Origin of the sequence: Pseudomonas panipatensis (assembly GCF_900099785.1) — a bacterium.
GTDB lineage: Bacteria > Pseudomonadota > Gammaproteobacteria > Pseudomonadales > Pseudomonadaceae > Pseudomonas > Pseudomonas panipatensis.
Window position 1 is genome coordinate 563,412 of record NZ_FNDS01000002.1, and the last position, 109,110, is coordinate 672,521.

Below are 109,110 nucleotides of genomic sequence, written 5' to 3' on the forward strand. Positions count from 1 at the left end.
CAAACCTTCCTGCAAGCCACGCCGGAAGAGGTGGACGCCGCCGCCCGCGCCGCCGCGGCCGCCTTCCCCGGCTACAGCGCCCTGCCGCCCGCGCGCCGCGCCGAATTCCTCGACGCCATCGCCAACCAACTGGACGCCCTCGGCGCTGACTTCATCGCCACCGTCTGCCGCGAGACCGCCCTGCCCGCCGCGCGCATCCAGGGCGAGCGCGCCCGCACCAGCGCGCAGATGCGCCTGTTCGCCCAGGTGCTGCGCCGCGGCGACTTCCTCGGCGCGCGCATCGACCGCGCGCTGCCGCAACGCCAGCCGCTGCCACGCCCCGACCTGCGCCAGTACAAGGTCGGCGTCGGCCCGGTGGCGGTGTTCGGCGCCAGCAACTTCCCGCTGGCCTTCTCCACCGCCGGAGGCGACAGCGCCGCCGCCCTGGCCGCCGGCTGCCCGCTGGTGGTCAAGGCGCACAGCGGCCACATGGCCACCGCCGAGCAGGTGGGCGAGGCCATCGTCCGTGCCGCCGCGGCCACCGGCATGCCCGCCGGCGTGTTCAACATGATCTATGGCGCCGGGGTCGGCGAGCCGCTGGTGCGCCACCCGGCGATCCAGGCGGTCGGCTTCACCGGCTCGCTGAAAGGCGGCCGCGCGCTGTGCGACCTGGCCGCCGCCCGCCCGCAGCCGATTCCGGTATTCGCCGAGATGAGCAGCATCAACCCGGTGCTGGTGCTGCCCGCCGCGCTGCACCAGCGTGGCCAGGCCATCGCCGCTGAACTGGCCGACTCGGTGGTGCTCGGCTGCGGCCAGTTCTGCACCAATCCCGGCCTGGTGATCGGCATCGCCTCGCCGGATTTCAGCCTGTTCCGCGCCCAGCTGATCGCCGAAATCGGCCAACGCCCGGCGCAAACCATGCTCAACGCCGGCACCCTGCGCAGCTACGAAGCGGGCCTCGCGCGCCTGCACGCGCACCCCGCCGTGCGCCATCTCGCGGGCCAGGCGCAGCAGGGCCGGCAGGCGCACCCGCAATTGTTCCAGGCCGAGGCGAGGCTGCTGCTGGACGGCGACGCGCTGCTGCAAGAAGAAGGCTTCGGCCCGACCACGGTGCTGGTCGAAGTGGCCGACGAGGACGAACTGCAGGCGGCCCTGGAGGGCCTGCACGGTCAGCTCAGCGCCACCCTGATCGCCGCGCCGGCGGACCTGGAGCGCTTCGCCGCGCTGGTCCCGCTGCTGCAACGCAAGGCCGGCCGCCTGCTGCTCAACGGCTACCCGACCGGCGTGGAAGTCTGCGACGCCATGGTCCACGGCGGTCCCTACCCGGCCACCTCGGACGCCCGTGGCACCTCGGTCGGCAGCCTGGCCATCGAGCGCTTCCTGCGCCCGGTGTGCTACCAGAACTACCCCGACGCGCTGCTGCCGGAGGCGCTGAAAAACGCCAACCCGCTGGCGATCGCGCGGCTGGTGGATGGCCAAATGACGCGGGCGCCGCTGGCTGATTGAAGCCCTGGGCGTCCAGCCCCGGCCGCGCGCCGGGGCTTGTTCATTGCCGCGCGGGGTGCCGACGGAATGCGACCGACCGCCGCCGGGGCCCAGGCGCGGCCGGCGCCGATCCTGTACCCAGGCGTAAAGCAGCCTTTCCCGCCAGGGCCGGATTCACTCAAGCAATGTGCGCAAATCAGCATACAGGGACTCGCTGATCGCCACGCCCTCCGCCAGGCTGCGCTGGCGCGCGGCGAAGCGCCGTTGCGACGGCAGGCGCGCGCCCATGTCGACGATGGCCGCGAAGAGCGTCTCGGCGCGCGCCATGTGCTGCGCCGCGTCGGCGCCGAGGAAGCGCGCCGGATCGAGGGCGATCAGCAGTTCGCCGTGGTAGGGCAAGGCGCGCGCCCCGGCGTCCAAGGCCAGCGACTCGGCGCTGGTCAGGTCGCCGATCAGCGGCCCGGCGAGCAGCTCGACCATCGCCGCCAGGGCCGAGCCCTTGTGGCCGCCGAAGGTCAGCATGGCGCCCTTGAGCACCGCGCCGGGGTCGCAGCTGGGCTGGCCCTCGGCATCGATGCCCCAGCCCGGCGGGATAGCCTTGCCTTCGCGCTCGTGCAACTGGATTTCGCCGCGCGCCACGGCGCTGGTGGCGAAGTCGAAGACGAACGGCGCCTGCGCGCCGCGTGGCCAGCCGAAGGCGATCGGGTTGGTGCCGAACAGCGGCCGCGAGCCGCCGGCCGGCGCCACCCAGGCATGGCTGGGCGTCGCCGCCAGGGCCACCAGCCCCTGGGCGGTGATCTGCTCGATTTCCACCCAGAGCGCGGAAAAGTGCACGCAACGGTTGATCGCCAGGGCGGCGATGCCCTGCTGGCGGGCCTTGTCCACCAGCAGCGGCAGGCCGACGGCGAAGGCGCACTGGGAAAAACCGCCGTGGGCGTCCACCCGCACCAGGCCGGGAGCCTGATCGACGACCTGCGGCTCGGCGTCGCGGCAGACCTTGCCGGCCTGCGCCGTGGCGATACAGCCGAGCAGCCGCCAGACGCCGTGCGAGGCGCAGCCATCGCGCTCGCCGGCGACCACGGTGGCGGCCACCGCCTGTACGTGCGGCTCGCTGAATCCATGCCGGCGCAGGATCGCCACCGCCAGCTCGTGCAGTTCATCCAGGGTCAATCGGATCACGCTGTGCTCCTCCAGAGGTCCAGGCGCCAACAGTGACGGTTCCGGGGCGCGCCGCGCTTGCTCGCTTTGCGCGACGATGGCGACGATTTCGGCACAAGGCGCCCGCGCCCCACGACCATCCGCTCATCCTGCGAACCGCCGCGCCTTGCTTGGGCCAACCCGGCGCATCAGGTAAACTGCCGCATCTTTGCCATCTCATAACGATCAGCCTGATGCCCACGACGTTCCACGAGATCCCCCGCGAGCGCCCCGCCACCCCTCTGCTCGACCGCGCCAGCACGCCGATCGAGCTGCGCCGTCTCGGCGAGGCGGAGCTCGTCACCCTCGCTGACGAACTGCGCCAGTACCTGCTTTACAGCGTCGGCCAGACCGGCGGCCATTTCGGCGCCGGGCTCGGGGTGATCGAGCTGACCATCGCCCTGCACTACGTCTTCGATACCCCGGACGACCGCCTGGTGTGGGACGTCGGCCACCAGGCCTACCCGCACAAGATCCTCACCGGTCGCCGCGAGCGCATGTCCACGCTGCGCCAGAAGGACGGCCTGGCCGCCTTCCCGCGGCGCGCCGAAAGCGAGTACGACACCTTCGGCGTCGGCCACTCCAGCACCTCGATCAGCGCCGCCCTGGGCATGGCCATCGCCGCGCGCATGCAGGGCTCCGGGCGCAAGTCGGTGGCGGTGATCGGCGACGGCGCGCTGACCGCCGGCATGGCCTTCGAGGCGCTGAACCACGCCTCCGACGTGCAGGCCGACATGCTGGTGATCCTCAACGACAACGACATGTCGATCTCGCACAACGTCGGCGGCCTCTCCAACTACCTGGCCAAGATTCTCTCCAGCCGCACCTACAGCAGCATGCGCGAAGGCAGCAAGAAGGTGCTCTCGCGCCTGCCCGGCGCCTGGGAGATCGCCCGCCGCACCGAGGAATACGCCAAGGGCATGCTGGTTCCCGGCACGCTCTTCGAGGAACTCGGCTGGAACTACATCGGCCCGATCGACGGCCACGACCTGCCGACCCTGATCGCCACCCTGCGCAACATGCGCGATCTCAAGGGCCCGCAGTTCCTCCATGTGGTGACCAAGAAGGGCAAGGGCTTCGCCCCGGCCGAGGCCGACCCCATCGGCTACCACGCGATCACCAAGCTGGAACCGGTCGGCGCCGCGCCGAAGAAGGCCGGCGGGCCGAAATACTCGAACGTCTTCGGCCAGTGGCTGTGCGACATGGCGGCGCAGGACCCGCGCCTGGCCGGGATCACCCCGGCGATGAAGGAAGGCTCCGACCTGGTGGCCTTCGCCGCGCGCTTCCCGGACCGTTACTTCGACGTCGCCATCGCCGAACAGCACGCCGTGACCCTGGCCGCCGGCCTGGCCTGCGACGGCATCAAGCCGGTGGTGGCGATCTACTCGACCTTCCTCCAGCGCGGCTACGACCAGTTGATCCACGACGTCGCCGTGCAGAACCTCGATGTGCTCTTCGCCATCGACCGCGCCGGTCTGGTCGGCGAAGACGGCCCGACCCACGCCGGCAGCTTCGACCTCTCCTACCTGCGCTGCATCCCCGGCATGCTGGTGATGGCCCCCAGCGACGAGGACGAACTGCGCAAGCTGCTCACCACCGGCTACCTCTTCGAAGGCCCGGCGGCGGTGCGCTACCCGCGCGGCAGCGGACCGAACACGCCGATCGAAGCGGCGCTGGCGCCGGTGCCGATCGGCAAGGGCGTGCTGCGCCGCCAGGGCAAGGCCGGCAAGGTCGCCATCCTCGCTTTCGGCGTGCAACTGAGCGAAGCCCTGCAGGTGGCCGAGCGCTTCGACGCCACGGTGGCCGACATGCGCTTCGTCAAGCCGCTCGACGAAGCCCTGGTGCGTGAACTGGCCGCCAGCCACGACCTGCTGGTGACCGTCGAGGAAAACACCGTGATGGGCGGCGCCGGCGCCGCGGTCAGCGAGTTCCTCGCCCGCGAGAACCGCCAGCAGCCGATCCTCCACCTGGGGCTGCCGGACTACTACGTGGAGCACGCCAAGCCGGCGCAGATGCTCGCCGAATGCGGCCTGGACGCCGCCGGCATCGAACGCGCCATCGCCGAGCGCCTGGCCCTGCTCGACGCCTGAGCGGGTATCCGTCAGGCAGACTTGCCAGCCACGGGCGCACCCCGATAAGGTGCGCCCGTTTTCGTTCGAGGTAACGGGAAGCAGGTGAAAGACCTGCGCTGCCCCCGCAACGGTAACCGACGCGCCCCTTCGCGGGCGCAGCAGCGCCACGGCCACTGTCCATGACGGGAAGGCGGCGCTGTGCAGTCGGCAGCCCGGAGACCGCCCTCGACGCGATCCGACAGGTGTTGCGGAGGGCATCACCGTCAAGCGCGGCCCCGCTCCGCCCTTGCCCAGCCCTCCTCGAAAGTCACCCCCGGCACTTTTGAGGACTCACTCCCATGAAGCTTTCCCGTCTCGCCCTGGCCGCCGCGCTGCTGCCCGGCGCCGCCATCGCCGACGACTCGGCCAGCCCCGCCGAGCGGGCGCTGAAACTGCCAGACCAGATCGTCACCTCGGCGCGCCAGGCCGAGCCACGCGCCCAGGCCACCTCGGCCAACACGGTGTTCACCCGCGACGACATCGAGCGCCTGCAAGCGCGCAGCGTGCCCGAACTGCTGCAACGCGTGCCCGGCGTACAGGTCAGCACCGCCGGCGGCGTGCCCAGCTACTCGCTGCGCGGCACCAACACCGCGCAGACCCTGGTGCTGGTCGACGGCCAGCGCATCGCCTCGGCGAGCAGCGGCATCGCCCGCATCGACTACCTGAACATCGACAACATCGAGCGCGTCGAAGTGACCCGCGGCCCGCGCTCGGCGCTGTACGGCGCGGATGCCATCGGCGGGGTGATCCAGATCTTCACCCGCCGCGGCGAAAGCGGCCTGCACCCGGAACTGCGCCTGGCCGCCGGCAGCCACGGCACCTTCCAGCGCAGCGCTGCGCTGGCCGGCGGCGACGCGCGCACGCGCTTCAACCTCGGCGCCAGCCTCGACGAAACCCAGGGCTGGGACCTGACACGTGACGGGCGTGGCGCCGACAGCGACCACGACGGCCAGCGCAACAAGGCCATGCACCTGAACCTCGACCACCAGTTGAACGACGCCTGGAAAGCCGGCTTCAGCCTCAACGACCAGCACGGCGACAGCGAATACGACGACGCCTACAGTTACGCCCCCGGCCAGCCCCACGACGAATTCCGCGTCAGCAGCTACAGCGGCTACCTCGAAGGCCAGCTCGGCGAGCGCTGGAACAGTCGCCTGGAACTGGGCCACAGCTACGACCGCAACAAGGCCGTGGGCGCCGCCGAGGACTGGAACAACGGCACCCTGGAAACCACCCGCCACTCGGCGAGCTGGATCAACCGCCTGCAACTGGACCCGCGCAACCAACTGGCCCTGGGCGCCGACTGGTACCAGGACCGCGTCGACGGCAGCACCGAATTCGCCGAGGACAGCCGCGAGAACCACGCCTTCTTCGCCCAGCACAGCTTCAAGGGCGAGGCCTTCGCCACCGAGCTGGGCCTGCGCCACGACGACAACCAGCGCTACGGCACGCAGAACAGCTGGAACGCCGCCTTGACCCTGCCGGTGGACGAGCGCCAGAGCTGGATTCTCAGCTACGGCGAAGGCTTCCGGGCGCCGACCTTCAGCGACCTCTACTACCCGGGCGCCGGCAACCCCGACCTCAAGGCAGAGACCGCCAAGACCTACGAGCTGCAATGGCGCGGCGACTTCGCCGGCAACCACCTGGAAGCCGCGGCCTACCGCACCGAGGTGAATGACCTGATCGCCTGGGACAGCGCCAGCAACCAACCGGAGAACATCGCCAAGGCGCGCATCGACGGCATCGAAGCGAGCATCGGCCGCGAGCTGTACGGCTGGCAGGGCAACCTCGGCCTGAGCCTGATCGACCCACGCGACCGCGACACCGGCCACACCCTGCCACGCCGCGCCCGGCGCACCCTGAGCCTGGACCTCGACCGCCAGTTCGGCGCCTTCGGCCTCGGCGGCAGCTGGCGCGCGCTGAGCAACAGCTACGCCGATGCGGCCAACGACAATCGCCTGGGCGGCTATGGCGTACTCGACCTGCGCGGCAGCTGGGCCTTCAGCGACAGCCTGCGCTGGGACCTGAAACTGCAGAACCTGTTCGACCGCGACTACGCCCAGGCCACCTACGAGCGGCCGACCGATCCCTCCGGCTACCCGACGACGACCTACGCCTACCGCGAAGCCGGCCGCACCGCCCTCCTGGCCCTGACCTGGACCCCCGAGCTGTAAGTCGGATGGCGTTGAGCACGGCGAAACCCATCGCCGCCTCAGACCGCATGGGTTTCGTTCCTCAACCCATCCTACGAATACCGCCGGTATCGCTCTGCGTAGGATGGCGTTGAGCGCAGCGATACCCATCGCCAGCCCGAACCGCATGGGTTTCGTTCCTCAACCCATCCGACGGATGCCCGCCGGTATCGCTCTGCGTAGGATGGCGTTGAGCGCAGCGATACCCATCGCCAGCCCGAACCGCATGGGTTTCGTTCCTCAACCCATCCGACGGATGCCCGCCGGTATCGCTCTGCGTAGGATGGCGTTGAGCGCAGCGATACCCATCGTCAGCCCAGACCCGCAGGGGTTTGCTGGACTCACCCCATCCGCCGCTTGCCGGCGCGGTTATTACGCCAGCACCCCAGCCATCCGCCCGAGCACCGCGCAATCCTCGGCGTGCCAGTCGGTCAGTTCCGGCCAGGGGTTGTCCGGCAGGTTGACCAGCGCGGTGCGGGTGCCGGCGGCGCGGCCGCATTCGAGGTCGAAGCGGTAGTCGCCGACCATCAGCATTCGCGCCGGCACCGTCTGCCAGCGCGCGGCCAGGCGTTGCAGGCCGTCGGGACTGGGCTTGGGCCGGGCTTCGCCGCGGCCGAGGATGTCCTCGCTGAGGAAGCAGTCGCCCAGGCCGATGGCGCCGAGGGTGATCAGCGCCAGCTCGTGGGCATTGCGCGTGAGGATGCCCAGCCGCCGGCCGCTTCCGTGCAGCGCGCGGACCAGTTCCACCGCGCCCGGCGCGGCCTGCGCGCCCAGGGCCAGTTCGCGCTCGTGTTCGAGCAGCCAGGCATGCTTGGCCGCCGCTTCGTCCGCCGGCAGTGCCGCCAGGTGCAGGAGGATGTCGTCCTCCTGGGGAATCTCCAGCGCCCGCTTGATCGCCGGGAAGTCGTGTACCGGCAGGGTCAGGGTGCCGTCCATGTCGAACACCCAGTGGCGGATCTCGGCGAGGCTCACGCCCAGTCCTCGCGGTGGCGGATCAGGCCTTCCTGGCTGGCCGAGGCCACCAGTTCGCCGGCGCGGTTGAAGAAGCTGCCGCGCACGAAGCCGCGACCGTTGCCGGCCCAGGGGCTGTCGATGGCGTAGAGCAGCCACTCGTCCGCGCGCAGGTTGCGGTGGAACCAGACCGAATGGTCGATGGTGGCCACCTGCATGTCCTTCTGCCACACCGAGCGCCCGTGGGGCAGCATTGCGGTGGTGAGGAAGCCGAAGTCGGAGGCGTAGGCCAACAGGTATTTGTGCAGCGCCGGCACGTCCGGCAGCTTGCCGTCGGCGCGCAGCCAGAGGTACTTGATCGGCTCGCCGGGCAGCGGATCGTAGGGATCGTTCTGGGTCACCGGGCGGATTTCGATGGGCTTCGGATAGAGCAGCTTGTCGCGCAGGCGCTCGGGGAACTGTTCGGCGCTGCGTTGCTTGAGTTCCTGCTCGGTGGGCAGGTTTTCCGGGCCGACCACCTCGGGCATCTGGATCTGGTGCTGGAAGCCTTCCTCGTCGTACTGGAAGGAGGTGCTCAGGGCGAAGATCGGATGGCCCTTCTGGATCGCCGTCACCCGCCGGGTGCTGAAGCTGCCGCCGTCGCGCACGCGATCGACCTGATAGACCACCGGCATGCTGGCGTCGCCCGGACGCAGGAAGTAGCCGTGCATGGAATGCACATGGCGTGCGTCCTCCACCGTCTGGCTGGCCGCCGAAAGCGCCTGGCCGAGCACCTGGCCGCCGTACAACTGGCGGAACCCGAGGTCCTGGCTCATGCCGCGAAACAGGTTCTCCTCGATGGGTTCCAGGCTCAGCAAAGCCACCAGGTTGTCCAGGATCTGGGTCATGAATATTCCTCGAATGCAAGGCTCAAACCGGCTGCTGGCGGCGCAGCACGGGGTATGCGGGGAGATCGGTCAGACGAGTGTCCCACACCGCGCGACCAATGGTGAAATGGTAGAGGCTGAGCAAATAGTCGGAGTCGGCGCCGAGCAGTTCGCCCAGGGCTTCGTCGAAGTAGCAGCCGATACCGGTGCCGGAGAGCCCGGCGGCCTCCGCCTCCAGATAGAGCAACTGGCCGATCTGCCCGCACTCCCAGTACAGCCGTGGATACGTCCAGGGCCCCTCGGCCAGCGCGGCGTCGAGGTCGGCGAGCATGGCCAGAGCCAGGCAGCCGTCGCTGGCGATGTCCTGGCCGCAGGAAAGGAAGGCCGCCAATTGCCGCGCGTCCCCCTCCAGCAGGCGGTACAGCGGTAACTCGTCCAGCACCGGCTGCCAGAGGAAGTCCTCCCGCAGACCACCCGGCGCGCGGCCGCTGCGGCCAAGCCAGTAAAGCCCCGGCACCAAGCCCTGGACACGGTGGATGAACAGCAGCAGGTCGATCCGCGGCGGCTCGCCGCTGCAGGCGAAGGGCACCGGCGCGGCCGCCGGCATGAGGCGCCGCAGCCAGGCCAGCAGCAGGTCGAAATGGATGCCGCTGCGGCCGTCCAGGCGCTGCGCGCTGCGCCGCCGATGCAGGATCGGCCGCAACGGCAGGCCGGGGTTTTCCACCGCGACCTCGGCGCCCGCGGCACTCCAGGGCCGCGGCGCCAGCGCCGGCGCCCGGCACAGCTCATGGACGCGCTGCAGTTCTGGCCACTGCTGGTAGTCCCGCGACAAGCGATTGGGCTGGCCGTGCAAGTCCAGCGCCGCCAGGCCCTGCAGCAGCGGCTCGGGCAATGACGGTTCGAGCGCTTGCGGCGGGCCGATCCAGCACAAGGCGTCCACCGCCTCGCGTTCGTGGAAGCCCGCGCGGTCGAGGCCGAACAGCGCATCCAGGCGGCGCTCGGCGACACCCCGCAGCAGGCGCACCTCCCAGCCCTGGATGGCCGCGGCGATGGCCAGGCAGGCCAGGGCGTGGCCAACGTCGTGCTGGCAATAACGGTAGGCGCGCTCGCCGTACTTCCAGGCCTCGCGCCAGGCAATGCTGGCCAGGGCCAGGAGCATGCCTCCGGGCGGCAGCGCGTCGTGCAGTTGCCGCGCCAAGGGCGCCGGCAGCTCGGCGCGTAGCTCAAGGGCGTGTTCGTCGGCCGTGTAGTGCGCCAGCAGTGCGGACGGGTCCACAGTCCCGGCGGGCAGCAACAGATACGCCTCGGTGGGATGCAGGTTGCCGCTCGACGGGTTGACCCGAAGCGCCCAGCGGCTGCCAGCGGAGGCTTTCCAGGCGGAGATCGCCAGGCTGTCGTAGAGCAGTTGGGAAACGCTGGCCAGGTTCAGCGGCGCCGCTGCGCCGATGGGCCCGGCAAAGGCCGCATCGTACCCCGGCGATTCCTCCAGCGGCCGCTGCAGCAGCTCGATCAGGCGCGTTCCGGCATAGCGCCGGAAGGGCGCCGGTTGGGTCGCCCAGTCCAGTTCGCCAGGACCGGGGGCGAAGCGCTGCGGCGCGTGACGGCTCAGCGCGTGGTAGGCGCGCACCTCATCGGCGGCGCTCATGCCCGCGCCTCCAGCCATTGCTCGCGCCTGATGCGGAACAGCAGGTGCGGGCGCAACGGGTGTCCCTCCGGCAAGTGCGGATGCTCGAAGCCAGCGGCGGCGTCATGGCACATGCCGAGGCGCCGCATCAGGCCCTGGGACGGCAGGTTGGCCGGCACGGTGAAGGCCACCAGCTCCGTCAGGCACAGGTGCGCAAAGGCGTATTCCAGCACCGCTCGCGCGGCCTCCAGCGCATAACCCTGGCGCCAGAACGCCTGGTTGAGCCGCCAGGCGATCTCCACCGCCGGGGTGAACGCAGCCTCGAAGCCCACCTGTTGCAGACCCAGCACGCCGAGGAAGGCGCCATCGCTGCGGCGCTCGACAATCCACGGGCCGAAGCCGTGCTCGGCAAAATGCGCGTGAATGCGTGCGGCAAGGGCATCGCTGTCGTCGCGGCTCATGCAGGCGGGGAAATGGCGCATCACGTCGGGGTCGGCGTTGAGCGCAGCGAAGGCCTGCAGATCACCCTGCTGCCAGGGACGCAGGCACAGGCGTTCGGTGCTCAGAGTGGGGATATCCATGGTTCGCCTCAGCGCTATTCGGCAGGCTGACATTGTGCCCCATGCGCCGCGCCGGGACACGGCCCTGGCGAAGCGGGAGGCCCCCGGCGTACCCTTGCCGACGGATTCACCGAGCCTTCCGCCATGCCGCTGCCCCTGGTCTACCACGACGATTACAGCCCGCCCTTCCCCGCCGGGCATCGCTTCCCGATGGAGAAGTTCCGCCTGCTCCGCGACCATCTGCTGGACAGCGGCCTGACCCGCGACGAGGCCCTGATCCGCCCGCAGCTCTGCCCGCCGGAGATCCTCGCCCTGGCCCATGAGCGCGACTACATCGAGCGCTACTGCAGCGGCCAGATGGGCCACGAGGAGCTACGCCGCCTCGGCCTGCCCTGGAGCGAGGCGCTGGCCCGGCGCACCGTGCGCGCGGTCGGCGGCTCGCTGCTCGGCGCCGAACTGGCGCTGCGCCACGGCCTGGCCTGCCACCTGGCCGGCGGCACCCACCACGCGCACCGCGACCACGCCTCGGGCTTCTGCATTTTCAACGACCTGGCGGTGATCGCCCTCTACCTGCTGGAAAGCGGCCAGGCCGGCCGCGTGCTGATCTTCGACTGCGACGTGCACCAGGGCGACGGCACCGCGCGCATCCTCGAACAGGTGCCGGACGCGATCACCGTCTCGCTGCACTGCGAGAAGAACTTCCCGGCACGCAAGGCGCACAGCGACTGGGACATCCCGCTGCCGCTGCACCTGGGCGACGCCGACTACCTCAAGGTGGTCGACGACGCCCTGAGCTACCTGCTGCCGCTGTACCAGCCGGATATCGTGCTCTACGACGCCGGCGTGGATGTGCACAAGGACGATGCGCTGGGCTACCTGAACCTCACCGACGCCGGCCTGGCCGCGCGCGACGAACGGGTTATCCACAGCTGCCTGGCGCGCGATATCCCGCTGCTCGGCGTGATCGGCGGCGGCTATGACAAGGATCGCCACGCCCTGGCGCGCCGCCACGGCATTCTCCACCACAGCGCGCAGCGGGTCTGGGAGCGGCTGGGCCTTCGCTGAGTTGTCCACGCTGGCTGTGGAGCAGCCTGTGGAAAAGCTGCCGAGACTCGCGCCCAGCCCGCACCAGGCCTGGGCCGCCGGCAGATGAACGAAATCTGACCAGGTGCCGCCGGGAACGGCGGCGAGCGTGCGCGCGCGAGCGCCAGCGACTTTTCCACTCAGGCTGTGGAAGCGCCTGTGGATAAGCTGGGCGCAAACGGCCAGCACGCCCATGCCCCGTGCTCCACGGCGCGGCGCCGGGAAATTGATCAGCCGCCGCTGGCAGCGGCTAGGCTAGAATGCCCGCCCATTTCCAGCAGCCACCCGCGCCATGACCGACTCCACCGCCTCCCTGCCCCGCTCCGCCGTCGTCATCGGTGGCGGTCCCGCCGGCCTGATGGCCGCCGAGGTCCTCGGCCGGGCCGGCGTGCGCGTGGACCTCTACGACGCCATGCCCTCGGTCGGACGCAAGTTCCTCCTGGCCGGGGTCGGCGGCATGAACATCACCCATGCCGAGGCCAAGGACGCCTTCCTCTCCCGCTATGGCGCGCGCAGCGGCGAGATCGGCGCGCTGCTCGCCGGGTTCGACGCCGACGCCTTGCGCCAATGGATTCACGGCCTGGGGATAAGTACCTTCGTCGGCACCTCCGGGCGGGTCTTCCCCAGCGACATGAAGGCCGCGCCGTTGCTGCGCGCCTGGCTCAAGCGCCTGCGCGAACAGGGTGTGGTTATCCACACCCGCCGCCGCTGGCTGGGCTGGGACGCGCAGGGCCGGTTGCTGATCGACGGTGCCAACGGCTGCCAAGCGCTGAGTGCGGACGCCGTGGTGCTGGCCCTCGGCGGCGGCAGTTGGCAACGCCTCGGCTCGGACGGCGCCTGGCTGCCGCTGCTGGCGCAGCGCGGCGTGGCGGTGGCGGCATTGCGGCCCGCCAACTGCGGTTTCGAGGTGGCCGGCTGGAGCGCCTACTTCCGCGACAAGTTCGCCGGCGCGCCGGTCAAGCCGGTGGCCCTGAGCCTGGGCAGCGCAGTGCCGCGCCAGGGGGAGTTCGTCATCACCGCCGACGGCATCGAAGGCAGCCTGGTGTATGCGCTGTCGGCGGCCATCCGCGAACACATCGAGGCCGCAGGCGAAGCCACCCTGTTACTCGACCTGCTGCCCAACCGCAGCCTGGAGCAAGTGGCCAAGGCCCTGGCGCAGCCGCGTGGCTCCAAGTCGATGGCCAACCACCTGCGCGGCCGCCTCGGCCTCGATGGTGTGCGCGCCGGCCTGCTGCGCGAGTTGTCCACAGCCGCCGACTACGCCGATCCACAGCGCCTGGCCGGGCTGATCAAGGCCCTGCCGCTGCGCGTGCTGCGCGCGCGACCGCTGGACGAGGCGATCAGCAGCGCCGGCGGCGTCACCTTCGAGGCGCTGGACCGACAGCTGATGCTCAAGGCCCTGCCTGGGGTGTTCTGCGCCGGCGAAATGCTCGACTGGGAAGCGCCCACCGGCGGCTACCTGCTCACCGCCTGCTTCGCCAGCGGCCGCGCCGCCGGCCTCGGCGCATTGGAGTGGCTGGCCCGGCGCTGATCGCCGCCCATGCACCTGTCCTCTCCCCCGCAGGATGGCTTACAGCGCGATCCCCATGCCGACGCATGCGCACCATGGGTATCGCTGCGCTCAACGCCATCCTACGCAGAGCAAAACCGGCGACATCCGTAGGATGGGTTGAGGAACGAAACCCATGCGGTTTGAGGCAGCGATGGCTATCGCTCCGTTCAACGCCATCCTACCGGCGGTCCAGGTGCCGCGTAGGATGGGTTGAGCGCGCAGCGCGATACCCATGCGGTTGGCGTCGCGCGCGGGGTAGCGCTGCGCTCATTTGAGGTACCAGCCCCAGGGCTGCGCGGAGACGTACTCGGTCACCTGCTTCACTTCCAGGTAATTCTCCAGACCCCACACGCCCAGTTCGCGGCCGATGCCGCTCTGTTTCATGCCGCCCCAGGGCGCCTGGCTGAAGGTCGGTTGCGAGCAGTTGACCCAGACGATGCCGGCGCGCAGGCTGTTGGCCACTCGCGCGGCGCGCTGGAGGTCGGCGGACATCACCGCGCCGGCCAGACCGAAGCGGCTGTCGTTGGCCAGGCGCAGGGCCTCGGCCTCGGTCTTGAAGCGCTTCACACAGAGCACCGGGCCGAAGATTTCCTCGCGCCAGATGATGGCGTTCTCCGCCGGCTCGTCGAAGATCGTCGGCTCGACGAACCAGCCCTCATCGAGCCCCGCCGGACGCCGCCCGCCACTGAGCAGACGGGCGCCGCAGGCGCGGCCCTGGTCGATGAAGCCGAGCACCTTGTCGTACTGGCCCTGGCTGACCAGCGGGCCGAGCAGCACACCGGGGGTCAGGCCATTGCCGATGCGGATGGCGCGGGTCGCCTCGACCAGCCGCTCGATCAGCCGTGGGGCAATGCCTTCCTGCACCAGCAGGCGCGAGGTGGCGCTGCACACCTGGCCCTGGTTCCAGAAGATGCCGAACAGAATCCACTCCACCGCCGCCTCGACATCGGCGTCGTCGAAGACGATGAACGCCGATTTGCCGCCCAGCTCCAGGCTGATGTTCTTGATGTCCTGGGCCGCCGCCGACATGATTTTCGAGCCGGTCGGCACGCTGCCGGTGAAGGCCAGCTTGTCCACCCCCGGATGCCCGGCCAGCGGGCCGCCCGCCTCGGCGCCGAGGCCCGGAAGGACGTTGAGCACGCCGGCCGGCAGGCCCACGGCATCGGCCGCGGCAGCCAGTTCCAGGGCGCTCAGCGGGGTCAGTTCGGACGGCTTGAGCACGCAGGTGGCGCCTGCCGCCAGGGCCGGCGCGACCTTCCAGGCGGCCATCAGCAGCGGGTAGTTCCAGGGGATGATCTGCCCGGCCACGCCCACCGGCTCGTGACGGATACGGCAGCGGAAGCGTTCGTCGGGTAGCGCCAGCGGTTGGTCCTGGCGCCCGTCCAGTTCGCGCGCCAGTTCGGCGTAGTAGCGGAAGCAGCCGATGGCATCGGCGACATCCCATTGCGCCTCGGGCAGGGGCTTGCCGTTGTCGCGCACTTCCAGCTCGGCCAGCGCCGCCTGCTGCTTCTGCAGTTCATCGGCGAGGGCCTCCAGCCACTCGCCGCGCTCGGCGCCACGGCTCTGCCCCCAGCCACGCTTGAAGGCCTGGCGCGCGGCGCGCACGGCGTGGTCGACGTCTTCCTCGGTGGCCGCCGGCACCTCGCGCAGCGGCTGGCCGCTGGCCGGGTCGTAGCTGGTGAAGCGGCCGCCCAGGTCCGGGCTGACCCATTGCCCATTGATGTACAGCTGATCGCGCATGCGCTTCTCCTTGAATGCGGCCTTTAATGCAGCCTCAGGCGACCTGAACGCCGCCGCGGCGGTTCTGCAGGTAGCGGGAAGTGAACAGCAGCGCCAGCGAGGCGCAGATGATCACCGTGGAAATGGCGTTGATCTCCGGGGTGATGCCCCGACGGATCGACGAGAAGATGTAGATCGGCAGGGTCGTCTCGGAGCCGGCGACGAAGAAGGCGATGATGAAATCGTCGAAGCTGAAGGTGAACGCCAGCAGGAAGCCGGCCATGATCGCCGGCGCGATCTGCGGCAGGGTCACGCGCCGGAAGGTTTCCAGCGGCGGCGCGTAGAGGTCGGCGGAGGCCTCCAGCAGCGCCTTGTCCATGGCCTCGACGCGGGTGCGGACGATGACCATGACCAGCGCCATGGTGAACAGCGAGTGCGCCGCGATCACCGTGGGGAAGCCCATGTTCAGTTTCGGCAGGCCGATATTCAGCGCCGCCAGCAGCGGGTTGAGCAGATCGAACAGGGTGATGAAGGCGATCAGCGTGGCGATGCCGATGACGATCCCCGGGACGATGATCGCGCAGTAGGTCAGCGCATCGAAGAACAGCCGCAGGCGCTTGCCGACCCGCTGCAGGCCGAACACCGCGAGGGTGCCGAACAGCGTGGCGATCAGCGCCGAGCACAGGGCGATCAGCGCGCTGTTGCCCAGCGCCTCCATGATGAAGGGGTTGCCGAAGGCGCGGCCGAACCATTGCACCGAACAGCACTGGAAGCTCAGCCCGCTGCGCCCGGCGTTGAAGGCGAAGAGCATGATCAGCGCGATGGGCGCGTAGAGGAACAGGTACAGCGAAGTCGAATAGCTGCGCAGCCACATCTCAGAGCACCCCGTCGTTGCGCGGGCCGCCGAAGCGCGCCGCGAGTTTCAGGTAGACGCCGATGATCGCCAGCATCATCGCCACCAGGGTCATGGCCACCGCGCTGCCGAACGGCCAGTTGCGCGATTGCAGGAACAGGTCGACCAGGGCGTTGCCAACGAAGAACACCTTGCCGCCGCCGAGGATCGCCGGGATCAGGAACTCGCCCATGAGCAGGATGAACACCAGCATCACCCCGGTGATCACCCCCGGCGCGGAGAGCGGCAGGGTCACCCGGCGGAAGGTTTCCACGGCGCCGGCGCCGAGGTCGGCGGAGGCTTCCAGCAGGCGCTTGTCGAGCTTTTCCAGGGTCACGTAGATGGGGAACACCATCAGCGGCAGGTAGCCGTAGACGATGCCGATCAGCACCGCCCAGGGCGTGTTGATCAGGCGCACGTCGGCAATGCCGAAGGTTTCCAGCAGCGCCGGGATGCCGCGCCCGCTGAGGAGGAAGATCCAGGCGTAGGTGCGGATCAGGAAGCTGGTCCAGAACGGCACTATCACCAGGGTCAGCAGCAGCGACTTGTTGCGCCGCACCTTCACCGCCAGGAAGTAGGCCAGCGGGTAGGCCGCCAGCAGGCAGGCCAGGGTGCCCAGCGGCGCCAGCGTCAGGGTGTTGTAGAAGGCCTGGGCGCGGCTGCCGAGGTTGAGGTAGTTGTCCAGCGTCAGGCCAGCGCCATAGCCACCCACCGCGCTGCGCTCGCCGAAGCTGAAGACCAGGATGATCACCAGCGGCATCAGCAACAGCAGCAGGAACCACAGGGTCGAGGGCAGCAGCAGGAGCAGGGTGACACGGCGGCCGAGGCTCTTCCGCGGCGCGGCCGGGACGCTCGCCTGCGTCTGCGGCAACGGGGCGCTGACAGCGATGTTCATGTTCGATTCCCTAGGCATGGAGGCAGGCCGTGGCGGTCGGGCGAATAACGCGCCTGCGTTACCCGCCACATCCCGCGATCAGGTGGAAAGGTCGCTCACGCCGCCTTGAAGCGCGCCATCAGCTCGGCGCGCGCCGGGCTGGTGAGGGTCGCCGCGGCGCCGAATTCGAGTACCGACAGGCGCTCGGCGGCCGGGTACATGATCGGGTCGTCAAGCATCTCCTTGGGCAGCAGCGCATCGACCCGCTTGTCGCCGCTCGGGTAGCCGTGGGCGAGGACTTCCATCTTGTTGTGCGCCGGGTCGAGCAGGTAGTTGATCAGCGCATAGGCGGCATCGCTGTGCTCGCTGCCCTTGGGAATGGCGAAGAAGTCGCTCCACAGCTCGCCGCCCTCCTTGCCCAGGCTGAATTGCATGTCCGGGTTGTCGCGGTGCAGTTGCGAGGCGTCGCCGGTCCAGGCCATGGCCATCCAGGCGTCGCCATTGCGCAGCGAGGGCTGGATGTCCGAGTTGATGGCGAACAGGTGCGGCTTGGCCTGGATCAGCAGCTTCTCGGCGTCGGCCAGCTCCTTCGGCTCCAGCGAGTTGAAGCTGTAGCCGTAGTATTTGAGGGCGTTGCCGATGGCGGTGAGCTGGTAGTCGTGGACGATGGTGCGGCCCGAGGCGCTGCTCAGCGTCAGGTCCCAGAACTGCTTCCAGGAGTCCGGCTTGTCCTTGACCTTGCGGGCGTCGTAGACCATGCCGGTGGTGCCCCAGTTCTTCGGCACCGCGTAGACCTTGCCGTCCACCGTGCCCTGGGCCATGAAGCGCTCCTGGAAGGCCTTGGCATCGAAGTTGGGGATGCGCGACAGGTCCAGCGGCTCGATCAGCCCCAGCTTCACGTAGGTGCTGATGGTGTAGTTGGTCGGCACGAAGACGTCCCAGCCGCTGCCGCCGGCCTGCAGCTTGGCGAGCATTTCCTCGTTGGAGCCGAACACGTTCATCTGCACCCGCGCGCCAGTGGCCTTGGCGAACGCCTCGAAGTTTTCCTGGCTGTGGTAGTTCGGCCAGGTGGCCAGGGTCACGCGGTCACCGATGGCCGCGCCTTCGCCGGCGAAGGCCTTGCCGGTCAACAGGCCGGGGCTGTTCGCCGCCACCACCGCCATGGCCAGGCCGAGGCCGGTCTTGCCGAGGAACTCGCGCCGGGTGATCGAACCGTTCTCCCAGCTGCGCATGGTCTTGATGAAAGTCTTCTTGTCCATCGTCACTCCCCGCCTGTCTGCTGTCGTTAAGGTTGCATCGTCGTACGGCCGCGCGGCGGCGGCCGGGAAACTTACAGGGCCATGGCCAGGCCGCTGGACTGGTCCCAGCCGACCTGCACCGGCGCGCCATGCGCGAAGGCGCCCAGGCCTTCGTCGCCGTGGCGTGGCACGCGCACGCAGACGATGCCGAAGGCGTCGGTGCGCACCCGGTATTCGGTGAGGTTGCCCAGGTAGATGCGGTCCTCGACGCGGCCGCGCAGGCGCACCTCGCGCGGCAGCTCGGCGTCGGCGGCAGCGATGCCGACCAGCTCCGGGCGCACCGCGATGCAGCCCTCGGCCTGCGGCGCCAGCGCCGGGCCGGTGGGCGTCTGCGGGCTGCTCAGTTCCAGGCCGCCGGCAGTGCCGAGCACCACCCGGCCGCCATCGAGGCGCCGCACGGTGCCGCCGAACAGGTTGGACTCGCCGATGAAGTCGGCCACGTAGCGGCTCGCCGGGGTTTCGTAGAGCGCTTCGGGGGTGGCGGTCTGGATGATCAGGCCGTCCTTCATGATGCTGATGCTGTCGCTCATCGACAGCGCCTCTTCCTGGTCATGGGTGACCAGCACGAAGGTGATGCCGACCTCGCGCTGCAGACGCAGCAGCTCCGACTGCATCTCCTTGCGCAGCTTGCGGTCGAGCGCCGCCAGGGGTTCGTCGAGGAGCAGCACGGTGGGCTTGTTGACCAGCGCGCGGGCCAGGGCCACGCGCTGCTGCTGGCCGCCGGACAACTCATGCGGCTTGCGCTGGCCGAAGCCGGACAGGCGCACCATCTCCAGCGCCTCGTCGGCCATGCGCCGCTGCGCCGCGCGGTCCGGGCGCGGTGTGCGGTAGCGCAGGCCGTAGGCGATGTTCTCGGCCACCGTCAGGTGCGGGAACAGCGCGTAGTGCTGGAACACCATGTTCACCGGGCGCTGGTGCGCCGGCACCCCGGCCACCGGCTTGCCGGCCAGCAGTACCTCGCCCTCGCTGGGCTGCTCGAAGCCGGCGATCATGCGCAGGGTGGTGGTCTTGCCGCAGCCGGAGCTGCCGAGGAAGGAGTGGAAGGCGCCACGGCGCACCTTGAAGCTCAGGCCGTTGACCGCCTGGACGCTGCCGTAGCGCTTCACCACGTTACGGAATTCGATGTCGAACGCTTGGCTGGATTCCATCACCGCGGCCCTCGGAAGGCTGTTCTGCTTGTTGCGGAACACGCTATCAACCGGGCTTTCGGGGTGTATATATCCCTCGGGGGATAGGGAGCACCTGATTCGTAGGATGGGTGGAGCGCAGCGATACCCATCGATGAATATCGCTGCGCTCAACACCATCCTACAGACACGCCTGGAGCAGCACCGGGCTCAGCCCGTGGCGTGCATCTCGCCGCCGTCGTCCTGCCCGGCCAACTCGCGGATGAACAGGCCGAGCAGTTCCGACTGGCTGCCGATGCCGAGCTTGGCGTAGATGTTCTTGCGGTGGATCTTCACCGTGCCGGGGCTGATATCCAGTTGCTCGGCCACCGAGGCGCTGGAATGGCCGCGCAGCAGCAACTGGACGATCTCCTGCTCGCGCGGGGTCAGCAGTTGCGCGCCGAACTGGTCGAAGGCCTCGCGGATCTTGTAGTCGAGGTCGCGCGCCGGACGCGGTTGCGCACGGCGCAGTTCCCAGGCTTCGCGCACCACCTGCTCGACCACCGGCCGGGCGCAGTCGAGCCACTGCAGCTCGTCGCGGCTGTAGGCCGGGCTGCGCGTGCCGCGCATCAGCGAGAGCACCGCCTTGGCGCCGTCGTCGAGGTCGACGAAGAAGGCGATCTCCTCGGTCAGGCCGGTCTGCTGGTAGTAGGTCTGGTAGTACTCGCCGAGGTAGAAGTGGTCGGGGGCGAACTGACGCAGACGCCACAGCCCCGCCGCCTGGTTGCGCGTGCAGGCCAGGTAGAACGGATCGAGCAGGTAGGGGCCGACCTGGTAGTCCTCGACGTACACATGCCGCACATCGGCCGGGAAGGTATCGAACAGGTCCAGCGGACGGTGGTTGCCTTCGTAGACGAAGAGCACGAAGTGATCCACCGGGCAGACCTGCTGCAGCCATTGGCTGAGGCCAAGCAGACGCGATCGTCCGGCGCTCAGCGCGAGCAACTGGGCGACACCGCCGGTCCAGGTTTTCAGTTCCTTGGGGCGCATGGGGTTGTCTTTGTTGTTGTGGGTGCGCGCGGCCGGGTGGCCGGTTCACACACTATAGGCGTTCAGGATTCCGCACGGAAATGCAGGTTTTGCGCCAGTATCCTGAAAGCCCGGCCCAGCGCGCCCGCCGCCGTTTGTCACGGCGCAGGCTGCACCGCGATGGGGCCTGGCGTAGCAGATCGGGTAACGATGCGAGCGCGCGCCCGCACGACGCCGCCGCTCCGCTGGGCGTGCGCCCGGATTAGCGGCTGGACGGCCGCTTCTTGCTGGCCGGCGGCTTGGCGTTGCCGGGTGCCTTGGCGAAGCCGGGGGCCTTGCGCACGGCCTTGACCTGCGGCTTGTCGGCCAGCAGTTCGCCGAGGTGGATCTTGCCTGGCTTGCCCTCGGCCACCTTGGGCTGCTTGGGTTTCTTCGGCTTTTTCAGGACCTGCCCGCCGGGCGCGGTCTGCGGCACCCGGTGTTCCGGCTCGAAACCGTCTTCCTCGCGGCGCTGGATGGTCTGGCCGATCAGCGTCTCGATGGCCGCCAGCAATTGCACTTCATCGGCGCAGACCAGCGACAGCGCCTGGCCGGTGGCGCCGGCGCGGCCGGTACGGCCGATGCGGTGCACATAGTCCTCGGCGACGATCGGCAGGTCGAAGTTGACCACCAGCGGCATCTCCTCGATGTCCAGGCCGCGGGCGGCGACATCGGTGGCGACCAGGAAGTCCACCTCGCCGGCCTTGAACCGCTGCAGCGCGCGCAGACGCGCCGGCTGCGGCTTGTCGCCGTGGATCGAATCGGCGGCGATGCCGTCGCGCTGCAGCAGGCCGAGCAGTTCCTCGACGCCCTTGCGGGTCTTGGCGAAGACCAGCGCCTGGCGCCAGTGGTTGGCCTGCAGCAGGTGCAGGAACAGTTCGGCCTTGCGCTTCTTGTCCACCGTCACCAGCCATTGCTTGACGGTCTTGGCCGCGGTGTTGCGCGGCGCCACTTCGATCGACAGCGGGTCGCGCAGCAGCCCCTTGGCCATCTGCCGGATGGCCTCCGAGAAGGTCGCGGAGAACAACAGGGTCTGCCGGCGCTTGGGCAGCGCGGCGAACACCTCGTCCAGTTCGCGGGCAAAACCGAGGTCGAGCATGCGGTCGGCCTCGTCCAGCACCAGCGCCTGCAACTGGCTGAATTTCAGGGCGTTCTGCCGGTACAGGTCGAGCAGCCGGCCAGGGGTGGCCACCAGCACATCGACGCCCTTGCGCAGCTTCATCATCTGCGGATTGATGCTGACCCCGCCGTAGGCCACCGCGGTGCGCAGTGGCAGATGCTGGCCGTAGGCGCGGAAGCTGGCATGCACCTGCTCGGCCAGCTCGCGGGTCGGCACCAGCACCAGCGCGCGGATCGAGTTGGCCGCCACCTGCGGGCCTTCCTGCAGCAACTTCTGCAACAGCGGCAGGGCGAAGCCGGCGGTCTTGCCGGTGCCGGTCTGCGCCGCGGCGAGCAGGTCGCGGCCTTTGAGCACGGCGGGGATGGCCTGGGCCTGGACCGGCGTCGGGGTCTTGTAGTCGAGCCCGTCGAGGGCGCGCAGCAGGGGTTCGATCAGGCCGAGGGAGGCGAAGGTCATGGAGCGCTCGCAGATGCAATCAGAGGAATGGGCGGCATTGTAGCCAAGGACGGGCGACGGCTCAGTTCTTCAACAGCAGGGCGCCTTCGATCGGCACATAGCGGCTCGCCGCGCGGATCAGCGCCTGCGCGGTGAGGCCGGGCACGCCATAGGCGGTGGCCTCCTTGCCCTGGGCGCGGACGCGTTGCAGCAGCAGGTCGAAGTCGCCGTCGCCGGAAGCCAGGACGATCTCATCCACGCGCGGCGCGCATTCCAGCACGTCGATGGTGATGCCGACGTCCCAGTCGCCCTTGGCCGAGCCGTCGCTGCGCTGGATATAGGGCTTGAGCTTCACCTGGAAGCCGAGGTTGCGGAGGATCTGCTGGAACTGCTGCTGGCGCGCATCGCCACGGTCGATGGCGTAGGCGTAGGCCTCGACGATACGCCCCTCGCGGCTCAACTCGGCCCACAGGGCGGCGTAGTTGAAGTGGCAGCCGTAGGCCTGACGCACCGTGTAGTAGAGGTTCTGTACATCGGCGAACAGGGCGATGGTCTTCAACGGCGGCTCCGAGGGAATGGCGGCGGGGGCGCATTATCGCAGCCCGCCGCCATACCGCCAGCCCCGCGCCGTCGGCGCGGGGTGCGTGCGGTCAACTGAAGAGGTCGTCGTCGTCGCTGCCGCCGAAGAAACCGCCGTCATCGTTGTAGTCGGCGTTGCTGACGCCGCTGTCGGCGTAGTTGTCGCCGCCGAGGAAGGACTGCCCGGAGTCACTGGGCAGGACATTGTCGTCGAAACCCTGGGAACCGAAGCGATCGGCCGGCACTTGCTCCTGGATCACTTCGACGATTTCCTGCGGCTGCGAGTGATGGAACATGTTGGTCAGCAGATCGGCGACCACTACGCCGCCCGCCACGCCGGCCGCGGTCTGCAGGGCGCCACGCAGGAAACCGCCACCCTGGGCGGGCGCGGCGGCCGGCTGCGGCGCAGGCGCCGGACGGAAGTCATTGGGGTTGCTGTAGCCGCCAGCGGGTTGCGAGAAGCGCGTCTCGCCCCAGCCGGCCGGACGCTGCTGTTGCGGCTGTTGCTGCGGCTGCGGCGCCGCCTCGCGCTGGCCACCACCGAACAGGCCGGCGAGGAAGCCACCGCTGCTCGGGCGGTTCTCTTGCGCCTGGGCTACCTGAGCCTCCAGCTCCTTGATGCGCTGGTCCAGGCGCTTGATCGCCGCTTCCTGGATCAGGATCGCCTGCGCCATGTAGTAGGGCGCTGCCGGCTGGCGGACGAGGAACTGATTGATCTGCGCTTCGGCCTGGGCGTCGCGCGGCGCGGATTGCCGCTCGGCTTCCTGCAGGCGAGTGAACAGGCCATCGATCAGGGTTTGCTCTTCGGATTTCATGTGGGGCCTCGAGTGAGCACCGGGGGTGGGTTACGCACCCTAGATTGGATCGCCCGGCGAAAAAACAAGTTCTCCGCGTGGAAATCTTCGCCTCCGTCCGTCGCCCAGGCGGCTATGGCCTGCGCCACCGGCCATGGGTTAGAGTCGAGGCCCGCTCGCTCTGCTTGCCGCCCAGATGAACCCCATCGCCATCCTGCGTGACACCTGGTACTTCTTCAGCCGCCACCTCGGCACCCTGTTGCCGCTGTGCCTGCCGTGGATCTTCCTGGAAACCCTGACCCAGCAGCAATTGAGCATCGCCGCCAACACGCAGCAGTTCGCCCCCTGGGGCATGGCCGCCGGCCTGATCTTCTACCCCATCTACACCGCCAGCCTGCTGCTCTACCTCGACGACTTCAGCGACGGCCGCGAGCCGCGCCGCATCGGCGAACTCTGGCGCGCCTCGCTGCGCCTGTGGCCGGCCTTCGCCCTGCTCTCGGCGCTAACCTCGCTGCTGATCTTCATCGGCTTCTCGCTGATGTTCCTCCCCGGCCTCTACGTGATGATCAAGCTGGCCTTCGCCGAAGTGCTGCTGGTCCGGCGCGGAATGGGCCCGATCGACGCCATGCGCGAGAGCTTCCGCCTCACCGGCGGGCACTTCTTCCTGCTGCTGACCACCTTGCTGGCGATCCTCGCGCCGACCTGGCTGCTGGAAACCTGGATCGAGCAACTGCGCGTGGACTCCCCCGGCTACAGCATGGCCCTGAGCCTGCTCAGCGGCGTCCTGCAACTCCTGCTCACCGTGGCCGCCTACCGCATCTTCATGCTCGGCCCGCTGCGCGAGGAAGCCTGAGGCACATACCCGGAGCGCTCAACGCCGCTCCGGCTTGAGCCCGGACAGCCGCGGCACCAGCAGGCGCTCGAACAGCCGCGGGAACCAGCGCGCGAGGATGCGCGCACGCCAGTTGACGTTGGACAGCACCAGCAGCCGCTTGCGCCGCAACGCGCCCTGGTAGATCGCCTCGGCGACATCGCCTGGGGAGGCCACCGCGCTGCCCAGCACCCGCGCCGGCTGGCGGATCAGCGAGCCATCGCCGAGCAGGGCGTTCTTGCGCAGGTCGGTGGCGGTGAAGCCGGGGCAGGCCAGGGTCACTGAAACGCCGGTTCCGTCGAGTTCCAGGCGCAGGGTGTCGAACAGCCCGTGCAGGGCATGCTTGCTGGCGTTGTAGGCGCTGCGGTAGAGCAGCGGCGCGAAGCCGGTCAGCGAGCTGAGCACGACGATCTGTCCGCGCCGCGCCAGCAGGCTCGGCAAGGCCGCCTGGGTGCAGTGCAGCGCGCCATAGAAATTCACCGCCATGACCCGCTGGAACACCCGCAGATCGGTATCGACGAACAGACTGCGGTGGGTGATGCCGGCGTTATTGATCAGCACGTCGATGCCGCCGAAACGCTCGATGGCCAGGGCCGCCGCCGCATTCACCGCGGCGGCGTCGGCAACGTCGCAGCGCAGGCCCAGCGCCTCGACATTGAGGTGTTGTTCGAGGTGCTGCACCAGGCTGTCCAGCGCCGCCTGGTCGAGGTCGAGGATCACCAGGCGCGCGCCGGCCTGGGCGAAACGCAGCGCCAGGGCGCGGCCGATGCCCGAGCAGCCGCCGCTGACCAGCACCGTCTTGTGCCGGTAGACCTTGCTGGAAAACACCTTGCGCTGCATGGCCCGGACCCTCGCCGACGCGCACCCGGAACGCGGGCTGGATAGCGCGGTCACAGGCTCTGTGCTTTAGTCACTCCAGCATAGCCGCTGCCATCGATGAACTTGCCCAGAACCCTGCGCATCGCCCTGTCGCTTTCTGTGTCGCTGCTTGCCGCCCTCGCCGCCCTGGCCTGGCTGCTCGCCTGGCATCCGCCCGCCCGCGAGGCCGTGGCGGCGCAATGCCGCGCGACCGCCGCCGAGCTGCCGGCGGGACAGCCGCTGAAGGTGATGACCTGGAACCTGCAATACCTGGCCGGCAAACGCTACGTGTTCTGGAACGACCTGCCCGACGCCAGCGGCCCGGACGAGCGCCCGACCGCCGCCGACCTGGCCAACGGCCTGGACGAGGTGGTGCGGGTGATCCGCGACGAAAACCCCGATGTCCTGCTGCTGCAAGAGGTCGACGACGGCGCCGCCGCCACCGACTGGCAGGACCAGCAGGCCCTGCTCGCCGCGCGCCTGGCCGACCTTTACCCATGCAGCGCCGCGGCCTTCGACTGGAAGGTGCGCTTCGATCCCAATCCCCATGTGCTCGGCAGCCAGGGGCGCAAGCTGGTGACCTTCAGCCGCTACCGCATCGCCAGCGCCGAGCGCCTGGCCCTGCCCCGCCCCAGCCAGGTGCCGCTGTTGCAAGCCTTCGCCCCGCAACCGGCCCTGCTCAGCGTGCGCCTGGCGGGCCACGGCGGCCAGGCGCTGAACGTGCTGAACACCTGGCTGAGCCGCTCCGACGGGCACAGCGACACCGCACAACGGCAGGTCAGCGCGCTACTCGCCCACCTGCAAGACTTGCAGGCCGGGCAGGCGCCCTGGCTGCTCGGCGGCGACTTCGGCCTGCTGCCGCTGGGCCAGTACCCCTACCTGCCCGAGCCGATGCGCGCGGCCTACCGGCCCAACAGCGAACTCAACCTGCTGGCCGCGCGCTACCCGGTGATCCCCGCGTTGCAGGAAGCCAGCGGCACCGGGCAGGAACACTGGTACAGCTTTTTCCCCAACGATCCACGGGTCAGCAAACCCGACCGCACCCTGGATTTCTTCTTCCACACCCCGCGCCTGACCCGCCTCGACGCCTTCGTGCGGCGGGCCGACACCCTGCGCATCTCCACGCATTTGCCACTTGTCGCACGTTTTCGCCTGGCGCCCTGAGCCTGCGTCGTCCGTGCGCTGGACAAGCCCAGCCCCCCACCGCATGCTCGCGCCGACCCTGTCGGAACACGTCTTGACGTCGCGGTGCTGTCCATGCGCAGAAGACCCTTGCTCAGCCTCTTTGCCAGCCTGCTCCCGGTCACGCTCGCCCATGCCCTGAGCGGTCCGGCGCAGCCCGCTGCCGCGCCAGGGGCGGAACCGGCACTGCAAGTCGGCTACTACGAATTCCCGCCCTACATCTATACCGACGAAGGCGGCGCCGCGCGCGGCTCGGGCGCCGAGCTGGTGCGCCGACTGGCGCGCCAGGCCGGCTACCGCGCCGAATTCCGCGCACTGCCCAGCGCGCGCCTGTACCAGGCCCTGCAGGACGGCAGCGTGCAGCTCTGGGCCGGCGCGCCGGGCAAGCCCGAGCTGGCCGACAGCACCCTGGAATGCGAACACGTGCTCGGCTACGTCAGCCTCAACCTCTACCGCCTGGCGTCACGGCCGGCGCCACGCCTGCCGCAGGACCTGAGCGGCAGCCGGCTGATCCTGATCAACGGCTACAGCTACTGGAAGGCCGCCACGCAACTGCTCGACGACCCGACGCTGAAGCTCGAACTGCATCGCACCAGCACCCATGCCGCGGCCCTGCAAATGCTCCTGCGCGGGCGCGGCGACTACCTGCTCGATTACCAGGCGCCGGTGGAACAGGCACAGCGCGAAGCGGGCATGCCGGAGCTGGCCTACGAGCCGATCTCCCACCTGCCGGTCAAACTGATCCTCTCGCGCCGCGCCGGCGACGCCGAACGGTTGCGGCGCCGCTTCGACCTGGCCTACGAACAACTGCGCGCGGCGGGCGTCCGGCTCGAACTGAACTGAGCGGTGCCGCGCCCGGCCTCAGGCCTTGCGCGGCTTGGCCCGCGCGGTGGGCTCGGCGATCAGCGGATCGTCCGGCCAGTAGTGCTTCGGGTAACGGCCCTTGAGGTCCTTCTTCACCTCGGCGTAGGTGCTGCGCCAGAAGTTCGCCAGGTCCTGGGTGACCTGCACCGGGCGCTGCGCCGGCGACAGCAGGTGCAGCTTCACCGCCAGGCGCCCGCCGGCGATGCGCGGCGTATCGGCCAGGCCGAACAGTTCCTGCAGGCGCACCGCCAGCACCGGCGGCGACTCCTGGTAATCCAGGCGGATCGACGAGCCGGACGGCACCTGCAAGGTGCGCGGCGCCAGTTCATCGAGGCGCTGCGGCAGCGGCCAGGGCAACAGGCCATGGAGGATGCCGGCCAGCTCCAGGTTGGCGAAGTGCGCCAGGCGCGAAACCTTGCCCAGGTATGGCAGCAACCAGTCCTCCAGGCTGTCGAGCAGCGCCGCGTCGCTGACATCCGGCCACTCGCTCTCGCCCTTGCTGTCCAGATCGAGACGGCGCAGCAGCTTGACCCGCGCCTGCCACTGGCGCAGTTCCGGCGTCCACGCCAGCAGCTCCAGGCCCTTGCGCCGCACCAGGCCGAGCAGCGCCCGGCTGCGCGCCGCTTCGTCGAGATTGGGCAGCGCTTCGCGGCTGAGCACCAGCTCGCCGACGCGGCGCTGGCGCTCGGCGCGCAGCACGCCTTCGCGCTCGTCCCAGTCCAGCTCGTCGCGCTGGCTGACCTGCTCGGCCAGCACGCCGTCGAACAGCGCCGGGTCCAGGGCCGCCGCCAGGTAGATGCGCTCCTCGCGCTGGCCCTGGCGGCTGCCGAGGTCGGCGATCACCAGCCAGGGTTCCTTCATCAGCGCGTCCGGCTCGCTGAACTGGGCGGCGCGGCCGTTGGCCAGGCGGTACTCGCCGCCGCCGTCGCGGCGCTGGCGGGCCACCCGGTCGGGGTAGGCGAAGGCCAGCAGCGCGCCGAGCCAGCGCGGATGATCCGGGTCGGCCACCGGCTCGCTCGCCTGTCCGCGCAGGTAGCCACGGAACTGCCGCGCCAGTTGCCGGATGCGCTGCAGCGCGCCACGGCTGCCGCGCGCGGCCGAGGCCGCGCCGGCGAGCAGGGCGATGCGCTCATGCACATCCGCCCCACCGCCGCGCAGGATGTCGCGCTCGCCAAGCAGCGCGGCGACATCGCACGCCAGCGCGGCGAGGCCAAGCGCCTGGCCGCGCAACAGCAGGTGGGCGATACGCGGATGCGCCGGCAGCTCGGCCATGGCCTGGCCGTGGCCATTGAGCGCGCCCGTGTCCGTCAGCGCGCCGAGCCGCGCCAGCAACTCGCGGGCCTGGGCATAGGCGGCCGCGGGCGGCGCATCGAGCCAGACCAGCTCATCCGGCGCCACGCCCCAGCGCGCCAGTTGCAGGGCCAGCCCGGCGAGGTCGGCCTGAAGGATTTCCGCCGTGCCATAGGCCGGCAGTTGTTCATGCTGCGCCTCCGACCACAGGCGGTAGCAGACGCCCGGTTCCAGGCGCCCGGCACGGCCGGCGCGCTGGGTGGCGGACGCGCGCGAGATGCGCTGGGTTTCCAGGCGCGTCATGGCGCTGCCCGGATCGAAGCGCGGCACCCGCGCCAGGCCGGCATCCACCACCACGCGCACGCCGTCGATGGTCAGGCTGGTCTCGGCGATGTTGGTCGCCAACACCACCTTGCGCTGGCCCGGCGGCGCCGGCTCGATGGCGGCGCGCTGGGCGGAGAGTTCCAGTTCGCCGTGCAACGGGCAGAGCAGCACCTCGTCGCGGCCGGCCAGGGCCTCGCCGAGCTGCTCGGCGACGCGGCGGATCTCGGCTTGGCCGGGGAGGAACACCAGCAGGCTGCCGCCCTCGTCGGCCAGCGCCTGGAGCACCGTCTGCACGACGCGCGGTTCGATGAACTCGCCGGCCTGGAACGGCCGCCCCCAGCGGACATCCACCGGGAACATGCGCCCCTCGCTGCGCACCACCGGCGCCTCGCCAAGCAGCGCGGACAGCCGCTCGCCCTCCAGGGTGGCGGACATCACCAGCACCTTCAGCGGCTCGTCGCGCAGCAGCTCGCGGCCGTTGAGGGTCAGCGCCAGGGCCAGGTCGGCGTCCAGGCTACGCTCATGGAATTCGTCGAAGATCACCAGGCCGACACCGTCCAGCCCCGGATCGTCCTGCAGGCGACGGGTGAGGATGCCTTCGGTGACCACTTCGATGCGCGTCTTCGGGCCGACCTTGCTGTCCAGGCGGATTCGGTAGCCGACGGTCTCGCCGACCTTCTCGCCGAGTTCCGCCGCCAGGCGCTCGGCCGCCGCCCGCGCGGCCAGCCGGCGCGGCTCCAGCATGAGGATGCGCTGCCCGGCCAGCCACGGCTCGTCGAGCAGGGCCAGGGGCACGCGGGTGGTCTTGCCGGCCCCCGGCGGCGCTTCCAGCACGGCCTCGTGGCGCGCGGCCAGGGCCTGGCGCAAAGCGGGAAGCACACTGTCGATGGGAAGGGAATTCATGCCGGCTCCTCATGGCGACCGAACATTCGTCGCTCGATCGCCGTCAATTTCATCCATCCTTAAGCGGACGGAAACAACAAACCTGCGAGTATAACGGCGAACCCGTTCACCTCTGTCGCAGTCCCAGCATGCGCTAGCAGGGGCTAGCGATAGAGGCACCGGCGCCTCGTTGTTATAGTTGCCGGCACCACCCACCAGGAGGTCCTCCATGCGTCTTGCCACTCGAGTTTCCTGCGCCGTACTCAGCGCAACCCTGCTCAGCCAGCTCGCCGCCTGCGGCACCCTGTTCTACCCCGAGCGGCGCGGCCAGATCGACGGCCGCATCGACCCGGCGATCGCCGTGTTCGACGCCATCGGTCTGTTGTTCTACATCATCCCGGGGCTGATTGCCTTCGGCGTAGACTTCGCCACCGGAGCCATCTACCTGCCCGACGCCAAATACTCGGTCGCCCCGGAAAAACTGCACCAGGCGGTCGGCGCCGATGGCCAGGTAGACAAGGCTAAACTCAAAGCGATCATCGAACGCGAGACCGGCCGCGCCCTGCCGCTGGACGACCCACGCCTGATCCAGCGCGTCGGCAACCCGCAGCAACTGGCCAGTCTCGGACTGCCTCTGGAGGGTTGATATGCACGCGGTACTGGGACGCCACCTCGAACGACTGCTCGACTACCACCAATGGGCCCACGAGCGGATTCTCGAAGCCGTCGCGCCCCTGGACGAAGCCGCCTACCGGGCGCCGCGCGGGCTGTTCTTCGGCAGCCTGCACGGCACCCTCAACCACATCGCCGTGGTCGACCGCATCTGGCTCGCCCGCGTCGAAGGCCAGCCCTGGCAGTTCGAACGCCTGGACAGCGAAGCGGCGCCCGACCGCGAAGCCCTGGCTAGCTTCCTCGCCGATGGCGTGGCCGGCTGGCGCCTGTGGCTGAGCCGCCAGGACGAAGCCGACCTCGGCAAGCTGCTCGAGTACCGCAACATGGCCGGCCAGGAGCAGCGGCAAAGCCTGGTCGACGTCGTCCAGCACCTGGTCAACCACGGCACCCACCACCGCGGGCAGATGAGCGCGGCGCTCACCGCCCTCGGCCAGCCGGCGCCGATCCTCGACTACATCTACTTCCTGCCGGGTCGCCTGGACATTCGATGAGCGTAGACGCCCAACGCGCGCGCCTGCTGAGCCTGGCCACCAGCGCCTCGCTCAGCGTGGCGGTCACCCTGGTGGTCACCAAGGCCATCGCCTGGTGGCTCAGCGGTTCGGTGAGCCTGCTCGCCGGTCTCACCGATTCGCTGCTCGACGGCGCCGCCTCGTTGCTCAACCTGCTCGCCGTGCGTTACTCGCTACGCCCGGCGGACGACGACCACCGTTACGGCCACGGCAAGGCGGAATCGCTCTCGGGACTCGGCCAGGCGCTGTTCATCGCGGTCAGCGCGGTGCTCATCGGCACCCAGGCGCTGGACCGCCTGCAGCACCCGGAACCGCTCGGCGCCACCGGCTGGGGCATCCTGGTGATGCTGCTGTCGCTGGCGCTGACCGCCGCCCTGCTAGTGCTGCAAGGCCATGTGATCAAGCGTACCGGCTCACTGGCGGTCTACGCCGACTCGCTGCACTACCGCTCCGACCTGCTGCTCAACACCAGCATCCTGGTGGCGCTGCTCCTGGCGCGCTACGGCTTCCCACGCATGGACGCGGTGTTCGGCCTGGGCATCGCCGGCTACATCCTCTGGAGCGCCGGGCAGATCGCCCGCGAATCGCTGACGGTGCTGATGGACGAGGAACTGCCGCCGGAAGTGGGCGCGCGGATGCTCGAACTGGTCTGCCAGGTGCCCGGAGTGACCGGCGCCCATGACCTGCGCACGCGGGTCTCCGGCGACCGCTGGTTCGTCCAGTTGCACCTGGAACTGCCCGGCGAAATGCGCCTGTCCCAGGCCCACGAACTCTGTGACGAAGCGGTGCTGGCGATCCGCAAGGAGTACCCCCGGGCCGACGTGCTGGTGCATGCCGACCCGCTGGAAGTCGTCGGCAACGAAAGCGTCAGTTGAGGCTGTAGCCGCGCCCGCGCAGGCACGCCGCCAGCGCCCCCCGGTAACTGTCCACCGCCTGTTGCGGCGGCGCGTAGGTGACCATCGCCGGATCAAAACCGCTCTGGCCGACCGCCCAGGCATGGCACTCGTAATGGTCGCGGGCCTGCTGCTCCGGGCTCTGCCCGTAGGCCGGGTAGGCGATCACATCATAGGGATTGGCCAGCGGCGCTTGCTGCACCTGCGGCGGCGGCACCACCTCGAAGGTCTGCGCACTGGCGTCGAACAGGTAATAGGTACCGGCGGCGAGGAAATACAGCATGCTGCCGATCCACACTTGCTCGGCGAAGTCCGGCAGATAGCTCACGCGCACGCCGTAGGGCGGAGCGACCATGACATAGCGCGAACCGTAGGGCCGGTACCAGTAGCCTTCGCTGAAGAAATAGTCGCTGCCACGCCACGGCACCCGGTAATGCCCCGGCGGAACCCGGTCGACCACATGCCCCGGACGCCAATCGGAAGGATGCGGGCCCCAGTTACCGCCATGCTCCGACGGGTGCCACTGGCCCTGATCGCCATGCCAGCGCCCCTGCCATTCACTGGCGAAATTGCCCTGCGGACGGCTCTGCCACTGCGCGCCCTGGTTGAACTGCGCGCGTTCATTCTCCTGCGGGCGGCCTTGCCACTGTCCGCCCTGATTCCCCTGTGGACGGCCTTGCCACTGCCAGCCCTGATTGCCCTGCGGACGGCCCTGCCATTGCCCGCCCTGATGCTCCTGCGGGCGACCTTGCCACTGCCCGCCCTGGTTCTCCTGCGGACGCCCCTGCCATTGCCCGCTCTGATTCCCCTGCGGACGACCCTGCCACTGCCCGCCCTGATGCTCCTGCGGGCGGCCTTGCCACTGCCCGCCCTGGTTCTCCTGCGGACGCCCCTGCCACTGCCCGCCCTGATGCTCCTGCGGGCGGCCTTGCCACTGCCCGCCCTGGTTCTCCTGCGGACGACCCTGCCACTGCCCGGCCTGGTTCCCCTGCGGGCGGCCCTGCATCTGTCCGCCCTGATGCTCCTGCGGGTGACCTTGCCACTGTCCGCCCTGGTTCTCCTGCGGACGGCCTTGCATCTGTCCGCCTTGATGCTCCTGCGGGTGGCCTTGCCACTGCCCGCCCTGGTTCTCCTGCGGACGGCCCTGCATCTGCCCGCCGCCATTGCCTTGCGGACGGCCCTGCCACTGCTGGCCCTGGCCGCCGTGATGATCCGCCCCCTGCCCTTCGGCAAGGGCCTGGCCGGCGATGGCGAGGGAAAGCAGCCCAACGGATGCCAAACGCCAGATACCCGACTTCATGAATGCCTCACAGCGGCCAGCCGGCCGACGGGTTGTGGAACGCATAGCCTGTAGACAGCAGGTGCCGTGGGGCATTGCCGGGCGCTGGGTAAAGTCTGGGTAAAGGTCGCCCAGGCAAATTCCAGGCAAGAAAAAAGGGAGGTCTGAGACCTCCCCTCGGGAAACTCGTCCAGGCTCGTCGCGGTTAGCGCCGGCTCACCTCGCTCCACCTTCTGGGCGGTGCGTAGCCCGGGGGCCGGCGCGACCCTGTGGGGTCGGCGGGCCGCGATGCGCCTGATTGGGCGGATCGCCGTGGACGCGAGTGTCCGGGCCGTGAATCTGGGAGAGATCATACGGGGGAGTTCCCGGCAGCGGATTGCGAAGATTGCTCAGCGAAGCATCGATTGCGCAATAAACCACTAAAAATATATAAACCACAGCAATCGAACAGGAAAACGAGGCACCGATGAACAAGCTGGACCGCTACGACCTGCGAATTCTCGCCGAATTGCAGCGCGACGCGCGCATTTCCAACCAGGAACTGGCCGAGCGCATCGGCCTCTCGCCCTCGCCCTGTTCGCGGCGGGTCAAGCAACTGGAGGACGACGGCTACATCCTGCGCCAGGTGGCCCTGCTGGACAGCAAGAAGCTCGGCCTGAGCCTCACCGCCTTCGTCCTGATCGGCATGGACAGGCACACCCCGGAGCGTTTCGAGCACTTCCAGTCGATCATCGGCCAATGCCCGGAAGTGCTGGAGTGCAGCCTGGTCACCGGGATGGACGCCGACTACCAGCTCAAGGTGATGGTGCCGGACATGGAGCACTACCAGCACTTCCTGCTCGGCACCTTGACGCGCATCGAAGGGGTGACCAGCGTGCGATCCAGCTTCGTCCTGCGCAACATCCTCGACAGCACCGAACTGCCGCTGGAACACCTGCGCAGCTGAGCGCTGTCCTGCGGCAAAACGGCGCACCCACGCAAACGATGCGCTGCCGGAGCGTCGGGAGAAGGCGCGGAAAACCCGATTTTTCCGCGCCGACGCGGCGCTGGCGCGAGTTCCTGAAGCGGGCGGCAGCCCCCGCGACAAATCTTGCGCATTTTCTGAGCGGTACTGATCAGCGACTGTCCGGCCCTTTATAATGCCGCCCTTTGTCGCACCCGCCGGCTGGCCCGGCGGCCCACTGGCATCGCCCGCGCCGGGCAGGAGCTGCAATGAACGAGAGTTTCGAAGACTGGATGATGTATGGGCTGGTCAGCGCCCTGATCCTGTTCATGGCCTTCATCGTCTGGGACCTGGCGAAGAAGTCCAAGGCCGGCCGCATGGGCACCATGGTGCTGTTCTTCGCCCTCGGCCTCGGCGTCTTCGGCTTCCTGGTCAAGTCCATCGTGGTGGCAGGCCTGGAAGGCGGCTTCTAGCCTCCACTGCCGGCCACGGCCAGGCGCCCTCGCCCAGCGCGCCCCGGCACCTACAAGGTCTGGGGCTCGACGTCCCGCCACTGCCCCGGCTGCAAGCCATCCAGGCTCCACGGACCGATGCGCACCCGCACCAGGCGCAGGGTCGGCAGGCCCACCGCGGCGGTCATGCGCCGCACCTGACGATTGCGTCCCTCGCGGATCACCAGCTCCAGCCAGGCCGTCGGCACCGATTTGCGGAACCGCACCGGCGGCACCCGCTCCCAGAGCGACGGCGTGTCGATACGCCGGGCCTCCGCCGGCAGGGTCGGCCCGTCGTTCAAAGTCACGCCGTCGCGCAGGCGCTTCAATTGCGCTTCGTCCGGCTCGCCTTCCACCTGCACCCAATAGGTCTTCGCCAGCTTGTGCTTGGGATCGGCGATGCGCGCCTGCAGGCGGCCGTCGTTGGTCAGCAGCAGCAACCCCTCGCTGTCGCGGTCCAGCCGCCCGGCGGGGTAGACGCCGGGGACCGGCACGTAATCCTTGAGCGTCGCCCGGCCCTCGCTGTCGTTGAACTGGGTGAGCACGTCGAACGGCTTGTTCAGCAGGATCAGCCGTGGCTGTGCCGGCGGTGCCTTGGCGACCCGGCGCGGGGTGGCTGGCGAGGAAGGACGACGAGGAGCGGGGCGCGGCGGACGAGGCATGGGAGACGGCTTGTGCAAGGTAAGCGAGACGTAAGCGTGGCCCGGCATGCTAGGTTGTGCCACAGCCCCACCGCAAGAGCATCCCGACCATGCCCCGCGCCCGTCGCTTCCCCTGGCTGATCACCCTGCGCAACCTCAGCGGCCGCCTCGGCGCGCGCTACCGCGGCCCGCAGTCGGCGAACTTCGACGGCCAGCGCTTCCGCAACCTCGACGCCAAGCCCCACCATGGCTTGCGCGCCTTCCTCAAATGGCAGTTCGCGCGCGGCAAGCAGCAGCCCTGGCGCGACCAGCCCGGCCCGGCGCAAGCACCCGAGGTGCCGGCGCGGGTCGCCGGCGCGGAACTGCGCGTCACCTTCATCAACCACGCCACCCTGCTGATCCAGCATCGCGGCCTGAATATCCTCACCGACCCGCTGTGGGGCGAACGCACCAGCCCGCTGCGTTTCCTCGGGCCGCGCCGCCACCACCCGCCGGGGCTGAGCCTCGACGAGCTGCCGCCAATCGACCTGATCCTGGTCAGCCACAACCATTACGACCACCTGGATATCGGCAGCCTCGACCAACTGGCGCGGCGCTTCCCCCAGGCGCGGGTAGTGACCGGGCTGGGCAACGCCGAACTGATCCGCGCCTGCGGCTTCGTCGATGTGCACGAAATCGACTGGTGGCAAAGCGTGCCGCTGCCGCAAGGCATGCTGCTCACCGGCGTGCCGGCGCAGCACTGGTCGGCACGCTCGCGGCGCGACACCAACCGCACCCTGTGGCTGGGCTTCGTCCTCGAATCAGCGGACGGGCCGCTGCTGTTCCCCGGCGATACCGGACTCGGCCCCGAGTTCGCGCTGATCCGCCAGCGCTTCGGGCCGATGCGCTTCGCCGCGCTGCCGATCGGCGCCTACGCGCCGCGCTGGTTCATGCGCCACCACCACATGGACCCGGACGATGCGGTGAAGGCGCACCGCATCCTCGACTCGCACAGCAGCATGGCGATCCACTTCGGCACCTTCAGGTTGAGCGACGAGGGCCAGTTCGCCCCCATCGAGGACCTGGCCCGCGCGCTGCTCGAACAAGGCGTCGACAGCCAGCGCTTCCGCGCGCCCAAGCCGGGCGAGCACTGGCGGGTCGCGCCGCTGCCGGCCGCCCGCGCGCTCGACTAGCCTTCGCGCACCCGCTTGCTGCAGCAGGTGCGATAACGCCGGCCGCTGCCGCAAGGGCAGCGCGCATCGCCACGGCCGCCGAGTTCCAGCCAGCTTTCCAGGCGCTGGCGCATGCCGGCGCGCATCTCGCGGACCTCGTCATCCAGCGTCGGCCGCAGCAGCTCGCGGCACAGCCAGAGGTAATCCTCCAACAGTTGGTCACGGCTGAGCGCCTGGAACTGTTCCGGCAGCGGCACCCCCTCGTAGCGGCGCGCCGGGTCGGCGAGAAAGGCGATCGCCGCGCCCTTGGGCACGACATTCCACAGGCGCCCCTGGGGATCGCGCCAGCAGGCGCTGAAACGGGCGCGCAGGGCCAGGCCGGGCCACTCCTCCAGGCACCAGCCATCGACGCGCTCGCCGCCCAGGCTGTCCACCGCGCGGCCCACCGAGTACCAGGGTTCGCCGGCCAGGCTTTCCGGCAACGGCAGGGGCGCGGCCACCTCGGGTTCGCCCTGCGCCACCAGGCGGCGAGCGAAACGGCGAAGGGGGTTGCTCAGGTGCGTGGGGGCTTGGAATGGCATGGGATCACCCTGGATGGAGGCCGGCGGCGTTCCGACCGGCTCGCGCCGCGGGGGTTCCCGGCGGCCAAGGGCGAGCATTCTAGGCTCGCCCTTGGCGCCGTCAACGCGCGATCAGGAGACCGGCGACTCGGCGTTGGCCAGGTAGCGCAGCAGGTCGTCGAGCAAGCCGGAATCGGTGAAGCGCAGGTGCTCGGGGCTGACCCATTGCGCGCGCAACAGCGACTCCGCGAGCGCCAGATAGACCTGCGCATCGGCCAGGCCAGGCAGCCCGCCGCAGGCTTTGAAGCCCACCTTGCCGCCGGCCTCGACGATGCATTCGAGTATCACCCGCGCCGCTTCCGGCGTGGCCTGCACGCTCGTCTTGCCGGTGCTGGTCTTGAGGAAATCGGCGCCGCCGGCGAGGGCCTCGCGGCTGGCCGTGCGGATCAGCTCGGGATCGCCCAGCTCGCCGCTTTCGAGAATCACCGTGAGCCGGTGGTACGGCCCGCACAGCGCCTTGCAGGCGCGGATCAGCTCCAGCGCGCCGCTCGGCTGGCCGGCCCGCAGGGCGTGCCAGGGGTAGACCAGTTCGATCTCGTCGGCGCCCTCGGAAAGAGTACGCCGCACCTCGTCCAGCACGTCCTGGCGCGCGCCATCGCCGGCCGGGAAGTTGCACACGCTGGCCACCCGCACCGCGCGGCCGCCCAGGCCGTTCAGGGTGCGCCGGGCGACATGCACGAAGCGCGGCGCCACGCACACCGCGGCCACGTTGCCATAGGGCGTCAGCGCCTGGCGGCAGAGCTGGACGATATGCGGCATGTCATCGCCGCTGTTCAGCGAGGTCAGGTCGAGCAGCGCGAGCACGCGGCCCGCCAGTTTGGCTTGGGGATTGATCATGGCGTCCTCCCGGATCGGCGTTGGGGGCATCCTGCCACAGGCGGTTCCCGCCGATGGCGGGAAGGCCCGTTGCATTGCCGCAGGTCAGCGGAACGGCGGCTCGTCGAAACTGCGCAGCTTGCGCGAGTGCAGCGAGTTGAGCTGGGTGCGCAGCAGATCGACGGCGGCGATGCCGATGGCCAGGTGCTGGCTGACCGCGCGCTGGTAGAACGACGTCGCCGAGCCGGGCAGCTTGATCTCGCTGTGCAGCGGCTTGTCCGACACGCACAGCAAGGTGCCGTAGGGCACCCGCAGGCGATAGCCCTGGGCGGCGATGGTGCCGCTTTCCATGTCCACCGCGATGGCCCGCGCCAGGTTGATCAGCGGTCGTTCCTGGGCCCAGTGCAGTTCCCAGTTGCGGTCGTCGTAGGTAAGCACGGTGCCGGTGCGCAGGCGCCGCTTGAGCTGCTCGCCGCGCTCGCCGGTGACCGCCGCGGCGGCCTCCTGCAAGGCCACCTGGACCTCGGCCAGCGCCGGGATCGGAATGTGCGGCGGCAGCACGCGGTCGAGGATGCCGTCGCGGCGCATGTAAGCGTGGGCCAGCACATAGTCGCCGATGGTCTGCGACTGCCGCAGGCCGCCGCAGTGGCCGATCATCAGCCAGCAGTGCGGGCGCAGCACGGCCAGGTGGTCGGTGATGTTCTTCGCGTTGGACGGGCCGACGCCGATGTTGATCAGGGTGACACCGTCGCCGTCGTTGGCGATCAGGTGATAGGCCGGCATCTGGAAGCGATGCCACTCGACGCCGGCGACGATGGCATTGGCCTCGCCCTCGTCCATGCCGCGCTCGATCACCACGTTGCCCGGCAGCACCATGCGCACGAAGCGCGGGTCGTTGCGCAGGCGCTCCAGGCCCATGTGAATGAACTGATCGACGTAACGGTGGTAGTTGGTCAGCAGAATCCAAGGCTGCACATGGCGCCAGTCGCTGCCGGTGTAATGCACCAGGCGGCGCAGCGAGAAATCCACCCGCGCGGCGTCGAACAGCGCCAGCGGCATGGGGTCGGCGCCCTCCCACTTGTACAGGCCATCGGCGATGCTGTCGGAAGTGGCTGACAGGTCGGTGCTGGGGAACACCCGCGCCAGCTCGGCGGCGGTCACCCCGGAACCGGCCAGCTCGTCGCCGTGCTCCACCACATAGGGATAGGGAATGTTCTGCTGGCTGGGGCCGACGTCGACGCGCACGGTGAAGTCCGCCATCAGCGGCCCCAACTGGTCCAGCAGGTATTTGCGGAAGGCTTCGGGGTGGGTGATGGTGACGCTGTAGTTGCCCGGCGTCTGCACCTTGGCGAAGGCGCGGGTGGTCGAGGGCACTTCGCCCTGGCAGAGATAACTCAGGCGCAGTTGCGGGTAGCGGAACAGCTCGCGCTGGGCAGCATCGGGTTCTTCGCGGTTCTTCAGGTAACGCGAGAGCGCCTGGCTCAGGGCGTCGGTGGCACGCTTGTGCAGGACGGCAAGGCGGTCGACCGCTTCTTCGGCGGTGTGGGCGACGATGAACTCGTCGCCAGGAACGGCATTCATGCTGAGCTTCCTGTCTGAACAGTCGCCTCCATCTTGCCTGCTTCCGGGGCACTTGGGGATGACAGATTTTGCGCACGGTCGCCGGATCGATCCGTCGCCCGACGCTCAGGCGAGAATCCGCGCCGCGGAGGCGGATGACAGACGCTTCGCACGCAACAGGGTGCTGCTTTCATAAATTCGCCGACGGCTTGTCGCTCCCTGTAGGCATCGCCTTGTTTCCCCCCTGCCCGCCGGTAGATTGGCCGGTGCTGCGGTCAATCCCGCAGCCGGGTTTGACGGCCCGACTCCCAGGCGCGACTGCGTCTTCTGACGCATGCAAAGGTAGCGAATACCTTCGCAAGCCTTGGCGCACCTGCGGTTCAGACCGCTACGCTCAATGGCAGGCCGCGCAGGGAGATCGCTTTGTGGTCTGCCGGTTTCACTGGGGCCGGTCCGTCAACCCTGCGTGGTCTGCCACCCTTCGAATGACGGCGACTGGGCGGCAGCTCCTACTCACTCAAGGAGTCCCCCCAATGAACAATGAAGTTCATGCACCCAGTGTGTTCATCCGCTATCAACGCTTCCTGCGCGCCCTGATGCTGGACGACCAACCCTGGTTCGCCGCCCGTGATCTGGGCGCCCTGATGGGCTGCAAGGCGGAGCACTACACAATCCACCGTCTGGACGCCGACCTGCGCCGCCTGGTGCGGCTGCAGACCCACAGCGGCGAAGAAGACGCCTGGCTGGTCAGCGAAGCCGGCTTCTTCATGCTGCTCAGCCGCTACCGCCACCCGGAAAACCGCAGCCTGCGCCAATGGGTCACCCGCGATGTGATCCCCACCCTGCGCAGCACCACCCACCCCGCCCACCACCCGCGCCGCGCCCTGCTGCGCTGGAATAGCAGCGACATCGCCCTGCTGGAATGGCACGACCAGCTCTGGGTCCGCTACGCCGACCTGCCGCAACTGCTCGAACCACACCCCGACCAGCCACCCAAACCCGGCTGGTGGCGGAGCTTGCAAGAGCGCTGGCGAGCCGGCGCCTGATCGACTAAGGGGCGGATAACCGCTCGCGGTTATCCGCCGTTGCGCGTGGTCAGCGGGCCAGGTGCGGCGTCGAGCGGGCCACCAGGGCCTCGACATCGGTGCCGCGCGGCAGGGTGCCGTAGACCCGGCCGCCGCCACCCAGGCGGCTGCCGATGAAGGCGTCGGCGACGGTGGCGTTGCCGGCTTCCAGCAGCAGCTTGGCTTGCAAGGCCACGGCCACGTCTTCGGTGAGCTGGCGGGCGCGGAACTGGATGTCGGCGGTGTCGGCGAAGGCGGCCTTGAGGTTGCCGATGAAGGCTGCCAGGCGGGCGTCGCCGTGGCCGTCGCCGAGTTCGGCGAAGAGCGCGTCGAGCACGCCCGGTTCCTTCGACAGCGCGCGCAAGACGTCCAGGCACTGCACGTTGCCCGAGCCTTCCCAGGTGGAGTTGACCGGCGCCTCGCGGTACAGGCGCGGGAGGATGGTGTCTTCGACGTAGCCGGCGCCGCCCAGGCATTCGGCGGCTTCGTTGATCATCGCCGGGGCGCGTTTGCAGATCCAGTATTTGCCCACGGCGGTGACCAGGCGGGCGAACTTGTCTTCCTGCTCGTTGTGCGCCTGGTCGAGGGCGCGGCCCATGCGCAGGGTCAGCGCCAGGGCGGCTTCGCTTTCCAGCGCCAGGTCGGCGAGGACGTTCTGCATCAGCGGCTGTTCGGCCAGCACGCGGCCGCCGACCTGGCGGTAGGCGCAGTGGTGCGCGGCCTGGGTCAGCGCCTGCCGCATCAGCGCGCTGGAGCCGATCATGCAGTCGAAGCGGGTCAGCGCCACCATCTCGATGATGGTCGGCACGCCGCGGCCTTCCTCGCCGATCATCCAGGCCAGGGCGCCGCGGTATTCCACCTCGCTGGAGGCGTTGGACCAGTTGCCCAGTTTGTTCTTCAGGCGTTGCACGTAGAACTGGTTGCGCGTGCCGTCCGGGCGGTGGCGCGGCAGCAGGAAGCAGCTCAGGCCCTTGTCGGTGTAGGCCAGGGTGAGGAAGGCGTCGCACATGGGCGCCGAGCAGAACCATTTGTGCCCGACCAGTTCGTAGGCCTGGCCCGGACCGGGGATGCCCACCGGGTAGGCGCGCGTGGTGTTGGCGCGCACGTCGGTGCCGCCCTGCTTCTCGGTCATGGCCATGCCGATGGTGACGCCGGCCTTTTGCTCCATCGGCAGGTTGCGCGGGTCGTAGGTGGTGGCGAGGATCTTCGGCAGCCATTTCGCCGCGACGTCCGCTTGCAGCTTCAACGCCGGCACGCTGGCGAAGGTCATGGTCAGCGGGCAGCCGGTGCCGGCTTCGGCCTGGCTGTGCAGGTAGCTCAGGCCGGCGCGGGCGACCTGGGCGCCGGCGCGCGGGTCGGTCCAGGGCATGGACGGGATGCCGTGCTCGATGGCGCTGCGCATCAGCTCATGATAGGCCGGGTGGAATTCCACCAGATCGATGCGGTTGCCGTAGCGATCGTGGCTTTTGAATACCGGCTTGTTTTCGTTGGCCAGGAAGCCGGCGGCCATCAGCGGACCACCGGCCAGGGCGCCGTAGGCATCCAGGCGTTGCTCGGCCCAGCCGCCGTCGTAGCGCCGCAGCCATTCCTGCAGCGGCAGGTCGATGCGGTAGAGGTTGGCGCCATCCAGCGGCGGCACCTGGTTGGTCACTTCGTGGGTTTCGGCGTAGGCATGCACGTTCATGGCTGTTCCTCGGGCAGTGGCGCGCCAATGGCGCAGAGGCAGAACTGAACCAGGGCCTGGCTGACGTGCTCCAGGCTCAGGCTGGCGTGCCCGGCATCGCGGGCGGCACGGGCCGGCGGCGACAGCGGGCCGACCAGGGATTCGGCGATGGCGCCGACCAGGCAGGCGGCGATCAAGGGGGCCGGGAGGGGGCGGAAGCGACCGCTGCGCATGCCCTCTTCGAGCAAGGCGACGAACAGTTCGGCGTAGGCCTCGCGGTAGAGCAGGCGTTGCTCGTCGACTTCGGCGTCGACCGGCTCGGCGATCAGGGCGAACGCCAGGCGCTGGCTGTCCCAGGCGCGCCGGGCGAACTGGCGCAGCCCCTGGGCCAGGCGCTCGGCGGGGTCGCCGGCGGCGCACAGCACCTCGGCCAGGGCATCCACTTCGCGCTGGCTGGCGCGGGCGAAGACCTCGGCGGCCAGTTCGCCCTTGCCGCGGAAGTAGCGGTACAGGCTGCCGGTGGCGATGCCCGCCTCGTCGGCCAGGGTCTGCATGGTCAGCGCGGCGAAGCCGCCGGCGGTGACGCGCGCCAGGGCCAGTTGGAGAATTTGCTCGCGCTGTTCGACGTCCTTCTGCTGGCGCGCTTCGGTCAAACGGTAAGCCATGCTCTGAACCTCGATTCACTGCTTGAAATGCAGTGAATCACGATTCATAGCTTGGTCTAAAGGGCGATTTTCGCCAGAGCCGACGACGCTTTGGCCAGGCGCCGCCGGCAAGGACTCAAACCAAACCGGGGCGGGCCGGCTGGCACAGCAGCCAGTCGTGCAGCAGGGTCTGCAGTTCCTCGAACTTCACCGGCTTGGCCAGGTAGTCACTCATGCCGGCAGCCAGGCAGCGTTCGCGGTCGCCGCTGTGGCTGTGGGCGGTGATCGCCAGCACCGGCAGCTCGGCGCCATGGGGCAGCGCGCGGATCGCCCGGCAGGTGGCGAAGCCGTCCATGACCGGCATCTGGCAGTCCAGCAGCACGGCGTCGATGGCTTCCCGGCGCAGGAGTTCGATGGCCTCCGCGCCGTTGTCGGCGGTGCGCACCCGGTAGCCAAGCTTGAGCAGCATGCCGCGGATCACCAGTTGGTTGATGGCGTTGTCCTCCACCACCAGCACCGTGCACTGCTCGGGGCCGCGCAGCGCCTGGCCACCGGCGCGACGTGGCGGCACGGCGACGCTCTGCGCCGGCTGGCCGAGCAGCAGTTCGAGGCTGAACCGACTGCCGCTGCCGGGGGCCGATTCGTGGTGCAGCTCGCCGCCGAGCAGGGCCGTCAATTTGCGGCACAGCGCCAGGCCGATGCCCAGGCCGCCGTATTCACGGGTCAACGAGCCGTCCAGTTGGTAGAAGCGTTGGTACAGCGAGTCGTCCTTCGGGGTTTCGAAGCCGATGCCCGAGTCCTCTACGTCGATGCTGAGCAGAATCCCGTCGGCCTGGCGGCGGCCACCGACACGCAGGGTCACGCCGCCCTGGTGGGTGAACTTGATGGCGTTGTCGAGCAGGTAGCCCAGGGCCTGGGCCAGCTTGCCGGTGTCGCCTTCGAGGGTATCGGGGAGGCTTTCGTCCAGTTGCAGGACGAAGCGCAGCCCCTTTTCCTCGGCGCGCGGCGCGTATTGCGCGCGCAGGCTGTCGAGCAGGCCGCGCAGGCTGAAGGGTTCGCGCCGCGGGTAGAGCTTGCCGGCGCGCAGTTCGATCAGCGCGAGGATGTCGTTGACCATGCGCATCATGTCGCGCGCCGAGCCGGAGGCGGTCTTCTGGTACTGCGCCAGCTCGATGTCCATCGGCACCGTCTGCATCAGCTCCAGCGAACCGATCACGCCGCTCATGGGGGTGCGCAGCTCATGGGTGACGGTGGCCAGGAACTCATCCTTCAGGCGGTTGCTGTTGGCCAGTTCGAGGTTGAGCTGCTCCAGCTTGCGGCTGGATTCCTGGAGGATCCGCGTGCGTTCTTCCTTCATGGCGTTGATGCGGTCGGCCAGGGCCAGCGACAGCAGCCCGACCTCCAGCGCCGAGCCGATCTGGCTGGCGTACATGGTGAGGAAGACGTTGGGCAGGAAGCCGAGCACCATCAGGGTGTTGACGGTGCCGCCGAGGAGGAAGGCGGTCCAGGCGAAGATGAAGTAGCGCGCCACGCGCATGCCGCGCAGCCAGGCGAGAATGCCGGCGCTGAAGATCACCACCACGAAGGCCAGGGCCAGGTAGGTGGCCAGGCGCAGCGACAGCGCGTAGCTGGCAGAAAGCGCCAGGAGCATGACCAGTGCGCCGATGCCCATCAGCAGCAGCAGGGTGCGGTCGACCCAGGGGCTGTGCTCGCCGGTGTGCAGGAAGCGGCGGGCGAACTGGCAGCCGAACAGCGCCGCCGAACCGATCAGGAAGGGCGTCGAGGCATTGGCCCACCAGGGATTGTTCGGCCAGAAGTACTCGATGCCGGCGCCGTTGACCGAGACCTGGTAGAGGCCGAACGAGGCGATGTAGAGGATGTAATAGAGGTAGCTGGTGTCGCGAACGCTGAGGAAGATGAATAGGTTGTAGAGCATCATCACCAGCAGTACGCCATAGATGATGCCCAGCACGTAGACGTTGCCCGGCTGGCTCTCCATGTAGGCCTTGGGCGACCAGAGCGTCAGCGGCGCCTGGATCGAGCCCTGGCTTTCCAGGCGCAGGTAGGCCCGCAGCGGCTTGCCCGGCTCCAGCTTGAGGTCGAACAGGTAGTTGGTCAGGGCGATCGGCCGGCTGGAGAACGGCAGGGTGTCGCCGGTGCGCTGGGCCAGGCGGTAGCCGCCGGCGCCGTCGGGCAGGTAGAGGTCGAGGCGATCGAGTGGCGGGTAGGCCAGCTCCAGCAGCCAGTGCGCCGGGTCGCTCGATGCCTGCGGGCGGTAATCGAGGTCCAGGCGCAACCAGAACACCGAGCGCGAGTACCCGGCGTTGAGCACGTCGCGGTCGTGGCGGCGGAAGCTGCCGGCCAGCGCCGCCGAGGTGATGTCGGCGATGCCGGCGGTGCCGCGCACATCTTCGAACACGTCGATTTCATGGCCCAGCGGCAGGCGCCCGGTGTGCTCGTCGAAGCTGACCGCTCCGGCCAGCGGCGAGAGAAGAACAAGGATCAGGATCAGCCAATGCCGCATGTCGCCCCGCAAAGCCCGTTTCGGCCACGCCGGGAGCCCCATCCCCCACCCTTGGCGCGCCTCGTGGACGTGATTTTCGAATCGCCGAACTCTAGCACGGCCGGGGCGCGTTCAAGGAGAGGCGCGGCGCCGGCGTGGAACGACGCCCCGGTGGTTTAGTGGTAAGCTCCCGCGCCATGAAAACGCCAAGCTCCCGTCCCGTAGTGCTCTGTCTGTCCGGCCACGACCCGAGTGGCGGCGCCGGTCTGCAGGCCGATATCGAAGCCCTGATCGCCCAAGGCTGCCATGCTGCGCCGACCGTCACCGCGCTGACCGTTCAGGATACCGTCAACGTTTCCGACTTCCGCGTGCTCGACCGCGAGTGGGTACTGGCCCAGGCCAATGCGGTGATCGCCGACCTGCCGGTGGCCGCCGTCAAACTCGGCATGCTCGGCTCGGTGGCGATGGTCGAGACCGTCCTCGAAATCATGCAGTCGCTGCCCGGCGTGCCGCTGGTCTGCGATCCGGTGCTGCGCGCCGGCGGTGGCGGAGCCCTGGGCAAGGACGAGGTCGGCTACGCGATCCGCGAACGCCTGTTCCCGGTCGCCACCATCGCCACGCCCAATCTGCCGGAGGCGCGCATCCTCGCCGAGCTGCCGGAGGGCAGCGCCGACGCGTGCGCCGAGAAGCTGCTGCCGTACATCGAGCACCTGCTGATCACCGGCGGCCACGGTGACGAGTCGGAAGTGCACAACCGCCTTTACAGCCGCGACGGCAGCCGCCATACCTTCACCTGCCAGCGCCTGCCGGGCAGCTACCACGGCTCCGGCTGCACCCTGGCCAGCACCCTCGCCGGCCGCCTGGCCCTGGGCGAAACGCTGGCCAGCGCCGTGCGCAGCGCCCTCGACTACACCTGGCGCACCCTGCGCGATGCCGAGGCCCCCGGCCACGGCCAGTACGTTCCGCGCCGGTTGCCGCTGGACTTCTGTTCCTGATCCATTGCTCGCGAGGCCTTGATGAAACTCCGCGGACTCTACGCCATCACCGACAGCAAGCTGCTCGCCGATGGCCGCCTGCTGCCCTACGTCGAGGCCGCGCTCAAGGGCGGCGCGCGCCTGCTGCAATATCGCGACAAATCCAGCGACGAGTCGCGGCGCCTGCGTGAAGCCGAAGCCCTGCGCAACCTCTGCGAGCGCCACGGCGCGACGCTGATCATCAACGACGACGCCGAACTGGCCGCGCGCCTGGGCGTCAGCGTGCACCTCGGGCAAACCGACGGCTCGCTGGCCGTCGCCCGCGCCCTGCTCGGCCGCCAGGCGATCATCGGCGCCACCTGCCACGGCAGCCTGGAGCTGGCCGAACAGGCAGTCCGCGAAGGCGCCGACTATGTCGCTTTCGGCCGTTTCTTCCAGTCGCTGACCAAGCCCGGCGCCTCCGAGGCCAGCCCGGACCTGCTGGAACAAGCCCGCACCCGCTTCGGCGTACCGCTGGTGGCCATCGGCGGCGTGACCCTGGACAACGCCCCCGAGCTGATCGGCCGAGGCGCCGACCTGCTGGCGGTGATCAACGCACTGTTCGCCGCCGATAGCGCCGCCGAAGTGGAGCGCCGCGCGCGCGCCTTCAGCGCACTGTTCTGAACCCCTTCCACGCCGCCGGCCACCGCCGGCGGCGCCCGTAATCCGTCATTCGAGAGGTCGCCATGTCCCGTTCCGAACTCCTCTTCGCCAACGCCCAGAAGCACATTCCCGGCGGCGTCAACTCGCCGGTGCGCGCTTTCAAGAGCGTCGGCGGCACCCCGCTGTTCTTCAAGCACGCGGAAGGCGCCTACGTGGTGGACGAAGACGACAAGCGCTACGTCGATTACGTGGGTTCCTGGGGCCCGATGATCCTCGGCCACAGCCACCCGGACGTGCTCGATGCGGTGCGCAAGCAACTGGAGCACGGCCTTTCCTATGGCGCGCCGACCGCGCTGGAAGTGGAAATGGCCGACCTGGTCTGCTCGCTGGTGCCGTCCATGGACATGGTGCGCATGGTCAGCTCCGGCACCGAGGCGACCATGAGCGCCATCCGCCTGGCCCGTGGCTACACCGGCCGCGACGACATCATCAAGTTCGAGGGCTGCTACCACGGTCACTCCGACAGCCTGCTGGTGAAGGCCGGCTCCGGCGCCCTGACCTTCGGCGTACCGAACTCCCCCGGCGTGCCGGCGGACTTCGCCAAGCACACCCTGACCCTGCCGTTCAACGACCTCGCCGCGGTCGAGAAAACCCTCGCGGAAGTCGGCCAGAACGTCGCCTGCATCATCGTCGAGCCGGTGGCCGGCAACATGAACTGCGTACCGCCGGCGCCCGGTTTCCTCCAGGGCCTGCGCGCGGCCTGCGACAAGCATGGCGTGGTGCTGATCTTCGACGAGGTGATGACCGGCTTCCGCGTCGCCCTGGGCGGCGCCCAGGCGCTGTACGGCGTCACCCCGGACCTGTCGACCTTCGGCAAGATCATCGGTGGCGGCATGCCGGTGGGCGCCTTCGGCGGCAAGCGCGAGATCATGCAGAAGATCTCCCCGCTGGGCCCGGTCTACCAGGCCGGTACCCTGTCCGGTAACCCGCTGGCCATGGCCGCCGGCCTGACCACCCTGCGCCTGATCAGCCGCCCGGGCTTCCATGACGAGCTGACCGACTACACCAGCCGCATGCTGCAAGGCCTGCAAGAGCGCGCCGATGCCGCCGGCATCCCCTTCGTCACCACCCAGGCGGGCGCCATGTTCGGCCTGTACTTCAGTGGCGCCGACGACATCGTCACCTTCCAGGACGTGATGGCCAGCGATGTCGAACGCTTCAAGCGCTTCTTCCACCTGATGCTCGACGGCGGCATCTACCTCGCTCCCAGCGCCTATGAGGCCGGCTTCACCTCCATCGCCCACGGCGACAGCGAGCTGAAACTGACCCTGGACGCCGCCGAGCGCGCCTTCGCCGCGCTCAAGTAAGCCACCCCGCGTTACCCGCCCGCGGCGCCCTGCCGCGGGCCCTCCGCCCTGCCGAGGCCGCGCCATTCCGTTCGGGAAGGCAGTGCCGTTCGGATAGAAAAAATCGAAAAGACCGTAAAGACTTTGTAAGGAAGCGTCGGCTTATTTCATAATGCGCGGGCTGGCGCTTTTCCGCCGGCCGGGCTTGAAGCCCGCCCCGATTCTGGAGGCTGTTTCTCCCTATGTTCCGCTCCGGTCGCTCCCTGATGCTGGGCAGCCTGTTGCTCCTCTCCCCGCTGCTCGTGCAGGCGGGAGGCAACTCGCTGCTGGTGCCGGCGACCGGCCGCTGCACGCTGAACACGGTTCCCGAACAATTGCAGCAGGCGCTGGCAAGCTGCCAGCAGATCGCCAATGGCGGCGACGCCGAAGCGCAGTTCGAACTGGGCGAGTTCTATTACACCGGCGAGCGCGCCCCGCGTGATTTCCAGGCCGCCCTGCACTGGTATGAGAAAGCCTCGTTGCAAGGCCATGCCCAGGCGCAGTTCCGCCTCGGCACCATGTTCTTCCGCGGCGAAGGGGTGAAGGCCAACAACATCCAGGCCTACATCGTGCTGAAGATGGCCGCGGTGAACGGCGCCGAAGACGCCATGGACAGCGCCGACCTGGTCGCCGAGCAGATGAGCAAGGAAGAACTGGACGTCGCCACCAAGGTGCTCGGACAGATCTTCCGCAACTACCTGATCGAGCTGCAGACCGTCGGCAACACGCCGTTCTCGCCGCTGCCCTGAGGGCGCGAAGGCCGCCTCAGCTCTTGTCCGGCATCGGCACCGGGAAGGGCATCACATTGCCCCCACCCTTGGCTTCGCTGATCTTCGGCGTGCCCAGGCGCTCCACTTCATCGATGCGGATGATCGCGTGCAGCGGCACGAAGCTGCGGATGACGCCCTCGAACTGAGCCTTGAGCTTTTCTTCGCTGGGGTCGACCACGACCTGGGTACGCTCACCGAAGACGAACTCCTCGATTTCCAGGAAGCCCCACAGATCGCTTTGGTAGATCTGCTTGGCGTACATCTCGAACACCTGGCCCTGGTTGAGGAAAACGACTTTGTAGATCGGGTTCTCGCGCTTGTTCATGAACGGCGGATGACGGCTTTGCGAAAAAGGGGGCGAATCATAGCACAGCCACCTGGCGCGCAACCCTAGGAACGACGCGGGTGCGCCTCTATAATGCGCGGTCATTTTCGATTTCCCCGACGAACGCGCATGGCCAAGAAGCTTTTCATTCAGACCCACGGTTGCCAGATGAACGAGTACGACAGCTCGCGCATGGCCGATCTGCTGGGCGAACACCAGGCCCTTGAGCTGACCGAGAAGGCCGAAGAAGCCGACGTAATCCTGCTCAATACCTGCTCGATCCGCGAGAAAGCCCAGGAGAAAGTCTTCTCCGAACTGGGCGCCTGGCGCGTCCTCAAACAGCAGAACCCGGAGCTGGTGATCGGCGTCGGCGGCTGCGTGGCCAGCCAGGAAGGCGCCGCCATCCGCGAGCGTGCGCCGTTCGTCGATGTGGTCTTCGGTCCGCAAACCCTGCACCGCCTGCCGGAAATGATCGACGCGGCGCGCAGCACGCGCAAACCCCAGGTCGACGTGTCCTTCCCGGAAATCGAGAAGTTCGACCGCCTGCCGGAACCGCGCGTCGATGGCCCCACCGCCTTCGTTTCGGTGATGGAAGGCTGCAGCAAATACTGCAGTTTCTGCGTAGTGCCCTACACCCGCGGCGAGGAAGTCAGCCGGCCGTTCGACGACGTGCTCGCCGAGGTCATCCACCTGGCCGAGAACGGCGTCAAGGAAGTCACCCTGCTCGGACAGAACGTCAACGGTTATCGCGGCCTCACCCACGACGGCCGCATCGCCGACTTCGCCGAGCTGATCCGCGTGGTCGCCGAGGTCGATGGCATCGAGCGCATCCGCTACACCACCTCGCACCCGCTGGAGTTTTCCGACGCGCTGATCGCCGCCCACGCCGAAGTGCCGCAACTGGTGAAGTTCGTCCACCTGCCGGTGCAGGCCGGCTCCGACCGCATCCTCGCGGCGATGAAGCGCAACCACACGGCGCTGGAATACAAGTCGCGCATCCGCAAGCTCAAGGCCGCGGTGCCGGACATCTGCATCAGCTCGGACTTCATCGTCGGTTTCCCCGGCGAGACCGACAAGGATTTCGAGCAGACCATGAAACTGGTGGAAGAGGTCGGCTTCGACTTCTCCTTCTCCTTCATCTACAGCCCGCGCCCCGGCACCCCGGCCGCGGAACTGGCCGACGACACCCCGGAAGAGGTGAAGAAGCAGCGCCTGCTGATCCTCAACAGCCGCCTGCAACAGCAGGGCTTCGAGATCAGCGAGCGGATGGTCGGCAGCGTACAGCGGATCCTCGTCACCGATTACTCCAAGCGCGATCCGGGCAAGCTGCAGGGCCGCACCGAGAACAACCGCGTGGTCAATTTCGCCAGCGACAACCCGCGGCTGATCGGCCAGTTCGTCGAAGTGGAAATCTACGAGGCGCTACCCAACTCCCTGCGCGGCCGCCTGCTCGACGAGACGCACCACTGATCCCCGACCTGCGCCCGAGCTTTCCCGCTCGGGCCACCGGGGTTATTCTTCGTTCATCATCACAGCCTACGGCGACACTGACAGCACCTTGAACGCCCCCCTGGAACTTCATCGCTTCACCCTCGAACCCTTCGACGCGCGCAGCTTCGCCAACCTCTGCGGGCAGTTCGACGAGCACCTGCACCAGATCGAGAAACGCCTCGACATCGAAATCCGCAACCGCGGCAACCAGTTCGAACTGGTTGGCGACGCGGCGCGCACCCAGGCCGCGGAGCACCTCCTGCAGCGCCTCTACCGCGAAGCGCAGAGCGGCACCGAGCTGACCCCGAACCTGATCCACCTGTTCCTTCAGGAATCCGGTCTGGAAGAGCTGGCCGAATCGCCGGACGCGCCCAGCGTGACCCTGAAGACGCGCAAGGCGCACATCCGCCCGCGCGGCGCCAACCAGCAGCGCTACGTCAAGGCCATCCTCGACCACGACATCAACTTCGGCATCGGCCCGGCCGGCACCGGCAAGACCTACCTGGCGGTGGCCTGCGCGGTGGACGCCCTGGAGCGCGAGCAGATCCGCCGCATCCTGCTGGTGCGTCCGGCGGTGGAGGCCGGCGAGAAACTCGGCTTCCTCCCCGGCGACCTGTCGCAGAAGATCGACCCCTACCTGCGCCCGCTCTACGACGCACTCTACGAGATGCTCGGCTTCGAGACCGTGGCCAAGCTGATCGAGCGCAACGTCATCGAAGTCGCGCCGCTGGCCTACATGCGTGGGCGCACGCTGAACAACAGCTTCATCATCCTCGACGAAAGCCAGAACACCACCATCGAGCAGATGAAGATGTTCCTCACCCGCATCGGCTTCGGCTCCACCGCGGTGATCACCGGCGACATCACCCAGGTCGACCTGCCGCGCGGCACCCGCTCGGGGCTCAAGCACGTGATGGAAGTGCTGCACGAGGTGCCGGGGATCAGCTTCACGCACTTCAAGCCGAAGGACGTGGTCCGCCACCCGCTGGTGCAACGCATCGTCGAAGCCTACGAACGCCACGAAAACCGCCAGCACGGACGCACCGACAGCGAGCCGCCGAGCAAGGAAGCCCGCGATGCTTGAACTGGACCTGCAGGTCGCCAGCGAAGCCGCCGACCTGCCCAGCGAGGCGCAACTGCGCCAATGGTGCGAACTGGCCCTGCGCCAGCGCCAGGCCGACTCCGAGCTGACCATCCGCCTGGTCGACGAGGCCGAGGGCCGCGAGCTGAACCGCACCTGGCGGCACAAGGACTACGCCACCAACGTACTGTCCTTCCCCGCCGACGTACCCGACGAATTGCTGGATATCCCGCTGCTGGGCGACCTGGTGATCTGCGCACCGGTGGTCGCGCGCGAAGCCAGCGAACAGGGCAAGGAGCCGCGGGCGCACTGGGCGCACCTGGTCATCCACGGCTGCCTGCACCTGCTCGGTTACGATCACATCGAGGACGCCGAGGCCGAGGAAATGGAAGACCTGGAGCGCCAGTTGCTGGCCGAGCTGGGCTACCCCGACCCCTACGCGGCGGATGAAGAATAAACGCCAACGAGCAAAGGAAAGATGAGCGAAGACCGATCGAGCAACGGGCACAAGTCCTGGCTAGGAAAGATTACCCAGGCTTTTGCCCACGAGCCGAGAAACCGCCAGGAGCTCCTCGAGCTGCTGCGCGACGCCCACGACAACAAACTGCTGGATAGCGAAGCGCTGTCCATTGTCGAAGGCGCCATCCAGGTCGCCGATCTGCAGGTGCGCGACATCATGGTGCCGCGCTCGCAGATGATCAGCATCAAGGCCAGCCAGACGCCGCGCGACTTCCTCCCGGCGATCATCGATGCGGCGCACTCGCGCTATCCGGTGGTGGGCGAAAGCCTCGACGACGTCATGGGCGTGCTGCTGGCCAAGGACCTGCTGCCGCTGATCCTCCACGACGCCAATCACACCTTCAACATCAAGGACCTGCTGCGCCCGGCCACCTTCGTGCCCGAGTCCAAGCGCCTCAACGTGCTGTTGCGCGAGTTCCGCGCCAACCACAACCACATGGCCATCGTCATCGACGAGTACGGCGGCGTGGCGGGGCTGGTGACCATCGAGGACGTGCTGGAGCAGATCGTCGGCGACATCGAGGACGAGCACGATGTCGAGGAAGACAGCTACATCAAGCCCCTGCCCAGCGGCGACTTCATCGTCAAGGCACTGACCCCGGTGGAGGCCTTCAACGAGTTCTTCGGCGCGGACTTCTCCGACGATGAGTTCGACACCGTCGGCGGCCTGGTGATGAGCGCCTTCGGCCATTTGCCCAAGCGCAACGAGACCACCGAACTGGGCGGCTTCCGCTTCCGCGTGCTGAACGCCGACAGCCGGCGCCTGCACCTGCTGCGACTGACGCCGCTGCAGGACTGAAGCCGCGCCGCGCACGGGGCCCGGAACATCCGCGCCCCGTGCGCCCAGGAACCGCCCAGCAGCCGCTCCTACAGCGCATTCCGAACCTCGCCGTCAGCCGGCGACACCGCGCGACGGAGAGCCCCTGGCTTTTCGCCGCCACCCGGTAGCCTGCCGTTCATCTCTCCATTACTCTTGCGCATCGCCAAACCGCTTCCAAGGATTTCCGATGCGCTGGATCACCCGCCCCGGCTGGCTGGGCCATTTCCTGGCCCTCGCCGCTGGCGCCATCACACCTCTGGCCCTGGCGCCTTACGGCATCTGGCCGCTGGCCCTGCTTTCCGTGGCCCTGTTCTACCTCGGGCTGCGCGGCACCACGCCGGGGTCGGCACTCTGGCGCGGCTGGTGGTACGGCTTCGGCGCCTTCCTCGCCGGCACCGGCTGGATCTACTACAGCATCCACGACTTCGGCGGCGCCTCGCCGGCACTGGCCGGTTTCCTGGTGGTGGGTTTCAGCGCCGGGGTAGCCTTCTTCTTCGGCCTGCCGGCCTGGGTCTGGGCGCGCTACTTCCGTCGCAACAACGCGCCGATCAGCGACGCCCTGGCCTTCGCCTCGTTGTGGCTGGGCCTGGAGCTGTTCCGCAGCTGGTTCCTCACCGGCTTCCCCTGGCTCTACACCGGCTACAGCCAACTACAGGGCCCGCTGGCCGGTCTGGCGCCGCTCGGCGGTGTCTGGCTGATTTCCTTCAGCATCGCCCTGAGCGCCGCCCTGCTGATCAACCTGCCCGCGCTGACCTTCCGCAGCGAGCGCCTGGTGGCCGGGCTGATTCTGCTGCTGGCGCCCTGGATCGCCGGCATCGCCCTCAAGGACCACGCCTGGACCAGCCCGGCCGGCTCGCCCCTGACGGTAGCGGCGATCCAGGGCAACATCGCCCAGGAAATGAAGTGGGACCCGCAGCAGGTCAACGCGCAACTGCAGCTCTACCGTGACCTCACCGCCGAACAGCACGACGTCGACCTGATCGTCTGGCCGGAGACCGCAGTGCCGGTACTCAAGGACCTGGCCGGCGGCTACCTGGGCATGATCGACGAGATGGCCAGGCATAAACGCGCAGCGCTGATCACCGGTGTGCCGGTGCGCCAGCGCGATGCCGAGGGCGTGCACTACTACAACGGCATCACCGTGGTCGGCGACGGCAGCGGCGACTACCTGAAGCAGAAGCTGGTGCCCTTCGGCGAGTACGTGCCGTTGCAGGACATGCTGCGCGGGCTGATCACCTTCTTCGACCTGCCGATGTCGGACTTCGCCCGCGGCCCGTCCGATCAGGCGCTGCTCAAGGCCAAGGGCTACGCCGTCGCGCCGTTCGTCTGCTACGAAGTGGTCTACCCGGAGTTCGCCGCCGGCCTGGCGGCACAGAGCCAGTTGCTGCTGACCATCAGTAACGATGCCTGGTTCGGCACCTCCATCGGCCCCCTGCAACACCTGCAGATGGCGCAGATGCGGGCCCTGGAGAGCGGCCGCTGGATGGTCCGCGGCACCAACAACGGGGTGACCGCGCTGATCGATCCGAAAGGCCGGCTGACCCAGCAGATACCGCAGTTCAGCCAAGGCGTGCTGCGTGGCGAAGTCACCCCGATGCAGGGCCTGACCCCCTACCTGCACTGGCGCCTCTGGCCGCTGGGCAGCCTCGCGGTGATCCTCCTGGTGTGGGCCGTGAGCGGCCGGCAGACGCGCCCCGAAGAACGCCGCATGTTCGGCTGAGGCCATCCGCATGGGCGAGCCACGCGCCCGTCCATGCGACCGACTCAGCGATAGAACAGCCGGTAGCCCAGCAGGCCCAGCGCCTCGTTGAGCAACTGGCTGCTCTGCCAGAAGGCCTTGGCCTCCGGCAACCAGCCGGCGAACGGCCGGGCATTGTCCACGCCGATGAAGCCCATCGGCGCGGGCACCACCTCCAGGCCATTGTGCTCGAAGCTCCAGAGCGCCCGCGGCATGTGCTGCGCCTGGGTCACCAGAACCACCCGACGCACGCCCGCCTCGCGCAGCAGGGCCGCACTGAACCGGGCATTCTCCCAGGTGGTCCGGCTACGCCCTTCCTGCCAGCGCACCGTCACCTGGTAATCCTCGCTCAGGCTCTGCGCCATGATCTGCGCCTCGCTGGGCGGACTGCCGTAGTGCAGGCCGCCCGAGGTCAGCACCGGCAGGCCACTGGCCTTGGCCAGGCGCGCGGCATAGCGCAGACGCTCGTGCGCCATCAGCCCCGGCTGGTCGCCATCCCAGGCCGGATCGCCGCGCTCGCGACCGGCGCCGAGGATGACGATGGCCTCGGCGCGCTGTGCCAAACCGGCCCACTGCGCCTGCGCCAGCGCCGGCTGGCGCTCCAGCAGGCGCGCGCCCCACTCCACGCCCAGCGGCAGGCTGAGCAGCCAGAAGCCGGCGAAGCCGAGCACGAAGCAGGTGACGGAGAAGCGCGGATAACGGCGGCGCAGGCAGAAGCCCAGCAACAGAAGGATCAACAGGATGCCCGGCGGCATCAGGATCTGCTTGATGAGGTAACGCAACGGCATGGGCGGCTCCTTGTTCGAGCGCCACAGCCTAACGGATCGGCGGCCGGATTCAGCGTCCCCGTGATCCGCGGAACAACTGCGAGCCGCAGGAGGAACAGGGCATCACTCCCTGGCTGCGGCTCCAGGCCACCGGCGTACCGCACAGCGCACAGAGCAATTGCAGATGACGATGACTGAGGCGCGGCTTGAGCGCGACCGCCTTGGCCAAGCGCGGCGTGCGCCCGTTGCGCGGCTCGCCGCGTTCGAGCAGGGCCAATTCCTCGGCGGCGGCGTGCCAGCCACGCAGCCAGTGCACATCCTGATCGAGATAGGCGCGTATCAGTTCCATCTCGGCGCTGCTCAGGCCGCGCAGCTCCAACTCCTCGGGATGTTCGTCGCGCAGACGCTCGGCGGTGTCGGCCTCGTCCAGGGCCATTTCGAGACGATGCAGTAAACGTTCGTAGAGACCGGAACCCGAAGTGCTCGGGCGATGCAACTCAGCCATCAGCCACCTCAAGCAGGCGGAAACCTCCCGCCCTCAGGCCAAGCTTAGTCTCCCGGCCCCCCAGCCACCGAGCGTGCGACAAACGGCGCGGGCTACCGGCTGGGGGAGGCGTCATGTATGCTACGGGGCTTTCTGCCGCCCCTTGCCAGCGAGCCGGCCCAATGCCCTGGCGAGGCGGAAGCGCCCACCCGCTTCCACGGCCGCACACTCTATTCCGTACAGGTTCAAGTCGCGCCATGCACGAGCAATACCAGCCCCTCGAGATCGAAGCCCAGGCCCAGAAATACTGGAACGAACACCACTCCTTCCGCGTCGAGGAAGTCGCCGGCAAGGACAAGTTCTACTGCCTGTCGATGTTCCCCTACCCGAGCGGCAAGCTGCACATGGGCCATGTGCGCAACTACACCATCGGCGACGTGATCAGCCGCTACCATCGCATGCAAGGCAAGAACGTGCTGCAGCCCATGGGCTGGGACGCCTTCGGCATGCCGGCGGAAAACGCCGCGATGAAGAACAACGTGGCGCCGGCGGCCTGGACCTACGACAACATCGCCTACATGAAGTCCCAGTTGAACAGCCTGGGCCTGGCCATCGACTGGTCGCGCGAAGTCACCACCTGCAAGCCGGACTACTACCGCTGGGAGCAGTGGCTGTTCACCCGCCTGTTCGAGAAGGGCGTGATCTACCGCAAGAACGGCACCGTGAACTGGGACCCGGTGGACCAGACCGTGCTCGCCAACGAGCAGGTCATCGACGGCCGCGGCTGGCGTTCGGGCGCGCTGATCGAGAAGCGCGAAATCCCGATGTACTACTTCAAGATCACCGCCTACGCCGAAGAGCTGCTGGAAAGCCTCGACCACCTGCCGGGCTGGCCGGAACAGGTCAAGACCATGCAGCGCAACTGGATCGGCAAGTCGCGCGGCATGGAGATCGCCTTCCCCTATGACCAGGCGTCCATCGGCGAAGCCGGTCAGCTGAAGGTCTTCACCACCCGTCCGGACACCCTGATGGGCGCCACCTACGTCGCGGTCGCCGCCGAGCACCCGCTGGCGACCCTGGCCGCCCAGCGCGATCCCTCACTGCAGGCGTTCATCGACGAGTGCAAGCGCGGCGGCGTGGCCGAGGCCGACCTCGCCACCCAGGAGAAGAAAGGCGTGGCCACTCCGCTGTTCGTCGAGCATCCGCTGAACGGCGAGAAGCTGCCGGTGTGGATCGCCAACTACGTGCTGATGAGCTACGGCGAAGGCGCGGTGATGGCGGTTCCGGCCCATGACGAGCGCGACTTCGAGTTCGCCAACAAGTACGCCCTGCCGATCCGCCAAGTGATCGCCAAGGCCGAAGGCGCCAACGATTACGATGCCAGCACCTGGCAGGAATGGTACGGCCTGAAGGACGACAGCGTCTGCACGGTCAACTCCGGCAAATACGACGGCCTCGGCTACCAGGCCGCGTTCGACGCCATCGGCGCCGACCTCGCCGCCAAGGGCCTGGGCCAGGCGCGCACGCAGTTCCGCCTGCGCGACTGGGGCATCAGCCGCCAGCGCTACTGGGGCTGCCCGATCCCGATCATCCATTGCGACGCCTGCGGCGACGTGCCGGTGCCGGCCGACCAGTTGCCGGTGGTGCTGCCGGAGAACGTGGTGCCGGACGGCGCCGGTTCGCCGCTGGCGAAGATGCCCGAGTTCTACGCCTGCAGCTGCCCGAAATGCGGTCAGCCGGCCAAGCGCGAAACCGACACCATGGACACCTTCGTCGAGTCGTCCTGGTACTTCGCCCGCTACGCCTGCCCGCAGTTCGAAGACGGCATGCTGGACAAGAAGGCCGCCAACTACTGGCTGCCGGTCGACCAGTACATCGGCGGCATCGAGCACGCCATCCTGCACCTGCTCTACGCGCGTTTCTTCCACAAGCTGATGCGCGACGAAGGGCTGATCGACTCCGACGAACCGTTCAAGAACCTGCTGACCCAGGGCATGGTGGTCGCCGAGACCTACTACCGCACCGCGGCCAACGGCGGCAAGGACTGGTTCAACCCGGCCGACGTGGAGGTCGAGCGTGACGCCAAGGCCAAGGTCATCGGTGCGCGCCTGAAGAGCGACGGCCTGCCGGTGGAAATCGGCGGCACCGAGAAGATGTCCAAGTCGAAGAACAACGGCGTGGACCCGCAGGCCATGATCGACGCCTATGGCGCCGATACCTGCCGCCTGTTCATGATGTTCGCCTCGCCGCCGGACATGAGCCTGGAATGGTCCGACTCCGGCGTCGAAGGCGCGAGCCGCTTCCTGCGCCGCGTCTGGCGTCTGGCCCAGGCCCACGTCAGTGCCGGCTTCGTCGGCGCCGTCGAGCCGTCCACCCTGAACGAGGCGCAGAAAGACGTGCGCCGCGCGATTCACCTGGCCATCAAGCAGGCCAGCCAGGACATCGGCCAGAGCCACAAATTCAACACCGCCATCGCCGCGGTGATGACCCTGATGAACGTGCTGGAAAAAGCCCCGCAGGAAGGCGCCGGCGACCGCGCGCTGCTGCAGGAAGGCCTGGAAACCATCGCCTTGCTGCTGGCGCCGATCACCCCGCACATCTGCCATGTGCTCTGGCACGAGCTGGGCAAGGAAGGCGCGATCATCGACGCCAGTTGGCCGCAGGTCGACGAAGCCGCCCTGGTGCAGGACACCCTGCAACTGGTGGTGCAGGTCAACGGCAAGCTGCGTGGGCACATCGAAGTCGCGGCCGAAGCCAGCCGCGAAGAAGTCGAGGCCTGCGCCCGCGCCAACGAGAACGTGCTGCGCTTCACCGAGGGCCTGAGCATTCGCAAGGTCATCGTGGTGCCCGGCAAACTGGTCAACATCGTTGCCAACTGAGCAACCGACCAAGACCCATTCGCCCGCGGCCATTGCCGCGGGCAACCCGGATCAACAGGAGTGAGGGAAGCTTGATGAAACGTATCCTGACCAGCATCGCGCTGATCGGCCTGACCACGGTGCTGGCCGCCTGCGGCTTCCAACTGCGCGGCCTGGGCGATACGAACTTCGCGCTGAAGGAGATCGACCTGAGCGCGCGCAACGCCTACGGCGACACCGTCAAGGAACTGCAGCGCCTGCTCGAGTCCAGTGGCGTGAAAGTCACCAAGAACGCGCCCTACCACCTGTTCCTGGCGCGCGAGGATGAATCCCAGCGTACCGCCAGCTACACCGGTTCCGCGCGCAGCGCCGAATACGAGCTGACCGATACCGTCGACTACGAGATCCGCGGCAGCAACAACCTGCTGCTGCTCACCGACAGGGTCGAAGTGCAGAAGGTCTACCTGCACGACGAGAACAACCTGATCGGCTCCGACCAGGAGGCGGCGCAACTGCGCAAGGAAATGCGCCGCGATCTGGTCCAGCAACTGTCCCTGCGCCTGCAGATGCTCACCCCGGCGAAGCTGGCCGAGCTGCAGAAGGTCGCCGATGCCAAGGCCAAGGCCGAAGCCGACGCGCTCAAGGCGGCGGACGAAGCGGCCAAGCAACAGCCGCAGCAGTCGCCGATCGAACTGCCGCCAGTCAAGTGATCAGAGGGGGCCGGCCACGCCGGCCCCATTCGTTTTCATGAAGCTGAATCCCGCGCAACTCGCCAAACACCTCCAGGGCAACCTGGCGCCTGTCTACGTGATCAGCGGCGATGAACCGCTGCTCTGCCAGGAAGCCAGCGACGCCATTCGCGCCGCCTGCCGCGAGCGCGACTTCAGCGAACGCCAGGTGTTCAACGCCGAAGCCAACTTCGACTGGGGCCTGTTGCTGGAGGCCGGCGCCAGCCTCTCGCTGTTCGCCGAAAAACGCCTGCTGGAACTGCGCCTGCCGTCCGGCAAGCCCGGCGACAAGGGCGCGGCGGTGCTCATCGAGTACCTGCAACGGCCGCCGGAAGACACGCTGCTGCTGATCAACCTGCCCAAGCTCGACGGCAGCACGCAGAAAACCAAGTGGGCCAAGGCGCTGATCGAAGGCGAGAGCGCGCAGTTCCTGCAAATCTGGCCGGTGGACGCCCACCAGTTGCCGCAATGGATTCGCCAGCGCCTGTCCCAGGCCGGGCTGGCCGCCAGCCAGGACGCGGTGGACCTGATCGCCGCACGGGTGGAAGGCAACCTGCTGGCTGCCGCCCAGGAAATCGAGAAACTCAAGCTGCTCGCCGATGGCAACCAACTGGACGCCGCGACCGTGCAAGCCGCGGTGGCCGACAGCGCCCGCTTCGACGTCTTCGGCCTGATCGACGCCGCCCTCGCCGGCGAGGCCGCGCATAGCCTGCGCATGCTCGAAGGCCTGCGCGGCGAAGGCGTCGAGCCACCGGTGATTCTCTGGGCACTGGCGCGGGAAATCCGCCAACTGGGCGGCATCGCCCAACAGTTCGGCCAGGGAGTGCCCCTGGAAAAGGCCTTCGCCCAGTGCCGGCCACCGGTCTGGGACAAGCGCCGGCCGCTGCTGACCCGCGCCTTGCAACGCCACAGCGGCTCGCGCTGGAACCAACTGCTGCAGGACGCCCAACTGATCGACGCGCAGATCAAGGGCCAGGCCCAGGGCGACCCCTGGAACGGCCTGGCGCGCCTGGTCTTGCTGCTCGCCGGCCAGCGTCTGCCCCTGCCCGCGGCCTGAGCCGCGCCCGCTCGCGAGCCAGCCGAAAGACCCGACCACGGGCATGGACTTTCAACGCCAATAGGCAGATGATGCGCACGCCCGAGTTCCCCGGGCAGCCACATCAGGAGACCCTCGCCATGGCGAAATCCCGCAAGCGGCCGAACAAGGCCAAATCCCTGGTAGCCCAACCGCTGTTCCGCAGCCGCCAGGAAACACCACTGAAAGGCAAAGGCAGCTACCGCCGCGAAGCCTCCCACAACTGGGAGGCTTCTTCGCTTCTGGCGGCCTGAAAAGTCCCCGCCTCCAACCCCCTTCCATCCGTTTCCGCGCCTTAAGCCTCCCGCAAGACTCCCGCCCTATCCTGCAACAGCCTGTCATCGCCGTCCCGGCCCTCTTGGCAGACGCTCCGCCGCTACCATGCTAAGGTGGCTGCCTCCGCTCACCCGCCCCGAGGAGCGCAATGCGCAAGCCCGCTTTACCTGCCCGCCTGTTCCCCTTCAGCCTTGCCATCCTGAGTGCCAGCCTGCTTTCCGCCTGTGCCGACGCCCCCGCGGCGAACTCGTTGCAGACGCCCGATGGCGCCGCCCAGAGCGCGCCCGCCGCCGCCGCGCAGCCCATGGCGAGCCTCACCGCGCAGCCGAGCGAGAGCTTCGAGGACTGGCGCGCCAGCTTCCGCAGTCAGGCCCTGGCCAGCGGCATCGACGCGCAGGTCTTCGACCGCGCCTTCGCCGGCGTGACCCCCGACCCGGCCGTGGTCAACGCCGACCGCAGCCAACCGGAGTTCACCCGGCCGGTGTGGGAATACCTGGCCGGCGCGGTGTCCACCGCGCGCATTCGCAACGGCCAGAGCAAGCTGGCGCAGAACGCCGAGGTTCTGCAACGCATCGATGGCCGCTACGCGGTCGACGCCGAAGCCGTGGTGGCGATCTGGGGCATGGAGAGCAACTTCGGCAGCCAGATGGGCGACAAGAACGTCATCCGCTCGCTGGCCACCCTGGCCTACGAAGGCCGCCGCCCGGACTTCGCCCAGAGCCAGCTGATCAGCGCGCTGCAGATCATCCAGCATGGCGACGTGCCGCCCAGCTACATGATCGGCTCCTGGGCCGGTGCCATGGGCCAGACGCAGTTCATCCCGACCACCTACAGCCAGTACGCCGTGGATTTCGACGGCGACGGTCGCCGCGATATCTGGCGCTCCTCCGCCGACGCCCTGGCCTCGACCGCCAACTACCTGCAGGCATCCGGCTGGAAGCCCGGGCAGAGCTGGGGCTTCGAAGTACGCCTGCCGGCGAGCTTCGACTACGCCCAGGCCGACATGAACCTGCGCAAGCCCATCGGCGAGTGGCTGAGCCTGGGCGTGCAGCCCATCAATGGCCGCCTGCCGGGCAGCCCGCAGGCCAGCGCCTCGCTGCTGCTGCCGGCCGGCTACCGCGGCCCGGCGTTCCTGGTGCTGGACAACTTCCGCGCCATCCTCAAGTACAACAACTCCACCTCCTATGCCCTGGCCGTGGGCCTGCTCTCGGACAGCTTCAAGGGCAGCGGGCACATCGAGGGCAGTTGGCCGCTGGAAGATCGGCCACTGAGCCGCAGCGAGCGCATCGCGCTGCAGGAAGGACTGGTCGCGCGCGGCTACCCGCTCGGCAATCCGGACGGCATCATCGGCGCCAACACCCGCCAGGCGATCCGCGCCTTCCAGCAGAGCCTCGGCTGGCCGGCGGACGGCTACCCGACCCCGGCGCTGCTGGCGCGGCTCAAGCCAGGCAACTGACGCGCGGCGGCGCGGGCAGTCCGGCGCCGCCATCGGCCCCCTTCAGCGCCCCAGCGAAGCCTCGTGCTCATGCAGCGCGCCGAAATCGTCGATCCATTGGTAGCGCACTTTCGCCGAGGCGGACGGCGCGGCATTCAGCCCCGGCAGGGGAAAGTCGTGACTGGCGGCGGGTGCGATCATGCCGCCCTCGTTGCCGACGCTGCGCCCGCCATCGCGCAACTCCAGGCTGTTCAGCGAAACGTGATAGGCACTGGCGTTGCGCCCGCGCAAGAGATAGCCGCCATGGCCGTCCGTGACCAGGCTCCAGACCACGGACTCGGCCGCCTGGGGCGCGCTTGCCGGCAGGCCCGCCGGGCGATAGAACAGCTTGAGCCGGCTGCGATAGGCCAGTTGCAGGTAGCTCTCCTCCCCCTCCCGCGGCTGCGGCGGGACATCCATGACGTTGAGCCAGAACAACGATTCGCGGTCCTGCGGCAGGCTCTCCTGATGGGTGAACATCAGGCGCAGGGCAATGCTTTTGCCCGCCTCCATGCGCACGATCGGCGGCGTCAGCAGGAAAGGCGCGTCGGCGTTGTCCGGACGCGACTGCGGATCGCCCCGGTCGACCCAGGCCTGAACCAGGCGCGGCACACGCTCGGCGTTTTCCACCTGCAGCGTGACTTCACGCTCGTTCGCCGGATAGACCACCCGCGTGCCACCGAGCACGACACTGGCCCACGCCCCCGGCATGCACAGAACGAGCATCCCCACGAGCAGCATGCCGGCGATCGAACGCTTCATATCGGAATCTCCTTGCAGAGCGGGACGGCCACCCCGGGCTTCACTCGTAGTACAGGGTGAAGGTCGCTGAGGCGCGAACCAGTCCGGCGGTCATGCTGGTCTGGGTCTTGTAGTACTTCGCCGTCAGCGGGATCGACACGCCCTGGGCGCTGCCCGCCGTCGTGGTATAGAGGGTCTTGCTGCCCAGCGGCAAGACCGTGGTGCTGCTGGCGGCCCCCTGGAACAACTGGATGCCGACACCGGTCGCGCGGCCCGAGCCGGTCGAGTTATTGATGACGTTGGTCACGGTCACTCCGCCCTGGGCATCGACCTGGTAGCTCACCTTGATGTTCGCGTCGCACAACAGGTTGATCTCGAAGGGCGCGGCCTTGCTGGCATTGGTCAACACGCCCACGCCGGCGAAATCGCTCAGCCGCACGGAGGGCATCCTGACCACGATATTGTTGCCGCCGGCCCCGATCTGGCAGCCCTGGCTCTGGATCGTCGAGGTGCCGCTGACGATCAGGCGATTGACGTTGATACTGGCATACCAGACATCCACCAGCGTAGGCAGCACCAGTTGGCTGCCCCCGCTCAGATTGACCGGCTCGCTGGTTCGCACGATCTCCATCTTGAACATCGCCGTCGGGTAATAATTTCCCCCGGTAACGCTGCCGAAGATGATCTTGCTGCCAGTGGTCAGTCGGTCCCCGCCCGAGGAGCAGTAGGCACTGCCTGCGTTCCCGGAGTTACACCAGGACAGGCGCATGCCCACCCCAGGGATATTGGTCTTGGCGACATTCGACTGGCCGCCGGCGGAAACCAGCGTGAAGAAGTTCTGGAGGCCTTCGGTGGACACAGAGTTACCGTCGCAGTTATCGACCGGGCCACTGCTACCGCCCTGATTCACCCAGCCGGAATCCCAGAGCAAGGTGCCAGCCGCCATATCCCGCTTCAAACCGAGGGTGGGCGGCACGGCGATGGTGGTTATCTTCACGCCGCTGCCACCACTGCAAACGGCCCAGACCGACGGGCAAAGCGCCAGCGCGCACAGCCCGAGGATGATCGACAGGGATTTTCTCATCGCTACCTCTTGCACCATCTGGGTGCCGAAAGCCTTCGCTCACTCACGCAAGCCTAGTAGGGGTCCACATTCGACGCTCAACGTTGGGCGACTTGCACCGGAGCCTGGCGCTTCGTGCAAACCGCCTCGGCCTGCAGGAACGGCGCCTTCTTGTCGCTTTTCTCGGCGGGCAGCCGATAGTCGACCTGGCACTGGCGCTCGGCGCCGTCGCCCCAGCGCACCAGGATCTGCCCTTGCTGGCCTTCGCTGCGCAGGAACACCCGGCTGCCCTGGCCGACCAGGGTCAGGCTTTCGCCCTTGGCGTCGAGCACTTCGGCGCCGACCGGCAGGGGCTGACCCTGGTCGTCGCGCAGGGTCAGCAGCAGCGGCTTGCCACTCTTGGTCGGGTACTTGAGCACCACCACCGAGCCGTAGCGCGGCGCCACGCTCTGCTCGGTCACTTGCAACTCGACCTCCTCCGAAGTGCCCTTGGGGTCGAGCGCCACGGCGTTGCGCCGGTAGGGGGTCAGCCCGGTGACCACGGCATAGCCGTTACCGTCGACCTTGCCGCCGTTGCTGTTGAGCACCGCCGCCCCTTCGGCGCCCTGGGCGTCGATCAGCGCCTTGGTTTCGCCCTGGTCCTGGCTGAAGTTCACCCCACCGGCATGTGCCACCACGCTGCCGCTCAGCCCGCCGCCGATCTGGCGATAGCCCTCGCCCTCGCTGACGTTGGCCGACAACACGGCCTTCGCTGCGCGGTACTGTGCGTTGGCGCCGGTGCTGGTGGCGGAGCCGGAATCGTTGCGCGCCTGCGAGCCGTAGGCGCTGTAGCCGAATTCATTGCGCTCGCCGAGCGAACCGCTGACGCCCGCCTGGGCATTCAGATTGCCGGAGCCGGTGCGGCTGACCGAGCTGCTCAGGTAAGGCGAGTGTGCGGAGTGGCCCAGCGGAATCGACAGGGTCAGCATGTATTGGTTATCCGTTTCGCCGTCCTGCGAGCGGCTACGCCCGGCCGACAAGTTGAAGCTGCCCCAGCGGAAGCTGTTGGAATAGCCGCCCTGGAAACTGGTATCGCCACCCTTGCCGGTATTCCAGTAGTCCTGGGTCGCGCCGCTCAGGTAGAGGCTGCCCAGCTTCTCGCCCAGAGGCTGGCTGACGTTGGCCTGGAAGCGGCTGCGCTGGCGATAGGTCGACTGGCCGTTACGCTCGTCGAGCGACTGCACGTAATCGCCGAAGTTGATGTAGCCGGCACTGGAAAAGCGGTAGGCGGCCACCGCGAAGTTGGTACGGGTCGTCTCCAGCAGCTTGCTGTAGCTGATCCGGTAGCTCTCGCCGCTGGTGGTGCTGCCCATTTCCTGCGATTCGGCCAGCCCCTGCGCCCGCGAGTGGGTCACGTCGAAGGCGAAGGCTCCCACCGAGGTACTCAGCGCGGCGCCGCCCTGCATGGCCAGGTAGTTCTCGGCGACGATACCGCCGGTGTAGCCGGTCCACAGGTTGGAAATGCCGCGCTGGTAGGTGCCCTGCACGAAGTTGGGGGTCTTATTCAGTTGATCGTCGCGGTACTGGCCGGCCACCAGGTTGTAGCGCGACACGCCGGGGCGCAGCAGTTGCGCGACGTTGGCGAAGGGCACGATGAAGGTCTTCACCCGGCCGTCGGCCTCGGTGACGGTGACGTTCAGGTCGCCGGCATAGCCGGTGCCATAGAGGTCATCGATGACGAACGGCCCCGGCGCCACCGTGGTTTCGTAAAGCACGTTGCCGCCCTGGCGCACGGTGACCCGCGCGTTGGTTTCCGCCGTACCACGGATCGCCGGGGCGAAGCCGCGCTGCGAGTCGGGCAGCATGCGGTCGTCGGAGGCCAGTTGCACGCCGGAGTAAGGCACGCTGTCGAACAGGTCCGACGGCGTGTAGTACTCGCCCAGGGTCATCTGCGACTTCAGGCTGGTCACGTCGCGCTGGGCGTAGCTGCTGATGGCGTTGTATTTGCTGGTGGTGCGGATCTGATCGCCACTGCTGCGGCTGTAGCTGCCGTTATGGCGCAGGCGCCAGTCCCCGGCATTGAGGCCGCCGTTGAACCCCGCGTAGTACTGGTTCTGCACACTGCCGGAGCTGTCGGTGCGGAAGGCGTTGCTGTTGTAGTCGACGAAGCCCGCGGTCACGCCGCGATCCCAATCCTGCGGGTCGACATAGCCGCGCTCGATCTTGCTCAGATAGGCCTGGGGAATGCTCAGGTCGACACGCAGGCCGGAGAGGTCGAAATCGACCTTGGACGCCGGCACCAGCTTGGCGATATCCACGCAATCGGCCTGCTCCAACTGGCGCGCGGTGGCCTGGGCATCCGGCAGCTTGTCGGTATTCAGGCCCAGGCTGGCGAGTTGCGTGCGCTTGAAGCAGTAGCTGGGCGCTGCGCCCTTCTCGGCACCGCGCACACTGATTTCCTGGCGGCCGATCCAGTTCTGGTTGACGTACACATCCACTCGGTAGCTGCCAGGGGTGACCGGGTTGCCCTGCTCGAAACGCGACAGGTCGACCGGCTTGCCGTCAGCGCCGCGCAGGAAGTCCGGGTTGAACTGGGCGTAGAGCGCCTGCTCCTCGGCGGCCGCCTGGGCCATGCCGGAGGCCAACCCGCCGCAGGCGATGACCGCGGCGACGGATGCCAGCAGCAGCAGGCGCTGGAAGGATGCAGGCACGGCGACGGGCAGCTGTACCGGAACGAATTTCGAGCAAGCACCTGCGACAGACATCACCATTCCTCCACCTTCACGCCAGTAACTCGGGAACCGCCACTCGGAGCCGGGGCTCAGTGCACCGCGGCTTGCTGCTCCTCACCCACGCCGTAATCGCTCATCCAGCGATAACGGAGCTGGCCGCCGGCGGGCTTTCCGGTCAGGTTCTTCAGGGGGAAATCGTGCGAGGCGAAGGGCGCGATCATCCCTTGGCCGGCGTCGTAGCGCTTGTCACCCGTTTGCAGGTTCAAGGCGCTGAAGGAGACGTGATAGGGGCTCGGGTTCTGGCCACGCAGGGCATAACCGCCAGCCACCGCCACCACCGTCCAGTTCACTTGCTTGACCGCGCTGGGCAGATCGCCCGGCAGGCCGGCCGGCCGATAGAACAGCTTCAGCCGCGAGCGCACCGCCACCTGCATGAAGCTCTGCTCGTTGGCCTTGGGCAGCGGCGGAACTTCCATGGCGTTGAACCAGAACAGCGACTCGCGATCCTGCGGCAGCTTTTCCCCGGTGAAGGCCAGGCGCACGCTCTGCGACTTCGCCGGGTCCAGGCGGAAGATCGGCGGGGTGACCAGGAAGGGCGCGTCGGCGTTCTGCGGCTGGCTCTTGATGTCACCGCGATCGACCCAGATCTGCATCAGCGACGGCGTATTGCCTTCGTTGTTCAGCTTGATCGTGACTTCACGCTCTCCGGCCGGGTAGATCACTCGCGTTCCATCGATAGTGACGCCGGCTTGCGCGAGCGGCGCGCAGACGGCAGCAAAGGCACCGGCCAACAGCCAGGCGGGGGATCGATTCAAGAGAGATTTCATGGCGGACCTCGGAAAGCGGCCCCGGGGTTTCCCCCGGGGAGATGCAGGGGGGATTACTGGTAGCTCATGGTGTACTGGATGTTGGTCTTCAGCAGACCAGCCTTGGTGGTGGCGTTCTTGGCGATGTACTTGGCCACGTAGCTCAGGACGATGTTGTTGCTGGCATCCGCGGTGGCGGTGTAGGTAGCCGAATCGCCGAAACTGGCCAGGTTGATCTTGGTGGTGCCGTCCTGACGGTAGATGCCGATCTGCGCATCGGTGCCGTTGGCAAAGGTGTTGTTCAGGTTGCCGTCGGTGGGGTCGACGTTGTTGCCATCGGCGAAGACCGCGGCGGCGACGGCGCCCGCATCACAACCGGTGGCCTTCAGGCTGAACGGCTGGGCACCCGCGACAGTACCGACGCCAGTTAAGGCGGTGGTGGTCACCGCTGGCAGGACGACGGTCTGGTTGGAGGTGGTGGTGTCGAGGGTGCAGGTCTTGGCATTCACCACGCCTTCGAAAGTGATGGTGCCATCGGCTGCCATTGCGTTGAGCGAAGCACCGAGGCCGGCCAGGGAGAAAGCAGCGATAAGCAGAGTGTGTTTCATGAAAGAGCTCCAGAGATCGAATCACAGTGCGTCTGGTCACCCACGCGGGATGAGAAGGAACCTGGGGAGCCGAGACCAGAGGGGCCCCACTTTTCCCGGAAAGATCGCTGGCCAAATCCAGAAGCTTCCCGTGAAATTCGGCGAACCTTGCCGACGAGAAAAGTGTGACAAAGCGCACAGCACGAAGCTCTAGGGGGATACTTAGCGGGGCGGAGGAAAATTCTGAAAGGGGGAAAATTCAGGCCCCACTAAGCCGTGGAGGCCATGAATGGCGGGGCTTTCGCCTCAATTTTCCGCAAGAAGATGCCGAAGGGATGAAACGAAATCGCCCGGCGCATCCTGGATGCGCCGGGCGATTCAAGAGAAAGGATTAGGCGATTGGCTCAGCCCATCCTGAAACGCGATCAGAGGATCTTCTGGCCGTGGGCCTGTTGATCGGCGTGGTAGGAAGAACGCACCAGCGGGCCGGAAGCGACGTTCTTGAAGCCCATCTTCGCGCCTTCCTCGGCGAACCAGGCGAAGGTGTCCGGGTGCACGAAACGCTGCACCGGCAGGTGATTGCGCGAGGGCTGCAGGTACTGGCCGAGGGTGAGCATGTCGATGTCGTGCTCGCGCATGCGCTGCATGACCTCGATGACTTCGTCGTCGGTCTCGCCCAGGCCGAGCATCAGGCCGGACTTGGTCGGCACGTGCGGGACCATCTGCTTGAACTTCTGCAGCAGGTCCAGGGACCACTCGAAGTCCGACCCCGGACGCGAGGACTTGTACAGCCGCGGCACGGTTTCCAGGTTGTGGTTGAACACATCCGGCGGCTCCTGGGCAGTGATCTCCAGGGCGATGTCCATGCGCCCACGGTAGTCAGGGACCAGGGTTTCCAGCTGGATGCCGGGGGAGAGCTGGCGGATTTCGCGCAGGCAGTCGGCGAAGTGCTGGGCGCCGCCATCGCGCAGGTCGTCGCGGTCCACCGAGGTGATCACCACGTACTTCAGGCGCAGGTCGGCGATGGCGATGGCCAGGTTCTTCGGCTCATCCACGTCCAGCGGCTTCGGCCGGCCGTGGCCGACGTCGCAGAACGGGCAACGCCGGGTGCAGATATCGCCCATGATCATGAAGGTCGCGGTGCCGCCGGAGAAGCATTCGCCGAGGTTCGGGCAGGAAGCCTCTTCGCAGACACTGTGCAGCTTGTGCTTGCGCAGCAGTTGCTTGATGCGATCGACTTCCGGGGAGACCGGGATGCGCACGCGGATCCAGTCGGGTTTCTTCGGCAACTCGTCGGTGGGGATGATCTTCACCGGAATGCGCGCCACCTTTTCGGCGCCGCGCAGTTTCACGCCGACTTCGACCTTGCCCGGCTTGGCCTGGCCAGGGTTATCCACAACAGTGCTCATCTCAGTTCGATCCCGCCCGTTAGGGTCTTCTGTTCAGCGTAGCCAAGACGCTCGGTGAGTTCGCCACGCAGGCGTTCGCGCACCTCGGCCAGGGTGATGGGGCCGGCCAGCTCGCGCAGCTGGGTCATGGCCATGCCTGCGTAGCCGCAGGGATTGATACGTCGGAAAGGTTCCAGATCCATGTCCACGTTCAGCGCCAGGCCGTGGAAGGAACGACCGTTGCGGATGCGCAGGCCGAGCGACGCGATCTTCGCGCCGTCCACATAGACACCCGGAGCGTCGGGCTTGGACACTGCCTCGACGCCGTAGCTGGCGAGCAGCGCGATCAGGCTCTGCTCCATGCGGGTCACCAGCTCGCGCACGCCAATCCCGGAGCGGCGCACGTCGAGCAACAGATAGGCGATCAGTTGGCCGGGACCATGGTAGGTCACCTGCCCTCCCCGATCGACCTGCACCACCGGGATATCGCCGGGCAACAGCACATGCTCGGCCTTGCCGGCCTGGCCTTGCGTGAACACCCGTTCGTGTTCTAGCAGCCAGACCTCGTCGGGCGTCTGCCCGTCGCGCTCGCTGGTGAAGCGCTGCATGGCGTGCCAGGTCGGCTCGTAAGGCAGCAGGCCAAGCTCACGGAAGCCCAGCGCTGAAGGACCGGCCTCGGGCATTACAGCACCATGTGCACGCGGCCGGTGGCGCGCAGGTCGCTGTGGATGTTCTGCAATTGTTCGACGCCGGTGGCGGTGATCAGCAGATGGACGGAAAGGAAGCGGCCGTTGCGGCTGTCACGGATGATCACGGTGGTCTCGTCCAGGTCAGGCGCGTGGCGCTGGATGATCTCGACGACCAGGTCACGGAAACCATCGACGGCGTCGCCGATCACCTTGATCGGATAGCGTTCGCAGGGAAATTCGATCTTCGGGGCGGGCGGTGTTGCGGTATCGAGCGTATCGGTCATGGCGGTCGCGGGCTGGTGGCCCGCCTCTGCAAGCAAGGCGCGCCCCGGGGTTGGGGGCGCGCACGGCGGTCAGTGGAACAGACCGTAGAAGAATAGACGGATGCTATCCCACATGCGACGGAAGATGCCACCCTCTTCCACCGCGTTGAGGGCTACCAGATCCGCGGTACGGACGACTTTGTCGCCCATTTTCACTTCGACCTTGCCGATCACCTGGCCCTGCTGGATGGGCGCCATCAGTTGCGGCTGGACGACCATGTTGGCCTGCAGTTGCTTGAGCTGGCCACGCGGCACGGTCATGGTCAGGTCTTCGGACAGGCCGGCCTTGACCTCGCTCTGCGAGCCTTTCCAGACGATGGTCTTGGTCAGCTCGGCACCCTTCTTGTAGAAGGTCTGCGATTCGAAGAAGCGGAAGCCGTAGGTCAGCAGCTTCTGGGTCTCGGCGGCACGGGCCTGCTCGCTGTTGGTGCCGAACACCACGGCGATCATGCGCTGGCCGTCGCGCACGGCGGAGGCCACCAGGCAATAGCCGGCCTCGTCGGTGTGGCCGGTCTTCAGGCCGTCGACGGTCTTGTCACGCCACAGCAGCAGGTTGCGGTTGGGCTGCTTGATGTTGTTCCAGAGGAACTCTTTCTGCGCATAGATGGCGTAGTGGGTCGGCTCGCCGTAGATGATCGCGCGGGCGAGCAGCGCCATGTCGTGGGCCGAGGAGTAGTGTTCCGGGTTCGGCAGGCCGGTGGCGTCCATGAAGTGGGAGTTGCTCATGCCCAGCTTCTGCGCGGTGGTGTTCATCATGTCGGCGAAGGCGTCTTCGCTGCCGGCGATGTGCTCGGCCAGAGCCACGCTGGCGTCGTTGCCGGACTGAATGATGATGCCGTGCAGCAGGTCGCTGACCGACACCTGCGAGCCGAGCTTGATGAACATCCGCGAGCCGCCGGTGCGCCAGGCGTGCTCGCTGACGGTGACCTGGTCGTTTTCGTTGATGCGGCCACCCTCGATTTCCTTGGTGGCGATGTAGGCGGTCATCAGCTTGGTCAGGCTGGCCGGCGGCAGGCGCTCGTCAGCGTTGTTCTCGACCAGGATCTGACCGCTGGCGCCGTCCATCAGCACCCAGGCCTTGGCCGCCAGCTGCGGGGCGGCAGGGGCAGCGGATTCAGCAGCCCAGCTGGCCACGGGGGCGCTGAGCAGCACGAGCAAAGACAGGCGTTTGGCGATGGTGGTGATATTCATCCGTTTCTCTGGGTTTCACTAATGGTCAAACAATCCCTTGAGGGGAATTCCTGATGCGACATCCGCTGTGTCGCTGCTGGCCGCGGCGCCCCTCCGTCAGTCCGGGCGCACCAGCTTGGGTTGGCCGAGGTTGGCCACGCGAATGCTGTCCTGCATCCGGCTGGCTTCATCCTGCGTTCCTATCGGTCCCAGGCGCACCCGGTGCAGGGTCTGCCGGTTGACTACGACCGAGCTGATAAACACCTGTGCCCCGGTCAGGCCGCTGATCTTCTCCCGGAGAAGTTCGGCAGCGTCCGGGTTGGCGAAGGCACCCACCTGGAGATACAGGCCATCGGCTGGTAATGAAGCGTTTTTTTTTGAGTCGAGCTGCACCGGCGCCACGGGCGCTGCGTGCTGCGCCGCCGGCGGGGTATAGGTTTCGATCGACTGCGCCATGGCCATGGCCTGCGGCTGTGCGGCCGGCGCCGGCTGGATCGGCGCCATCTTCGGCTGCGCCAGGACCATGGGCACCGGACGGCCTTGCTGGGCCCACCAGCGCACCGGGTCGATGCCCTCGACCTTGACCCGCGCGGTGCCGACTTCGGCGTAGCCGAGCTTCTTGGCGGCGGCGAAGGACAGATCGATGACCCGGTCGGAGTAGAAGGGGCCACGGTCGTTGACCCGCACGATCACGCTCTTGCCGTTGTCCAGGTTGGTCACGCGCACAAAACTCGGCAGCGGCAGGGTCTTGTGCGCCGCAGTCATGCCATAGAGGTCGTACATCTCGCCGTTGGCGGTGGCCTGGCCGTGGAACTTGGTGCCATACCAGGAAGCGGTGCCGACCACGGCGTAGGTTCGCGCATCGTTCAACGGGTAGTAGGTCTTGCCCAGCACCGTGTAGGGGTTGTTCTTCAGCGGTCCGTTGTGCGGCATCGGCACCGCATCGGGGATGCGCGACACGTCGACGTCCCACCAGGGCGCGCCATCGCGGTGCGGGCGGCTGTAGTCGATCGGTCCGGAGAAGCCGCCGGCGCCCGGTTGCGGCGCCCGGCTGCTGGTGCAACTGGCGAGCAATGCGGCGCTCAGGCCGAAGCAGATTACCGCGGACCAGAGGCCCGGATTGCTCAGTCGCTGGTTCAATGGACACCTCGCGCCCGGACGATCTCGCCGGCCAACTGGTTGACCGCCATGGCATACATGGCGCTACGGTTGTAACGGGTGATCACATAGAAGTTCGGCAGGCCGACCCAGTATTCCGGGCCATTCTCGCCGTCGAAGCGGATGGCGGTGACCATCTGGTCGTCGCGCAGCACATCGTGGGTGCGCCAGCCGAGGGCACGCAGCTGGCCGAGGTTCATCTGCGGCTCCAGCCCCTGGGTCACCGCGCTCTGCGCGCTGTCCACGCCGAGGTCGGCCTGGGACGCCACCGGCTCGCCGGCCTGCCAGCCGTGCTGCTTGAAGTAGCTGGCGACGCTGCCGATGGCATCGGTCGGGTCGCTCCATATGTTGATGTGGCCGTCGCCGTCGAAATCCACGGCGTAGGCGCGGAAGCTGCTCGGCATGAACTGCGGCAGGCCCATGGCGCCGGCGTAGGAACCGGTCAGGCTGAGCGGGTCGACCTGCTGCTCACGGGCCAGCAGGAGGAACTGCTTGAGTTCCTTGCGGAAGAAGTCGGCGCGCGGCGGATAGTCGAAGCCCAGCGTGGCCAGCGCGTCCATCACCCGGTAATTGCCGGTGTTGCGACCGAAGAAGGTCTCGACGCCGATGATCGCCACGATGTACTGGGCCGGCACGCCGTATTCCTTCTCGGCGCGGGCCAGGGCCTCGGCGTTCTGGTTCCAGAAGTCCACGCCGCGCTTGATGCGCGCGTCGGTGAGGAAGATCGGGCGGTATTCCTTCCAGGTCTTGACCCGCTCGGCCGGGCGCGAGATGGCGTCGAGGATCGACTGCTTGCGTTCGACATCGTGGAACAGCGAGATCAACTGCTCGCCGGCAAAACCGTAGTCGCGGGTCATCTCGCTGACGAACTCCGCGACCTGCGGGGAACCATCGTAGTCGCCCGCGTGGGCGGCATTGGACATGCCGATCGCCCCCGCGAGACCGACCCAATGGACACCCCTGGCTGCCCATGTGCGCAGTATCTGCATTCCTTTCTTCACTCTTGTCTCAACGCTGTTTTTCAAACCTGGGCGATCCATTTCCGGTGAGTATGAATCGACATCAAAACCCCGAACCCTGACATCAGGGTCACCAGCGAAGTTCCACCATAGCTGATGAAGGGCAGCGGCACCCCCACGACAGGCAACAATCCGCTGACCATACCAATGTTGACGAACACATACACGAAGAAGGTCATGGTGATGCTGCCGGCCAGCAACTTGCCATACAGCGTCTGCGCCTGGGCGGTGATCACCAGTCCACGGTAGATCACCAGCAGATAAAGGGTCAGCAGCAGGCACACCCCGACCAGGCCGAACTCTTCACCGAGCACGGCAATAATAAAGTCCGTATGGCTTTCCGGCAAAAAATCCAGGTGCGACTGGGTACCCAGCAGCCAGCCCTTGCCGAACACGCCGCCGGAGCCGATGGCCGCTTTGGACTGGATGATGTTCCAGCCGGTGCCCAGCGGGTCGCTTTCCGGGTCTAGGAAGGTCCACACGCGCTGCTTCTGGTAGTCGTGCATGACGAAGAACCACATGCCCACGGCCACCGGCACCGCGGCGGCCACCGCGCCGATGATCCAGCGCCACTGCAGACCACCGACGAAGAGCACGAAGGCGCCCGAGGCCAGGACCAGCATGGCGGTGCCCAGGTCGGGCTGCTTGAAGATGAGCACGAAGGGCACGCCGATCAGCGCCAGGCTCACCACGATGTGCTTGAAGTTCGGCGGCAGGTTGCGCTTGGCCAGGTACCAGGCGATGGTCATCGGCATGAACAGCTTCATGAACTCGGCGGGCTGGAAGCGGATCACCCCGGGAATGTTGATCCAGCGCGTGGCGCCCATGGCGTTGTGGCCCATCACGTCCACCGCCACCAGCAGCAGCACGCCGACCAGATAGCCGAGCGGCACCCAGCGCGCCAGGAAACGCGGCTCGATCTGGGCGATGACGAACATCATCACCAGGCCCAGGCCGAAGGACGAAGCCTGCTTGAGCAGCAGATCCCAGCTCTTGCCACTGGCCGAATAGAGGACGAACAGCCCGGCGGCGCCGAGGATCAGCAGCAGCAACAGCAGCAGGCCATCGATGTGCAGGCGCTGCAGCAGGCTCGCCCGGCGCTTCATCACATCCTCGTTGGACAGGGTGCGATCGAAATTGCTGCTCATGTTCATGCTCATGGCTTCGGTACCTCGGCCACCTGCGGCGCGTATTCGGGCTTGAGTTTGCCGTTCTCGCCCAGCAACCAGGCATCCATCACCTGCTTGAGCACGGGCGCGGCGACGCCGGAGCCGGACTCGCCGTTCTCGACCATGACCGCCACGGCGATCTGCGGGTTATCGGCCGGGGCGAAACCGACGAACAAGGCGTGGTCGCGGTTGCGCTCCTGCACCTTGGAGCGGTCGTAGCGCTCGTTCTGGCGGATCGCCACCACCTGCGCCGTACCGGACTTGCCGGCGATGCGGTAGACCGAGGTGTCGCCGATCTTGTGCGCGGTTCCGCGCGCCGCGTGGACCACTTGCTGCATGTCGGAGTCGATCAGGCTCCAGTTGCCCGGGTCACGCAGGTCGATATCGGGCATCGGCTCTGGATCGACCGGCGGCTTGCCGTCGATGGTCTTGGCCAGGTGCGGGCGAATCCACTTGCCACGGTTGGCGATCAGCGCGGTCATCTGCGCCAGTTGCAGCGGCGTGGACTGCATGTAGCCCTGGCCGATACCGAGGATCAGCGTCTCGCCGGGGAACCAGGCCTGGCGGCGCAAGGCGCGCTTCCACTCGCGCGAGGGCATCAGGCCCGGCGCTTCGCCGTACATGTCCAGGGCGACGCGCTGGCCGAAGCCGAAACGGCTCATGAAGTCGTGCAGACGATCGATGCCGAGCTTGTGGGCAAGGTCGTAGAAGTAGGTGTCGTTGGAGCGCATGATCGCGGTCTCCAGGTTCACCCAGCCTTCGCCGGAATGGTTCCAGTTACGGTACTTGTGATCGTAGTTGGGCAACTGGTAGTAGCCCGGGTCGAAGACCCGCGAACTCGGCGTCACCACGCCGGCATCGAGACCGGCGAGGGCCACCGCCGGCTTCACCGTCGAGCCTGGCGGATAGAGACCGCGCAGCACGCGGTTGTACAGCGGGCGGTCGACGGAGTCGCGCAGCGCCGAATAGTCCTTGAAGGTGATCCCGGTGACGAACAGGTTGGGGTCGTAGCTCGGCTGGCTGACCATCGCCAGCACGTCGCCGGTGGACGGCTGGATCGCCACGATGGCGCCGCGGCGGCCGCCCAGGGCCTCCTCGGCCTTGGCCTGCAGCTTGCTGTCGATGCTCAGCACAATGTCCTTGCCGGGAATCGGATCGGTGCGCTTGAGCACGCGCAGCACGCGGCCACGGGCGTTGGTCTCGACCTCTTCGTAGCCCACGGTGCCGTGCAGGTCGGCCTCGTAGAACTTCTCCACGCCGGTCTTGCCGATGTGGTGGGTGCCGGAATAGTTGACCGGATCGAGCACCTTCAGCTCCGGCTCGTTGATCCGCCCGACATAGCCCACCGAATGGGCGAAGTGCTCGGCCAGCGGGTAATGGCGGACGAACTGCGCGGTGACGTCGATGCCCGGCAGACGGTACTGGTTCACCGCGATGCGGGCGATCTGCTCCTCGTTCAGCTCGAACATGATCGGCACCGGCTCGAACGGCCGCCGGCCCTGCTTCATGCGCTTCTCGAAGATGGTCCGGTCTTCCTCGGTGAGGCCGAGTATCTCCACCAGAGCCTGCAGTTCCTGGTGCAGGTTCTCGGTGCGCTCGCGGGTGATGGTCAGGCTGAAGCTGGGGCGGTTGTCGGCGATGATCACGCCGTTGCGGTCGTAGATCAGCCCGCGGTTCGGCGGAATCGGCTGGACGTGGACGCGGTTGTTCTCCGACAGCGTCGAGTGGTACTCGTACTGCGTGACCTGCAGGTGGTACATGCGCGCCACCAGCACCATGGCCAGGAGGAATACCGCCACCGCGCCGACGATGACCCGGCTGCGCACCAGGCGCGCGTCCCTCTCGTGGTCCTTCAGTTGGATCGGCTGCGGCATGGAAAACTACTGCGACTACTTGTGATAAGGGTGCCCGGACAACACCGTCCAGGCCCGATAGATCTGTTCGCCGATCAGGATACGCACCAGCGGATGCGGCAGGGTCAGCGGCGACAGCGACCAGCGCTGCTCGCTGCGCGCGCAGACCTCCGGGGCCAGGCCCTCGGGGCCGCCGACCATGAGGTTGACAGTGCGCGCGTCGAGGCGCCAGCGGTCCAGTTCGGCGGCCAGTTGCGGCGTGCTCCAGGGCTTGCCTTCGACCTCCAGGGTCACCACCCGTTCACCGGGCTGCACCTTGGCCAGCATCGCTTCGCCTTCCTGACGGATCAGACGCGCCACGTCGGCGTTCTTGCCGCGGGTATTCAGCGGGATCTCCACCAGCTCCAGGGACAGCTCGGCGGGCAGGCGCTTGACGTACTCCTGCCAGCCCTCCTCGACCCAGCGCGGCATGCGCGAGCCGACCGCGATCAGACGCAGACGCACCGTCGCCTCACTCGCCGCTGTGCTGTGCGCGACTCTGTTCGGCGCCGCGCCACAGGCGCTCGAGGTCGTAGAACTGACGGGTGGCCGGCTGCATGACATGGACCACGACGTTGCCCAGGTCGATCAGCACCCACTCGCCGCCTTCCTGCCCTTCGCTGCCGATCGGCTTGACGCCCTGCTCCTTGACCTTCTCCAGGACGTTGTCGGCCAGCGACTTGACCTGGCGACCGGAGGTGCCGGAAGCGATGATCATGGTGTCGGTGATGCTGGTTTTATCGCGCACGTCGAGGACCAGGATGTCCTGGGCCTTGAGATCTTCCAGAGCGGCGACGGCCAGCTCGACCAGTTGTTCGGTTTGCATGAGTGACTCTCTAAGTAGCGATTGGCGCGCGGTACAGTCCGTGCGCCTCGATGTAGTTCAAAACCGCGTCCGGCACCAGAAAACGCGCCGAACGCCCTTGCCCCAGAAGGGCGCGGATCTGTGTGGCCGACACCGCCAGGGGCGTCTGCCAGACGAAAGTGACCTGCCCGGACGGGCCGCTCAAGGCGGCGGGGTCGGCCACGCTGCGCGCCGCCAGCAGGTCACGCAGGGCTTCCGGCGCCTCGCTGTCGGCGTCCGGACGCTGCAGCACCACGATATGGCAATGCCGCAGCAGTTCTTCCCAGCGATGCCAGGTCGGCAGGCCGCAGAAGGCATCCCAGCCCATCAACAGGAACAGCTGGACCTCACGCCCCAGCTCCGCGCGCAGCGACTCCAGGGTGTCGATGGTGTAGGACGGTTTGTCACGCTTGAGTTCGCGGTCATCCACCCGCAGCGGGTCGACGCCGGCCACCGCCAGCTCGACCATGGCCAGACGCTGCTGGGCGGAAACCCGCGGCGTCTCGCGGTGCGGCGGACGCGCGGCCGGCAGCAGGCGCAACTCGTCGAAACCGAGCTGCTCGACCATTTCCAGCGCGCTGCGCAGGTGGCCGATATGCACCGGGTCGAAAGTGCCGCCGAATACGCCGATCCGCCGCGGACGCGCCTTGCCCATCAGGTGCGCACGTGTCCGTCGCCGAACACCACGTATTTCTCGCTGGTCAGGCCTTCCAGGCCGACCGGGCCGCGGGCGTGCAGCTTGTCGGTGGAAATGCCGATCTCCGCGCCGAGGCCGTACTCGAAGCCGTCGGCGAAGCGCGTCGAGGCATTGACCATCACCGAGGCCGAATCGACTTCGGCGAGGAAGCGCCGGGCGTTGCTGAAGTTCTCGGTGACGATGGCGTCGGTGTGTTGCGAGCCGTAGGTGTTGATGTGCTCGATGGCGCTATCCAGGTCGTCGACGATGCGGATCGACAGGATCGGCGCGTTGTACTCGGTGCGCCAGTCCTGCTCGGTCGCTTCCAGCACGTCGCTGCCCAGCAGCGCGCGGGTCGCGGCGTCGCCACGCAGCTCGACGCCCTTGTCGCGGTAGATCGCGGCCAGCGGCGGCAACACGCGGGCGGCGATGGCCTGGTGCACCAGCAGGGTTTCCATGGTGTTGCACGGGGCGTAACGCTGAGTCTTGGCGTTGTCGGCGATGCGGATGGCCTTGTCGAGGTCGGCCGACTCGTCGATGAACACATGGCAGATGCCGTCCAGGTGCTTGATCACCGGCACCTTGGCGTCGCGGCTGATGCGCTCGATCAGGCCCTTGCCACCGCGCGGGACGATCACGTCGACGAACTCCGGCATGCTGATCAGCGCGCCCACCGCGGCGCGGTCGGTGGTTTCCACCACCTGCACGGCGGCCGCCGGCAGACCGGCCTGGGCCAGGCCGTGCTGGATGCACTTGGCGATCGCCTGGTTGGAATGGATGGCCTCGGAACCGCCACGCAGGATGGTCGCGTTGCCGGACTTCAGGCACAGGCTGGCGGCGTCGATGGTCACGTTCGGCCGCGATTCGTAGATGATCCCGACCACGCCCAGGGGAACGCGCATCTTGCCGATCTGGATGCCCGAGGGGACGAAACGCATGTCGCGGATCTCGCCGATCGGGTCCGGCAGCGTGGCGACCTGGCGCAGGCCCTCGATCATGTCGTCGATGCGCGCCGGGGTCAGCGCCAGGCGGTCCAGCATGGCTGGCTCCAGGCCATTGGCGCGGCCAGCGGCCAGGTCCTGTTCGTTGGCTTGGGTGAGCTGCTCGCGGGCAGCGTCCAGGGCATCGGCGGCAGCCAGCAGCGCAGCGTTCTTCTGCGCGGTGGAAGCGCGGGCGAGAACGCGCGACGCTTCGCGGGCGGCGCGGCCCAGGCGGCTCATATAGTCGAGGACGGACTCGGTCATGGTCTTACGCGTCTGCGTGAGGGAAATGCGCGATTATAGCGACCCGGCCCCCGCCCGCCCAGCCACAGCGGCCAATCGGTAGAGGCCGCGCCCCGCCGGCCGCGCCGGTAACGCCAGGCGCACGCACCCCGGCACGGTGACACCCGTGTCAGGCGGCGTCCCGCGCCCGCCCGAAGGTTGGGTAAACAAAGCACCGCCGGCTGTCTACCTTGATGCCACCCGACGGCAGAACGCCAGCCATTCGCCCTCCGGCGCGCCAGGGAAGAACAACAAGAGGCGGCCCACCGCCGGAGACTCGCCATGCGCTACCGCACCGACTACAGCGCCCAGGCCCTGGCCGCCGCCCCGGCGGCACTGGAACTGGACGGCTGGCACCTGCACTACCAGGCCTTTTCCTCCCGCGCGGACGACCCACGGCCGCCGGTGCTGCTGCTCGGCGGGGCGTTCCAGAGTTTCCGCTCCTTCGCCAGCGAAGTCTCCGAACTGCTCGCCAGGCACCCGGTGATCCTCCTCGACCTACCCAGCCAGGGTGGCAACCTGCAGCTGGCGCCGGAACTCAGCCTGGAAGACCTCGCCGACCTGATCGCCGCCTTCGCCGAGGAGCTGCGCCTGCCGCCCCTGATGCCCATCGGCCTGTCCTACGGCTCGGCCCTGGCCGCGCTGTTCGCCGCGCGCCACCCGCGGCGCTGCGCACGCCTGCTGCTGGCCGGCATCACCGCGTTTGGCCGTCCCGGTGCGCGCGCCCTACTGGAAGAGGCCTTGGCGCGTCTCGACCTCGGTGAGCGGGAACCCTTCGCCAATGGCGTGCTCAGCGGCCTGATCAACCCACTGCGCCTGGCCGATACCGGTGTTTCCCCGCTGTTCCGCAAGGCCCTGCTGCGCCAGTTGCAACGCCTCACCCCGGCGGAGATCGAGCGCTACCGGCAGAACAGCCGCCGCCTGCTGGCCTTCGGCGGCTTCCGTCACCACCCGCCCTGCCCGACCCTGGTACTGGCCGGCGAATACGATCATTTCACCCAGCCCTGGGAGCATGCCGAGTTCGCCTACGCCTGCGCCGACGCCCAGTTCGCCCTGATCCACGACGCCGACCACCTGGCCCAGTTTGAACGGCGTGGCGCCTGCGCGCGCCTCTACACGCCCTTTCTCGACGGCCAGGCGCTGCCGCATGCCGCCGCCGGCAGCACGCGCGTGCAGCGCCAGCAGTTGCTGCACCTGGAGCGGCGCGTCGAGGTGCGCCTGGCGCCGGCGCAACGCCAGGCCCTGTTGCGCCACGCCGAGGGCGGCGAGTGGCGCGGCGAACTGGCCGAGGTCGCCTACTTCGGCGGCCTGCTCCGCGCCGAACTGCCGGACAACCTGCCCCTGCGCGGCTGGCGCCTGGCCGCCAGCGGCCTGGCGGAGCTGGACATACTGCCGCTGCGGCGCACGGCGGATGGCTTCGCCTTTCTCTTCCCCCACGGTGACCCGCAGGCCAGCGCCAGCCTCACGACCCATGGCCTGCCAGCGCAACGGGTGGACGCGGCCTGAGCCACGGAAACGCCGGCACGGCCGATAAGCTGCCGGTGTGAACCTTCGTCCGTGCTAGCGGCGCGCCTCGACCACCCGCACCAGGCTCGGCAGGCGCCCGCGCGGCAGGCACAACTCGGCGCCATGCACCTGCGGATCGAGCACCTCGACCGCGGCGAACCCGCAGGCCCGAAACGCCTCGGCGATCTCCGCCTCGCTACGGTAGTGCAGCGGGTAGCCGCCACGGGTCAGCCGGCCGATCAGGCCGACGCCCCAGCGGATCTGCCGGTAACGCGGGTGTTCGCGCAGGTCGGGGTAGAGTTCGGTGAGATAGGTGGCCGCCGGGAAGGCCCGCAGGGCCTCGGCCAGGCGCCGCCAGAACTGCTCGATGAGCGGGCGCTGGAAGTAATTCACCAGGCCCTCGGTGATCACCACCAGCGGCCGTTGCGGATCGAGCCCGGCAAACAGCGAATCCAGGCTGTGCGGTCCCTCGCCGGCGAGGATATCCACGCTGGCGACCCGGTGCTGTCGATCCAGCCAGCCCTGGCCATCGAGCAGGGCGGCCTTGCGCTGCGCCATCGGCGGCAGGTCCGCCTCCAGGTAATCGAGCTGTGGATAACGCTGGCGGAAACGCCGGCCACGCGGCGACAGGCCGCAGGCGATTTCCACCACCTGGGTCGCCCCGCGCCGCTCGATGGCCTGGCGCAGGCGCGCGTCGATCAGCAGGTGACGTTGTAACAGAAAGTCTTCGATATTCAGCCCGAAGCCCAGCCGCGCGCCCCAGGCGATCGGCGCCACGCAGGCATGAATCCAGCGGCCCAGACGGGTGGCGAAGGCCGGTTCGGCGAGCTGGTGGCGGCACCAGACATAGCCGGTGTAGTGCGCACTGGGGGTGATGTGGGCGCTGTCGGCACGGACGGGCTCAGCCATGGTTCGCTCGCTTGTTGTTATCATCGGCCAGCCTATGAGCGCCCCGGTACGCACGACAATCCCATGCCTTCCGATCCCATCCTAAGTTTGCCCTGGCCCGAAGCCCAGCCATTGCCGGACCGCTTCTTCGACCGTGACGCCCTGTGCCTGGCGCGCGACCTGCTCGGCAAGGTGATCCGTCACCGCATCGGCGATCTCTGGCTGTCGGCGCGGATCATCGAGACCGAGGCCTATTACCTGGCCGAAAAGGGCAGCCATGCCTCGCTCGGCTACACCGAGAAGCGCAAGGCGCTGTTCCTCGATGGCGGGCACATCTATATGTATTACGCGCGCGGCGGCGACTCGCTGAACTTCAGCGCCCGAGGCGCCGGCAACGCGGTGCTGATCAAGTCCGGCCACCCCTGGCTGGATCGCGTCTCCGGCGACGCCTCCCTGGCGCTGATGCGCCGTCTCAATCCCGCCGCCGATGGCGGCGCGCGCGCGCTGGGCAAGCTGTGTGCCGGGCAGACCCTGCTCTGCAAGGCGCTAGGCCTGAAGGTGCCGGACTGGGACGCGCAGCGCTTCGACCCGCAGCGGCTGTTCGTCGATGATCTCGACGAGGCGCCGGCGCAGGTCATCCAGACCACTCGCTTGGGTATTCCGCGCGGCCGCGACGAGCACCTGCCCTACCGCTTCGTCGATGCCGCCTTCGCTGCCTTCTGTACCCGCAACCCGTTGCGCCGGGGGCAGGTCGAAGGCCGTGACTATCATCTCCTCGACCACCAGGACCCACACCTGCAATGAGCCTCGATGCCTTCAACGCCTGGATCGCCAGCCACCCGCAATGGCTCGGACTGATTCTGTTCCTGGTGGCCTTCTTCGAATGCGCCGCGGTGATCGGCCTGGTCCTGCCCGGCGTGGTGATGCTCTTCGCCATTGCCGTGCTGGCCGGCGGCGGCGCTCTCGGCTTGGGCCAGACACTGTTGCTGGCCTTCCTCGGCGGGCTGCTCGGCGACACCTTGTCGTACTGGCTGGGGCGACGCTTCCACCGCGACATCCGGCGCCTGCCGCTATTGCGCCATCACCCCGAATGGCTGGCCGGCGCCGAAGGCTTCGTTTCCCGCTACGGGGTCGCCGGACTGCTGCTCGGCCGCTTCATCGGCGCCCTGCGGCCCTTCCTGCCGCTGGTCGCCGGCATGCTCGACATGCCCTTCGGTCGCTTCCTGGCGGTGTCCGTGCTGGCCGCCGGTGGCTGGTCGGTCGCCTACCTGCTGCCCGGCTGGGCCACCGGCGCGGCCTTGCGCCTGCCGCTGCCGGCGGGGTTCTGGGCGCAAGCCGGGGTCATCGCCGGCGGCCTGCTCCTGCTCGGCGGCCCGCTGATCCATGCCTGCCTCAAGCAACGCCGCGACACCAGCCTGATCGCCGCCGGCCTGAGCCTGCTTCTGCTGCTGGCCTTGCTGGTTGGCTGGCCTTATCTGAATGCCCTCGACCATGGCCTGATGGCGCTGATCCAGGCCGCGCGCAGCCCGCTGATGGACCCGCTGATGGTGGCGCTGACCCGTCTCGGCGACTTCCGCACCCAATTGATCGTCGGCCTGGTGCTCTGCGGCCTGCTGCTGGCCCTGCGCAGAGGGCGCCATGCGCTCTTCGCCGGCGCCTGCCTGCTCGGCACCGGCCTGCTCAACGCCACCCTCAAGCACCTGTTCAGCCGCGCCCGCCCCGAAGTGATCGCCGACCCGCTGAACGCCTTCAGCATGCCCAGCGGGCACAGTTCCGCGTCCTTCGCCTGCTTTCTGGTCCTCGCTGTCCTGGCCAGCCGCGAGGCAACGCCACGGGTGCGCCTGACCTGGCTGCTGCTGGCCATGCTGCCGGCCGCCGCCATCGCCGGCTCGCGCCTCTACCTCGGCGCGCACTGGCCCAGCGACGTGATCGCCGGCGCGCTGCTGGCGGCGACGGTGTGCGCCAGCGGGCTCTGGCTCAGCCAGCGCCGGCAACCGCTGCCGGCTCTGCCGCCGCGCCTCTGGTGGTGCCTGTTGCCGGCGCTGCTGCTGGTCTTCGCGCTCTTCTCCGGCTGGGATCTGGCGCAGGCCGTGCAGCGCTACCAGCCGCACTGATCCTCAGGCCCAGGGGCGCGCGCGGATCAATTCGGCGCAGCGCTGCTGGACGAACTCGCGCAGCAGGGTGACCGCCGGACTCAGCTGCGCGCGGTGGGTGCAGAACAGATTCATCGGCGCGGCTTCGCCGAGGTAGTCGGGCAGCGCCACCTCCAGGCGCCCGGCCCGCACATCGGCGGCCACGTCCAGCCAGGACTTGTAGACCAGCCCGCGCCCGGCCACGGCCCAGCGCCGAACCACGTCGGCGTCATCGCAAATGCGGTCGCCACTGACGTCGATCACCTGCTCGCGCCGGCCATCGCTGAAGCTCCAGCGCTGGTGCGCGCGCCCGGCGAGCAGGTAGAGCAGGCAATTGTGCCGCCGCAGGTCCTCGGGCTGGCGCGGACGGCCATGGCGGGCGAAGTAGTCCGGCGCACCGCAGAGCACGCGGCGGTTGTCCGCCGCCAGCGGCAGCGCCACCAGGCTGGAATCGTTCGGCTGACCGAGGCGGATGGCCACATCCACCGGCTGCCGGTAGAGATCGGCCTGGCGGTCGCTGATCAGCAGGCGCAGGTGGAGCCGCGGGTGCAGCGCCTGGAACTCGTCGAGCCAGGGCAAGAGCACGTTGCGACCGAAATCCGAGGGCGCGGAAACCTGCAGCGGCCCGGCGACCTCGCGGCGGCCGCCGGCCAGCAGTTGGCGACCGTCGTCGAGGCTCTGCAACGAGGCCCGCGCATGCCCGAGGAACAACTCGCCCTCGGCGGTCAGCCGCAGGCTGCGCGTGGAGCGGGCGAACAAGCGCGCCTCCAGGGCCGCCTCCAGGCGCTTGAGCGCGGCGCTGGCCACCGCCGCCGACACATCCAGCTCGCGGGCGGCGGCGGACAGGCTGCCGCGCTCGGCGGTGCGAACGAAGATCTGCAGGTCATCGAGGCGGAGCATTTTCAAATTTCCTTTGAAAGAGACTTTCTTCGTACCCGGTTTTTCTTCTCCGGGAAAGAGAGCAGCATGCGCCCATCGTCTCTCACGCCAAGGAATCGACCCCATGAGCAGCACCCTGACCCTGATCGCCATTCTCCGCGCCAAGCCCGGCCGCGCCGACGCCATGGAAGCCCTGCTGCGCGGCATGCTCGCGCCCTCCCGCGCGGAAGCCGGCTGCCTGCAATACGACCTGCACCGCGACCGCAAGGACGCCGACCTGCTGTACATGATCGAGCAATGGCGTGACGACGCCGCCTTTGCCGAACACGAGGCCAGCCCGCACTTCCAGGCATTCGTCAAAGCCGCCGAGGCGGAACTGGCCGAACTGGATATCCGCCTGATGAACCGCGTCGATTGAGGTGCGCCGCATGAAAGCCATCGGTTACAGCCACAGCCGCCCGATCGACGCCATCGATTCGCTGCTCGACATCGTCCTGCCCGAGCCCACGCCCGGCCCGCGCGACCTGCTGGTGGAGGTCCGCGCCATTTCAGTCAACCCGGTGGACACCAAGGTGCGCCAGCGCGCCGAGCCGCCCGCCGGCGCCTACAAGGTGCTCGGCTGGGACGCTGCCGGCGTGGTCCGCGCGGTGGGCAGCGAGGTCAGCCTGTTCCGCCCCGGCGACCGAGTGTTCTACGCCGGCGACCTGACCCGCGCGGGCAGCAACGCCGAATTGCAGGTGGTCGACGAGCGCATCGTCGGGCACATGCCGGCCAGCCTCGACTTCGCCCAGGCCGCCGCCCTGCCGCTGACCAGCATCACCGCCTGGGAACTGCTCTTCGAGCGCCTACAGATCGCCGAAGGCGCGGCCAGCGCCGGACAGAGCCTGCTGATCGTCGGCGCCGCCGGTGGCGTCGGCTCGATCCTCTGCCAATTGGCGCGGCAGCTCACCGGCCTGACGGTGATCGGCACGGCGTCACGGGCGGATACCCAGCAGTGGGTGCGCGACCTCGGCGCCCATCAGGTGATCGACCACAGCAAGCCGCTGAGCGAGGAACTGCAACGCATCGGCATCGCCCAGGTCAGTCACGTGGCCAGCCTGACCCACACCGACGCGCACCTGGAACAGATCGTCGCCGCGCTGCGCCCGCAGGGCCGCCTGGCACTGATCGACGACCCGGACAGCTTGAATGTCAGCCTGCTCAAGCAGAAGAGCCTGTCGCTGCACTGGGAGTTCATGTACACCCGCTCGATGTTCCAGACCGAGGACATGATCGAGCAGCACCGCCTGCTCGACCGTGTCGCCCAACTGATCGACCAGGGCGTGCTGAGGACCACCCTCGGCGAGCACTTCGGACGCATCGACGCGAGCAACCTGCGCCGCGCCCACGCCCTGCTGGAAAGCGGCAAGGCCAAGGGCAAGATCGTCCTGGAAGGGTTCTGAGCAGGGTTTGCGCAGGAGCGCCAGGCTAGGGTTCGCCCGGCCTGGCGTTCGCCAGCAGTCGGCAGAGTTTTTCGGTGGCCGCCAGCATGGCGTAGCTGGGCCGCTCCAGGTTGCGGTCGGGCAGCACCCAGAGCTGGCCGAGGCGGGTCGCGCTGAGCTGCGTCATGGCCCGCCAGTCGGCCAGTTGGCCGGCATCCGCGGCGAGTATCACTTCCGGATCGCGCGCCAGCACCGTTTCCATGCTCACCTGCGGCGCCGCCAGATCGAGGTCGGCGAACAGGTTGCGCGCCCCGCACACCTGCAGGGCATCGCTGACCACCTGGGGCCCGCCCAGGGTGTACAGCGGGTGATCCCATACCTGGTAGAACAACCGCAGCGGGCGCTGTCGTGCGTAGGTCCGACGCAACGCCGCGAGGCGACTGCGGAACTCGGCCGCCAGCGCCCTGCCCCGCTCGGCACGGCCGAGGCGTTCGCCAAGGGCCGCCAGTTGCGTGGCGATATCGTCCAGCCGTCGCGGCTCGGCGATGTACAGCGCGATGCCGAAGTCCCTCAGGCGCGCCAGCTGCGCGTCGGGAATGCTGCCCGGCCAGACCAGCACCAAGTCCGGGCGCAGGCTCAGCAGGCGCTCCATGTCCAGTTGCCCATAGCGCCCGAGCGACGGCAGCGCGGCCAGTTGCGGCGGCCGTTCGGCGCCGTCCAGCACGCCGACCAGCAACTCGCCGGCGCCCAGTTCGAGCACGCTGTCGGTCATCGACGGAGCCAGGCTGACCACCCGCGGCGCCGCCGCCAGCGGCAGGCTGAGGCAGAGCAGCAGGCAGAGCAGTGCGCGCATCAGCCGAGCTGGCGCGGAATGCGGTAGAGGCAGAGGATGATCAGGCTGGTGAGGCCCAGCAGGATCAAGGCGACGCCACTGAGGTCGGTGAACACCGCCAGCGCGCCGATCCAGGCCGGCAGGCTGGCGCCGATGGCGGCGAGACGCCGGGTGCGCGCCAGCACCAGCCAGGCACCGCCCTCGTCGGGACTATCGAGGGCCTTGCCGGTGGCGATCAGGGCATGCTTGTAGCGGCGGAACAGCGGCAGGGTGACGAACATCGAGACCAGCCCGGCAACGAACAGCGGAGTGGCCAACTGCGGCAGCGCTTCACGATGAGCGGCCCAGGTCATCAGCAGCGCCAGCGGGCCCAACGCCAGCAGCAGGTGCAGCCACCAGCCCAGCGCCAGGCGGCCACGAATGGCCGCGCGGCTCACGAGGCCTCGATCTCGGCCTCGCCCTGATGCAGCTCGCCGAGCATGTGGCCGAGCTTGCCGGCCTTGGTCGCCAGGTAACGTTTGTTGTGCGGGTTCAGGCCTTTCTGCAGGGGCACGCGCTCGGCGACGGTCAGGCCATAGCCTTCCAGCGCCTTGACCTTGCGCGGGTTGTTGGTCATCAGCTTGAGCGAGCGGACGCCCAGGTGCTGCAGCATCGGCAGGCACATGGCGTAGTCGCGCTGGTCGGCGCCGAAGCCGAGCCGCAGGTTGGCCTCGACGGTATCGGCGCCCTCGTCCTGCAAGGCATAGGCGCGAATCTTGTTGAGCAGACCGATGCCGCGGCCTTCCTGGCGCAGGTAGAGCAACACGCCGCGGCCTTCGCGGGCGATGGCGGCAAGCGCGCCTTCGAGCTGGAAGCCGCAGTCGCAACGCAGGCTGAACAGGGCATCGCCGGTCAGGCATTCGGAGTGCAGGCGGCCGAGCACCGGCTCACCGTCGTCGATCTTGCCCATGGTCAGGGCGACGTGTTCCTTGCCGGTCTCCTCGTCGAGGAAACCATGCATGGTGAATTCGCCGAAGGGAGTGGGCAGTTTGGAGGCGGCGACGAAGACGACGGACACCGGAAACTCCTGAAAGTCAGAGGAAATGAGAGACCGGCATTGTAGCAGCAGCATTGCTCTGCCGGTCATTGCGAATTCTGCAAGATAAGAATCGACGCTATCGATGGATCGCGCGGCCGCCGGCGGCTGGCAACCCGCTCAGCGCAGGGCGCTCATTGCTTGGACTGGATATGCATGATGTCCTGGTCCTCGCGCCAGCCGACGCGATTGAGGAAGCTCATGCCAAGGAGTATCTCGGTGGGGAACTCGCCCTCCAGCACGCTGGCTTCAACGCCGAGCACTTCTATGCCACCGAGCTTCACGCTGTTCAGGTTGATCCGCCAGCCCTTCACCGTACCGCTGGCGGTGGAGGCCACCATGGGCTTGCCGGCCACCCGGTAATCGATGCCCAGGCGACGCGCCTGCTCCTCGTTCATCGCCACGGTGGTGGCGCCAGTGTCGATGAGGAACTGCGCGGTCTGACCGTTGATCGCCCCGGAAACCCAGTAGTGTCCGCCGGCGCCACGGGCGATGCCCAGTTCCGGTGCGGGCCGCGGCGCGGAATAACCGGCGGCGTTGTATTCACGACTCAGCTCGTAGCTGCTCTCGACGCCATCGACGCGCAGCACCGCCTTGTGGCTGTCGGCGCTGACCAGTTGTACGCCCTGGGGGCCGGTCTCGCCCACCCGGATGAACTTGCGCTGGCCGTCGATATTGACCACCGCGGCATTCGGAAACAGGCCGACCACGCGCACCTGCGGTGCGGCCTGGGCCGCCGCGGCGCAGAGGGAAAGGGTCAAGGCAAGCATCGCGCGCAGCATGGTTCGCTCCTTGTCTGCCGCCCGCGGGGCCGGCGTGTTGGTTCGGACGGCGCCACCATACACCGGCGTCCGGGGTGTCGTCAGTGATGGAATCAGCGCTCTGCGCTCAGGCCGACAGCAGCCAGTGCGCCCAAGCCCAGGTCAGTCCCTGCATGGCCAACCAGGCGAAGACCCCGGCGAGAATGTCGTCGAGCATGATGCCGACACCGCCATGCACATTGCGGTCGATCCAACTGATCGGCCAAGGCTTGGCGATGTCGAACAGGCGGAACACGAGGAACCCCACCAGCAGCCACAGCCAGCCTTTGGGCACCAACCAGAGGGTGATCCACATACCGACCATCTCGTCCCAGACGATGCCTTCGTGGTCGTGCACGCGCAGGTCGTCGGCGACCTTGCCGCACAGCCAGAAGCCGAACAGCATGGTCACGCCGAGCAGCAGCCAGTAGCCCCAGCCCGGCAGCATCTGCCAGAGCGGGATGAACGGGATGGCCACCAGCGAGCCCCAGGTGCCCGGCGCCTTGGGCAGGGTGCCGGCGCCGAAACCGAAGGCGAGGAAATGCCAGGGGTTGCGCCACACCGACGGGGGGATCGGCTGCGCCGGGGTTTGCTCGGGATGTTCCGTCACGCTCGGGGTTACTCCATGAAATGCAGGTAGCCGCCTTGTCGCGGCGTGATATCGCGCCCGGTGCCGTCCAGCACGCGCACCCCGGCGCCGGCCTCGACGCGGCCGATGGCGCGCACCTGGGGCCAGTCGCGCTGCAGCTCCGCGAGTTCGGCGGGCGGCAGGGTGAAAGCGATGACGTAGTCGTCGCCGGCGCTGAGCTTGGCCTGCAATGCGCGCTCGGGGCCGAGCAGGCTTTCCAGCGCCGGACTCGGCGGCAAGCGCTCGGCGTCGATGACCAGGGCAACCCCGGAGGCCCGCGCGATATGCCCGCAGTCGGCGAGCAGACCGTCGGACACGTCCAGCGCCGCCGTGGCCCGGCCACGCAGGGCTTGCCCGAGGGCCAGTTGCGGTGGCGGCGACCAGTAGCGTTCGAGCAGCGGCTCGGCCACGTCCGGCGCCGCGGCGAGACGGCCGAGGACCAGCTCCAGCGCGCCGCCGGCCTCGCCCAGCGGCCCCCCGACACACAGCAGATCGCCGACACGCGCGCCGGCGCGGGTCAGCGCCAGACCGGCCGGCACCTGGCCGAATACCGTCAGGGTCATGCTCAGCGGGCCACGGGTGGTGTCGCCGCCGATCAATGCCAGGCCACAGGCCGTGGCCATGCGGTTGAGGCCGCTGGCGAAGGCTTCCAGCCAGGCCGGATCGGCGTCGGGCAGGGTCAGCGCGAGGGTGAAAGCCAGGGGCGCGGCGCCCATGGCCGCCAGGTCGCTGGCGGACACCGCCAGGGCACGCTGGCCGAGCAGGAACGGATCGCAGAGCGCGGGAAAATGCACCCCGGCGACCAGGGTGTCGGTGGACACCGCCAGCTGTGCGCCGGCGACGGGGGTCAGCAAGGCGCAGTCGTCGCCAATGCCCAGGGCCACGCCATCGGCCGTGGCCGCACAGGCGGCCGCGGCGAAATAGCGACGGATCAGTTCGAACTCACCCATGCCCAGGCAAGCGATCGATCAGCGCTTGGCGCCGCGCAGCTCGGCCGCGCGCAGGCGCGGTGCCAGCTTGTCCAGCACGCCGTTGACGAACTTGTGGCCGTCGGTGGCGCCGAAGGTCTTGGCCAGCTCGATGCCTTCGTTGATCACCACCTTGTAGGGCACGTCCAGGCGGTTGCGCAGCTCGTAGGTGGACAGGCGCAGGATGGCCAGCTCGACCGGGTCGATTTCCTCCAGCGGGCGATCCAGACAGGGCGTGAACTCGGTGTCCAGCTCGGTCTTCAGGCGCGGCACGCCATGCAGGATTTCGTGGAAGTAGGCGCCATCGACATCGCTGAAGTCGTTATCGGTGCGGAAGGTCGCCTCGATCTCGTTGAGCGGCTGTCCGGCCATCTGCCAGGAGTACAAGGCCTGTACCGCGAGGCTACGGGCCTTGCGGCGCATGGCGATCTTGTTCGGCTTGGCCGGCTTGGCCGGGGTGCCGCTGTCGTCGTTGTTGCTCACTTGGCCTCCAGCTGCGCCAGCAGGCTGACCATTTCCAGGGCGGACAGAGCGGCTTCGGCGCCTTTGTTGCCGGCCTTGGTGCCGGAACGCTCGATGGCCTGCTCGATGGAATCGACGGTCAGCACGCCGAAGGCGACCGGTACGCCGAACTGCAGGGAAACCTGGGCCAGGCCCTTGGTGCACTCGCCGGCGACGTATTCGAAGTGCGGGGTGCCGCCGCGGATGACCGCGCCGAGGGCGATGATGGCGTCGAACTCACCGCGCTGGGCGACTTTCTGCGCCACCAGCGGAATCTCGAAGGCGCCCGGGGCGCGAATGATGGTGATCTCGCTTTCGGCGACGCCGTGGCGCACCAGAGCGTCGATGGCGCCGCTCACCAGGCTTTCCACTACGAAGCTGTTGAAGCGGCCGACCACCAGGGCAAAGCGGCCTTTGGGGGCGATGAAGGTACCTTCGATGGTCTTCAGGGTCATGGGCGAGTCTCGTCTGTCAAAGAGCCGGGGCGGCTTGGGCGCGCCCCGATAAATAGAGTAGAACGGCCGGCCGCCACGCGGAGCGCGGCGGCTGGGGCTCATTCAGCGGGCAGGTATTCTACAACTTCCAGGTCGAAGCCGGATATCGCGTTGAAGCGCATCGGCGCCGACATCAGGCGCATCTTGCGCACCCCGAGGTCGCGGAGAATCTGCGAACCGGCGCCCACGGTACTGTAGGTGGTGGTCGGCTTGGGCGCCGGCGCGGCGATTTCGCGGACGTGGGCGAGCAGGTCGTCGCCGCCGATCTGGTGACCGAGCAGCAGCACCACGCCCTTGTCCGCCTCGGCGACCTTGGCCATGGCTTCGCGCAGGCTCCAGCGGCCCGGCTGGTCGACCATCAGCAGGTCGCGCAGCGGGTCCATGTTGTGCACGCGCACCAGGGTCGGCTCTTCCGCGCAGATGGCGCCGCGGGTCAGCGCCAGGTGCACTTCGCCGGCCACCGAGTCGCGGTAGGTGATCAGGTTGAACAGACCGAGTTCGGTGTTCAGCGGCTGCTCGGCGATGCGCTCGACGGTGCGCTCGTGGATCAGCCGGTAATGGATCAGTTCGGCGATGGTGCCGATCTTGATGCCATGCTGCTGGGCGAAGGTTTCCAGCTCCGGACGGCGCGCCATGCTGCCGTCGTCGTTCATGATCTCGCAGATCACCCCGGACGGCTCGAAGCCGGCCATGCGTGCCAGGTCGCACGCCGCCTCGGTGTGGCCGGCGCGGGCCAGCACGCCGCCGGGCTGGGCCATCAGCGGGAAGATGTGGCCGGGGCTGACGATATCGGCGGCCACCGCGTTCTTGGCAGCCGCGGCCTGCACGGTGCGCGCGCGGTCGGCGGCGGAAATGCCGGTCGTGACGCCTTCGGCGGCCTCGATGGAAACGGTGAACTTGGTGCCGAAGCCGGAACCGTTGCGCTGCACCATCAGCGGCAGGCCGAGGCGTTCGCAACGCTCGCGGCTCATCGGCATGCAGATCAGGCCACGGGCGTGCTTGGCCATGAAGTTGATGTCTTCGGTGCGGATGCATTCGGCGGCCATGATCAGGTCGCCTTCGTTCTCGCGGTCCTCGTCATCCATGAGGATGACCATCTTGCCCTGACGGATGTCTTCGACCAGCTCTTCGATACTGTTGAGTGCCATGTGGGCAGCCCCTTTCAATGCTTCATGAAGCCGTTTTCGGCCAGGAATGCTTCGCTAATGCCGGATGCGCTGGGCTCGGCGGCTTTGTCGCCGAGCAGCAGGCGCTCCAGGTAGCGCGCCAGCAGGTCGACCTCGAGGTTGACCGCGCGGCCCGGCCGGTAGTCATCCATGATGGTCTCGACCAGGGTGTGCGGGACGATGGTCAGCTCGAACTCGGCGCCATTCACCGCGTTCACCGTCAGGCTGGTGCCATCCACGGTGATCGAGCCCTTGAGGGCAATGTACTTGGCCAGTTCGCGCGGCGCGCGCACGGTGAACTGGATGGCGCGGGCGTTCTCCTCGCGCTTGACGATCTCGCCGACGCCGTCGACGTGGCCGCTGACCAGATGGCCGCCCAGGCGGGTGGTCGGGGTCAGGGCCTTCTCCAGGTTCACCCGGCTGCCCACCTTCAACTGGTGGAAGGCGCTGCGCGCCAGGGTTTCGCGGCTGACGTCGGCCCAGAAACCGTCGCCGGGGAGATCCACGGCGGTCAGGCAGACGCCGTTGACGGCGATGCTGTCGCCGAGCTTGACGTCGCCCAGGTCGAGCTTGCCGGTCGCCACGTACAGGCGGACGTCACCGCCTTTCGGGGTGATGGCGCGGATGGTGCCGATGGCTTCGATTATGCCGGTGAACATGGGGCCTCCCGAGCGGCGGAACTGGCTTCCGCGCGGACATGCCGGGCGGCGCGGGCCACCTGGACAGGAACAAAGGGGTGATGCATGCAACTGAACTCCTGTTTTGGGTAAAACAGGGCATATCGGATCGAAGGGATTTTCACGGACGCGCGCGCACGCGCGCCTGCAGGCTCATCCCGTTCTCTCTTCATCCGGACTGTTACCGTCGGCCCCGGAATCACACCGGGTCTGCTGACCTTGCCGATCCGGCGGTAACCGGTCCCGACAAGCGCTCGCGGGCTAGGCACGTTGCGCGCCATTACCGCCGGTGGGGACTTGCACCCCGCCCTGAGAACGTCAATCGCGGTCGATACAGCGGCGACCGCGTGTGGCGTTTTACCACAGGCGGAAGCAAGTCGGAAGGTTCTGTTTCACCAGTCGCCATAGCCTGAAGCACAAAGGACATGGCCGGGCGACAGGCGTCAGAGCGGCCTGGCGATGACCAGCCAGTCGTCACCCACCGCGCGGATATCGCTGATCTTCAGCTCGCGCGCCTCGGCCATGCGCTCCAGCGGCAGTTCCAGCAGGGGCCGCGCCTGGGAGCCGAGCAGCTTGGGCGCCATGAATATCTGGTACTCGTCGACCAGCCCCAGGCGCGCGAACGCCCCGGCCAGGCGCGGGCCGGCCTCCACCAGCACCTCGTTGGCGCCGCGCGCGCCCAGCTCGGCGAGCAGCCGGGCCAGGTCGACATGCCCATCGCTCCCCGGCAGCACCAGCAGTTCGCGGCCCTCGGCGGCGAACCCCTCGGCCGCCGCGCAACTGGCCACCAGGGCCGCACCGGCCTGGTAGAAAGGCGCATCCAGCGGCACCCGCAGGCGTCCGTCGACCAGCACGCGCAACGGCTGGCGCTGCGCGGCCAGGGCGGTCTGCTCGGCGTCCAGGCCCAGTTCGTCGGCGCGCACGGTCAGCCGCGCGCCGTCCAGCAGTACGGTGTCGGCGCCGGACAGCACCACGCTGGAACGCGCGCGCAGGCGCTGCACGGCGCGGCGCGCGGCGGGCCCGGTGATCCACTGGCTTTCGCCGCTGGCCATGGCGGTGCGTCCGTCCAGGCTCATCGCCAGCTTGACGCGCAGCAGCGGCAGGCCGGTTTCCATACGTTTGATGAAACCGCTGTTGATTTCGCGCGCCTCGGCTTCCAGCACCCCGGCATGCACCTCGATGCCGGCCTCCGCCAGGCGCCGCAGGCCACGCCCGGCGACCTGCGGGTTGGGGTCCTGCATGGCCGCGACCACCCGGCTCACGCCCGCTGCGACCAGCGCGTCGGCGCAGGGCGGGGTGCGGCCGAAGTGGCTGCACGGTTCCAGGGTCACGTAGGCGGTGGTGCCGCGTGCCTTGTCGCCGGCCTGGCGCAAGGCATGCACCTCGGCATGCGGCTCGCCGGCGCGCAGGTGCCAGCCTTCGCCGACGACCTGGCCGTCTTTCACCAGCACGCAGCCGACACGCGGATTGGGATGGGTCGAATAGAGGCCCTTGCGCGCCAGTTGCAGCGCGCGCGCCATCCAGGCCTGGTCGACGGCGCTCATTCCTTGGACGGCTCGCGGGCCAGGCGCTCGATTTCCTCGCGGAACTCGTTGAGGTCCTGGAAGCGCCGGTAGACCGAGGCGAAACGGATGTAGGCGACTTCGTCGAGCTTCTGCAACTCGGCCATCACCAGTTCGCCGAGCACCCGCGACTTCACCTCGCGTTCGCCGGTGGCGCGCAGTTGGTGCTTGATGTGGGCGATGGCCGCTTCCAGGCGCTCGACGCTGACCGGGCGCTTCTCCAGCGCGCGCTGCATGCCGGCGCGCAACTTGTCCTCGTCGAACGGCTGGCGGCTGCCGTCCTGCTTGATCAGCCGCGGCATGACCAGCTCGGCGGTCTCGAAGGTGGTGAAACGCTCGCCGCAGGCCAGGCATTCGCGACGGCGGCGCACCTGGTCGCCCTCGGCAACCAGGCGCGAGTCTATGACTTTAGTGTCGTGGGCACCGCAGAAGGGGCAATGCATGGCAGGAAAGGCCCTACGAAAAGGTGCGGCAATGTTACCCCATCCCTGCCCGCCCTTCGACCATACTGCCTATCCCCGAGACAAGCCTCGCGCTTTAGGCTATACAAGCGCCCCCTGGAATCCGCCGCGAGGGAATCCGCCCATGTCGCTCCGCTTCTTCTGCCTGTTCGCCCTGGCCCTGCTGGCCGCCTGCTCGAGCAAGCCGCCCGCGCCTGTCCACGTGCCCAGCGAAAGCCCGGCGAGCAGCGTCGAGACGCCGCTGCCGGCCAACCTGCGTGAACTCACCGGCGTCCTTGCCAGCAGCCAGGGCTACCTGCCGGCCGGCAGCGAAGTGGAGCTGGCCCTGCTGGTGATGGATGCCCGCGATCGCCCGCAGCAGACCCTGTCCAGCCTCAGCCTGCACGGCACCGGCGGCGCCCTGCCGTTCCATCTGCGCTTCGATCCGCAAAACTTCCCCGCCGGCGCCCGCGTCGAACTGCACGCGCGCGTCGCCCAGGGCGGCCAGTTGGCCTGGCGCCTGCGCCCGTTGCCGATCGCCCAGGCGCAATCCCAGGCCCTCGGCGAATTGCGCCTGGTGCCGGCGCCATGACGGCCCCGCAGCCCCTGCAACAGGCGCTGAGCGCCTTGCTCGGCGACGCCCAGTTGAGCGCCGAGCGCCTGCCCGGCACCGACCTGTCGCTCTGGCTGATCGACGCGGCGAACATGGACCGCCAGTTCAGCCCCGACGAAACCCGGCGCATCCTCGACGAACCGCCCTACTGGTGCTTCTGCTGGGCCAGCGGCCTGGCCCTGGCGCGCTGGCTGGCGGAATACCCGCAGTGGGTGCGCGGCAAGCGCGTCCTCGACTTCGGCGCCGGCTCCGGCATCGCCGGCATCGCTGCGGTCAAGGCCGGCGCCGCCGAAGTGGTGGCCTGCGACCTCGACCCGCTGGCCCTCGCCGCCAGCCGCGCGAACGCCGAACTCAACGGGGTGGAACTGGGTTACTCCGCGGACTTCTTCGCCGAGGACGACCGCTACGACCTGGTCCTGGTCGCCGACGTGCTCTACGACCGCGCCAACCTGCCGCTGCTCGACGCCTTCCTCAGCCGTGGCCGCCAGGCGCTGGTGGCCGACTCGCGGGTGCGCGACTTCCAGCACCCGCTGTACCGCCGCCTCGAGGTGCTCGACGCCTGTACCTGGCCGGACCTGGCCGAGCCCACCGAATTCCGCAAGGTCAGCCTGTACCACGCCACGCGCCAAGCCTCCTAGGCACGCGCGCCGCGCCGGCCTTGTTTCCGTCCACCGCGCCCCCACCTATAGTGGGCAGCCTGTCCATCGCCCCTTGCGCCCGACGAGACCCCACATGAGCGATACCCCTTACATCTTCGACGCCACTTCCGCCAACTTCGACCAGGTGGTGATCCAGAACTCCTTCCACAAGCCGGTGCTGGTCGATTTCTGGGCCGACTGGTGCGCCCCCTGCAAGGCGCTGATGCCGCTGCTGGCGCAGATCACCGAGTCCTATCAGGGCGAGTTGCTGCTGGCCAAGGTCAACTGCGACATCGAGCAGGATATCGTCATGCGCTTCGGCATCCGCAGCCTGCCGACCGTGGTGCTGTTCAAGGACGGCCAACCGCTCGACGGTTTCGCTGGCGCGCAGCCGGAATCGGCGATCCGGCAGATGCTCGAACAACACGTGCAGCCGCCGGCCGCGCCGGCCGCCAACCCGCTGGACAACGCCCAGGCCCTGTTCAGCGAAGGCCGTTTCGCCGACGCCGAGGCCCAGCTCAAGGCGCTGCTCAGCGAAGACAACGGCAACGCCGGGGCGCTGATCCTCTATGCCCGCTGCCTCGCCGAGCGCGGTGAGCTGGCGGAGGCACAGGTGGTGCTGGATGCGGTGAAGAGTGACGAGCACAAGCAGCCGCTGGCCGCCGCCCGGGCGCAGTTGACCTTCCTCCGCCTGGCCGCCGACCTGCCCGACGCCGCCACCCTGAAGACCCGCCTGGCCGCCGACGCCAACGATGACGAAGCCGCCTATCAACTGGCGGTCCAGCAGCTCGCCCGGCAGCAGTACGAAGCGGCGCTGGACGGCCTGCTGCGGCTGTTCCAGCGCAACCGCGCCTACGGCGAGGACCTGCCGCGCAAGACCCTGGTGCAGGTGTTCGACCTGCTCGGCAACGAGCATCCGCTGGTCGGCACCTACCGCCGCAAGCTGGCCAATTCGATGTATTGATCCGCCCCGGAGCGGCGCCGGAAACCTCAGGCGCCCCCTGCGCCGGCGTTCCAGATGAACACCTGGGTGCCGTCGTGCACCTCGATCCTGACCTGCGGGTTGTGGCGCAGACGCACCAACAGGCCCTTGGCCGCCGCAGCGCTCCCCGCCAGCGCGGCCAGTTCGTCGAGCAACCGCGGCCCCTCGCAACGCCCGGCCTGACGCAGCAGGTCCTGCGCCGCCTGCCACAGGCGCTCCGCCGCGCTCGGCGCCGGCGCGGCGGCACTGTCGGCGGACGCCTGCGGCGGCCTGTCGCCCGGCGTCGGTCGCAAGGCCGCGGCCAACCGCTGCCAGTCCGTCTCGTCCATCTCCAGCGTCAGGTCCACCGGCCAATCGCCGATGCGTCCGCGAATTCGCAGCATGTTCATCTCCTCTGCCCGGCGCGCATGCTCCCATGGCCTCTCGGCGCACGCCAGGGCACCCTCTGTTCCCGCGCAAACTTTTGTTATAACGTAACGCATCTTTTTCGACCGCCACCGGAGTCTTCCCATGCGTCCCCTGCTGCTTGCCCTGGCCCTGTTCCCCTTCGCCGCCGCCCAGGCCCTCGATGAACACGCCCACGGCAGCCTCGGCAAGCACGAGCATGGCGTGGCCCAGCTGAATGTCGCCGTGGATGGCGCCAGCCTGGAATTGGAACTGGATAGCCCGGCGATGAACTTCGTCGGTTTCGAGCATGCCGCCAGCAGCGCCGCCGACCAGGCCCGCGTGGCCCAGGTCAAGGCGCAACTGGGCCAGCCGCTGGAGCTGTTCCAGCCGAGCGCCGCGGCCCAGTGCAGCGTGGCCAGCGTCGCCCTGAGCAGCCCGCTGTTCGGCGACGCCACCACGCCCGCGACGCACGCCGACGCGGATGATGACGGCGACGCCCACGAGGGCCACCAGCACAGCGACATCAATGCTCACTACCGGCTGACCTGCGCGACGCCCGCGGCCCTCGCCGGCCTCGACCTGGCGCCGCTGTTCAAGCGCTTCCCCGGCACCCAGAAACTGCTGGTCCAGGCGATCGGCCCGAACGGCCAGCAGGGTGCCGAACTGACCCCAGCCAACAGCGTCCTGACCTTCTGAAGCGCCGCGCGATGACCGCTCTACTCGAACTCGACGGCCTCGGCTTCGCCTGGCCCGGCCAGCCGGAGCTGCTGGATATCCCGCACTTCCGCCTGCAACGCGGCGAGACCCTGTTCCTCAAGGGCCCCTCGGGCAGCGGCAAGACCACCCTGCTCGGCCTGCTCGGCGGCGTACAGAAGCCGCAGCGCGGCAGCATCCGCCTGCTCGGCGAGGACATCGCGCAGCTTTCGTCGGCGCGCCGCGACCATTTCCGCGTCGACCACACCGGCTACATCTTCCAGCAGTTCAACCTGCTGCCGTTCCTTTCAGTGCGCGAGAACGTCGAACTGCCCTGTCACTTCTCGCGCAGCCGCGCGCGGCGGGCAGGCGAGCGCCACGGCAGCGTCGACCAGGCCGCCGCCGTCCTGCTCGGCCACCTGGGGCTGGGCGATGCGGCGCTGCTCGAACGGCGCGCCGACAGCCTGTCGATCGGCCAGCAACAACGGGTCGCCGCGGCACGCGCACTGATCGGCCAGCCGGAACTGGTGATCGCCGACGAGCCGACCTCGGCGCTCGACGCCGACGCCCGCGAAGCCTTCCTCCAGTTGCTCTTCGCCGAATGCCGCGAGGCCGGCGCCAGCCTGCTGTTCGTCAGCCACGACCAGAGCCTGGCGCCGCTGTTCGATCGCAGCCTGTCCCTGGCCGACCTCAACCGCGCCGCCACTGCCCCCGGAATCTGAGCATGTACCTGTTCCGCCTGGCCCTGGCCAGCCTCGCCAACCGCCGTTTCACCGCCCTGCTCACGGTCTTCGCCATCGCCCTCTCGGCCTGCCTGCTGCTGGCCGTGGAGCGCGTCCGCAACGAAGCCCGCGCCAGCTTCGCCAGTACCATTTCCGGCACCGACCTGATCGTCGGCGCCCGCTCCGGCTCGATCAACCTGCTGCTCTATTCGGTGTTCCGCATCGGCAACGCCACCAACAATATCCGCTGGGACAGCTACCAGGCGGTGGCCGGCAGCCCGCTGGTGAAATGGGCGATCCCGATTTCCCTCGGCGACTCGCACCGCGGATACCGGGTGATGGGCACCGACAGCGGCTACTTCGAGCACTACCGCTACGGTCATGAACAACCCCTGCAACTGGCCCAGGGCCGGCCCTTCGGCCAGGACCTGTTCGATGTGGTGCTCGGCGCCGAGGTGGCCGAGGCGTTGCACTACAGGCTCGGCCAGCAGATCGTCCTGGCCCACGGCGTCAGCACCATCAGCCTGGTGCAGCACGACGACAAGCCGTTCACCGTGGTCGGCATCCTCGCGCGTACCGGCACCCCGGTGGACCGCACCCTGCACATCTCCCTGGAGGGCATGGAGGCGCTTCACGTCGACTGGAAGAACGGCGTGCCGGCGCGCGGCAGCGGGCGCATCGGCGCCGACCAGGCACGCGCCCTGCACCTGCAGCCGAGCGCCATCACCGCCTTCCTGCTGGGCCTGAAAAGCAAGGTGGCGACCTTCGCCCTGCAACGGCAGATCAACGAGTACGACGGCGAACCGCTGCTGGCGATCCTTCCCGGCGTGGCCCTGCAGGAACTCTGGGGACTGATGGGCACGGCGGAGAAAGCCCTGTTCGTGGTGTCGCTGTTCGTCGTCCTGACCGGGCTGATCGGCATGCTCACCGCCATCCTCACCAGCCTCAACGAGCGCCGTCGCGAGATGGCCATCCTGCGCTCGGTGGGCGCGCGCCCCTGGCACATCTTCAGCCTGCTGGTGGCCGAGGCGTTCGCCCTGGCCCTGGCCGGCGTCGGCCTGGGCCTGGGCTTGCTGTACCTGGGCATCGCCGCCAGCCAGGGTTACGTACAGGCGAACTACGGTCTCTATCTGCCGCTGACGGCGCCGAGCGCCTATGAAGGCTCGCTGCTCGCCGGCATCCTCGGCGCGGCCCTGCTGATGGGTTGCATCCCGGCCTGGCGCGCCTACCGGCAATCGCTGGCCGATGGCCTGTCGATCCGTATCTGATCCGGAGAAAACGACCATGCGTCCCCTGCTCGCATTGCTCCTGTTGCTCGCCGCCTCCTGCGCCTGGGCCGACGCGCCGCGCAACCTGACCTGGCCCGAGCTGATTCCCGAAGGCGCGCCGCCGCCCCCGCCGCCGGTGCCGCTGCACGACCTGTCCAAGCTGGCCGATACGCTGAACGCGGAAAGCGCGCCGGCGGCCAAGCAGCAGTCGCCCAACGCGCCGGTGGTCAAGGCGCTGGATGGCCTGGCGGTCAAGCTGCCCGGCTACATCGTGCCGCTGGATGTCGGCCAGGACGGCGAGGTGCGCGAATTCCTCCTGGTGCCTTACTACGGCGCCTGCATTCACGTGCCGCCACCGCCATCGAACCAGATCGTCTACGTCAGCGCGGCCAAAGGCGTGAAGATGGACGAGCTGTACCAGCCCTTCTGGGTCAGCGGCACCCTGCAGGTCAAGGCCATCGACAGCGACCTGGCCCAGGCCGGCTACCAGATGAAGGCCGGGGAAATAGTCCCTTACGAATATACCGGCGAATAGGCCGCGACCTTTCGCCGCAGGCTCTGGCGCCCTGCCTCAGGGGGGCTTTATTGAGCTGAGTCAAGAACCGCCGCTTAGTGCTGCCTACCATGACGACACCAACGCTTATACCAAAATCATGGAGCACATCATGCGTAAGTCCTGGCTCACCGCCTCCCTGCTCGCCGCAGCCATCGCCACGCCGTTCGCCGCCCAGGCCGCGGAAATCCAGGGCCACAAGGCGGGCGACTTCATCGTCCGTGGCGGTATCGCCACCGTGGCGCCGAACGACGACAGCGGCAACCTGAAGTTCGACGGCGTCAAGGCCAGCGGAACCAAGGCCACGGTGGACAGCGACTCGCAACTGGGCCTGACCTTCAGCTACCTGCTCACCGACCAGTTGGGCGTCGAGCTGGTCGCCGCCACCCCGTTCAAGCACCAGATCGATGTCAAAGGCCTGGGTGGCGGCCTGGACGGCAAGCTGGGCGACGTCAAGCAACTGCCGCCGACCGTGCTGCTGCAGTACTACCCGATGGGCGGCACCAACTCCGCCTTCCAGCCCTACGGCGGCATCGGCGTGAACTACACCACCTTCTTCGGCGCGGACCTCACCAGCACCCGCGAAGACCAGGGCTTCAGCAACCTGAAGCTGCAAGATTCCTGGGGCCTGGCCGCCGAACTGGGCATGGACTACATGCTGACCGAGCATGCGCTGGTCAACGCCTCGATCTGGTACATGGACATCGACACCAAGGCCACCGTCGACGGCCCGACCGCCCTGGGCATCAACCAGACCAAGGTCAAGGTCAGCGTCGACCCCTGGGTCTACATGGTTGGCTTCGGCTATCGTTTCTGAGCCAACGCTGAACTCCTAGGGGACCCCACCCCAGTGAAAGGCGCCTTCGGGCGCCTTTTGCTTGCCCGAGAAAAACCCATGTACCTGTGGCTGAAATCCCTGCACATCTGCTTGGCGCTGAGCAGCGCGGCGCTCTTCGCTTGGCGTCTGGGATCGAGCTGGCGCGGCCGGCGCAGCCACGGCTGGCAGCGTTGGGCGCCGCACCTGGTGGACAGTCTGCTGCTGCTCAGCGCCCTGGCCCTAGTGCACCTGGCGATGCCCTGGCCGCTGCCGCGCTGGCTGCAGGCCAAGCTCGGCCTGCTGCTGGCCTATATCGTCCTCGCCGCCTTCGCCCTGCGCAGCCGGCGAACCGCGCCCAAGGCCGCGCTCAGCGGCCTGGCGCTGGCCGCGCTGAGCGGGATCTTCTGGCTGGCGTTGACCAAGCCCTGGTGGTGATCAGCGCCCGAGCAGGCGCGCCAGGCCCTGGCCGATGGGCGTCGGCTGTTGCAGGCGGTAGTGCGCCAGCAGCCGGCTGTTGTCCGCCCGCGAATGACGGATATCACCGGGCCGCGCCTCGGCGTGGGTCACCGGCGGCAGCCCGCCGACCAGGCTGGCGATCTCCTGCAACAGGGCGTTGAGGCTGATCACCTGATTGAGCCCGACGTTGATGGCGCCGTCGGCCACCTGGGGCGCCTCCAGCGCCTGCACCAGCAAACCGACCAGATCGGCGACATAGATGAAGTCGCGGGTCTGCTCGCCGTCGCCGAACACGGTGATCGGCTGCCCGCCGAGGGCGCGCTGGGTGAAGATGCTGATCACCCCGGAATAGGGCGACGACGGGTCCTGGCGCGGCCCGTAGACGTTGAAGAAGCGGAAGATCGCCGGCTCCAGGCCATGCTGGCGGCGATAGAAATCCAGGTAATGCTCGCTGGCCAGCTTGTCCGCCGCGTAGGGCGTCAGCGGGGCCTTGGCCAGGTCCTCGGCGATCGCCGTGCCCTGGCCGTTCTGCCCGTAGACCGCCGCGCTGGAGGCGAACAGCACGCGCTTGACGCCCTCCTCGCGCATGGCCTCGCAGAGGTTCAGGGTGCCGATGAAGTTGCTCTGGTGCGTGGCCACCGGGTCGTCCACCGATGCCTGCACCGAGGCCACCGCGGCCAGGTGCACCACCGCCTGGCAGCCGGCCAGGGCACGGCGCACGGCGGCCGCATCGGCGACGTTGCCGACCTGCAGTTCCACCTCGGCGGCCAGGTTGGCGCGCTTGCCGGTGGACAGGTCGTCCAGCACGCGCACCCTGAAGCCGCGCGCGAGCAGGGCGTCGGCCAGGTGCGAACCGATGAAACCGGCACCGCCGGTGATGAGGATGGGCTTGGCGCAAGCCGGGGAGATATCAGCCACGACGGTAATAGCGGTCCAGTAGGGTCGGCAGGCCGGCGCGCCAGGCGCGTGGCTTGATGCCGAAGGTATGCAGGATTTTCTTGCAGGCGAGCACTGCGTGCTGCGGCTCCTCGCTGGCGTCCGCGCGCGCCGCGTGGGCTTGCGGGCTGGGATCGCGCAGGGTCAGGCCGCTCAGCGTGCGCGCCTCGGCGAGGATCACCTGGCCGAGGGCCAGGGTGGTGGTGGCTTCGAGGCCGCCGTAATGATAGGTGCCCCACAGCGGCGCCTGGCAGTCGAGTTGCTTGAGCACCGAGAGAATCACCCGCGCGGCATCGTCCACCGGCGTTGGATTGCCCCGGCGGTCATCGGCGAGGCTCAGCTCCTCGTCCAGGCGGGCGCGTTCGAGGAAGCGCCCGACGCTGCCTTCCAGGCTGTCGTCGAGCAGCCAGCCGAAGCGCAGCAGCACGTGGCGCGGGCAGGTGGCGCGGACCCACTGTTCCATGCGCCACAGCGCCTGGCCACGGCGGCCCAGCGGCAGCGGCTCGTCCTTCTCGCTGTAGGCCGTGGCCCGCGCGCCATCGAACACGCGGTAGCTGGAGGGCTGCAACAGCAGCATCTCGTAGTACTGGCACAGCTCGGCGAGGCGCTCCACGGCGCGCTCCTGGGCGGCCAGGCGGGTCTCGTCGACCGTCTCGGCCTGGAACCAGTCGTAGTAGTAGGCGAGGTTGATCACCGCGTCCGGGCGGGTCTCGTCCAGCAGCAGGGTCAGGCTGGAGGCGTCCCAGCCCTGTTCGGGCGGGCGCGGGGCGAGGAAGCCGATATCCTCCTCGGCACCGAGGCGGATCAGCGCCTGTCCCAGGGCATTACCACCACCCAACAGCATCAGGCGCATGCGCATCTTCAGGGGTCACTCGAATCGTGGGCCACGGCCGGCGTCGTTGCGCCGACAACATTGCCCGCATTTTTCCTGCGCACCGGGACAGCGTCAAGCACAGCCGCCCCGTGGCGCGCGGCACGCCGCCCACCGGGCGCGCCCAGGCGGGCGCTCAGCGGCGGCGGAACAGCGGCCGTGGCTCGATCGCCGAGCGGCCGTAGAGCACGCTCAGCCCGGCCAGGCCCTTGAGCGCGTCCTCGACGCTTTTGTCCTCGCGCACGGCGAAAGCATCGAAGCCACACTGGCGCATGTGCGCCAGTTGATCGCGCAGCACATCGCCCACCGCACGCAGCTCGCCCTGCCAGCCGAGGCGGCGGCGCAGCAGGTAGGCCAGGCTGTAGCCGCGGCCGTCGCGGAAGCTGGGGAAATCGATGGCGATCAGCGGCAGCACCGGCAAGTGCTCGCCCAGCGCCTCGACCTCGGCGTCCGCCGCCAGCCAGACGCCATGGGCGCCGTCGCGCCGCGCCAGCCAGGCCGCCAGCGGCAGGATCAGTTGCCCGGCGGGCAAGGCCTGCGGGCATTCGCGCAGCAGTGTCCAGGGATCGTCGGCGACTGTCCGGGGGCCAGCACTGCCGAGACGGATCAGGTTGTTCATGCCGGCACCTCCGCCGTGGCGTAGACCCGCGCCTTGAACGGCTCCAGGCCGATGCGCTCGACGGTGTCGAGGAACGTCTCGCCCGCTCCGCGCTGCTCGACGTAGGTGGCGACCAGTTGCTCGATCACCGTGGGGATTTCCGCCGCGCCGAACGACGGGCCGATCACCTTGCCCAGCGCGCTGCGCCTGCCCTGGGCGCCGCCGAGGGTGACCTGGTACCACTCGCTGCCGTTCTTGTCGACGCCGAGGATGCCGATGTTGCCGATGTGGTGGTGGCCGCAGGCGTTCATGCAGCCGGAGATGTTCAGGCTCAGCTCGCCGAGGTCGTGCAGGTAGTCGAGGTCGTCGAAGCGCTGCTGGATGGCCTGGGCGATCGGGATCGACTTGGCGTTGGCCAGCGCGCAGTAGTCGCCGCCGGGGCAAGCGATGATGTCGCTCAGCAAGCCCTGGTTCGGCGTGCCCAGGCCCGCCGCGCAGGCTTCGCGCCAGAGCGCGTGCAGCTCGGCCTTGCGCACGTCCGGGAGGACCAGGTTCTGCTCGTGGGCGACGCGGATTTCGCCTAAGCCGTAGCGCTCGGCCCAATCGGCGACGCAGAGCATCTGCTCAGCCGTGACATCGCCCGGCGGCGCCGCGGCGCCCGGCTTGGTCGAGAGCACCACGGCGGCGTAGCCCGCCACCTTGTGCGCGCGCACGTTGCGCGAGGCCCAGCGGGCGAACCCGGCATCGGCGGCCAGGGCGCTGCCATAGGCCAGTTCGTCGCCGGCGGCCTCCGAGTAGCGCGGCGCCACGAAGGCGGCGGCGACCCGCTGGTACTCGGCCTCGGTGAGCTGCGCCTCGCCATCGCGCAGGTGCCGCCACTCCTCCTCCACCTCGGCGGCGAAGGCGTCGATGCCCAGCGCCTTGACCAGGATCTTGATGCGCGCCTTGTACTTGTTGTCGCGGCGGCCATGGCGGTTGTACACGCGCAGGATGGCCTCGACGTAGGACAGCAGGTGTTGCCAGGGCAGATCGTCGCGGATCACCTGGCCGAGCATCGGCGTGCGCCCGAGACCACCGCCGACCAGCACCCGGAGGCGCAGTTGGCCATCGGCGGCGCGCCCCAGATAGAGACCAATGTCGTGCATCATCACCGCCGCACGGTCTTCCTCGGCGGCGCACAGGGCGATCTTGAACTTGCGCGGCAGGAACAGGAATTCCGGGTTCACCGTCGACCACTGGCGGAGAATCTCGGCCAGCGGGCGCGGGTCCAGCAGCTCATCGGCGGCGACCCCGGCGAACGCCTCGGTGGTGATGTTGCGCACGCAGTTGCCGGAGGTCTGGATGGCATGCATTTCCACTGCGGCCAGGCGTTCGAGAATGTCCGCCACCTGTTCCAGCTCGATCCAGTTGAACTGGATGTTCTGCCGCGTGGTGAAGTGGCCGTAGCCACGGTCGTAGTCGCGCGCCACCCCGGCCAGACAGCGCAGTTGGCGGCTCGACAGGGTGCCGTAGGGAATCGCCACGCGCAGCATGTAGGCATGCTTCTGCAGGTACAGGCCGTTCTGCAGGCGCAACGGCAGGAATTCCTCTTCGCTCAGCTCGCCGCTGAGCCGCCGCGCCACCTGGTCGCGAAACTGCGCTACGCGCTCGCGTACCAGGGCGTGGTCGTATTCGTCGTACTGATACATCGCCAGGCCACCTCGGTCATGCACGGACGCCGGCCCCGTTCTGCCGATGGGCGCGGCGCTGATCGGATGCCGGCACTATGGCCAGCCGGGCGGTGACGAAACAGCGGCAGATCGCGCGCAAAAAAGCGCATCAGATCGTCGCGGGCGCCCCGGCGACGCCCCTGCGACCTGATGCCACGCCGCGTCCAGGCTGCTCCGGGAAAAGCGCCGGCAAACCCGCGCCAGCGCCGGAAAGCCCACCTCGCCGGGCATCTGATATGGTTTTTTGCGGCTGACCTGAATCTGTTTCGGCCACAACCCGGTTCCTATAGTCGCGGCGCCTCCCCAGCCTGATGGGCCACGACAATGAGCGAACGCATTCCCGCGCGGATCGTCGAGATCAGCGCCAAGCACCTGACCACCCCGCCGCCCAAGCCGCTCTCGGCGGTCAGCCCGCCGATCTACACCAAGCGCTTCAGCGGGCGCTTCCGCGACCTGCGCCGGCTCGGCGGCGCGCTGCTCTTCCTGCTGTTCTTCGGCACCCTCTGGCTACAGTGGGACGGCCGCCAGGCGGTGCTCTGGGACCTGCCCGAGCGCAAGTTCTACATCTTCGGCGCGACCTTCTGGCCGCAGGATTTCATCCTGCTCTCGGCGATCCTGATCATCGCCGCCTTCGGCCTGTTCTTCATCACCGTGTTCGCCGGCCGCGTCTGGTGCGGCTACACCTGCCCGCAGAGCGTGTGGACATGGATCTTCATGTGGTGCGAACAGCTCTGCGAGGGCGACCGCAACCAGCGCATGAAGCTCGACAAGGCGCCGCTGGGCGCGCAGAAGCTATTGCGCAAGGGCGCCAAGCACGGCCTCTGGCTGCTGGTCAGCCTGGTCACCGGGCTCACCTTCATCGGTTACTTCACTCCGGTGCGGCCGCTGCTGAGCGACCTGTTCAGCCTGCGCCTGGACCTGGAAAGCGCCTTCTGGGTGGCCTTCTTCAGCGCCGCCACCTACGCCAACGCCGGTTGGCTGCGCGAGCAGGTGTGCATCCACATGTGCCCCTACTCGCGTTTCCAGAGCGTGATGTTCGACCAGGACACCCTGGTCATTTCCTACGATGCCGCGCGCGGCGAGTCGCGTGGCGCGCGCAAGAAGGACGCCGAGCCCAAGGCCCTCGGCCTCGGCGACTGCATCGACTGCCAGCAGTGCGTGCAGGTCTGCCCGACCGGCATCGACATCCGCGACGGCCTGCAGATCGCCTGCATCGGCTGCGCCGCCTGTGTCGATGCCTGCGACACGGTGATGGACAAGATGGGCTACGCCCGCGGCCTGGTGCGCTACACCTCGGAGCGCGCCCTGGCGGGTGGCCAGACGCGGCTGCTGCGGCCACGCCTGGTCGGCTACGCGGCCGTGCTGCTGGTGATGCTCGGCGCCTTCGCCTGGGCCTTGCAGGCCCGCCCGCTGATCGCCCTCGACGTGGCCCGTGACCGTGGCCTGTTCCGCGAGAACGCCGCCGGCGAGATCGAGAACGTCTATAACCTCAAGCTGATCAACAAGACCCAGCAGGCGCAGCGCTACCGCCTGGGCCTGGCCGAGTCCGCCGGCTACCGCCTGCAGGGCGAGCCGGAACTGCGCCTGGCGCCGGGCGAGATCCGCGACTTCGCCGTGTCGGTGGCGCAAACCGCGCCGAACGCCGTGGCCGGCTCGCGGCCGTTGGCCTTCCGCGTCAGCGCGCAGGACAGCGGCGAAACCGTCGAGGCGCCCAGCACCTTCGTCGCGCCGAGGCGCTGAGCATGCGCCCCCGGCATGGCGCGGCAACGGCGCAGCGCCTAGAGTGGC

At 68.2% G+C, this 109,110-nt stretch carries 107 protein-coding genes and 2 riboswitches (1 of these 109 cut by a window edge); of the genes, 44 read left to right on the top strand and 63 right to left on the bottom strand.

From position 1 onward, the window contains the following. Window positions 1-1,485: the 3' portion of an aldehyde dehydrogenase (NADP(+)) gene (locus tag BLQ74_RS06740; RefSeq protein WP_090261769.1), read on the top strand. The gene continues 87 nt to the left of window position 1, outside the view; the window shows 1,485 of its 1,572 coding nt (coding positions 88-1,572); its start codon lies beyond the left edge, outside the window; it ends in the stop codon at window positions 1,483-1,485. Window positions 1,486-1,638: 153 nt separating this feature from the next. Here BLQ74_RS06740 and BLQ74_RS06745 read toward each other — a convergent pair whose 3' ends face one another. Further along, window positions 1,639-2,643 (bottom strand): Ldh family oxidoreductase, encoded by a 1,005-nt coding sequence (locus BLQ74_RS06745; protein WP_090261770.1) that lies wholly within the window; start codon window positions 2,641-2,643, stop codon window positions 1,639-1,641. A 212-nt stretch (window positions 2,644-2,855) separates the two neighbouring features. Here BLQ74_RS06745 and dxs point away from each other — a divergent pair, with 212 nt between their 5' ends. Both dxs and BLQ74_RS06755 read left to right on the top strand, forming a co-directional pair. Further along, on the top strand, window positions 2,856-4,751 hold the full coding sequence (gene dxs, locus BLQ74_RS06750) for a 1-deoxy-D-xylulose-5-phosphate synthase (RefSeq protein WP_090261771.1): 1,896 nt from the start codon (window positions 2,856-2,858) through the stop codon (window positions 4,749-4,751). A gap of 30 nt (window positions 4,752-4,781) precedes the next feature. Then, window positions 4,782-4,975: riboswitch (cobalamin riboswitch) on the top strand. Window positions 4,976-5,071: 96 nt separating this feature from the next. After that, window positions 5,072-6,946, top strand: a complete 1,875-nt coding sequence (locus tag BLQ74_RS06755) for a TonB-dependent receptor domain-containing protein (protein ID WP_090261772.1) — start codon at window positions 5,072-5,074, stop codon at window positions 6,944-6,946. Window positions 6,947-7,336: 390 nt separating this feature from the next. On the opposite strand, the gene BLQ74_RS06760 is transcribed toward BLQ74_RS06755, so the two are convergent. Genes BLQ74_RS06760 through BLQ74_RS06775 form a run of 4 tightly spaced genes read right to left on the bottom strand, consistent with a single transcriptional unit; the run spans window position 7,337 to window position 10,986 of the window. Beyond that, the gene (locus BLQ74_RS06760; RefSeq protein WP_090261773.1) at window positions 7,337-7,936 is read right to left on the bottom strand and encodes an HAD family hydrolase; all 600 of its coding nucleotides are present in this window, start codon (window positions 7,934-7,936) and stop codon (window positions 7,337-7,339) included. Next, on the bottom strand, window positions 7,933-8,802 hold the full coding sequence (gene tesB / locus BLQ74_RS06765; protein ID WP_090261774.1) for an acyl-CoA thioesterase II: 870 nt from the start codon (window positions 8,800-8,802) through the stop codon (window positions 7,933-7,935). Before tesB ends, BLQ74_RS06760 begins: the two co-directional genes overlap by 4 nt. Before the next feature lie 22 nt (window positions 8,803-8,824). Next, window positions 8,825-10,426, bottom strand: a complete 1,602-nt coding sequence (locus BLQ74_RS06770; RefSeq protein ID WP_090261775.1) for a nitroreductase family protein — start codon at window positions 10,424-10,426, stop codon at window positions 8,825-8,827. Beyond that, window positions 10,423-10,986 carry a GNAT family N-acetyltransferase gene (locus BLQ74_RS06775; RefSeq protein ID WP_090261776.1) on the bottom strand — a complete coding sequence of 188 codons (564 nt, stop codon included), beginning with the start codon at window positions 10,984-10,986 and terminating at the stop codon, window positions 10,423-10,425. The genes BLQ74_RS06770 and BLQ74_RS06775 overlap by 4 nt, the downstream gene beginning before the upstream one ends. Window positions 10,987-11,109: 123 nt before the next feature. Between BLQ74_RS06775 and BLQ74_RS06780 the strand changes: the two genes are divergently transcribed. Further along, window positions 11,110-12,030, top strand: a complete 921-nt coding sequence (locus BLQ74_RS06780; RefSeq protein WP_090261777.1) for a histone deacetylase family protein — start codon at window positions 11,110-11,112, stop codon at window positions 12,028-12,030. A 376-nt stretch (window positions 12,031-12,406) separates the two neighbouring features. Then, window positions 12,407-13,579 carry a TIGR03862 family flavoprotein gene (locus tag BLQ74_RS06785; protein ID WP_244507159.1) on the top strand — a complete coding sequence of 391 codons (1,173 nt, stop codon included), beginning with the start codon at window positions 12,407-12,409 and terminating at the stop codon, window positions 13,577-13,579. A gap of 288 nt (window positions 13,580-13,867) precedes the next feature. On the opposite strand, the gene BLQ74_RS06790 is transcribed toward BLQ74_RS06785, so the two are convergent. The 9 genes from BLQ74_RS06790 to BLQ74_RS06830 form a co-directional block, all read right to left on the bottom strand. Then, window positions 13,868-15,340 carry an aldehyde dehydrogenase family protein gene (locus BLQ74_RS06790; protein ID WP_090261779.1) on the bottom strand — a complete coding sequence of 491 codons (1,473 nt, stop codon included), beginning with the start codon at window positions 15,338-15,340 and terminating at the stop codon, window positions 13,868-13,870. Window positions 15,341-15,374: 34 nt separating this feature from the next. Next, on the bottom strand, window positions 15,375-16,193 hold the full coding sequence (locus tag BLQ74_RS06795) for an ABC transporter permease (RefSeq protein ID WP_090261780.1): 819 nt from the start codon (window positions 16,191-16,193) through the stop codon (window positions 15,375-15,377). 1 nt (window position 16,194) lies between these two features. After that, window positions 16,195-17,106, bottom strand: coding sequence for an ABC transporter permease (locus BLQ74_RS06800; RefSeq protein ID WP_090261781.1), 912 nt, complete (start codon window positions 17,104-17,106; stop codon window positions 16,195-16,197). 95 nt (window positions 17,107-17,201) lie between these two features. Beyond that, a complete protein-coding gene (locus BLQ74_RS06805; RefSeq protein ID WP_090261782.1) occupies window positions 17,202-18,344 on the bottom strand; it encodes an ABC transporter substrate-binding protein in 1,143 nt (380 codons plus the stop codon). Between the two features lie 71 nt (window positions 18,345-18,415). Further along, entirely contained in the window at window positions 18,416-19,531 is a 1,116-nt protein-coding gene (locus BLQ74_RS06810; RefSeq protein ID WP_090261996.1) for an ABC transporter ATP-binding protein, read from the bottom strand. A gap of 189 nt (window positions 19,532-19,720) precedes the next feature. Further along, window positions 19,721-20,539: a helix-turn-helix transcriptional regulator gene (locus tag BLQ74_RS06815; RefSeq protein WP_090261783.1), complete on the bottom strand. Its 819-nt coding sequence runs from the start codon at window positions 20,537-20,539 to the stop codon at window positions 19,721-19,723. Between the two features lie 241 nt (window positions 20,540-20,780). Beyond that, a complete protein-coding gene (gene rhlE1, locus BLQ74_RS06820; protein ID WP_090261784.1) occupies window positions 20,781-22,133 on the bottom strand; it encodes an RNA helicase RhlE1 in 1,353 nt (450 codons plus the stop codon). Between the two features lie 61 nt (window positions 22,134-22,194). Next, window positions 22,195-22,671: a LabA-like NYN domain-containing protein gene (locus tag BLQ74_RS06825; protein WP_090261785.1), complete on the bottom strand. Its 477-nt coding sequence runs from the start codon at window positions 22,669-22,671 to the stop codon at window positions 22,195-22,197. Between the two features lie 91 nt (window positions 22,672-22,762). Further along, the gene (locus BLQ74_RS06830; protein WP_090261786.1) at window positions 22,763-23,506 is read right to left on the bottom strand and encodes a DUF2076 domain-containing protein; all 744 of its coding nucleotides are present in this window, start codon (window positions 23,504-23,506) and stop codon (window positions 22,763-22,765) included. Between the two features lie 175 nt (window positions 23,507-23,681). On the opposite strand from BLQ74_RS06830, the gene BLQ74_RS06835 reads away from it, so the two are divergent. Continuing rightward, entirely contained in the window at window positions 23,682-24,338 is a 657-nt protein-coding gene (locus tag BLQ74_RS06835; protein ID WP_090261787.1) for a YciC family protein, read from the top strand. 18 nt (window positions 24,339-24,356) lie between these two features. Here the strand turns inward: BLQ74_RS06835 and BLQ74_RS06840 are convergent, their stop codons facing one another. Continuing rightward, window positions 24,357-25,196, bottom strand: coding sequence for an SDR family oxidoreductase (locus BLQ74_RS06840; RefSeq protein WP_090261788.1), 840 nt, complete (start codon window positions 25,194-25,196; stop codon window positions 24,357-24,359). Between the two features lie 96 nt (window positions 25,197-25,292). Here BLQ74_RS06840 and BLQ74_RS06845 point away from each other — a divergent pair, with 96 nt between their 5' ends. Further along, entirely contained in the window at window positions 25,293-26,378 is a 1,086-nt protein-coding gene (locus BLQ74_RS06845; RefSeq protein ID WP_090261789.1) for an endonuclease/exonuclease/phosphatase family protein, read from the top strand. Between the two features lie 93 nt (window positions 26,379-26,471). Next, entirely contained in the window at window positions 26,472-27,239 is a 768-nt protein-coding gene (locus BLQ74_RS06850; RefSeq protein WP_090261997.1) for a substrate-binding periplasmic protein, read from the top strand. Between the two features lie 18 nt (window positions 27,240-27,257). Here the strand turns inward: BLQ74_RS06850 and hrpB are convergent, their stop codons facing one another. After that, complete coding sequence (gene hrpB, locus BLQ74_RS06855) at window positions 27,258-29,777, bottom strand: ATP-dependent helicase HrpB (protein ID WP_090261790.1); 2,520 nt, start codon at window positions 29,775-29,777, stop codon at window positions 27,258-27,260. A gap of 208 nt (window positions 29,778-29,985) precedes the next feature. Between hrpB and BLQ74_RS06860 the strand changes: the two genes are divergently transcribed. Genes BLQ74_RS06860 through BLQ74_RS06870 form a run of 3 tightly spaced genes read left to right on the top strand, consistent with a single transcriptional unit; the run spans window position 29,986 to window position 31,812 of the window. Next, window positions 29,986-30,402, top strand: a complete 417-nt coding sequence (locus BLQ74_RS06860; RefSeq protein WP_090261791.1) for a polyribonucleotide nucleotidyltransferase — start codon at window positions 29,986-29,988, stop codon at window positions 30,400-30,402. 1 nt (window position 30,403) lies between these two features. Next, entirely contained in the window at window positions 30,404-30,919 is a 516-nt protein-coding gene (locus BLQ74_RS06865) for a DinB family protein (protein WP_090261792.1), read from the top strand. Then, window positions 30,916-31,812, top strand: coding sequence for a cation diffusion facilitator family transporter (locus tag BLQ74_RS06870; protein ID WP_090261793.1), 897 nt, complete (start codon window positions 30,916-30,918; stop codon window positions 31,810-31,812). Before BLQ74_RS06865 ends, BLQ74_RS06870 begins: the two co-directional genes overlap by 4 nt. On the opposite strand, the gene BLQ74_RS06875 is transcribed toward BLQ74_RS06870, so the two are convergent. Further along, window positions 31,805-33,130 (bottom strand): DUF6515 family protein, encoded by a 1,326-nt coding sequence (locus BLQ74_RS06875; RefSeq protein WP_090261794.1) that lies wholly within the window; start codon window positions 33,128-33,130, stop codon window positions 31,805-31,807. The genes BLQ74_RS06870 and BLQ74_RS06875 overlap by 8 nt on opposite strands. Before the next feature lie 445 nt (window positions 33,131-33,575). Here BLQ74_RS06875 and BLQ74_RS06880 point away from each other — a divergent pair, with 445 nt between their 5' ends. Beyond that, a complete protein-coding gene (locus BLQ74_RS06880; RefSeq protein ID WP_090261795.1) occupies window positions 33,576-34,055 on the top strand; it encodes an Lrp/AsnC family transcriptional regulator in 480 nt (159 codons plus the stop codon). Between the two features lie 266 nt (window positions 34,056-34,321). Further along, entirely contained in the window at window positions 34,322-34,525 is a 204-nt protein-coding gene (locus tag BLQ74_RS06885) for a DUF2788 domain-containing protein (protein ID WP_090261796.1), read from the top strand. 50 nt (window positions 34,526-34,575) lie between these two features. On the opposite strand, the gene BLQ74_RS06890 is transcribed toward BLQ74_RS06885, so the two are convergent. Further along, on the bottom strand, window positions 34,576-35,205 hold the full coding sequence (locus tag BLQ74_RS06890) for a pseudouridine synthase (RefSeq protein ID WP_090261797.1): 630 nt from the start codon (window positions 35,203-35,205) through the stop codon (window positions 34,576-34,578). A gap of 89 nt (window positions 35,206-35,294) precedes the next feature. Here BLQ74_RS06890 and BLQ74_RS06895 point away from each other — a divergent pair, with 89 nt between their 5' ends. Further along, window positions 35,295-36,356: an MBL fold metallo-hydrolase gene (locus BLQ74_RS06895; RefSeq protein WP_090261798.1), complete on the top strand. Its 1,062-nt coding sequence runs from the start codon at window positions 35,295-35,297 to the stop codon at window positions 36,354-36,356. On the opposite strand, the gene BLQ74_RS06900 is transcribed toward BLQ74_RS06895, so the two are convergent. The 3 genes from BLQ74_RS06900 to amn form a co-directional block, all read right to left on the bottom strand. Continuing rightward, window positions 36,353-36,916 (bottom strand): SEC-C metal-binding domain-containing protein, encoded by a 564-nt coding sequence (locus tag BLQ74_RS06900; protein ID WP_090261799.1) that lies wholly within the window; start codon window positions 36,914-36,916, stop codon window positions 36,353-36,355. The two genes, BLQ74_RS06895 and BLQ74_RS06900, sit on opposite strands and share 4 nt — an antisense overlap. Before the next feature lie 111 nt (window positions 36,917-37,027). Further along, complete coding sequence (deoC, locus tag BLQ74_RS06905; protein ID WP_090261800.1) at window positions 37,028-37,792, bottom strand: deoxyribose-phosphate aldolase; 765 nt, start codon at window positions 37,790-37,792, stop codon at window positions 37,028-37,030. Window positions 37,793-37,876: 84 nt separating this feature from the next. Next, window positions 37,877-39,352: an AMP nucleosidase gene (gene amn / locus BLQ74_RS06910; protein ID WP_090261801.1), complete on the bottom strand. Its 1,476-nt coding sequence runs from the start codon at window positions 39,350-39,352 to the stop codon at window positions 37,877-37,879. 512 nt (window positions 39,353-39,864) lie between these two features. Between amn and BLQ74_RS27405 the strand changes: the two genes are divergently transcribed. After that, entirely contained in the window at window positions 39,865-40,377 is a 513-nt protein-coding gene (locus tag BLQ74_RS27405) for a BRO-N domain-containing protein (RefSeq protein WP_170842772.1), read from the top strand. Window positions 40,378-40,426: 49 nt separating this feature from the next. Here the strand turns inward: BLQ74_RS27405 and BLQ74_RS06920 are convergent, their stop codons facing one another. The 3 genes from BLQ74_RS06920 to BLQ74_RS06930 all read right to left on the bottom strand — a co-directional run bounded on the left by BLQ74_RS06920 (window position 40,427) and on the right by BLQ74_RS06930 (window position 45,226). Next, window positions 40,427-42,079, bottom strand: coding sequence for an acyl-CoA dehydrogenase family protein (locus tag BLQ74_RS06920; RefSeq protein ID WP_090261803.1), 1,653 nt, complete (start codon window positions 42,077-42,079; stop codon window positions 40,427-40,429). Beyond that, complete coding sequence (locus tag BLQ74_RS06925) at window positions 42,076-42,723, bottom strand: TetR/AcrR family transcriptional regulator (RefSeq protein WP_090261804.1); 648 nt, start codon at window positions 42,721-42,723, stop codon at window positions 42,076-42,078. Before BLQ74_RS06925 ends, BLQ74_RS06920 begins: the two co-directional genes overlap by 4 nt. A gap of 115 nt (window positions 42,724-42,838) precedes the next feature. After that, a complete protein-coding gene (locus BLQ74_RS06930) occupies window positions 42,839-45,226 on the bottom strand; it encodes a hybrid sensor histidine kinase/response regulator (RefSeq protein WP_090261805.1) in 2,388 nt (795 codons plus the stop codon). Between the two features lie 176 nt (window positions 45,227-45,402). Here BLQ74_RS06930 and BLQ74_RS06935 point away from each other — a divergent pair, with 176 nt between their 5' ends. The 4 genes from BLQ74_RS06935 to BLQ74_RS06950 all read left to right on the top strand — a co-directional run bounded on the left by BLQ74_RS06935 (window position 45,403) and on the right by BLQ74_RS06950 (window position 48,955). After that, window positions 45,403-46,200, top strand: a complete 798-nt coding sequence (locus tag BLQ74_RS06935) for a hydroxymethylpyrimidine/phosphomethylpyrimidine kinase (protein ID WP_090261806.1) — start codon at window positions 45,403-45,405, stop codon at window positions 46,198-46,200. A gap of 21 nt (window positions 46,201-46,221) precedes the next feature. After that, window positions 46,222-46,842 carry a thiamine phosphate synthase gene (thiE, locus tag BLQ74_RS06940; protein WP_090261807.1) on the top strand — a complete coding sequence of 207 codons (621 nt, stop codon included), beginning with the start codon at window positions 46,222-46,224 and terminating at the stop codon, window positions 46,840-46,842. Window positions 46,843-46,904: 62 nt separating this feature from the next. Next, on the top strand, window positions 46,905-48,188 hold the full coding sequence (hemL, locus tag BLQ74_RS06945; protein WP_090261808.1) for a glutamate-1-semialdehyde 2,1-aminomutase: 1,284 nt from the start codon (window positions 46,905-46,907) through the stop codon (window positions 48,186-48,188). 221 nt (window positions 48,189-48,409) lie between these two features. Then, window positions 48,410-48,955 (top strand): tetratricopeptide repeat protein, encoded by a 546-nt coding sequence (locus tag BLQ74_RS06950; RefSeq protein ID WP_090261809.1) that lies wholly within the window; start codon window positions 48,410-48,412, stop codon window positions 48,953-48,955. A 16-nt stretch (window positions 48,956-48,971) separates the two neighbouring features. Here BLQ74_RS06950 and BLQ74_RS06955 read toward each other — a convergent pair whose 3' ends face one another. Further along, window positions 48,972-49,301: a DUF1820 family protein gene (locus BLQ74_RS06955; protein ID WP_090261810.1), complete on the bottom strand. Its 330-nt coding sequence runs from the start codon at window positions 49,299-49,301 to the stop codon at window positions 48,972-48,974. A 129-nt stretch (window positions 49,302-49,430) separates the two neighbouring features. Here BLQ74_RS06955 and miaB point away from each other — a divergent pair, with 129 nt between their 5' ends. From miaB to lnt, 5 genes are all read left to right on the top strand, one after another. Then, a complete protein-coding gene (gene miaB / locus BLQ74_RS06960; RefSeq protein WP_090261811.1) occupies window positions 49,431-50,771 on the top strand; it encodes a tRNA (N6-isopentenyl adenosine(37)-C2)-methylthiotransferase MiaB in 1,341 nt (446 codons plus the stop codon). Window positions 50,772-50,859: 88 nt separating this feature from the next. After that, window positions 50,860-51,876, top strand: coding sequence for a PhoH family protein (locus BLQ74_RS06965; protein WP_090261812.1), 1,017 nt, complete (start codon window positions 50,860-50,862; stop codon window positions 51,874-51,876). Beyond that, window positions 51,869-52,330 (top strand): rRNA maturation RNase YbeY, encoded by a 462-nt coding sequence (ybeY, locus tag BLQ74_RS06970; protein ID WP_090261813.1) that lies wholly within the window; start codon window positions 51,869-51,871, stop codon window positions 52,328-52,330. The genes BLQ74_RS06965 and ybeY overlap by 8 nt, the downstream gene beginning before the upstream one ends. Window positions 52,331-52,351: 21 nt before the next feature. Continuing rightward, window positions 52,352-53,191, top strand: a complete 840-nt coding sequence (locus tag BLQ74_RS06975; protein WP_090261814.1) for a CorC family transporter — start codon at window positions 52,352-52,354, stop codon at window positions 53,189-53,191. 208 nt (window positions 53,192-53,399) lie between these two features. After that, on the top strand, window positions 53,400-54,932 hold the full coding sequence (lnt, locus tag BLQ74_RS06980; protein WP_090261815.1) for an apolipoprotein N-acyltransferase: 1,533 nt from the start codon (window positions 53,400-53,402) through the stop codon (window positions 54,930-54,932). A 44-nt stretch (window positions 54,933-54,976) separates the two neighbouring features. Here the strand turns inward: lnt and BLQ74_RS06985 are convergent, their stop codons facing one another. Both BLQ74_RS06985 and BLQ74_RS06990 read right to left on the bottom strand, forming a co-directional pair. Continuing rightward, window positions 54,977-55,738 carry a YdcF family protein gene (locus BLQ74_RS06985; protein WP_090261816.1) on the bottom strand — a complete coding sequence of 254 codons (762 nt, stop codon included), beginning with the start codon at window positions 55,736-55,738 and terminating at the stop codon, window positions 54,977-54,979. 49 nt (window positions 55,739-55,787) lie between these two features. Beyond that, window positions 55,788-56,222: a hypothetical protein gene (locus tag BLQ74_RS06990; protein ID WP_090261817.1), complete on the bottom strand. Its 435-nt coding sequence runs from the start codon at window positions 56,220-56,222 to the stop codon at window positions 55,788-55,790. A gap of 236 nt (window positions 56,223-56,458) precedes the next feature. On the opposite strand from BLQ74_RS06990, the gene leuS reads away from it, so the two are divergent. The 5 genes from leuS (at window position 56,459) to BLQ74_RS07015 (ending at window position 62,594) form a co-directional block, all read left to right on the top strand. Continuing rightward, window positions 56,459-59,080 (top strand): leucine--tRNA ligase, encoded by a 2,622-nt coding sequence (leuS, locus tag BLQ74_RS06995; protein ID WP_090261818.1) that lies wholly within the window; start codon window positions 56,459-56,461, stop codon window positions 59,078-59,080. A gap of 74 nt (window positions 59,081-59,154) precedes the next feature. Further along, entirely contained in the window at window positions 59,155-59,769 is a 615-nt protein-coding gene (locus BLQ74_RS07000) for an LPS-assembly lipoprotein LptE (RefSeq protein WP_090261819.1), read from the top strand. Window positions 59,770-59,806: 37 nt separating this feature from the next. Further along, a complete protein-coding gene (gene holA, locus BLQ74_RS07005) occupies window positions 59,807-60,844 on the top strand; it encodes a DNA polymerase III subunit delta (RefSeq protein WP_090261820.1) in 1,038 nt (345 codons plus the stop codon). A 119-nt stretch (window positions 60,845-60,963) separates the two neighbouring features. Next, window positions 60,964-61,116, top strand: coding sequence for an alternative ribosome rescue factor ArfA (arfA, locus tag BLQ74_RS07010; protein ID WP_090261821.1), 153 nt, complete (start codon window positions 60,964-60,966; stop codon window positions 61,114-61,116). 170 nt (window positions 61,117-61,286) lie between these two features. Further along, window positions 61,287-62,594 (top strand): lytic murein transglycosylase, encoded by a 1,308-nt coding sequence (locus BLQ74_RS07015; protein ID WP_090261822.1) that lies wholly within the window; start codon window positions 61,287-61,289, stop codon window positions 62,592-62,594. A 42-nt stretch (window positions 62,595-62,636) separates the two neighbouring features. Here BLQ74_RS07015 and BLQ74_RS07020 read toward each other — a convergent pair whose 3' ends face one another. The 17 genes from BLQ74_RS07020 to BLQ74_RS07100 all read right to left on the bottom strand — a co-directional run bounded on the left by BLQ74_RS07020 (window position 62,637) and on the right by BLQ74_RS07100 (window position 80,092). Further along, entirely contained in the window at window positions 62,637-63,374 is a 738-nt protein-coding gene (locus BLQ74_RS07020) for a fimbrial biogenesis chaperone (RefSeq protein WP_090261823.1), read from the bottom strand. Between the two features lie 40 nt (window positions 63,375-63,414). Further along, on the bottom strand, window positions 63,415-64,437 hold the full coding sequence (locus BLQ74_RS07025; protein WP_170842773.1) for a fimbrial protein: 1,023 nt from the start codon (window positions 64,435-64,437) through the stop codon (window positions 63,415-63,417). A gap of 77 nt (window positions 64,438-64,514) precedes the next feature. After that, complete coding sequence (locus tag BLQ74_RS07030; RefSeq protein ID WP_090261825.1) at window positions 64,515-67,160, bottom strand: fimbria/pilus outer membrane usher protein; 2,646 nt, start codon at window positions 67,158-67,160, stop codon at window positions 64,515-64,517. A 56-nt stretch (window positions 67,161-67,216) separates the two neighbouring features. Next, window positions 67,217-67,942 (bottom strand): fimbrial biogenesis chaperone, encoded by a 726-nt coding sequence (locus tag BLQ74_RS07035; protein WP_244507152.1) that lies wholly within the window; start codon window positions 67,940-67,942, stop codon window positions 67,217-67,219. Between the two features lie 65 nt (window positions 67,943-68,007). Then, entirely contained in the window at window positions 68,008-68,541 is a 534-nt protein-coding gene (locus BLQ74_RS07040; RefSeq protein WP_090261827.1) for a fimbrial protein, read from the bottom strand. A 404-nt stretch (window positions 68,542-68,945) separates the two neighbouring features. Next, window positions 68,946-69,929, bottom strand: a complete 984-nt coding sequence (gene lipA, locus BLQ74_RS07045; RefSeq protein WP_090261828.1) for a lipoyl synthase — start codon at window positions 69,927-69,929, stop codon at window positions 68,946-68,948. After that, a complete protein-coding gene (gene lipB, locus BLQ74_RS07050; protein ID WP_090261829.1) occupies window positions 69,926-70,591 on the bottom strand; it encodes a lipoyl(octanoyl) transferase LipB in 666 nt (221 codons plus the stop codon). Before lipB ends, lipA begins: the two co-directional genes overlap by 4 nt. Continuing rightward, window positions 70,591-70,881 carry a DUF493 domain-containing protein gene (locus BLQ74_RS07055; RefSeq protein WP_090261830.1) on the bottom strand — a complete coding sequence of 97 codons (291 nt, stop codon included), beginning with the start codon at window positions 70,879-70,881 and terminating at the stop codon, window positions 70,591-70,593. Before BLQ74_RS07055 ends, lipB begins: the two co-directional genes overlap by 1 nt. Before the next feature lie 69 nt (window positions 70,882-70,950). After that, the gene (locus tag BLQ74_RS07060; RefSeq protein ID WP_090261831.1) at window positions 70,951-72,111 is read right to left on the bottom strand and encodes a D-alanyl-D-alanine carboxypeptidase family protein; all 1,161 of its coding nucleotides are present in this window, start codon (window positions 72,109-72,111) and stop codon (window positions 70,951-70,953) included. Between the two features lie 96 nt (window positions 72,112-72,207). Beyond that, window positions 72,208-73,230, bottom strand: coding sequence for a septal ring lytic transglycosylase RlpA family protein (locus BLQ74_RS07065; protein WP_090261832.1), 1,023 nt, complete (start codon window positions 73,228-73,230; stop codon window positions 72,208-72,210). Beyond that, window positions 73,227-74,249, bottom strand: coding sequence for a lytic murein transglycosylase B (gene mltB / locus BLQ74_RS07070; protein WP_090261833.1), 1,023 nt, complete (start codon window positions 74,247-74,249; stop codon window positions 73,227-73,229). The genes BLQ74_RS07065 and mltB overlap by 4 nt, the downstream gene beginning before the upstream one ends. Before the next feature lie 20 nt (window positions 74,250-74,269). Next, window positions 74,270-75,373 carry a rod shape-determining protein RodA gene (gene rodA / locus BLQ74_RS07075; RefSeq protein WP_090261998.1) on the bottom strand — a complete coding sequence of 368 codons (1,104 nt, stop codon included), beginning with the start codon at window positions 75,371-75,373 and terminating at the stop codon, window positions 74,270-74,272. Between the two features lie 50 nt (window positions 75,374-75,423). Next, window positions 75,424-77,310, bottom strand: a complete 1,887-nt coding sequence (mrdA, locus tag BLQ74_RS07080) for a penicillin-binding protein 2 (RefSeq protein ID WP_090261834.1) — start codon at window positions 77,308-77,310, stop codon at window positions 75,424-75,426. 15 nt (window positions 77,311-77,325) lie between these two features. Beyond that, complete coding sequence (rlmH, locus tag BLQ74_RS07085) at window positions 77,326-77,793, bottom strand: 23S rRNA (pseudouridine(1915)-N(3))-methyltransferase RlmH (RefSeq protein ID WP_090261835.1); 468 nt, start codon at window positions 77,791-77,793, stop codon at window positions 77,326-77,328. 7 nt (window positions 77,794-77,800) lie between these two features. Further along, on the bottom strand, window positions 77,801-78,154 hold the full coding sequence (gene rsfS, locus BLQ74_RS07090; protein WP_090261836.1) for a ribosome silencing factor: 354 nt from the start codon (window positions 78,152-78,154) through the stop codon (window positions 77,801-77,803). 10 nt (window positions 78,155-78,164) lie between these two features. Continuing rightward, window positions 78,165-78,827, bottom strand: a complete 663-nt coding sequence (nadD, locus tag BLQ74_RS07095) for a nicotinate-nucleotide adenylyltransferase (protein WP_090261837.1) — start codon at window positions 78,825-78,827, stop codon at window positions 78,165-78,167. After that, window positions 78,827-80,092: a glutamate-5-semialdehyde dehydrogenase gene (locus BLQ74_RS07100; RefSeq protein ID WP_090261838.1), complete on the bottom strand. Its 1,266-nt coding sequence runs from the start codon at window positions 80,090-80,092 to the stop codon at window positions 78,827-78,829. Before BLQ74_RS07100 ends, nadD begins: the two co-directional genes overlap by 1 nt. Window positions 80,093-80,392: 300 nt before the next feature. Between BLQ74_RS07100 and BLQ74_RS07105 the strand changes: the two genes are divergently transcribed. Next, window positions 80,393-81,616 (top strand): alpha/beta fold hydrolase, encoded by a 1,224-nt coding sequence (locus BLQ74_RS07105; protein WP_090261839.1) that lies wholly within the window; start codon window positions 80,393-80,395, stop codon window positions 81,614-81,616. A 54-nt stretch (window positions 81,617-81,670) separates the two neighbouring features. On the opposite strand, the gene BLQ74_RS07110 is transcribed toward BLQ74_RS07105, so the two are convergent. Next, window positions 81,671-82,525, bottom strand: a complete 855-nt coding sequence (locus BLQ74_RS07110) for a class I SAM-dependent methyltransferase (RefSeq protein WP_090261840.1) — start codon at window positions 82,523-82,525, stop codon at window positions 81,671-81,673. Between the two features lie 63 nt (window positions 82,526-82,588). On the opposite strand from BLQ74_RS07110, the gene BLQ74_RS07115 reads away from it, so the two are divergent. Beyond that, the gene (locus BLQ74_RS07115) at window positions 82,589-83,308 is read left to right on the top strand and encodes a DNA-3-methyladenine glycosylase (RefSeq protein ID WP_090261841.1); all 720 of its coding nucleotides are present in this window, start codon (window positions 82,589-82,591) and stop codon (window positions 83,306-83,308) included. Further along, a complete protein-coding gene (locus tag BLQ74_RS07120) occupies window positions 83,305-84,618 on the top strand; it encodes a bifunctional DedA family/phosphatase PAP2 family protein (RefSeq protein ID WP_090261842.1) in 1,314 nt (437 codons plus the stop codon). Before BLQ74_RS07115 ends, BLQ74_RS07120 begins: the two co-directional genes overlap by 4 nt. 3 nt (window positions 84,619-84,621) lie before the next feature. Here BLQ74_RS07120 and BLQ74_RS07125 read toward each other — a convergent pair whose 3' ends face one another. Next, window positions 84,622-85,536: a LysR family transcriptional regulator gene (locus BLQ74_RS07125; protein WP_090261843.1), complete on the bottom strand. Its 915-nt coding sequence runs from the start codon at window positions 85,534-85,536 to the stop codon at window positions 84,622-84,624. A gap of 103 nt (window positions 85,537-85,639) precedes the next feature. Between BLQ74_RS07125 and BLQ74_RS07130 the strand changes: the two genes are divergently transcribed. Both BLQ74_RS07130 and BLQ74_RS07135 read left to right on the top strand, forming a co-directional pair. Next, on the top strand, window positions 85,640-85,933 hold the full coding sequence (locus BLQ74_RS07130; protein WP_090261844.1) for a putative quinol monooxygenase: 294 nt from the start codon (window positions 85,640-85,642) through the stop codon (window positions 85,931-85,933). A gap of 10 nt (window positions 85,934-85,943) precedes the next feature. After that, window positions 85,944-86,957, top strand: a complete 1,014-nt coding sequence (locus BLQ74_RS07135) for a zinc-binding alcohol dehydrogenase family protein (RefSeq protein ID WP_090261845.1) — start codon at window positions 85,944-85,946, stop codon at window positions 86,955-86,957. A 25-nt stretch (window positions 86,958-86,982) separates the two neighbouring features. Here the strand turns inward: BLQ74_RS07135 and BLQ74_RS07140 are convergent, their stop codons facing one another. The 12 genes from BLQ74_RS07140 to nrdR all read right to left on the bottom strand — a co-directional run bounded on the left by BLQ74_RS07140 (window position 86,983) and on the right by nrdR (window position 96,082). Then, the gene (locus BLQ74_RS07140) at window positions 86,983-87,789 is read right to left on the bottom strand and encodes a cobalamin-binding protein (protein WP_090261846.1); all 807 of its coding nucleotides are present in this window, start codon (window positions 87,787-87,789) and stop codon (window positions 86,983-86,985) included. Then, window positions 87,789-88,205 (bottom strand): MFS transporter, encoded by a 417-nt coding sequence (locus BLQ74_RS07145; protein ID WP_090261847.1) that lies wholly within the window; start codon window positions 88,203-88,205, stop codon window positions 87,789-87,791. Before BLQ74_RS07145 ends, BLQ74_RS07140 begins: the two co-directional genes overlap by 1 nt. Next, window positions 88,202-88,825, bottom strand: coding sequence for a GTP cyclohydrolase II (gene ribA, locus BLQ74_RS07150; RefSeq protein WP_090261848.1), 624 nt, complete (start codon window positions 88,823-88,825; stop codon window positions 88,202-88,204). The genes BLQ74_RS07145 and ribA overlap by 4 nt, the downstream gene beginning before the upstream one ends. Before the next feature lie 152 nt (window positions 88,826-88,977). Then, entirely contained in the window at window positions 88,978-89,625 is a 648-nt protein-coding gene (locus tag BLQ74_RS07155; protein WP_090261849.1) for a retropepsin-like aspartic protease family protein, read from the bottom strand. Window positions 89,626-89,731: 106 nt separating this feature from the next. Further along, entirely contained in the window at window positions 89,732-90,253 is a 522-nt protein-coding gene (locus BLQ74_RS07160; RefSeq protein WP_090261850.1) for a phosphatidylglycerophosphatase A family protein, read from the bottom strand. An 8-nt stretch (window positions 90,254-90,261) separates the two neighbouring features. Then, complete coding sequence (thiL, locus tag BLQ74_RS07165; RefSeq protein WP_090261851.1) at window positions 90,262-91,221, bottom strand: thiamine-phosphate kinase; 960 nt, start codon at window positions 91,219-91,221, stop codon at window positions 90,262-90,264. A gap of 18 nt (window positions 91,222-91,239) precedes the next feature. After that, a complete protein-coding gene (gene nusB / locus BLQ74_RS07170; RefSeq protein ID WP_244507160.1) occupies window positions 91,240-91,662 on the bottom strand; it encodes a transcription antitermination factor NusB in 423 nt (140 codons plus the stop codon). 56 nt (window positions 91,663-91,718) lie between these two features. Then, complete coding sequence (gene ribH, locus BLQ74_RS07175) at window positions 91,719-92,195, bottom strand: 6,7-dimethyl-8-ribityllumazine synthase (RefSeq protein ID WP_090261853.1); 477 nt, start codon at window positions 92,193-92,195, stop codon at window positions 91,719-91,721. Window positions 92,196-92,293: 98 nt separating this feature from the next. Then, window positions 92,294-93,382, bottom strand: coding sequence for a bifunctional 3,4-dihydroxy-2-butanone-4-phosphate synthase/GTP cyclohydrolase II (gene ribBA, locus BLQ74_RS07180; protein WP_090261854.1), 1,089 nt, complete (start codon window positions 93,380-93,382; stop codon window positions 92,294-92,296). A 14-nt stretch (window positions 93,383-93,396) separates the two neighbouring features. Continuing rightward, on the bottom strand, window positions 93,397-94,059 hold the full coding sequence (locus BLQ74_RS07185; protein ID WP_090261855.1) for a riboflavin synthase: 663 nt from the start codon (window positions 94,057-94,059) through the stop codon (window positions 93,397-93,399). 174 nt (window positions 94,060-94,233) lie between these two features. Then, a riboswitch (FMN riboswitch) is annotated at window positions 94,234-94,398 on the bottom strand. A gap of 122 nt (window positions 94,399-94,520) precedes the next feature. After that, the gene (gene ribD, locus BLQ74_RS07190; RefSeq protein WP_090261856.1) at window positions 94,521-95,621 is read right to left on the bottom strand and encodes a bifunctional diaminohydroxyphosphoribosylaminopyrimidine deaminase/5-amino-6-(5-phosphoribosylamino)uracil reductase RibD; all 1,101 of its coding nucleotides are present in this window, start codon (window positions 95,619-95,621) and stop codon (window positions 94,521-94,523) included. Then, window positions 95,618-96,082 carry a transcriptional regulator NrdR gene (nrdR, locus tag BLQ74_RS07195; RefSeq protein ID WP_090261857.1) on the bottom strand — a complete coding sequence of 155 codons (465 nt, stop codon included), beginning with the start codon at window positions 96,080-96,082 and terminating at the stop codon, window positions 95,618-95,620. The genes ribD and nrdR overlap by 4 nt, the downstream gene beginning before the upstream one ends. A 142-nt stretch (window positions 96,083-96,224) precedes the next feature. On the opposite strand from nrdR, the gene BLQ74_RS07200 reads away from it, so the two are divergent. The 3 genes from BLQ74_RS07200 (at window position 96,225) to trxA (ending at window position 98,294) form a co-directional block, all read left to right on the top strand. Continuing rightward, entirely contained in the window at window positions 96,225-96,671 is a 447-nt protein-coding gene (locus BLQ74_RS07200; protein ID WP_090261858.1) for a YbaY family lipoprotein, read from the top strand. After that, complete coding sequence (locus BLQ74_RS07205) at window positions 96,668-97,330, top strand: class I SAM-dependent methyltransferase (RefSeq protein ID WP_090261859.1); 663 nt, start codon at window positions 96,668-96,670, stop codon at window positions 97,328-97,330. Before BLQ74_RS07200 ends, BLQ74_RS07205 begins: the two co-directional genes overlap by 4 nt. Before the next feature lie 94 nt (window positions 97,331-97,424). Beyond that, window positions 97,425-98,294: a thioredoxin gene (gene trxA / locus BLQ74_RS07210; RefSeq protein WP_090261860.1), complete on the top strand. Its 870-nt coding sequence runs from the start codon at window positions 97,425-97,427 to the stop codon at window positions 98,292-98,294. 26 nt (window positions 98,295-98,320) lie between these two features. On the opposite strand, the gene BLQ74_RS07215 is transcribed toward trxA, so the two are convergent. Next, on the bottom strand, window positions 98,321-98,695 hold the full coding sequence (locus BLQ74_RS07215) for a hypothetical protein (protein WP_090261861.1): 375 nt from the start codon (window positions 98,693-98,695) through the stop codon (window positions 98,321-98,323). 127 nt (window positions 98,696-98,822) lie between these two features. On the opposite strand from BLQ74_RS07215, the gene BLQ74_RS07220 reads away from it, so the two are divergent. The 6 genes from BLQ74_RS07220 (at window position 98,823) to BLQ74_RS07245 (ending at window position 103,187) form a co-directional block, all read left to right on the top strand. Further along, window positions 98,823-99,395, top strand: a complete 573-nt coding sequence (locus BLQ74_RS07220) for a DUF2796 domain-containing protein (RefSeq protein WP_090261862.1) — start codon at window positions 98,823-98,825, stop codon at window positions 99,393-99,395. Window positions 99,396-99,406: 11 nt separating this feature from the next. After that, on the top strand, window positions 99,407-100,114 hold the full coding sequence (locus BLQ74_RS07225; RefSeq protein ID WP_090261863.1) for an ABC transporter ATP-binding protein: 708 nt from the start codon (window positions 99,407-99,409) through the stop codon (window positions 100,112-100,114). Between the two features lie 2 nt (window positions 100,115-100,116). After that, a complete protein-coding gene (locus BLQ74_RS07230) occupies window positions 100,117-101,382 on the top strand; it encodes an ABC transporter permease (protein ID WP_090261864.1) in 1,266 nt (421 codons plus the stop codon). A gap of 16 nt (window positions 101,383-101,398) precedes the next feature. Next, window positions 101,399-101,917 carry a DUF3299 domain-containing protein gene (locus BLQ74_RS07235; RefSeq protein WP_090261865.1) on the top strand — a complete coding sequence of 173 codons (519 nt, stop codon included), beginning with the start codon at window positions 101,399-101,401 and terminating at the stop codon, window positions 101,915-101,917. A 130-nt stretch (window positions 101,918-102,047) separates the two neighbouring features. After that, window positions 102,048-102,752 (top strand): OmpW family outer membrane protein, encoded by a 705-nt coding sequence (locus BLQ74_RS07240; RefSeq protein WP_090261866.1) that lies wholly within the window; start codon window positions 102,048-102,050, stop codon window positions 102,750-102,752. A 78-nt stretch (window positions 102,753-102,830) separates the two neighbouring features. Beyond that, window positions 102,831-103,187 carry a SirB2 family protein gene (locus BLQ74_RS07245; protein ID WP_090261867.1) on the top strand — a complete coding sequence of 119 codons (357 nt, stop codon included), beginning with the start codon at window positions 102,831-102,833 and terminating at the stop codon, window positions 103,185-103,187. Here the strand turns inward: BLQ74_RS07245 and BLQ74_RS07250 are convergent, their stop codons facing one another. From BLQ74_RS07250 to BLQ74_RS07265, 4 genes are all read right to left on the bottom strand, one after another. Next, window positions 103,188-104,117, bottom strand: coding sequence for an NAD-dependent epimerase/dehydratase family protein (locus BLQ74_RS07250; RefSeq protein ID WP_090261999.1), 930 nt, complete (start codon window positions 104,115-104,117; stop codon window positions 103,188-103,190). Between the two features lies 1 nt (window position 104,118). Beyond that, a complete protein-coding gene (locus tag BLQ74_RS07255; RefSeq protein ID WP_090261868.1) occupies window positions 104,119-105,003 on the bottom strand; it encodes a sugar nucleotide-binding protein in 885 nt (294 codons plus the stop codon). Window positions 105,004-105,151: 148 nt separating this feature from the next. Continuing rightward, a complete protein-coding gene (locus BLQ74_RS07260) occupies window positions 105,152-105,634 on the bottom strand; it encodes a DUF934 domain-containing protein (RefSeq protein WP_090261869.1) in 483 nt (160 codons plus the stop codon). Next, window positions 105,631-107,301 (bottom strand): nitrite/sulfite reductase, encoded by a 1,671-nt coding sequence (locus BLQ74_RS07265; protein WP_090261870.1) that lies wholly within the window; start codon window positions 107,299-107,301, stop codon window positions 105,631-105,633. Before BLQ74_RS07265 ends, BLQ74_RS07260 begins: the two co-directional genes overlap by 4 nt. 345 nt (window positions 107,302-107,646) lie before the next feature. Between BLQ74_RS07265 and ccoG the strand changes: the two genes are divergently transcribed. Further along, window positions 107,647-109,062 carry a cytochrome c oxidase accessory protein CcoG gene (gene ccoG, locus BLQ74_RS07270; RefSeq protein ID WP_090261871.1) on the top strand — a complete coding sequence of 472 codons (1,416 nt, stop codon included), beginning with the start codon at window positions 107,647-107,649 and terminating at the stop codon, window positions 109,060-109,062. Window positions 109,063-109,110: the final 48 nt, after the last annotated feature.

What these genes read in the sequence shown, in the direction of transcription:
- dxs (WP_090261771.1), top strand. Translation starts at nt 2,856, where the DNA reads ATGCCCACGACGTTCCACGAGATCCCCCGCGAGCGCCCCGCCACCCCT.
- BLQ74_RS06755 (WP_090261772.1), top strand. Translation starts at nt 5,072, where the DNA reads ATGAAGCTTTCCCGTCTCGCCCTGGCCGCCGCGCTGCTGCCCGGCGCC.
- tesB (WP_090261774.1), bottom strand. Translation starts at nt 8,802, where the DNA reads ATGACCCAGATCCTGGACAACCTGGTGGCTTTGCTGAGCCTGGAACCC.
- BLQ74_RS06770 (WP_090261775.1), bottom strand. Translation starts at nt 10,426, where the DNA reads ATGAGCGCCGCCGATGAGGTGCGCGCCTACCACGCGCTGAGCCGTCAC.
- BLQ74_RS06775 (WP_090261776.1), bottom strand. Translation starts at nt 10,986, where the DNA reads ATGGATATCCCCACTCTGAGCACCGAACGCCTGTGCCTGCGTCCCTGG.
- BLQ74_RS06780 (WP_090261777.1), top strand. Translation starts at nt 11,110, where the DNA reads ATGCCGCTGCCCCTGGTCTACCACGACGATTACAGCCCGCCCTTCCCC.
- BLQ74_RS06785 (WP_244507159.1), top strand. Translation starts at nt 12,407, where the DNA reads ATGGCCGCCGAGGTCCTCGGCCGGGCCGGCGTGCGCGTGGACCTCTAC.
- BLQ74_RS06790 (WP_090261779.1), bottom strand. Translation starts at nt 15,340, where the DNA reads ATGCGCGATCAGCTGTACATCAATGGGCAATGGGTCAGCCCGGACCTG.
- BLQ74_RS06795 (WP_090261780.1), bottom strand. Translation starts at nt 16,193, where the DNA reads ATGTGGCTGCGCAGCTATTCGACTTCGCTGTACCTGTTCCTCTACGCG.
- BLQ74_RS06800 (WP_090261781.1), bottom strand. Translation starts at nt 17,106, where the DNA reads ATGAACATCGCTGTCAGCGCCCCGTTGCCGCAGACGCAGGCGAGCGTC.
- BLQ74_RS06805 (WP_090261782.1), bottom strand. Translation starts at nt 18,344, where the DNA reads ATGGACAAGAAGACTTTCATCAAGACCATGCGCAGCTGGGAGAACGGT.
- BLQ74_RS06810 (WP_090261996.1), bottom strand. Translation starts at nt 19,531, where the DNA reads ATGGAATCCAGCCAAGCGTTCGACATCGAATTCCGTAACGTGGTGAAG.
- BLQ74_RS06815 (WP_090261783.1), bottom strand. Translation starts at nt 20,539, where the DNA reads ATGCGCCCCAAGGAACTGAAAACCTGGACCGGCGGTGTCGCCCAGTTG.
- rhlE1 (WP_090261784.1), bottom strand. Translation starts at nt 22,133, where the DNA reads ATGACCTTCGCCTCCCTCGGCCTGATCGAACCCCTGCTGCGCGCCCTC.
- BLQ74_RS06830 (WP_090261786.1), bottom strand. Translation starts at nt 23,506, where the DNA reads ATGAAATCCGAAGAGCAAACCCTGATCGATGGCCTGTTCACTCGCCTG.
- BLQ74_RS06835 (WP_090261787.1), top strand. Translation starts at nt 23,682, where the DNA reads ATGAACCCCATCGCCATCCTGCGTGACACCTGGTACTTCTTCAGCCGC.
- BLQ74_RS06840 (WP_090261788.1), bottom strand. Translation starts at nt 25,196, where the DNA reads ATGCAGCGCAAGGTGTTTTCCAGCAAGGTCTACCGGCACAAGACGGTG.
- BLQ74_RS06845 (WP_090261789.1), top strand. Translation starts at nt 25,293, where the DNA reads ATGAACTTGCCCAGAACCCTGCGCATCGCCCTGTCGCTTTCTGTGTCG.
- BLQ74_RS06850 (WP_090261997.1), top strand. Translation starts at nt 26,472, where the DNA reads ATGCGCAGAAGACCCTTGCTCAGCCTCTTTGCCAGCCTGCTCCCGGTC.
- hrpB (WP_090261790.1), bottom strand. Translation starts at nt 29,777, where the DNA reads ATGAATTCCCTTCCCATCGACAGTGTGCTTCCCGCTTTGCGCCAGGCC.
- BLQ74_RS06860 (WP_090261791.1), top strand. Translation starts at nt 29,986, where the DNA reads ATGCGTCTTGCCACTCGAGTTTCCTGCGCCGTACTCAGCGCAACCCTG.
- BLQ74_RS06865 (WP_090261792.1), top strand. Translation starts at nt 30,404, where the DNA reads ATGCACGCGGTACTGGGACGCCACCTCGAACGACTGCTCGACTACCAC.
- BLQ74_RS06870 (WP_090261793.1), top strand. Translation starts at nt 30,916, where the DNA reads ATGAGCGTAGACGCCCAACGCGCGCGCCTGCTGAGCCTGGCCACCAGC.
- BLQ74_RS06875 (WP_090261794.1), bottom strand. Translation starts at nt 33,130, where the DNA reads ATGAAGTCGGGTATCTGGCGTTTGGCATCCGTTGGGCTGCTTTCCCTC.
- BLQ74_RS06880 (WP_090261795.1), top strand. Translation starts at nt 33,576, where the DNA reads ATGAACAAGCTGGACCGCTACGACCTGCGAATTCTCGCCGAATTGCAG.
- BLQ74_RS06885 (WP_090261796.1), top strand. Translation starts at nt 34,322, where the DNA reads ATGAACGAGAGTTTCGAAGACTGGATGATGTATGGGCTGGTCAGCGCC.
- BLQ74_RS06890 (WP_090261797.1), bottom strand. Translation starts at nt 35,205, where the DNA reads ATGCCTCGTCCGCCGCGCCCCGCTCCTCGTCGTCCTTCCTCGCCAGCC.
- BLQ74_RS06895 (WP_090261798.1), top strand. Translation starts at nt 35,295, where the DNA reads ATGCCCCGCGCCCGTCGCTTCCCCTGGCTGATCACCCTGCGCAACCTC.
- BLQ74_RS06900 (WP_090261799.1), bottom strand. Translation starts at nt 36,916, where the DNA reads ATGCCATTCCAAGCCCCCACGCACCTGAGCAACCCCCTTCGCCGTTTC.
- deoC (WP_090261800.1), bottom strand. Translation starts at nt 37,792, where the DNA reads ATGATCAATCCCCAAGCCAAACTGGCGGGCCGCGTGCTCGCGCTGCTC.
- amn (WP_090261801.1), bottom strand. Translation starts at nt 39,352, where the DNA reads ATGAATGCCGTTCCTGGCGACGAGTTCATCGTCGCCCACACCGCCGAA.
- BLQ74_RS27405 (WP_170842772.1), top strand. Translation starts at nt 39,865, where the DNA reads ATGAACAATGAAGTTCATGCACCCAGTGTGTTCATCCGCTATCAACGC.
- BLQ74_RS06920 (WP_090261803.1), bottom strand. Translation starts at nt 42,079, where the DNA reads ATGAACGTGCATGCCTACGCCGAAACCCACGAAGTGACCAACCAGGTG.
- BLQ74_RS06925 (WP_090261804.1), bottom strand. Translation starts at nt 42,723, where the DNA reads ATGGCTTACCGTTTGACCGAAGCGCGCCAGCAGAAGGACGTCGAACAG.
- BLQ74_RS06930 (WP_090261805.1), bottom strand. Translation starts at nt 45,226, where the DNA reads ATGCGGCATTGGCTGATCCTGATCCTTGTTCTTCTCTCGCCGCTGGCC.
- BLQ74_RS06935 (WP_090261806.1), top strand. Translation starts at nt 45,403, where the DNA reads ATGAAAACGCCAAGCTCCCGTCCCGTAGTGCTCTGTCTGTCCGGCCAC.
- thiE (WP_090261807.1), top strand. Translation starts at nt 46,222, where the DNA reads ATGAAACTCCGCGGACTCTACGCCATCACCGACAGCAAGCTGCTCGCC.
- hemL (WP_090261808.1), top strand. Translation starts at nt 46,905, where the DNA reads ATGTCCCGTTCCGAACTCCTCTTCGCCAACGCCCAGAAGCACATTCCC.
- BLQ74_RS06950 (WP_090261809.1), top strand. Translation starts at nt 48,410, where the DNA reads ATGTTCCGCTCCGGTCGCTCCCTGATGCTGGGCAGCCTGTTGCTCCTC.
- BLQ74_RS06955 (WP_090261810.1), bottom strand. Translation starts at nt 49,301, where the DNA reads ATGAACAAGCGCGAGAACCCGATCTACAAAGTCGTTTTCCTCAACCAG.
- miaB (WP_090261811.1), top strand. Translation starts at nt 49,431, where the DNA reads ATGGCCAAGAAGCTTTTCATTCAGACCCACGGTTGCCAGATGAACGAG.
- ybeY (WP_090261813.1), top strand. Translation starts at nt 51,869, where the DNA reads ATGCTTGAACTGGACCTGCAGGTCGCCAGCGAAGCCGCCGACCTGCCC.
- BLQ74_RS06975 (WP_090261814.1), top strand. Translation starts at nt 52,352, where the DNA reads ATGAGCGAAGACCGATCGAGCAACGGGCACAAGTCCTGGCTAGGAAAG.
- lnt (WP_090261815.1), top strand. Translation starts at nt 53,400, where the DNA reads ATGCGCTGGATCACCCGCCCCGGCTGGCTGGGCCATTTCCTGGCCCTC.
- BLQ74_RS06985 (WP_090261816.1), bottom strand. Translation starts at nt 55,738, where the DNA reads ATGCCGTTGCGTTACCTCATCAAGCAGATCCTGATGCCGCCGGGCATC.
- BLQ74_RS06990 (WP_090261817.1), bottom strand. Translation starts at nt 56,222, where the DNA reads ATGGCTGAGTTGCATCGCCCGAGCACTTCGGGTTCCGGTCTCTACGAA.
- leuS (WP_090261818.1), top strand. Translation starts at nt 56,459, where the DNA reads ATGCACGAGCAATACCAGCCCCTCGAGATCGAAGCCCAGGCCCAGAAA.
- BLQ74_RS07000 (WP_090261819.1), top strand. Translation starts at nt 59,155, where the DNA reads ATGAAACGTATCCTGACCAGCATCGCGCTGATCGGCCTGACCACGGTG.
- holA (WP_090261820.1), top strand. Translation starts at nt 59,807, where the DNA reads ATGAAGCTGAATCCCGCGCAACTCGCCAAACACCTCCAGGGCAACCTG.
- arfA (WP_090261821.1), top strand. Translation starts at nt 60,964, where the DNA reads ATGGCGAAATCCCGCAAGCGGCCGAACAAGGCCAAATCCCTGGTAGCC.
- BLQ74_RS07015 (WP_090261822.1), top strand. Translation starts at nt 61,287, where the DNA reads ATGCGCAAGCCCGCTTTACCTGCCCGCCTGTTCCCCTTCAGCCTTGCC.
- BLQ74_RS07020 (WP_090261823.1), bottom strand. Translation starts at nt 63,374, where the DNA reads ATGAAGCGTTCGATCGCCGGCATGCTGCTCGTGGGGATGCTCGTTCTG.
- BLQ74_RS07025 (WP_170842773.1), bottom strand. Translation starts at nt 64,437, where the DNA reads ATGAGAAAATCCCTGTCGATCATCCTCGGGCTGTGCGCGCTGGCGCTT.
- BLQ74_RS07030 (WP_090261825.1), bottom strand. Translation starts at nt 67,160, where the DNA reads ATGTCTGTCGCAGGTGCTTGCTCGAAATTCGTTCCGGTACAGCTGCCC.
- BLQ74_RS07040 (WP_090261827.1), bottom strand. Translation starts at nt 68,541, where the DNA reads ATGAAACACACTCTGCTTATCGCTGCTTTCTCCCTGGCCGGCCTCGGT.
- lipA (WP_090261828.1), bottom strand. Translation starts at nt 69,929, where the DNA reads ATGAGCACTGTTGTGGATAACCCTGGCCAGGCCAAGCCGGGCAAGGTC.
- lipB (WP_090261829.1), bottom strand. Translation starts at nt 70,591, where the DNA reads ATGCCCGAGGCCGGTCCTTCAGCGCTGGGCTTCCGTGAGCTTGGCCTG.
- BLQ74_RS07055 (WP_090261830.1), bottom strand. Translation starts at nt 70,881, where the DNA reads ATGACCGATACGCTCGATACCGCAACACCGCCCGCCCCGAAGATCGAA.
- BLQ74_RS07060 (WP_090261831.1), bottom strand. Translation starts at nt 72,111, where the DNA reads ATGAATATCACCACCATCGCCAAACGCCTGTCTTTGCTCGTGCTGCTC.
- rodA (WP_090261998.1), bottom strand. Translation starts at nt 75,373, where the DNA reads ATGAAGCGCCGGGCGAGCCTGCTGCAGCGCCTGCACATCGATGGCCTG.
- mrdA (WP_090261834.1), bottom strand. Translation starts at nt 77,310, where the DNA reads ATGCCGCAGCCGATCCAACTGAAGGACCACGAGAGGGACGCGCGCCTG.
- rsfS (WP_090261836.1), bottom strand. Translation starts at nt 78,154, where the DNA reads ATGCAAACCGAACAACTGGTCGAGCTGGCCGTCGCCGCTCTGGAAGAT.
- nadD (WP_090261837.1), bottom strand. Translation starts at nt 78,827, where the DNA reads ATGGGCAAGGCGCGTCCGCGGCGGATCGGCGTATTCGGCGGCACTTTC.
- BLQ74_RS07100 (WP_090261838.1), bottom strand. Translation starts at nt 80,092, where the DNA reads ATGACCGAGTCCGTCCTCGACTATATGAGCCGCCTGGGCCGCGCCGCC.
- BLQ74_RS07105 (WP_090261839.1), top strand. Translation starts at nt 80,393, where the DNA reads ATGCGCTACCGCACCGACTACAGCGCCCAGGCCCTGGCCGCCGCCCCG.
- BLQ74_RS07110 (WP_090261840.1), bottom strand. Translation starts at nt 82,525, where the DNA reads ATGGCTGAGCCCGTCCGTGCCGACAGCGCCCACATCACCCCCAGTGCG.
- BLQ74_RS07115 (WP_090261841.1), top strand. Translation starts at nt 82,589, where the DNA reads ATGCCTTCCGATCCCATCCTAAGTTTGCCCTGGCCCGAAGCCCAGCCA.
- BLQ74_RS07120 (WP_090261842.1), top strand. Translation starts at nt 83,305, where the DNA reads ATGAGCCTCGATGCCTTCAACGCCTGGATCGCCAGCCACCCGCAATGG.
- BLQ74_RS07125 (WP_090261843.1), bottom strand. Translation starts at nt 85,536, where the DNA reads ATGCTCCGCCTCGATGACCTGCAGATCTTCGTTCGCACCGCCGAGCGC.
- BLQ74_RS07130 (WP_090261844.1), top strand. Translation starts at nt 85,640, where the DNA reads ATGAGCAGCACCCTGACCCTGATCGCCATTCTCCGCGCCAAGCCCGGC.
- BLQ74_RS07135 (WP_090261845.1), top strand. Translation starts at nt 85,944, where the DNA reads ATGAAAGCCATCGGTTACAGCCACAGCCGCCCGATCGACGCCATCGAT.
- BLQ74_RS07140 (WP_090261846.1), bottom strand. Translation starts at nt 87,789, where the DNA reads ATGCGCGCACTGCTCTGCCTGCTGCTCTGCCTCAGCCTGCCGCTGGCG.
- BLQ74_RS07155 (WP_090261849.1), bottom strand. Translation starts at nt 89,625, where the DNA reads ATGCTGCGCGCGATGCTTGCCTTGACCCTTTCCCTCTGCGCCGCGGCG.
- thiL (WP_090261851.1), bottom strand. Translation starts at nt 91,221, where the DNA reads ATGGGTGAGTTCGAACTGATCCGTCGCTATTTCGCCGCGGCCGCCTGT.
- nusB (WP_244507160.1), bottom strand. Translation starts at nt 91,662, where the DNA reads ATGCGCCGCAAGGCCCGTAGCCTCGCGGTACAGGCCTTGTACTCCTGG.
- ribH (WP_090261853.1), bottom strand. Translation starts at nt 92,195, where the DNA reads ATGACCCTGAAGACCATCGAAGGTACCTTCATCGCCCCCAAAGGCCGC.
- ribBA (WP_090261854.1), bottom strand. Translation starts at nt 93,382, where the DNA reads ATGGCACTCAACAGTATCGAAGAGCTGGTCGAAGACATCCGTCAGGGC.
- BLQ74_RS07185 (WP_090261855.1), bottom strand. Translation starts at nt 94,059, where the DNA reads ATGTTCACCGGCATAATCGAAGCCATCGGCACCATCCGCGCCATCACC.
- ribD (WP_090261856.1), bottom strand. Translation starts at nt 95,621, where the DNA reads ATGAGCGCCGTCGACCAGGCCTGGATGGCGCGCGCGCTGCAACTGGCG.
- nrdR (WP_090261857.1), bottom strand. Translation starts at nt 96,082, where the DNA reads ATGCATTGCCCCTTCTGCGGTGCCCACGACACTAAAGTCATAGACTCG.
- BLQ74_RS07200 (WP_090261858.1), top strand. Translation starts at nt 96,225, where the DNA reads ATGTCGCTCCGCTTCTTCTGCCTGTTCGCCCTGGCCCTGCTGGCCGCC.
- BLQ74_RS07205 (WP_090261859.1), top strand. Translation starts at nt 96,668, where the DNA reads ATGACGGCCCCGCAGCCCCTGCAACAGGCGCTGAGCGCCTTGCTCGGC.
- trxA (WP_090261860.1), top strand. Translation starts at nt 97,425, where the DNA reads ATGAGCGATACCCCTTACATCTTCGACGCCACTTCCGCCAACTTCGAC.
- BLQ74_RS07215 (WP_090261861.1), bottom strand. Translation starts at nt 98,695, where the DNA reads ATGCTGCGAATTCGCGGACGCATCGGCGATTGGCCGGTGGACCTGACG.
- BLQ74_RS07220 (WP_090261862.1), top strand. Translation starts at nt 98,823, where the DNA reads ATGCGTCCCCTGCTGCTTGCCCTGGCCCTGTTCCCCTTCGCCGCCGCC.
- BLQ74_RS07225 (WP_090261863.1), top strand. Translation starts at nt 99,407, where the DNA reads ATGACCGCTCTACTCGAACTCGACGGCCTCGGCTTCGCCTGGCCCGGC.
- BLQ74_RS07230 (WP_090261864.1), top strand. Translation starts at nt 100,117, where the DNA reads ATGTACCTGTTCCGCCTGGCCCTGGCCAGCCTCGCCAACCGCCGTTTC.
- BLQ74_RS07235 (WP_090261865.1), top strand. Translation starts at nt 101,399, where the DNA reads ATGCGTCCCCTGCTCGCATTGCTCCTGTTGCTCGCCGCCTCCTGCGCC.
- BLQ74_RS07240 (WP_090261866.1), top strand. Translation starts at nt 102,048, where the DNA reads ATGCGTAAGTCCTGGCTCACCGCCTCCCTGCTCGCCGCAGCCATCGCC.
- BLQ74_RS07245 (WP_090261867.1), top strand. Translation starts at nt 102,831, where the DNA reads ATGTACCTGTGGCTGAAATCCCTGCACATCTGCTTGGCGCTGAGCAGC.
- BLQ74_RS07255 (WP_090261868.1), bottom strand. Translation starts at nt 105,003, where the DNA reads ATGCGCATGCGCCTGATGCTGTTGGGTGGTGGTAATGCCCTGGGACAG.
- BLQ74_RS07260 (WP_090261869.1), bottom strand. Translation starts at nt 105,634, where the DNA reads ATGAACAACCTGATCCGTCTCGGCAGTGCTGGCCCCCGGACAGTCGCC.
- BLQ74_RS07265 (WP_090261870.1), bottom strand. Translation starts at nt 107,301, where the DNA reads ATGTATCAGTACGACGAATACGACCACGCCCTGGTACGCGAGCGCGTA.
- ccoG (WP_090261871.1), top strand. Translation starts at nt 107,647, where the DNA reads ATGAGCGAACGCATTCCCGCGCGGATCGTCGAGATCAGCGCCAAGCAC.